We start from the raw sequence: 115,343 nt of genomic DNA, 5'->3' as shown, positions 1-115,343 counted from the left end.
TATAACTTCTTGTGGCATCAAACCCTATGCCATCATCTTTTATAGTGATCTCCAAAACAGAATTTTCTAATAATGAAAAATAAACAGTAACACATTTGGCCTGCGAATGCTTTATTATATTTTGGATAGCTTCCTGAATAATGCGGTAAATCTCTACGCGTATACTTTCACTTAACAACTCCAAATTTACTTCGGTTTCCTTTCTAATTTTATATTTAAAGCTCCCTATAAGACTTTGGCTTTCCAAATACTGTTCTATAATAGACTCAAAATTAGCTTTTGATGTCTCTAGATCTTTTTTAAGTGCATGAGATACATCCCGTACTTCTTTTTCTATCCCTTGCATCTCTTCTATAAATAATTTATACTTCTCTAAGGTGTCTTTTTCGCCTTTAATATCTAAAAATCCTAGCCCCATTCTTGTGCCAAACAACCTACTTAACACGCCATCATGTAAATCTTCTGCTATTCTGTTGCGCTCTTGTAAACGACCTTCTTCTTCCTTGGTTTGTTGTTGCAACATCAATTTATATATTTCCTGATTGGCTTTTTCTTGCTCACTTACAAAAACTAACGCCTTGTTTTTAGAACGTTGAACCCTTATAAAATACAAGAGACCTAATACTAATAATAGTATTCCCCCTATGGCAGAAATTAAAATATTTTGGGTACTTAATCGCTTGGTTTCTTTGATATACTGGTCTGTTTCGAATTGTATTCTGGCAAATTTATTTCTATTGACTCTTTCCTTGGCAATTAAGCTATCACTTAGTCTTATATATTCAGACAAATAGGCTTTTCCTGAATCACCTTCTTTAAGTTTTGAAAACATTTTTAAAGACCTTAATACTTCCTTAAACTCTTTAATGTTTTTTCCTGCTCTATAGGACTGCTTAGTATAATATAGCACTTTATTCTTTTGGTTAGTTTCATAATAGAACTCTGCCATGTCATTCCCTCCAGCAGATATTTCATATTGTAAATCCAAATTTTCAAAAATTTTATGAGCCTTAGTAAACAAAGAATCTATTTTATACGCATTCTTATCCTTTGCTAAAAACATGGTATAAGCTAAATTGTTCAATATTGATCCATAAGAAACAGGGCTTTTATCTTTTATAGCATGGTTTTTGAGTAATTTATTATATATTTTAAGTGCGACACCATAATTTCCTCTTTTTCTATAAAGTTCGGCTATATTAATTTCAATAGATAGTTTATTTACAAAATAATCTATTAGTATTTTATCATTAATACTAAGAGCTTTTTCGTAATAATTTAAAGCCTTATCATATTCTTTAAGTTTTACCAAATCTAACCCTAAAGAGTTATACAACAAGGATAAACTTTGAAGACTGCCTACTGTTTCTGGAATAGAAAGTATTAAATTCACTGCTTTTATTATAGCAGATTGACTACCCAAATAATCATGCTCACTTCTTAGTATATCAGCAATATTTCCATATATATCGGACTGATATAATTTATCTCTATTCCTGTTTAAAGACTTACATTTTTCAAAAATCCTTAAAGCATTGCTATAATAATAAAAAGTGCTATCATTCATTGCCTCAAAAGTTTGATAGGCATACCCCAGGTGAGAGTTTATATATGCTAGGTTCGTTGAATCATTAAGCTTCATAGCTAATCTTAAATTTTTATGATTTAAGATTATTGATTGTTCTATATATTTTTCGTGTTCAATATAAACCGTTGCAAGGTTCCAATTCGAATTCAAAATAATTGAATCTATCTCAGTTCTGGAAGATAACTCACTTGCTTTTTCAGCATATTGTATTCGAGTTTCTATTTTTAATTTTCTGTTTTTGGATAAGACCTTTAACTCTTGTATACTATCAAGCTGCTTTTTAAAGTTCTTCTTTTGCCCACTTGTGTTTAAACAAAAAAGAATCAGACATGTTAGTAAAAAAGCATTTTTAAACATATTTAGTAACTGTTTATAACAGCAAAAACAAATATAGAATTTATCCTATATTCAATTAATGCGTTTTCCTTTAATAGCTAAAATTAATTTTCTAAGATTTCATTTTTAATTATTGAAAAATTAAAAGTATTTGTCTCCTTTTTTCAATTTTTGTTATTAATAATATCGATTAATCTTGTATATGCCTTATTTTCCTTAAAAATGAAATCTATAAAAAAAATTAGACAATAATTTTGTAAGTTTATAAGATATGCAAAATTATATATGAACGTTGTACACATAAGCGCGGAGTGCTACCCGGTAGCTAAAGTAGGAGGGTTGGCAGATGTTGTTGGAGCACTACCTAAATATCAAAATAGTGCCACATTTTCATCCCAAGTTATTATGCCTTTTTATAATAACACCTTTACCAAAGCAAATACATTTAATACGGTTTATGAATCTCAATTAGACTTAGGAGGTATATCATACCCTTTTAAAATTTTAAGCCTAAAAGAAACCCTTTTAGATTTTGACATATTTTTTGTTCATGTTCCGGAGCTTTTGTTCAAAGAATATGTGTATTCCAATGACGATACAGAGCGTTTTTTAGCGTTTCAAATTGCTGCTTTAGATTGGATGCTAACCTGGAATACATATCCCGATTATATACACTGTCATGATCATCATACAGGATTGACACCTTTTATGCTGCAAGAAAGCTTTAAATATGAATCCTTTAGAAAAATACCAAATATTTTAACTATACATAACGCCCAATACCAAGGGTGGTTTTCTCATAAAAAAGTAAATTTAATTCCTGCCTTTAATTTTGATAACGCAGGACTTTTGGATTGGGATGGTAGTGTAAATCCATTAGCAGCGTCCATAAAATGTGCCTGGAGAGTTACCACAGTATCTCCCAGCTATATGGAGGAATTAAAAACAGATGCCAATGGACTAGAAGATCTCTTAAATCATGAAAGCGCCAAATGTTCCGGTATCTTAAATGGTATCGATTGGAATGTATGGAACCCGGAAACCGACAATTACCTGATCGCTAACTATAATGTCAAAACAGTCATTTCTGGAAAAAAGGCAAACAAAAAGCATTTATGCGATAGTTTTAATTTAGACTTTAACAAACCGCTTTTTGCTTTTATTGGCAGATTAGTTGGAGAAAAAGGATCTGACTTGTTTCCTGAAACATTTAAAGACACGCTTGAAAAAGGAGAAGCGACCATCTTATTATTAGGCTCTGGCCACGATGAGACAGAAATGCAGCTTGAGGGGCTTAAAGACAACTATAAAGGCAGCTATAATGCTTTTATAGGGTACGACGAAGCCTTATCCCATATTATTTATGCAGGAGCCGATTTTTTACTCATGCCATCAAGAGTTGAGCCTTGCGGGCTTAACCAAATGTATGCCTTAAGATATGGCACCATACCCATTGTAAGAAGTATTGGGGGGCTTAAAGATACCGTTATAGATATTTCAGAAAAAAACGGATTTGGTATTTGCCATACAGACGTTACCGTTTCAGATATAACAAATGCTATTGACAGAGGCGTTTCTCTCTATAAAAACAAAAACACCTATAAAAAACTAAGTGCACAGATTATGGGAATTAACCACTCTTGGGATGCATCTGCAAAAGAATACATTAAATTATATAAATCCATTAAACTAGAAAAAATATGATTAACGATAAAGTTTTAGCCATTATATTAGGGGGCGGCCAAGGTTCCAGATTATATCCACTAACAGAAGCAAGATCTAAACCTGCAGTTCCTATTGCGGGAAAATATAGATTAGTAGATATTCCTATTTCAAATTGTATTAATTCAAACATAAAACGCATGTTTGTTCTAACACAATTTAATTCGGCTTCATTAAATCGTCATATTAAAAACACCTATCATTTTAGTTTTTTTAGTTCAGCTTTTGTTGATGTTTTAGCGGCAGAACAAACGCCCAGAAATAAAGGCTGGTTCCAAGGCACCGCAGATGCTGTCCGCCAAAGCATGCACCACTTTACAAGGCACGATTTTGATTATGTATTAATCCTTTCCGGAGACCAATTATACCAAATGGATTATGAGTTAATGATTGCTGAACATGTAAAAAGTAAAGCCAAAATCTCTATTGCAACCATTCCTGTTAATGCGAAGGACGCGACGTCTTTTGGTATCCTAAAAGCTAATGATAAAAATGTAATAACCTCATTTATTGAAAAACCAGATGCTGGTTTATTACCAGAATGGACCTCTGAAGTGAGCGATGAAATGAAAGGAGAAGGGCGAAATTATCTGGCTTCTATGGGTATTTATATCTTTAACAGGGATTTATTAATTAAATTAATGGACGACCCCAGCACCATAGATTTTGGCAAAGAGATTATTCCCCAAAATATCGATAAACACAAAACACTAAGCTATCAATATGAAGGGTATTGGACAGACATCGGAAATATAGACTCATTCTTTGAGGCTAATATTGGTCTAACGGCAGACATTCCAGATTTCGATTTATACGACAAATCCAAACGTATTTATACCAGAGCCAGAATGCTTCCTACAACAAAAGTATCTGGCACGACCCTTAACAAAACAGTCGTTGCAGAAGGTTGCATCATTAGTGCCGCCAAAATTGAAAAATCGGTCATTGGTATTCGCTCCAGGATAGGAGATGAATCAACCGTGATAAACACCTATATGATGGGTAGCGATCATTATCAAACCCTAGAAGACGTTACGAATCCTAATGTAAATTCAATAGGCATTGGAGCACGTTGCTTTATAAAAAATGCAATTCTAGATAAAAATTGCTGTATTGGTGATGATGTAAGAATAAATGGAGGTCCGCATTTAGAACCAACTGAAACAGATTCTTATGCTGTTAAAGATGGTATTGTCGTTATCAAGAAAGGTGCTATAATCCCTAATGGTTTTGTAATCAAATAATATGAAGCCAGTAAAACCTTATAGCCTATTTACAGATTTTGACATCAACCTTTTTAAAGCAGGCAAACATTATCGCCTTTATGAAAAATTTGGATCTCACATCACCATTATTGATGGTATTGAAGGGACTTATTTTGCTGTCTGGGCTCCTAGTGCCAAATCCGTATCTGTAATTGGTGATTTCAACCATTGGGCAGAAGGCGCACACCAATTAAACGTCCGTTGGGATTCAAGTGGTATCTGGGAGGGTTTTATTCCTTTAATAGGAAAAGGCTCCATATATAAATATCATATTGAAAGCTATAACGACAACATAAAAACCGAAAAAGCCGACCCCTATGCAAGACGATGTGAACACCCGCCAAAAACAGCATCGATAGTCTGGGACGATAACTATACATGGAAAGATGCCGATTGGATGAAAAAACGTAAAAAGCATAATGCTATAGACGCACCTTTTTCTGTTTATGAAGTACATTTAGGGTCTTGGAAAAAACATTTAGAAGAAGATCGATTTTTGTCTTATTTTGAACTAGCAAATGATTTAGTAAACTATGTAAAAGACATGAATTTTACACATGTAGAACTCATGCCTATTATGGAACATCCTTATGATCCTTCTTGGGGATACCAATTAACAGGATATTTTGCACCAACATCTCGTTTTGGATATCCAGAAGAATTCAAATATTTAGTTGATAAACTACATCAAAACGATATTGGTATTATTTTAGATTGGGTGCCATCTCACTTCCCTGAAGACGCACACGGTCTTGGTTTTTTTGATGGCTCAAATTTATATGAGCATCCAGATAAAAGGAAAGGCTATCATCAAGATTGGAAAAGTTTGATTTTCAATTACGAACGTAATGAAGTTAGATCTTTCTTGATAAGTAATGCCATTTTTTGGATGGAACAATATCACGCAGACGGATTACGTGTTGATGCTGTTGCATCTATGCTTTTTTTAGATTACTCCCGAGAAGATGGTGAATGGGAACCAAATATTTATGGAGGCAGAGAAAATCTGGCTGTTATCAGTTTTTTAAAAGAACTGAACAAAGAAGTTTATAGGTCTTTTCCAGATGTTCAAACCATCGCAGAAGAATCTACAGCATTCCCCATGGTTTCTAAACCTGTTTTTTCAGGTGGATTGGGTTTTGGTATGAAATGGATGATGGGTTGGATGCATGATACTTTGGAGTATTTTGCCAAAGATCCTATTTATAGAAAACACCATCAAAATGATATAACATTTAGTCTGGCATATGCATTCACCGAAAATTTTATGCTACCATTATCTCATGACGAAGTCGTTTATGGCAAAAACTCCATTTTGGGTAGAATGCCTGGCGATGAATGGCAACGTTTTGCAAACCTTCGTTTATTATATGGCTATATGTTTACGCATCCAGGGACCAAATTATTGTTTATGGGTGGTGAGTTTGGTCAATATAAAGAGTGGAATTTCCAAGAAAGTTTAGATTGGAATCTATTAGAATTTGAACCACATAAAAACCTTCAAAACTATTATAAAGCATTAAATAAACTCTATAAAACGACACCTGCTTTATATGAAAAAGGATTTAGCGGCGAAGGGTTTGAATGGATTAGTTTTGATGATCACGAAAACTGTGTCATGTCTTATATAAGAAAAGGCTACAACTCCAAAAACGATGTTATGGTAGTTTGTAATTTAACCCCAACGGTTAGAGAAAATTACAAAATAGGAATCCCTATAAAAACAAAAATTAAAGAAATTTTCAATAGCGATGCTAAAGAATTTGGGGGAAGTGGCATTATAAATAAAAGAGAGGTTGCAGCAAAAAAAGACCCCTGGAATGGAAAAGATTTCTCAGTAGAAATAACATTACCTCCTTTAGGCATCCTAGTATTTCAATTTAAATAATAGCTTATACCAATTTAACTTTGAAATTGTGCATGAGTAAAATTGAATTATTTTTTGCTTAAACAAGGCAAAAAACCTAAGCATAGCTATAGCTACGGTTCTGTTTTTTAACGTAGGGTAAGCAAAAAATAAACGATTTTTATGTGCTATTTCAAAGTTAAATTGGTATTATTTGAGGTTTATTTAATTATCTCTTTGATTCTTTGTGTTTTATCAAAAAATCACGATGTTTTTTTAATAAAAACTGACCACTAATACTTGCTGAATTTAGTAATTTCGGCATTTAATAAATTGCGCTTACTTTTATGATTTTAAATACCGAATTAGAATATAAAGGAAACTTGTTTCCTGCGGATATAACAGACTATAAAAAAGATGTTGATGTATTACATTTTTCAACTTCTAATAATATTATTCTTCAACTTACTGTTTTAAGAGATAGCTTACTTCGTTTTAGATATACAACGGTAGGTAAATTTGATAATGACTTTTCTTATGCTATTAATGAAGATGCAAGCAGAGGTTATAATCATTTAGAAATTACGGACGACGACAAAAAATATATAGTAACCACCTCGAAATTAATTTGTCACATTCATAAAGCAGATTTAAGAAAATCCATTTTTGATGCTAAAGACCATACATTAATTTGTGAAGACGAATTAGGCTTCCATTGGGAAGAAAGCTACGAATTAGGTGGAGACATTGTTAAAATGAGTAAAGCTGCTCAAAATGGAGAGAGCTATTATGGTTTAGGCGATAAACCTCAACACATTAATTTAAAAGGAAGACGTTTTGAAAATTGGGCAACAGATTCTTATGCTTTTGGTAAAGATACCGACCCTATTTATAAAGCGATTCCGTTTTACACAGGGTTACATCATGGAAAATCTTATGGAATCTTTTTTGATAATACGTTTAAAACATTCTTTGATTTCTGTCAGGAGAGAAGAAATGTAACAAGTTTTTGGGCACAAGGTGGTGAAATGAATTACTATTTTATTTACGGTCCTAAAATGCAAGATGTCGTTACAAGTTATACCGATTTAACAGGAACTCCAGAATTGCCACCATTATGGGCTTTAGGCTACCATCAGTGTAAATGGAGTTACTATCCCGAATCTAATGTAAAAGAAATTACCAATAAATTCAGAGAACTAAAAATTCCTTGTGATGCTATTTATTTAGATATTGATTACATGGAAGGTTTCCGCTGTTTTACCTGGAGCAAAGACCATTTTCCAGAACCAAAAAGAATGGTTAAGGAATTAGCAGACGATGGCTTTAAAACTGTCGTGATTATTGACCCGGGAATTAAAATTGACAACGCGTATAGTGTCTTTAAAGAAGGGCTGGATAAAGACTATTTCTGTAAGCGTGCAGACGGCCCCTATATGAAAGGTAAAGTTTGGCCCGGAGAATGTTATTTCCCGGATTTCACCAGACCAGAAGTAAGAGAATGGTGGGCTGGGTTATTCAAAGAATTGGTTGAAGACATCGGCGTAAAAGGTGTTTGGAATGATATGAACGAGCCCGCAGTTATGGACGTTCCAGGAAAAACATTTCCTGCAGACGTACGCCACGATTACGACGGAAACCCCTGTAGCCACCAAAAAGCACATAATATTTACGGTATGCAAATGGCACGTGCCACTTACCACGGATTAAAACGCTTTAACTATCCTAAACGCCCCTTTGTAATAACACGTTCAGCTTATTCAGGCACACAACGTTATACCTCAACTTGGATGGGAGATAACGTCGCATCGTGGGAGCATTTACAAATTGCAAATATTCAGGCACAGCGTTTAGCCTTATCAGGGTTCTCTTTTGCAGGGTCTGATATCGGTGGGTTTGCCGAACAACCAAATGGTGAATTATATGCACGTTGGATTCAGTTGGGCGCTTTCCACCCCTTTTGTAGAACACACTCTTCCGGCGATCATGGCGACCAAGAACCTTGGGCTTTCGATGAAGAAATTACAAACGTAGTCCGTAAGTTTATTGAAATTAGATACGAATTACTACCCTATCTATATACGGCATTCTATCAATATGCTCACGATAATGTACCCATGTTAAAATCGCTGGTACTGTTCGATCAAGAAGATTCGCAAACACACTACAGAACGGATGAGTTTATTTGTGGAAACCAGCTTTTAATTTGCCCAATAAATGAGCCTAATTCTCAAGGACGACGCATGTATATTCCTAAAGGTGAATGGTACAACTTCTGGACAAAAGAATTAGTTTCAGGTGGAAAAGAAGCCTGGGTAGAAGCCGACTTAGATAGTATGCCAATCTTTGTAAAAGCAGGCGCTATTATTCCTAAATATCCTGTACAGCAATATGTAGGTGAAAAAGATATTGAAGAATTAACCTTAGATGTTTATTACAAAAACGGAAAAGAGGATTCTGAATTGTATGAAGATGCAAACGATGGCTACGACTATACCAAAGGACGCTATAGTTTAAAGAAGTTTAACTTAGCCGGTACAGACGATAAATTAATCATTAGAATTCATAAAAGAGGGAAATACATGACCTCTTATAGCACATTCAAAATTAATTTGTTCGGATTGCCATTTAAGGTAGCATCTATTAAAGTTGACAACGAATATGTTGATTTAAAAGATGTCAAGTTCAATGGAGCTAATACACTTGTTATTTCTAAAGAATTTACAAACCTTCAAATAAAGGCATAATATCTTTATAAAATTTTAAAAAGGCTTCTGTAGTATTGAACTCAGGAGCCTTTCTAATAATTTACATTGCCTTTACACATTTGCTCACAAACCACACACATTAAAAAACACATATTCAACACATTAATTATTAAAAAGGAATGACAAGTCTTCATATTTAGACAACAATTAATTTAAAGATTATTCGTACATTGTATCGAGGGACTTTAAATTAAAATCTAAGATGATACATCAGGAACTTGAAAATTCGGATTATAGAATTAGAAAATTGATAGGCACCTTAGGCTTATGTCTACCTTTTATATTGCTTATTGTTAAAGGTGAATTGTTAGCATCTATAAGTCATTATTACTATTGTACATTATCCTCTTTATTCTTCATCATCATTTTATCTGCTTTCGCTTTATTTTTAATTTCATATAAAGGCTATAAAAAGGATGTTACAACTGAGCTTATAAGCGACGATATTATTACTAATATTGGTGGTTTTGCGGCACTCATTCTTGTTTTTATCCCCACGCGTTGTATAGATAGTACTAGCGCTACCATTGACCTTATATGTGAACATGGAAACTACCCTTTATTTGGTCATGATAACCCGTATAAAAATGCTATTCACTTAATAAGTGCTGCTATATTCATCCTCTCAATGGGATGGATGTCTAAATATAAGTTTACCAGAAATAAAGATGATGTCAATAATAAACTATACCGTATTTGCGGAAACATTGTTTTTATATCCGTAGGGTTCATTGTTTTAATGATTATACTTGAAAAATTAGGGGTAGGAAAAGATTTGTGGTTTTTCAAACACTATGTGTTCATTTTTGAAACAACAGCAGTCATACCCTTTGGAATTTCATGGCTTATAAAAGGCAGGGTGATTGACGATATGAGACGCTTTAAAAATACTATTTTTCAATAAAGTTGATATACCTGTTTATGACTTAAGCAGAAGCATTTCTTTAATACCTAAAGACTTTCCTAAGTATACTAGCTTATACCCTTTCTCAACTTTATCAATAGCCTTATTATATGAAGATATAATTTCCAAAACTCCCACTTTGTCTTTAACAAATAAAGGCACCGTATCATTCTCTTTATTTGTTGCTTCAATCAAATCTTCATAATGTTTTCTATCATGAATTTCAACTTCATGAATCTTAGGGTATTTACGAGCAACTTCTGTAAGGGTGTTAAAATCATCTGTATGAGAAAATAAGCCTTCCTTTGGATTATTGTTAGGGTCATTCATTTCATCAACCGTTATTAATCTGAAGGAGCCATTCTCTCCAAATTGTTTTCCAAATTTATCGATAACATACTTATTGATATCTGCACTACCAGTTAATGCCATTAAAAACCCAACATCATTAAGCTCTATATTATCGCCTAAGGTTTCAGAATATATATCTGTATTTATAGCCTCTAGCCCTAATTCTTGAGCTATTTGAATATTAGTTTGGTTACTGTCAATCAAAACAACATGCCGTTGGTTATCCATTAAATATTGTCCAATTAATCGAGATACTTGTGATGCTCCCAATATTAAAATACCCTCCGATTTCTTAAGAAAGACACCAGCTACTTTAGCAAAAGCTCTTGCGGTAGTTGCATTTAGTAAAACAGTTCCAAGAACAATCATAAAGACTAATGGCGTAATATACTCTGCACCTTCAACACCTTGTTTCATTAGTTTGCTTCCAAAAAGAGATGCAATCCCTGCAGCAACAATTCCCCGAGGACCAACCCAACTAATAAATACTTTTTCATTCGTCTTTAATTTAGATTTAGATGTACTTAAAAACACAGCTAAAGGCCTTATAATAAAAACAACAGCTGCAAAAAGTAAAACCGTCTTCCAACTATAAAGCAACATTAAATCTTCTATGTTAATATTAGCAGCCAGTAAAATAAAAAGAATTGAAATCAATAAAACACTCAAAGATTCTTTAAAGTACAGCAGTTCCTTTATGTTTTCCAATTTGCCATTTCCTAAAACCATACCCATAACCACTACAGCTAATAAGCCCGACTCATGAGCAAAAATTTCAGATTCAACAAAAACCAATAACACTACAGAAAGAGATACAACATTTAGTAAATAATGCGGAATCAGTTTTTTATTAATAGCAAAAGCCAATGCATGAGCAAACGTAAAGCCAAAGGTCGTACCAAAAAGAATAATTTTTCCAAATTCAATCAAAGCCGTTTTAGTAAAACCACTATCCCCTTCAACACTAATAAATTCGAATACCAATACGGCCACCAAAGCACCAATAGGATCAATCAAAATACCTTCCCATTTCAATACGGTTGAAATGTCTTTTTTAAGGGGAATGTTTCTTAAAATAGGAGTAATTACTGTTGGCCCGGTAACAATTATAAGCCCGGAAAACAAAAATGACAACTCCCAGCTCAATTCAAAAATGAAGCGTGCTAATATACCTGCTCCAAAAAAAGTAACGGCAGAACCCAATGTTATTAATTTGGTAATAACCGGCCCTACATTTTTTATTTCAGAACGTTTTAATGTCAATCCGCCTTCAAAAAGAATAATACTAATAGCAAGCGACACAAAATAAAACAGGCCTTCCCCTGGGAACAAGCCTTGCTTACCATCCCAAATAGGTTCTATCCATTTAGACCCGTCTTCACTTAAAAACTCGGCTGCAATTGGACCAACCAATAGCCCTATAAGAATGAGGGGTAAGATGGCTGGGATTTTAAATTTCCATGCAAACCACTGTGCCAATATCCCTAAAATAATAATTCCTGCTAATTCTAACATCTTTATATATAATAAGATACTAATTTAAATAAAACAGATGATTTCATGTATTTATATTATTTGTTTTTATTCGTCACATGTAGCTTCCATTATAATAATTCTCCTGAGTATCGACTGTTCGTATGGAAGTTTCATTTGATTATATTTTATTTCTTTCCATAGATCGTAAACATTAATACAAAATTGAGTGATTGTTTTAATTAATCTGTTTGATGTTTCAAAAAAATACTATCTTTCTACTCTTGTAATCGTAAACAAACTAAGTGTCTTTAAAACCATTTAAAAGTATTGGTATCGGTGCTGCATTTTCACCTAATTTAAAAGCTAACCTTCATGAGGCAGCTAGGCTTTCTCTTTTTCTTAAGTCAAAACTGTTTTTAATTCATGTCGGTGAATTCTCTGATGATAAAGTAAAAATGCTTAAAGTTTTTTTAAAACCTTTTGAAAAAGATAATCTGGATTATGAAGTTGTATATAAATCAGGAAACCCTGTCGACGTTATTCTATCAACTACTGAAGAAAAAAATATTGACCTTTTAATTCTTGGAGCTGTACAACGAGAACGTTTTTTAAAATATTACGTAGGGTCTATTGCCAGGAAGATCACCCGTAAAGCAAAATGTTCTGTTTTATTATTAATTAAGCCTTCTGTTGAGCGTATAGCATGTGAACATATTGTTGTTAATGGCTTAAAAGATCCCAAAACCGAACAAACTATCAAAACAGCTTTTTATGTTGCCAAACAACTTGAAGCCGAAAAAATCACTATTGTTGAAGAAATTAAACAAGAACAAATTTCAGTAAAAGTTGATGATGATAAATCTTTACGCAAGGCTAATATTATCAAAGAACGCATAAGACTTAGAGAAAATTCCAGAATTAAAGATATTATAAAACATATTCCAGAAAAATACACCAAAAACATTGTTACAAAACTGCAACCTATTTTTGGTAAACAAGGGTATTCGATCGGGCATTATGCCCAAATTTCCAGAGCAGATTTATTGGTTATGAACGCCCCCAGTAAAATGACTTTTTGGGATCGTTTATTTCCGCATGATATAGAACACATCTTAACAGAATTACCAACCGACGTATTAATCCTTCAATGAGTCCGAGAAAAAATAAAATAAAAGATTTTCTCAGTGCATTACCAAAAAATATATTTTCTGGTTTTGTAGTGAGTCTTATTGCACTACCTCTTGGATTAGGCTTAGCTATGGCAAGTGAAGCACCTCCCATAGCCGGTATTATAGCAGCCGTAGTGGGCGGTATTGTTGTTTCTTTTTTTGGTGGAAGTCACGTTACTATAGCAGGCCCTGGTAACGGTCTGGTTGGGGTACTTCTAATAGCAATAACAACCTTAGGCCTGGAAAGTGCTTATGCTGCCATTATATGTTCTGGAATATTAATACTTTTATTAGGCTTTTTTAGAATGGGAAAATTAGCCGATTTTTTTCCGTCTTCAGCCATTCAAGGCATGCTAGCTGCCATTGGGTTAATTATTTTGGGCAAGCAGTTTCATATTATGCTCGCCCATAAAATCAATCGCGAAGATACTTTAGATTATCTGTTTGAAATCCCCTTTACTATCAACGATGCTTTACATTATCAAAACAAAGGGTTAATCTTTGCTACTTTAGCAGGTATATTAAGTTTAGCAATCATGATGTTTTATTCTAAAATTAGAAATAAATATCTGCAACTTATACCAGCACCTATGTGGATTGTTATATTGTCCATAGGCTTTAGCTATTATTTTGAATTGGTAGCGCATGAGACAAATCCCATTGCTAAAGAATATATGATTTCCGGGATACCGAGCATTCAAACCATCATAGCCGAGATGCATTTACCAAATTTTTCCAGTATTGGTAGTTTTCCATTTTGGTCAAGTGTGCTAGCTATAGCGCTTATAGCCAGCATAGAATCGCTATTAAGCATAAAAGCCGTAGATAAATTAGACCCTGAAAAAAGACGATCTAATGTAAACAAAGACCTTAAAGCTCTTGGTTTGGCAACCATTGGCAGTGGTTTTTTAGGTGGATTAAATGTTGTAACTGTTATTGCCCGTAGCTCTGTTAATGTAAATAATGGTGCAAGCAACAAGTCTTCTAACTTTTTTCATGCTACTTTTTTAGTGCTTTTCATTGTTTTATTTAGTACGCAATTAACCCGAATACCATTACCCGCTTTAATGGCTATTTTGGTATACACCGGTTATAAACTAGCATCTCCTAACGTTATTAAAAAAATATTCTCTATTGGTAAAGAACAACTTATAATATTTTTTGTGACGCTATTCATAACTTTAAAAATAGGGCTAATAACAGGTATACTCGCAGGAGTCATGACGACTTTAATTATTCATTTAGTAATTAATAAAACGGTTTCCTTATTTGTTAGAAATGTTTTAAAGCCTAATGTTTTAATGTATCAGGAAGAAGGTCAGGATAATTATTATGTTAGTGTAAAACATTTTTGTAGTTTTTTAAACTATTATAAGTTAAAAGATAAGTTAGACGCTGTACCAGAAGATAGAGATATTATTGTTGATTTTTCGATGTGTAGTTTTGTAGACCATACTGTGATGGAAAACATGCATAATTATCAAGAACTCTTTAAAAAACGTAATGGCCATTTTGATGTTATAGGCTTAGATATGCATGATACAGACTCTGAGCACCCTTTTGCTTTGAGGCGTTTACTGCCTGTACCAAATATTATTAAAAATAATCTTACCAGGCGTCAAACCAGTATGGAAGATTTGGCCAAAAATTATAATTTAAAGTACAATTCTAAAAAACTGAGGCATATCGATTTTCTAACTCATTTTTTATTTTTCAATACAAAAAACATCAACCATATTTATAATCAATTATCATATAACAATAATGCTATAAATTTATTTGATATTGAGTTTTCAGAAGGTGAGTTTATAGCCAAAGAAGTTATTAGGTCTACTATGCTTCATATAAAATTAGATGATGCCATTCCCGAGTTCACTTTAGACAGAGAAGGCTTTTTAGAAAAGGTTTATTCCTTCGCCGGGTTTAAAGATATTCCGATTCAAAATCATTCCGATTTTTCTAACCGTTTTTATTTATTAGGTGATAACGAAGAGGCCATCACCGCCTTTTTTAATGATGATCTTATCCATTTCTTTGAAAGTAATCCTTATTACCATATTGAGTCAAACGGAGAGTCTTTATTAATTTTTGGGAAGGAACGTTTGGCAAGCATTAAAGAAATTAAAGCCTTATTTGATTTTGGAAAACGCTTAAAAGAAGTTGTTGATCATTGATGGAGGTTTAACAAGAAATTTAAGACGTTAATTTAACTGTTCATTCAGAACAGCGTGAACCTATCTGGTAGGCAGGGGTTTTTTAAGTTAAAACGAAACAGATTGCCAAAGTCTGCTCTTCAAAGTTTACAACTTCAAATCAATAAAAAATAGCGACCCATAAAAAAGAGGCGTTTAAGTAAAATTAGGTGTCGTTTTCTGTTTTATAAGATGGCGCTGTTAAGTACTTACAAAGCTTTTTATAATTTAGGTAACAATATCAGAAATAAACGAAATATTACGTTTACTCTATAGTTGTATCCAATTTAGCCAAGATTGTAAAACTCAACAAAAATTTAAACCCTAGCGGGTAAAAAATTAATTTCCTATGGAGCAAAAAATAAACATTAATGATTTTATTTCCAATATTTCGGAATATTTTAAAACAGAACAAAACCAATTGCCTTGGGAATTGACAACTAATTTAAAAGAAATCATTGAAGAAATAATACCAAACCTTAACGGGGACTTCAAAATAGCGAATGGTATAGCTATTCATAAATCTACCATTGTAGAAAATGGCGTTACAATCAAAGGACCGTTTATAGCAATGGAAAATTGTCATATTGGAGCAAATTCATATTTTCGAGAAGGTGTATTCTTAGATAAATTGGTAAAAATTGGACCTTGTTCGGAAATAAAAAGTAGCATCATTTGCTCAGGAACAGCAATTGCACATTTAAACTATATTGGGAACAGCATAATTGGACAAGAAGTGAATTTTGAAGCAGGTTCGATAGCAGCTAATCATTATAACGAAAGGACAGATAAAAGAATTTGGATTAAATATAAAAACGAAATTATAGAAACCGGAGTTGAAAAACTTGGCGCTTTGGTGGGAGACAATTCGAGAATCGGAGCAAATGGGGTGCTATCTCCTGGAACTGTTTTAGAGAAAAACACTATCGTAAAAAGACTGGAATTGATTGAGCAACTGGAAATGGAATAAAAAAATGGGACACAACATATTGATATACAAAGCATTAACCACAAATCGAACAAAATAGAGAAAACTATTTTCGAAACAGAAACGATTGGGCGACTCAAAAATATGTTTCTGTTTATTGACTTTTATCCACAGAAATTTTAAACTTAGTAAAAACACCTCCATGGTCTGAAGGAAATGCTGGAAAATGTTTCCCATCATATTTGACAATATCTGTTGATGAAACTACTTCAACATCTTTTCCTTTTGAAAACAAATAATCTATTCGGCTCTTCAAACCACTCATAGGATGGTCATCAACCTCTTTGACCCCTTTATACTTATCCATCTCAGATGTAAGCGCAAAACCTCCGTTATCATACCCTACATAAGTATATTCCGGACCTACTGTCGTCCAGGTGTGCCCCAATGTTTCAGGTGTTATTTTAGGATTGGCGTATCTATATGTATCAACAAAACCTAGCCCCTGCAATAAAGACATAACAGGGTGACGGTCAAATACTCTTCCATAATTTAATCCCTGTGCTGCGCTTTCCTTAGTAAAATCAAGGTGGGATATGGTATTAAAGTCTCCACCCATTATCATTGGTATGGAATCAGTGGCTTGTATATCTCTCACTACAGTAGGGTTTATCAAAAATTTCTCTATGGTTTTTTCCCTTGCCTCTATTGAGGAGGTAATATCATTATCGGCTACGTTTTCATCACTCAATCTATACTTGCTTTTCATAGGAATCCAACATGAATAAAGGTTAATCTTTTTATCAGAAGGCAAACGTACCGTTGCCCTAATGAAAGAAAAAGAACTCACACCATTTATAACACCGACATCCTCTAACGGATACCTGCTAAAAATACAAAGGTTGGCTTTAGGGTCTGGGGTATAGTGGTGAAAATTCAGCGATTTGGCTATCTCGGCAGCAGAGCCATAAGTCTCTACCATAAGAACTATATCTGTCTCGTAATTTTTGATAATCTCTATAGTCCGTTCTCTCGCCGATTTACCATTGTAGTAAAAATGTTCAGCTGTATTCAGGGTTCCCCATATATTCCATGCCATGACATTAAGCTCCAAATCCGTTTTGCTTTCTGTGGCGCATGAATAAAAAAATAGTACAAGTAAAATGCAGATTATTCTTCCAGTTCGTTTTATCATTTTTTATCCTCAAATAATTAATTTATGTGTCTCGAAATTAATATTTTATTTTGAATCAGGCATATTAAGATACCAATCTCTAAACACATGAATGACAACAATTTAAATGTAACAAAATTTAAACTCATGCGACTTACACAAAAAAGTTAATTTAATTATAGCTCAAAGCGATTCTAATTTCACTCAATTAATTGATTACAAAATCAGTGTTAGACTCAAATTAGCTTTATTATAGACCGTACTTATGTTTCTCTATATTTATAATGACTCCCGATAGCCAAAAACTGAGAATTCATAACAACATTAAAACAGCATTAAAATGACGGCTTATTCAAATATTGACAACCATTAAAAACTCACAATGAAAAAGTATTTAACAGCTTTAATTGGAATAATCTTATCAGGTGGTTTAAACGGACAGGTTAAAAACGCTAGTCATGGGCTTGAGAGTTTATCGGTTCAAATTACAAATGAACAATCTGATTTAATTTTTGAGCAAACGAAGCCATTTCCCAATAGCACAGAACTTTCTATAGCGATAATTGATAAAGGAAAAGTTACCTTTATTGGGATAAAAAGAATTAACGATACCATTAAAGTATCTGAAAACTATCAAAGTGTTTTTGAAATAGGTTCTATAAGCAAAGTATTTACAGCCACATTATTGTCAAATTTTGCATTGGAAAAAAAATTGAATTTAGAAGACGCGATACAAGATTATTCTAACTTTACAATAAAAGTTAGCGACAAAATAACTTTTAAAGAACTTGCAAATCATACTTCAGGACTTCCACGATTACCTTCAAATTTGAACCTTTTTTCTATTGATAAGGATAATCCTTATAAAGAATATGACTCTAAAAAGCTTATAGCATATTTAACAGAAAAGATTAAATTAAAACAAAAACCAGGAATAAAATATGAGTACTCTAACCTTGGCGCTGGAGTTTTAAGTTTTGAATTGGCAGAAATATCAAAATCTACATATGAAGCTTTGCTACAAGAAAAAATATTTAGAAGGTATGGTATGTCAAACTCAACAACTAAACGAGACCATATAAAGAACAAACTAGTTCCTGGATTAAACCCAAAAGGAGAAATAACTTCAAATTGGGACTTCAAGGTATTAGAAGGTGGCGGAGCCATTTTATCATCAACAGAAGATCTATCAAAGTTTGCATTAGCTCAGTTTGATAAAAAAAATAAAGAATTAATTCTTACTCAAAAACCTACTTTCAAAGTAAATGAAAATATGAGTTTAGGTTTAGGTTGGCATATTTTGAGTAGGAAAAATGAAAGTGAATTCCTTTGGCACAATGGAGGAACAGGAGGTTATACCTCCTCAATGGTATTAAACATTAAAAATAAAAACGGTATCATAATTTTATCAAATGTTTCTGCATTTAATAAGAAAATGGGGCATATTGACCAGTTATGCTTCAAACTAATTAAAACATTAGGTTATAAATAACAACTGTCGCGCATTTAGATAAACTTCTTATATATTAAAGAAATAAATGCCATATTACGTTTATTCAATAGCTCTACTTAATGAACTGGTTTAAACTACCCAGTCAAGCTGAGCACATGTTTTTTGATTGAAGTGAAAAATAGTAATTTCCAGTCTGCCAATAGGTGATATCCCAAAATGAAGGCTTTTTTGAGCTATATAGCATCACTACGGAGTAATAAAAAGGCAAAACGTGGGGATGAAAGGGCATTTTACAACCAATTATAAAAAGGTTAAACCACTTCAATACAAATTAACGACCTTTACCTTTTCACCAGATAAATCGAAATAAAAAAATGACAGACCAATACCAAACTGAGTTCCTAAACTTCAAAAACGAACTGTCATCATTCATATTTAGATTATTAACTAATAAACAAGACACTGAAGATGTTATTCAAGACACGTACATAAAAACTTTTGAAAGATTAGATACGTTTCGTGGAATATCATCATTTAAAACCTGGGTGTTTAGTATTGCTTTAAACACCGCAAAAAACCATTTATCCAAACAAAAAAGATGGAAGGAAAATGCACAGGATTTAGGAGCTGATTCACATTCAAAATCTGCTGAATTATCAGCAAAAATGAAAATTGTTTTTGAACAAACACCTGAACGGAATTATGAGATTAAGGAACACATCAATTATTGTTTTAATTGCATAAACAAAACATTGTTACTAAAGCAACAAGTCTGCTTATTACTCAAGGAGGTTTATCATTTTAAAGTATCTGAAATCATAGAAATAACAAAGTTTACCGAAGGTGTTGTTAAGCATGCTTTAGCCGATGCTCGAAACAATATGATGCGTATTTTCAATAGCAGGTGTTCTTTCATAAATAAAAAAGGTATTTGTCATCAGTGTACAACTCTAAAAGGTGTTTTAAATCCAGATCAACATGCACATATTGAAGCACAACAAATAAAACTTGTAAAAGAAGGGAATACAGGTAATCAAGATTATCTTTTAAATTTAAGATTAGAACTTGTAAGAGGTATAGATCCTCTACACTCTAAAAATTCAATTTTGAATACTTACATGTTGGAAAATTTAGAAAGTTGGGAAACTTAATAAAAAAAATTGTTATTTCTCGTCCGAAATGAGATCTCTATTTGTCTAAATAGTATAAATCATTAAAATTTATCAAAAAAATGAAAAAAACAGCATTAGAAATTTTAGAGGTATTTCAACAATCAATAAGTGCCCAAACACCTGACTGGATGGACTTAATGGATGAAAACATTGTTTTTCAAGGACCTGTTGACAAAGTAGAAGGAAAAGAAGCTAATATCAATTTACATTTAGAGTTTGGCAAACTTATAAGGGGGCATGAGCTTTTAAGTATAACTGGAGGAGAAAATATTGTTTCCACCCAAGTCATCCTAAAAATAGAAACACCATCTGGGAAAATCATTGCGTTGGATATTGCTGAATTCTATACTATTGAAGAAGGAAAAATAAAGGCAATGAAAATATACTATGATCCAACAGAGTATAAAAAGGAGTTTAATTTATAACTAATTGAATATCCGTAACCAATCATAATGAGCTACGCCAACCTGAACTTGCTTGTGCTGGATTTATTTCAGTATTTCAGGTTCTCATTATAATGGTTTTACAATCAGCTTCATGTGATTCCGAAATAAATTCGGAATGACGCTAAAAAGTATCGCTATGACACAAAACGGACATTCAAATAACTAATTATCAGAATTGTAAAAAAATGAATAAAAAAATAATTCTAGGTACGCTAGCTTACACATTGGTAACATTTTTTATAGCTATAATATGGCATATAGTACTATTTGAGGATACATATATATCGTTTGGTTACTTTAAAGGAGAGCCTAATATAAGTGTTGGGTTCTTAACCATTTTAATTCAAGGGTTTGTACTTACCTACTTATATAATTTTGTTTCTTTCTCAGGAACAAATTTTGTGAAAAGCATGAAATATGTCCTAACAGTAGGTTTGTTCTTTTGGACATCTCATGTTTTAGCTTTTGTAGCTAAACAAAATGTTGAAAATGGAATATCCTTTATTTTAATGGAAACGTTTTATCTTCTACTTCAATTTGGAATATATGGAGCTTGCATTGGTTTAATTTATAAAAATTATAAGCCAAAGTACTAAGCGCAACAATCTATCCTAAAGTGAAAAGCGGTTTGGGCAGGAGCACGCATACCGCTTTTCATTTAATTAAAGTATATTGTAACTTGAAAAGTAGCTGAACTAAATCGCTACTATTCTTATACCAGACCGTCAATAAGAAAAACCGAAATCTAAATGAAATATTTAAGAATAATTATACTTATGGGATTTTTATCAAGCCTATTTGGATGTGGTCAAAAAAGCAAAAACCCAGAAAATAGTTCTGATGCCATTAATCCACCAATGACCAAGCCTGTTGAGAACATTTCAGCAACTATCGATCAAAAAGAGAGAAGATCCAACTCTGAAAAAATATGTAAATCAAACGAAATCCCCATTTATAAGAACCCAAACTCCCTTTTTGTTGAACCAGAAAAAAATGTGAAATTAAGGGCAAAAGATGAAGTTGTCGACAGAGCATTAGCTCTTTTATATTTAGGCCTAAAGAGCGAAGGGCTTGAGCAAGTCCATTTAGATAAAATGGATAAAGATTTTGGGATTTCATCAAAACTAACACCAACTGAAAAGGCATATGCATTTTCTGAAAACCCAACGGAGCAACAAAAAACTAATGCAAATTGGAGATATGAAAGTTTGCACGTTTTACTTTGGTCATTAGGTTATATTGATGAATTAGTTTACCCTAACCAAATGTGTCATGTTGCTGATGATGTGAAAATTATATATCAATTAGGAGCAGACAAATTTAGAGAACAATCTAAATTGAGAAGTAAAAAAGAGATTCTTGACCAAGCTGATTTAATCTTAAGGTTTGACTGGGCTTGTGTAAGTGCACGAGTGAAAAATGAAAACGCGCCAGGTGGTTTGAATTCAAGCGTAGTTTACGAAAGACATTATGCTTTAAATTGGTTAATTAAATTTAGGGAGCAAGATTGGGATCATGTTACTACAGATACCTAAAAAGCTAACATACAACTATGACCATAATCCATTGTGGTTTTGTGCCGCACCAAAGTAAAATTAGATGTCTTTCTATTTTATAAGATAACTCAGTCGAACATTCAGGTAAACTTCTTATATTTAGGTAGCTATAAGAGAAGTTGTATGAACAAATATTTATTAATAATAATCTTAATAATAGTGTTTGGATGCAAAGATACAGAATCAGATGTGTATCTTTTCTCCTATTTTAAGAACAATGGCGAAGATGGTTTGCATCTTGCATATAGTAAAGATGGATTAAAATGGACTGCAATTAATAATAATGAGTCCGTTTTAAAACCAACTGTGGGAAATGATAAACTAATGCGTGACCCTTGTATTATTAAAGGGGGAGACAATAAATTCCATATGGTATGGACAGTAAGTTGGAATGAAAAAGGAATTGGTTATGCGAATTCGACAGATTTGATTCATTGGTCTGAACAGAAATACATTCCGGTAATGCATCATGAGCCGAATGCTAGAAATTGCTGGGCACCAGAATTATTTTTCGATGAAGATTCTCAAGAGTATTTAATCAATTGGGCTACTACAATTCCTGGTCGATTTCAGAAAACAGATTCTTTAGGTGATAATGGTTACAACCATAGAATGTATTATACAACTACGAAAGATTTTGTTGAATTTGCAGACACTAAATTATTCTATGACCAAGGATTTAATGTCATTGATGCCCATCTTCAGAAAGACAATAATCGTTATCTAATGTTTTTAAAAGATGAAACCCTGCTACCACATGCCCAAAAAAATATCCGAATTGCCACTAGTAATGAACTTCAAGGTAATTATTCTGAACCTTCGAAACCCATTAGCACAAATTGGGTTGAGGGGCCAACAAGTATTAAAATTAATGGTGAATGGATAGTTTATTTTGATATGTATACGAAACACAAAATGGGAGCTGTCAAATCTTCCGATTTAATTAATTGGACAGATTTATCTGATAAAATCATTTTCCCTGAAGGAACAAGACATGGAACTGTTTTTAAGGTAACGGAAGGTACTTTAAAGAGAATAATATCGCTACATAACAATGTATCGAAAAAATAGTTAATTCAAGAGTTTTAGACCGCTACGAGTTTCTTGTAATTTGACAGGAAAGTATAACTCAGTAGGCTACTATTTTTATACGAAACGTTGGCAGTAATTAGTAATGAGCAAATACGAAACAAAATATTTTATTAACAGAAAAGAATGGAGGAACTGGCTTACAACTAATTTTGAATCAAGAGATGATATTTGGTTAGAGTACCCTCTAAAAAAAACGGGGAAAGAAAGAATTATATATAATGATGCTGTTGAAGAAGCGCTTTGTTTTGGTTGGATAGATAGTACTGTTAAATCACTCGATGAAGAAACAACTATCCAAAGATTCTGTCGGAGAAGAAAAAAATCGACATTCTCTCAACCAAATAAAGAACGATTAAAATGGCTTTTCGAAAGAGGCATGATTCACGATTCACTTAGAAGTGACATTGAAGTAATCATAAACACAGCGTTTATTTTCCCCAATGATATAATTGATAAATTAAAAGTCGATAAAGCTGTATGGAATAATTATGAAAAACTATCTGAATCTTATAAGCGCATTCGCATAGCATATATCGATAGTGCCAGAAAAAGACCCGAGGAATTTGAAAAACGACTAAATAATTTTATTAATAAGACAAAATAAAATAGTAAAGGGGTTTGGCGGCATTGAGAAGTATTATTAGAAATAAAAAGACTAGTTATTAACTCTAAATAAAATAAGTAATGAAGAAAACAATTTTTATATGTCTGCTCATATTTTGTTTTTATATGGATTCATATAGCCAGGATAGAAGCAAAATAGAAAGAGCCGCTCTAGACTACATTGAAGGTTTTTATGAAGGCGATACTACTAAAATTAAAAGGAGTATTCATCCGGACTTATCAAAATTAGGATATGGACGTAAAAGTAAAGGGTCTAAAGAACATATTATGACATATGATAGGGCTATCGGTTTTGCCCGCGATGTAGCAAGTGATCCACGATGGGCAGCTTCAAAGGACGCAGTGAAAACCATTGAAATCTTGGATGCCCAGGATAAAATTGCTTGCGTAAAGTTGACCTTATACTGGGGAATCGATTACTTACTTATGGCAAAGTATGATGATAAATGGATGATTAATAAAGTCTTATGGCAGTCTTTAGATTAACGTGAGCTCGATTTAATCAACAGGTAATCAGATATATGATTGCTTGTGAAGAAGGGATAGTTTACGATGTTTAAATTGATCTCTGAGATTTTAAATAGTAATTTATTATGAAATACTTCATATTCTTTGTTTCATTTGTTTTATATATTAATGTTAATGCTCAAAATATATATAAAACGCCATCCGGAAAGAAATATCATTTGTCTTCTTGCAGAATGGTTGAAAATGTATCAAAGAAACTTTTGGGGAATAGTGACATTTCAAAATACCATTTAACACCTTGTAAAATATGCAAACCCCCATCTATAAATAATTATGTTCGCAGTTATAGTTCCTCGAATAAAGCAGTAGGAACATCATCATCTGTAAGATGTAAAGGTTTCACTAAAAAAGGAACACGATGTAAACATAAGACAAGACTTGCAAATGGTTATTGTTATCAGCATACAAAACAGAATAGTGCTTCAACAAGTTCTTCAAATAGCAGTACATCAACTTGTGGGGCACGTACCAAATCTGGTGGCTATTGCAAAAGAAAAGTAAAAGGGGGTGGACATTGTTATCAGCATAAATGAATAAAAAACTATCAAGAACAAAGCGCATAAGTCGTTAGTAAAATCAGATATTGTTTTTTGTTTTATAAGACAAATCTGTCAAATGTTCAGATAAACTCCCTATATTTAGGCTACGATAAGTGAAATAAACACCATAAAGTATGTTTATACATTAGTTGTGTTTAATTAAAATGAAAATTCTACTAACAGGAGCAACGGGTTATATCGGGAAAAGGCTTTTACCAGTTTTGGTTAAGGAAGGACACGAAGTAGTTTGCTGTGTGCGAGATTCAGATCGATTTAATGTCTCAAGTTCTTTACGGGATAAGGTTAAAGTTATTGAAAATGATCTTTTGGATAGTGACTCTTTGAATAATATCCCACATGACATTGATGGTGCTTATTACTTGGTGCACTCCATGTCTGCATCAGCAAATTATCAAACACTTGAGCAAGAGTCTGCCATTAATTTTCGAAATGCATTAAATAAAACCAATGTTAAGCACATTATTTATTTAAGTGGCATTGTGAATGAATCTGAATTATCCAATCATCTCACATCACGAAAAACCGTAGAATTAGAACTTAGTAAAGGGCGTTATAATTGTACGACGTTAAGAGCAGGAATTATAATTGGATCGGGTAGCGCTTCATTTGAAATTTTAAGAGATTTGGTTGAAAAGCTTCCCATTATGGTTACACCGAAATGGCTAAAAACGAGGTGCCAACCCATAGGTATTGCCGATGTCATTTCCTTATTATCTAAGTGCATCTTCAACGCGAAAACCTTTAATCAAAATTTTGACATCGGTGGTCCAGATATACTCTCATATAAAGAAATGCTCTTAGGTTTTAGTAAGGCAAGAGGCTTGAAACGAAAAATTTACACCATTCCAGTAATGACTCCTCGTTTATCTTCCTACTGGCTTTATTTTGTAACATCCACTTCTTACAAACTTGCAGTAGCACTCGTCAACAGTATGAAGGTTGAAGTTATATGTAGAGACAACAAAATTAATCAAGTTTTAGAGGTAACTCCAATTAGCTACCAAGAAACTGTTAACAATGCTTTCAGAAAAATAGAATCAAACGACATTGTTTCCAGTTGGAAAGATGCCTATGTAAGTAGTAGCAATAGCAACAATATATCAGACCATATTCAAGTACCCACTTTTGGCTGCTTTAAAGATCAAAGAATAAAGCCATTTAAAAACGAAGAAGCCTGTATTGAAAAAATATGGCGTATTGGCGGAGAATCAGGTTGGTATTATTGCAATTGGTTATGGAGAACAAGAGGTTTTATCGATAAAATATTAGGAGGCGTTGGACTTAGAAGAGGACGAACCAACCATAACAGCTTAAAAGCAGGTGATGCCTTAGATTTTTGGCGGGTTTTATATGCTAATAAGAACGAAGGACGCTTATTACTGTATGCAGAAATGAAGCTGCCTGGCGAAGCCTGGCTTGAATTTAATATAGTAAATGGAGCGTTAATACAAACAGCCACCTTTAGGCCCTTAGGAATATCAGGAAGGCTTTATTGGTATACCGTATTACCTTTTCATAGTCTAATTTTTAAGGGGATGCTTAGAAAATTAACAACCTCAAATGATTAAACGCATTATTTTTTTCCTCTTCATTAATTTCATTGGATTAGGTCTTGGAAGCATATTCACTAGTGATGCTGTCTCTTCAGATTGGTATCAAGAGTTGAACAAAGCGCCATGGTCACCACCTGGTTGGGTTTTTGGAGTTGCTTGGACTACAATTATGATCTGTTTCGCTTTATATTTGGCGTACCTTTTCAATTCGGCCAATCAAAAAAGAAAGCGTATACTTTTTAGCATTCAATGGATTCTAAATGTCGGGTGGAGTCCGCTTTTCTTTTATTTTCATGCTGTTACAGCAGCTTTAATCTGTATTTTAGCACTTACACTTCTTATTGCTTACTTATTTTTTAACTATTGGAAGGAACTCAGGATTAAAACACTTCTTTTAATCCCTTATTTTGCTTGGCTTATCATAGCAACATCGTTGAACGCTTATATTTTGTTTTACAATTAATGTATGAAGATTAATCTGTTTTGGTTTAGAAGAGATTTACGGTTGGAAGACAACACAGCATTGAATGCTGCTATGAATGCAAACCATAATATCTTACCCCTTTTTATTTTTGATGAAAATATTCTAAACGAATTACCTGATGATGACCCACGCGTAAATTTTATATATCAAACGCTTAAGAAGCTAAATCAAAGTTTACAAGTGCACAATGCTTCGATTTTAATCTACAAAGGAAAACCAGAAGACGTTTTTAAGGACCTTATCGAAACTTATACGATAGAAAATGTATATGTCAATAAGGACTATGAGCCCTATGCCATAAAAAGAGATCAAAAGATTAAGAGTTTATTATCTATAAGCAACATAAACCTCATAAGCTTTAAAGATCAAGTGATTCATGAGGAATCTGAAGTTTTAAAGGGTGATGGCACCCCTTATACTGTCTTCACTCCTTATAAAAATAAATGGCTCAAGGTATATACCCCAAAAAGCATTTTGCCAAAAGTAAACTTCAATAAATTTCATAAGGAAAAACATCATTTTCCAAACTTGAAGGATTTGAGAATAAAAAGTTCTAAAATCATTGTAAAGCCATATAAATTGAATGAGATTAGCAACTATGCCAAAACTCGAAACTTCCCTTACCTTGATTCCACCAGTTATTTAAGCCCCCATCTTCGCTTTGGAACCATTAGTATACGGCAAATTATAGCTAAACTTCAAGATAGCGATGACGTCTTTTTAAGTGAACTGATTTGGCGAGAATTTTTTATGCAGATTTTGTTTCATTTTCCAAAAGTAGTAAGTCAAAATTTTCGTTCTAAGTATAACGGCATCCAATGGTTAAATAATGAAACAGATTTCGAGATTTGGTGCCATGGTAAAACAGGATACCCACTGGTAGATGCAGGAATGAGAGAATTAAATGAAACAGGTTATATGCACAATAGAGTGAGAATGGTAACAGCCGGCTTCTTATGTAAACACCTTTTGATTGATTGGAGATGGGGAGAAGCCTATTTTGCAAAAAAATTACTCGATTATGAATTGTCATCAAACAATGGAAATTGGCAGTGGGCTGCAGGAACAGGGTGTGATGCCGCTCCCTATTTCAGAATTTTTAACCCAATAGAACAGTTAAAAAAGTTTGATCCCTCTCAAATTTATGTAAAGAGATGGATTCCCGAATTGGGAACATCAAATTACCCGAACCCTATAATTGAGCATAAATTTGCAAGAGCAAGAGCTTTAGAAAGATATAAAGCAGGAATAGAAAACTAAACACAACAAAACCTAAATTGCATTAAAATACAGTTTAGCCAAACCGTAATGATACTATAAAAAACGATAGAACAAACCTACCTCATCTAAGCTTACAACTCCCCGCTCCCGCTAAACTGTGTTTAGTGGCGTCAACAGTGAGCGAAAAATAATAAACTATTTTACAAAGCTTTTATAGAAATATAAGAGCTTTTAGTATTTTAGAACTATGAGTAGAAATTATAAGTTTCATAATAATTCGGGTTTGTACTTTGTAAGTTTTACTACAATAAATTGGATAGATGTATTTACCAGACAAATTTATTTTAATATTTTATCGAAAAGTGTAGATTATTGTAGAAAGGAGAAAGGCATGGAGTTGTATGCTTATTGTTTTATGCCGAGTCATATGCATTTAATATTTAGGTCGGCAGATGAAGACCCCTCAGGATTGATACGAGATTTTAAAAAACATACAGCAAGGGAATTAATAAAAACTATAGAGAATAACCCACAAGAAAGTCGCAAAGAACTATTATTATGGCTATTTGAACGAGCAGGGAAAAAGAATGCAACAAGAAGTAAATATCAATTTTGGCAACATCATAACAAACCAATAGAATTATGGAGTGAAAAAGTTATAAAGCAAAAAATAGATTATATACATAATAATCCGGTAGTAAGTGGATTTGTAACGAATCCAATAGATTGGAAATATTCAAGCGCAAGGAATTTTCAAGAAGACAATACGGTTTTGGAGATAGATTTGGTTGGTTTTATGGGATAAATTTTAAGTCAATAATATTGCTGATTGGCTATTTTTAGCTGGTTTTTCGCCACTAAACGCAGTTTATCGGGGTTGTTTTTTCTTTTGTAAGATAATCCTGTTTAATATTAGATAAACTTCCTATATTTAGGCAACTTTAAGTGGAATAAACATCATAAAGTATGTTTATACTATTGTTACCACAAATTTGATCAACCTATGAAAATTTACTCAAAAATTGTTGGAATCATTTTAACTTTAGCAGGAATCGGTGCATTTATCGTAATTATAATCGCAATTATTGAAACTGAGTATGTAGAAAATAAAATTGCTGCAAGCCTTTTGTTTATTCCGTGTATAATATTTTTACATTTTATGTACATTCATAATTTCGGATTGAATTTAAAATCTGAAATACCTAAAAAAAATTATCGTGTGATTTTAGTTCTAACTATTATATCACTTATTAGTTCAATTATTGTTCCTGGCGGTTATTTATTTAGTCAAATTAATATTGAAAATAATGCAAAAGAAATGATTGATCGTGGCAAAGATGTAAGTCCAAGTTCTGAACTCATTGCTAATTTAAAAACAAAATACGATGGTACAATGCTTTACGTATTAAACATTGTTACCCCAAAAAGAACGGAACTTAGTCCGAATTTCGAAGCATTCTTTATCGAATTAAAGGATAAGGATGGATTCAATATACAGACAATTGAAATAAAAGATTATACTAATTTAGTAGAAGAAAATAAAAAATATGGAATCACTTCTAATACTGAATATTATATTTCACTTTCTGACTATTTAAAAATCGCAGATTGGAACTTATTATATCGGAGAAAAAATTAAAACCGTATACATAGCTGTGAGCAATTCCATAAAAAATGATAAAAAAACGCTGTTAAACACTTAGATAAACTTCTTATAACCTATAGCAACCATAAGAGAGGTAAACGTCATAAAGTACGTATATATAATTGTTGAACATGATTTTGAACGAACCTATGAGAATACTGAAACAATGGATTAATCTGATTTTAATTTCATTTGGAATTACGCTGTTTGTATTATTTATATTTTCAGTAATAGCAAACGGGTTTGATTTCAGTAATTTCTTTGCTAAATTTTTCGTTTTAGTATTCGTTTTAATAGTTCTCGCAGGAATTGTCAGGTTAACTCTATGGGACCAGGATTTTCGAAATGAACATCTCATTTCCATGTTTTTATTTGGAATGTTTTGGGTTTTACTCATGGGCAATATGTTTTTTGCTGACCATGTTTACCGAATAGAAAAAGAGTATGTTGGACTTTCGGCAAGGGAAACTAATGACGAGGGCCCTGTTACGGTTACTGTAGACGGAGAACAAGGAGGGTCATATGAGTTTGAAGCTTCTGATTATTTAGACCCAATAATCAAAGATTTTGTAGTCAACAAAAACTCAACTGATTACGAAAAAATTAGAAGTGCTCTCGAAAAAAATAATGAGTATGTTCAAGAAGAGAAATATGAATATTGGCAGACCGCAGTAGTTGACGGATTCTATTCGCGAAAAACAACTAATTCAATAGAAAAAGGATTTTATTACTTTTTAGAATTATGTCACAAAACCGTTCCAACTCTAATTTTTATTCTTATTTTAAACTTTATAGTTCAAATTTTCACTCGTTTTGAATATTCTCTTTTAAGAGCCATTTATCATCCAACAGACTATTAAGAATTGAACAAATTTTGGGATTAAATTAATAATTTAACAAAAAGTAATACAGCAATCACAGGCCTCTTCAAAGCTTACAACTCCCTACCAATAAAAATAACGACCCATAAAAAAGATACATTTAAGTAAAATTAGATGTCGCTTTTTGTTTTGTAAGACACCCCAACTCTCGCTAAACTATGCTTAGTGGCGTACAGAGTTAGGAAATAACAAAAAGTCTTTACAGAAGAGAAGACAATACGGTTTTGGAGATAGATTCGGTTGGTTTTATGGGGTAAACTTTAAGTCAATAATATTGCTGATTGGCTATTTTTAGTTGGTTTGCCGCCACTAAACGCAGTTTAGCGGGAGCGAGGCTGTCAAATTATCCATTTTAAAACCAATAATTATTTAATTTAGTTAACGTTTTTTTATCAAGTTTAAAAGGAGAAGAATCAGGAAGAACACTGTCAATACCACACTTAGGACACATAGCTGTTTTACCATCATCAGTTGTTTCTAAGATTTCAGATGTGTCAAAGGTAGACTTACAATGATAGCATCCAGCCTTATTGGTTTTCTCCAATTCCGACATATTATAAATTGAATATTTAGATGCTCGTTTTATCTCCATTTTCTAATTAATCACAACGGTTTGAATATGGTGTGTTTGGCATTTTGAAGCACAAATTTTCAATTTACTACTATGTTTATTTATTGTTATCATCTTCCTTTTTATCACTATCTGCCAAATGCACTATATTTTTTGTTGGCAGTAGTTTTTTATTTTTTCGGCAGAAACAATTTCATGTTTTCAATTTCTAACTCATCTAAATGTCCCATTTTATTCTCGTCTTTAGTTATCAAGTGCATATGTAAAAATGAGTCGTGATGTGTAAAAACTCCTTTATGTTCTGTCGAGAAAAAACCAACAATTTCGGCTTCTTCATCTTTTAGTTCATAGTTCGTTTGTCCTTGGTGAGCTTGGTCAGGTGATGAAACTTTTGTTCCTTCTGGTAGATTCTGAATGTGAATGATTGCTTTTGAAACTTTTCCAATCAATTTGAACACAAATGGTCGTTTGAATTCAGTAGTTTTTTCGTCAATCAATTTTTCAAGATTTTGGATTGTCTTAATATTTGAAGATAAATCAACTTCATTCCATTCAGTCACATTAGCATAAACGAGGAAAGGTGCAGAAACATCAAATCGTTTTTCCACAGTCATTGTAGAATCAGAAGTCACTTTTGATACATAGCTTTTTCCGTTATTAATCAGCAATTCACCTGTCAAATAGGTCTTAGGACCAAGTGCATAAAGTCCTTTTTTATCCGAAATTGTGTCAAGGTTAATACTGCTACCTAATTCTCCTTTCCACATTACGTTTTTCATTGCTCCAACAATTTTAATGTCGGAAAGAGTCTCTGCGTCTTTTGTGTTATTCTCCTTTTTTGTCGAATTGCAACTCATCATTCCAATTGCTAGTAGAGATAATGTAATTTTTCTTATTATCATTTAATTTTTTCCGTTTTTTCAAATTACTGCCAACGGCGGGTATAAGAAACGTAGGGCTGAGGGTAAGCTCTAACTCAACGTTTATAACTAAGCCAAATATAATGTTTTGTCTTTACCTTCAATATTGAAACACCAAATTTTATATTTGGCGACTTGGTGGAGTAAATTTTAAGTTAATAATATTGCTGATTGGCTGTTTTTAGTTGGTTTGCCGCCACTAAACGCAGTTTAGCGGGAGCGGGGGGGTAAATTGATGATTTAACAAAAAGTAATACAGCAATCACAGGTCTCTTCAAAGCTTATAACTCCCAACCAATAAAAATAACGACCCACAAAAAAGATACATTTAAGTAAAATTAGATGTTGCTTTTTGTTTTGAAAAACAACCCTGTTAAGTATTCAAATAAACTTCCTATATTTAGGCAATTATATGTGAAATAAACACCATAAAGTACATTTACACAATTATTACCCTTAATTGCAAAATGAACAAACTACTTTTTATAGCCCCGCTTTTATTTATGAACCTTTCTTGTTCAGACAATGAAAAAAATATTGAACTAAAAACGGAAAACGATAAACTAAGAGCTCAAATAACCAAGCTGGAAAAACAGTACAATGGATTAATTGAACAAAATTCAAACCTTAAATCATTAAGTTCTGAAAACAAAAACAATCAAATAGTTCAATTAATAAATTCCAAGCTAATAAAAATACTTGATAAAAGATTTTTAGAAGATACATTAGATTTAGCAAAATATGGAAACGAGTATGTATTCAAAAGAGAAGTTGAACTTACTAAACTTGACAATAAATTATTTGCCGAAACTTTTGGAAATATTCGTGAAAAATTAGATTTGTTAGGATACTCGGTATTTAGCATTTGTGATGGGGAATCATTGCCTCTTGAAATGTGTAATTGTACCGATTCAATTTACATTGTTGTAGAACCAGAAAACATTGGAGAAGATTATGAACTATTTCGAATTGGATTTTTCTATAATGTAGATTTAATTTCGTTAATAAGAATTGAAAAAGATGACTATAAATATGATATTGAACTGACTTTTGAACACGGAGAGTACCCAAGAAAGACAAAAAAAATAAATTTAACAAAAATGGAATTGAGAAAATAACTATGGAGTTCTTTAAAAACCTTTTCGGAAAAAAGAAAGAAGTATACCAAATTCCTCAACAGAAAGCAGAAAAAATAGCTGAGCAACCAGAAGAAGAACCTTATGGAATTGATAAGAATTATGCGCATCAAAAAGCTATCGAATTAATCCCTGAGGAGTTTTTTTGGTCGAGTATTGACGACTTAGCACCATTTGGTTCAGACGATGGAGATATGGCACTGTCAGAATTTAGAGATTGGAAAAAAAATAATCCGAAAACAGAAACTTATGAATGTCTAAAATGGACTATTGAAGGTGTTTTTGAGAAAAATTTAGCAGAATACAACGAAAAAATACTTGATAGAACTCTGATTAAGTCGCAAATTGAAGATGATGATTTTAACGACCAACATTATATTTTTACTGTTGATATTTCTGTTATAGCAACTGGATTTGGACAATTAGTAGACGAAGGAAAAATTGACAAAAAGAACAAGCCTCTTATTCAATTGGCAATTGACAGACAAAAAATTTGGGCTGATCTAGCTACTAATTGGGAACATCGAACCGAATACATTGGAAATTTAAATGTTTTAGATAGAGTTTTAAAAGTTGCATAAAAAAGCGTGCTACAAGAACTATGCATTCATGTAGTCTGCTAAAATATGAGCTATACCACACAAAGGATCCGTGAGGCAGCGGGGATTTTTGTTTTTCATTTCAGAATTCAATTCCGCAAACTTGCTAAAAGTTCGATTTAATTTATCTGCTTATTTTGGTTTTCAGTTTCTTTTACTCTTTTTATATATCCTGATTTTTTTCCAACAAAAAATCCTAAAAGGAATATTCCAATTGGAACTATTAAAACTAAAATTAATTGGATTGGTCCGATAGCTAAATACATATTTTTCTGTTTGTTTTTTTGTTAATTTGTCGTTTTAAGTGCGTTCTCCCAACGAATGACTATGCGTACCGGTACGCATATATCCATTACATAAATCAAATTTAAGAAATATCTTTCGTTGTAAAGTAATATTCTTTTTACCCAATATTTTTATTTTTACTAAGTTTTTCGAGATCTATGCTAAGGGGTAAATTTTAAGTTAATAATATTACTCATTGGCCTTTTTTAGTTGGTTTGCCGCCACTAAACGCAGTTTAGCGGGAGCGGGGGTAAACCTACACCTTCAAAGCTTACAACTCCCAACCAATAAAAATAACGCTCCTTAAAAAGATACATTTAAGTAAAATTAGATGTCGTTTTTTGTTTCGTAAGGCAAATCTGCTAAATATTTGGATAAACTTCTTATATTTAGGCAATTATAAGCGAAATAAACGCCATATGACGTTTAGTCAAAGTATAATAAGAATTCTTATGAGCAGAAAAATCCCAACCAGAAAAGTTATTAAAAGTTTATTTGCAAAATCTGGAAATCTTTGTGCGTTCGAGAATTGCAAAAATACATTAATTGATGATGAAGGTGATGTATTAGGAGAAGTTGCTCATATCGAAGCTGCTAGCGAAAATGGGCCAAGATATAACCCTAATTCGGATGATGAATACCGAAGAAGTTTTAATAATCTTATATTACTATGTGAGCGACATCACAATATAGTAGATAAAAAGCCTCAAAAATATACAACTGACTACCTTACACAACTAAAAGAAGGGCATCAAAAAAAACATTCAGCATCTGACTTCGAAATTTCGAATGAAACAGTCTCAAAAGTAATAACAAGAATAGAAAAACAATTTGTACAAAAAAATGAAAATTCAGGAAATGGAACACAATTTAATATTCAAGGAAGCGACATCAAAATTATTTCAAAAACTATCAAAGAAGAGTTTAAATCAAAGAAATCAAATGACCTATTTGTTATTATTACTACTATTCTTGGTTTAGTTTTTGTTTTACTTACTATATTTTCTAGATCAACCGAGATATTTCTAAACTTAAATCCATATGTTTCTTTATTACTCATATTGAGTATTATACTATTTATGTTACTATTTGGTTTTATAAGCTGGGCAAGAATTAATCATAAAAAAGGTCTATATAACAAGAAATTAAGAACTTATAGCAAAATTATATTCTTTTGTCTTCCAATAGTAGGCTTTATAATTTGGTTTGCTTTTATTCGATTGACCCAAGAGGAAATTTTAGAACTGAATAAGCATATTAAAGTGGGAGATATGTACTACAGCAGTGAAAGTCTGCAAAGGTCTGCACTTGAACCATATCGAAACGCAATAAAAATTGACCCAAGTCAATCAGAAATAATCAAACGTATTAAAAAATTAGAAAAATGAATAGCCTTAGACGATTACTAATTATCTTATTTTTCGTTCAAATAATACAATCATTTGGCCAGAACCAAGGTACTTTTGGCAGCGATGACATTGATGCCCTAATTCCAATAATTAAAGATGATCATGAATATTGGTGTCGCGAAATTGATCGTCATAAAATAGGTTTTTTTCCTACTTCTGAATTGATTCAAGAATTCAAAGAACTTGGTATGCCTTCAAAAGCCATTAGATGTTTAAGAAAAAAAGTTCAAGAAAATCTTAAAATTCATGTAATTAAATTTGAGTGCTTTTCACCAAAATGTCATGATGGTATTAAAGCAGATATTTCGTATGAAACCAAAGAAGCCATTTTTTTTCAAAAATCCAATAAAAGAAAATTCAGAAATTTTTCAAGAAAAGTAATTGCCGATTATATAAAAGACACTGCAAAGTTTAATAATCAAGAACTTCCAACAGTCTTTTTGACTGGTATTATTCACAAGAGTGATTCTAGTCTCACAGCAAAAATAAGTTTGAAGTATCAAAATCAGAATAACGTTGGAGGACAATTATTGGCAACCAAAAATATTGAATTCAAGTCGTTAAAAGGAAGAGATGTCCAAAAGGCATGTAATCAAATTGCCCTTTGGGCTTTAAGCATAATAGAGGATGAAATAAATCACTAAAACTCTCCCAACTCCTGCTAAACTGTGCTTAGTGGCGTACAGAGTTAGGAAATAACAAAAGTTTTTACAGAAGAGAAGAGAATACGGTTTTGTAGATAGATTAGGTTGGTTTTAAGGGGTAAATTTTAAGTCAATAATATTGCTGATTGGCCATTTTTAGTTGGTTTGCCGCCACTAAACGCAGTTTAGCGGGAGCGAGGGGGCTTTTTATTTGCTCATAAATTTCCCTACGATATCATTTGGCATAGTGGGTGAGGAATCATCTTTTAAAAGTCCTGTTTCGGCTCGACTGAATAACGCTTGCATAATGAGTTGTTTGTCCTCTTTTTCCACTTTTGAATCTTTTAAAAGAGATAAGTAGAAATAAGTTAAAGTATATCTTTCTTCACAATCACGAGCCAAATGAAAGGAACTGAACATAACCTTGGTGACAGCTCTTATTACGAAAGCCATGAATGAAATAAAAGTGATATATATTATTGACCATCTTATCGCTGCACTTTTGTCTCCATTAAAAAACGATTCATAGATTTGCTCTGGAGTTGTCCAAAGTAATTTGCCCAAAGAGAAAACAACAATTAAAACAAGCCCAACCAAAACCACTAAGGCTAGCCAACCTTGTTTTTTTAATTTTTTAGCTCTATCTGACCAGTATAAAGCGGGTTCTTCAAGTTTTAGCTTTTCTTGATACGTTTCTTCTAGATCTTTTATCCGTTCATCCGAATTGTTACTAAATTCTTCATATTCTCCTTTAGTATTAATAAACCAATCGGAATATGTTTTTTCTTTCTCTTCTTTAAATTCGTCCAATGCAATTCCAAATTCTTCATACTTTTTTGTACTATTTTTTAGATGCTCTACTAGTTCACTATCTAATTTCGGCAGGCTATTTTGAAAATCGCTTCGCAATTTAGAAAGCGCTGATTTTTCTTTATTCCTTCTCTCCGTAATTAGCGTTGAATCTTTTAGTGTAAACTCATATGCTAATAAATATCCATTAAAATTATCTCTAATAGCTATATTTTGATTTAAATTTCCAGTTACATACGTATAAGCTCCAATGAAGGATTTGGTATGACTTTTATAAACGTCAATTAAAAACTCCGTCTCTGGACAATCGTAAGTGAAATTTGTTCCTGTGCGACCTTGTATTTGATTTTTAAGACGTCCGAAAAAGCTTTGCAAATTCGCTTCTTCTTCATTACCATAAGATTCTAAAAAACTTATCAATCGACCTTCCACAAACTCAAAATACGTTTTCGAAGCGAGTAATTCATTTGGCAAATTTTCGGATAACTTTTCCCATCCTTTGATTTGTTGACTTACAAATCGGTGTATTTGTCCAAAACCTTTAAATTCAAAATTTAAATTCAGATGGGGATAACTCAAATCGATTTCAACTGAATTGAACCACTTTGTATTTGTCGTTTGGGATATTTTTTTTCTAAATTCAGTTTGTGTCATAATTTTTCAGCTTGCAGGCAACAAATGGCTATACGTACCGGTACACATATATCCATTATGCAAATCAAATTTAAGAAATATCTTTCAAGATTAGGTAATAAACTATAATTCAAAATCCAATAATTCCTTTGGATGTACTTCTAACCCAGCTCCCGCTAAACTGTGTTTAGTGGCGTACAGAGTTAGGAAATAACAAAAAGTTTTTACAGAAGAGAAGACAATACGGTTTTGGAGATAGATTTGGTTGGTTTTATGGGGTAAATTTTAAGTTAATAATATTGCTGATTGGCCATTTTTAGTTGGTTTGCCGCCACTAAACGCAGTTTAGCGGGGCGGGGGTGATGTATCCTACTAGAAGAAAGACAAAGTCTTAAATCTTACGAAGCTGGTTTTTATTTATAATAGTAATACCAATTACTATCATAATTTGTGTCAAAATTCTCTTTACTGTCAAGGTAAACGGAAAAATAATCTTTCTTGAAGTACTTAAATTCATCGCAATCTTTAAGTAAGTCAAAATATTGTTCAGACCATTTTTTATGTATTTCTGAATCTTGATATCTTTTCAATTGTTCATCTGTGTATAAAAAGAATGTTACTCCAGAAAAGGCTTTTGCTATTTCCCATATCTCTTGATTATTTAGGTCAGACTTTAGTTTTTTTATTTCCGCTTCAGGTATACTTTCATTAGCCTCAATTTTTGCTATGGATTCAAAGTCGGTAAAGTAAACATACAAGTTGTTTGTCTTGTATGTAAATCCAAGTATTTTTTTAATCCAATTCGGTTTATTTTCGACTTCGTAATTCGATTTTACTTCTCTGAATTTTTCGGCTATCTCTTTTTGTTTTCTTTTGTGGAAATTGTAAGTCTTATTATTCATAAATTTCCCTTTATCTCTTGCATGTTCAAGACAAATTTGAAGTCGAGGATGAGATTTGTTGTTTTTTATATAATCAAAGATAATATTCAGAGTTTTGACTTCATATTTTTGGTCAATCCATTTAGCAAGAGGTTCGAATTCCTCTTTTATTTTTGAAATTCCTTGTTTTATTTTCTTGGTAGATTTGTAATCTTTGTCGGAGGTAAATATCATATTTCGTTAGAACAGGGATTTTTCTCAAATGGCATACAACTATTGAATAAACGCAATATTGCGTTTATTCCCCCAAATAAGCTGGGTATACGCAATAGAGTTGCGTTTATTTTTTATATATGAATCAAATTTAAGAAATATCTTTCATTATTGAGTAACAACTTTTTTACCCAATATTTTGCTTTTTACTAAGTTTTTCGAGGTTTATGCTACGAGTATACAGGTGTCATTAAGAGAAATTAAATGCAGCTTTTCGTTTTGTATGTTGTCTGCGAAGCTTAAAACTTCGCATAGCAAGGAATCTATTTAAAACCATCTTTTTCTAATTCAAAATCTAATAATTCTTTAGGGTTAACATTTAGACCACTAGAAATTTTAATCAAAGTACGAAAAGTAATATTTGTTTTTCCTTTTTCTATCTTACTAAAATCACTTGGATCTATATCGCATAGCGCATCCATCTCTTCGAGAGTGTAATTCTTACTTTCTCTAAGCTTCTTTATTCTTTTGCCAAAAACAATTAAAAATTTATTTAATGCATTATCAACATTCATTACTTCATATTTTTAAGTGAAGTTGATATTTATTCAAAAAACTTCTTGAGAGTTTGTATCCACAACTAAGTGTCTTTGCATATAAATACCTCAACGACTTGGAAATCTCAAAAGATCTGGTTCAGGAAGTGTTTGTTGAAGTATGGGAAGATCAAATCGCTTTTAAAAACAAAAACCATGCAACAGGTTTTTTTTACAAAACTGTAAAAAATAAATGTCTTCTTTTTTTAAAAAGTAATATGCGTTGATAGCCAGAGCTAAAAGCTACACTTGACTCAAGTGTTTTAAGGCTCTTTTATATTAAGTGTCATTCAGAACGAAGTGAACCTGCCTGCCTGCCTGCCGGCAGGGAATCTCTTTAAAATTAAACGGTTAGACATTCGTTTTTTGAGATTTTTCGACTACGCTCAAAATGACACCTTCAAGCCTTTTAAACAGCCTCCTTCATTTTATATCTAAACCTCTACTTTTTCTTTCTTAATCCTTCTTCTAAAATATTCTACAAACAAAATAACCAATACACTGATACCAAACAACGGAAAAACAATACCTAGTAAAACAATTAAAGCCATAATGCCATAACCTGCTCTAAACTGCAAAGGAACTTTTGGTGTGCCCCATTTTTTATGTGGTTTACGCTTTATATACGATATTAAGGCGGCAATAGACATAAAGGCTAATAACACGGCTACACCAATCATAAGCACCCAATTCCAGGTACCAAACTGTCCTTGATGAAATGCCATAAACCACATACGGCCTCGCATTAAAATACCAACATCTTCCCAGTTATGATTTACTAATTGTTTTCCCGAATATTGATCAAAGTGAAAACGTTTCTGTGTTCCCAAATCAAAGGTCGTATTGTAAATGCTATACACGCCCTTTTCATCTTTTGGGAGGCCTATGCTCACTTCACCTTTTAAATTCATGGACTTGGCAAGTCTTACCATCTCATCCAAAGAAATAGCCTTTCCTTCAATAGTCGATTTTAAACCTCTGGCATTCCAGGTTTTAGGAAAACCCGTATTTGTAACCCTTTGTACCCATTTAAAGTTATCCCCAAAAACATCGGTCCAAGGCATCCCACCCGCTAAGGTCATGAGTAATAAAATAGAAATCCAAAAGCCAAAAACGGTATGCAAATCTCTAAAAAGTATCTGCTTTCCTTGTTTAAAACGAACCTTAAAAAACCCTTTGATGCCTTCTTTTTTAGCAGGCCAAAACACATAAATACCCGTAATAATTAATACAAAAAGCCAGCTGGCAATAAGCTCTACGATTTTGGTACCAAATTGACCCAATAGCAATTCGCCATGCAACTTTCTAACGGTATACATATCTGAATCTTTAGGACTGATACGCCCGGTAACCTCAGCCTTATATGGGTTTACATATACACTGTTTTTATGACTAAACATCCCCGAGGTAAAAGCCGTTGCCTGATTTGCTTCCGTAGGAATCACCATGGTATTAGGTGCTTTATGTAATAATGGTTTTGCTAGTTGCCATTGCTCTTGATAGGACATAGCCTTGCCTTCGACCTCAACAACTTTTATATGTGCTTGTTTTGGCGCTTCGTAAGCATCTTTAAATAAATAGATACCTCCGGTAATGGCCAAAATAATAACGAATGGTAAAGAAATAAGCCCGGCAATAAAGTGCCATTTCCAAAGCCATTGATTTAATTTATGATCTTTTTTTAACATGGTTTAAAAGGATTAAAAGTGGTTGTCTAAAGACTGTCATTCCTGCGAAGGCAGGAATCTTATAAATTGAATCTAAAATTAAACAGGTTCTCAGAATGACATTAAATTTCAAAGAGATTCCCTGCCGGCAGGCAGGCAGGCAGGTTCACTTCGTTCTGAATGACAGTCTTTAGACAGCCACTTTATGATTAAAATTTATACTTTACTCCAAGATGAAAAGCTCTAGGGTTGCCTATCACATAACCGTTTTCTCTTCTAAACCTGTTATAACTCGCTCTAGCAGCATATAGCTCATCAAAGATGTTTAACGCATGTGCCCAAACTTCAAAATGTTTCGCATTATAAGACACCAAAGCATTAAACACATTGTGCCCGTCGTAAATAGCAGTATCGAAAGTGCCATCACCATGATCTATTTGATCTTCAAAACTGGTATTATATTTACCAACTAATTCGTGCGTCACACTTAATAAAAGCCCTTTAATGGCCTGAGGTCTATAAGCAATTTTAGAAGTTCCTAAAAGTTTAGGAGCCGTTTCCCTATCGGTGTTAGAATAATCAACCCCTCTATCGAAAAAATCGACATACCTGTGCTTAGCAAAGCTTCCGTTATGGCTAATAGTTAATGTTTCAACCGGGCTATATTTTATGCCATACTCTAGACCATAAGAACGTGTTTTCCCTACATTGGCATTAAAGAATTCATCATTTTCATCACGTAATGTAACAAGTGTATTCTTCCCTTCTAAAAGATAGACCGCAACATCTGCTTTTAAAGTATTTGAGAGTCTCAAATAAGTGCCTATTTCAAAATTATCATAACTGCTCGGTTTTAGATCGAACACATCGCCACCAACCCCAACAAAACTATTACGATATAAAGTGGATGTTTGTGGCGGCGTAAATCCGTTAGAGTAATTAGCATACAATCCAAGCTTTTCAGTCAGGTTATAATTTGCTCCTAATTTTGGCGATACATTCCTGTAAGTGTTTTTAGAATCCTTAGGGCCAGCCACGCCATCAACTAAATTATTATAATCGTACTCAAAACCGTCATATCGTAAAGATGCTGTTACTTTTAATGCTTCAATGGGGTTGATCTCATACTGAAAATAGCCCGCATAGTTTAAAATACTCGCATCATAATTAAGAATATAATCACCGGAATTTAATGTGTATCCTGTATTTTGACCTGTGGCAGTATCAACCATTACAGCAATTGTTTCGGCGACATAATCTTGTGGAGAATAGTCTAACGAAGATCCGACAATTAATGTAGATTTTGCGAAATCGAAATCTATTTTATGCTGCACTAAACCGACAACGCTTGAAAATGAATTTTCATTAATTTCACCACTTCCAAAACCCGTTAATTGGCCACTGTTTCTAAACTGCCTAATGCGGTAAGACGGCGTTTGTCCCATTTCATTTTTTCTAAAAACAAAGTTGAATGCCGTTTTATTTTGGGCATTCCAGATTTTATCTAAGGTACTTCTAAACCTAAAAGAAAAAGCGGCTCGTTTGGTAAAGGTTTGATCACTTTCATAATTCCCTCCAGAATAATCTGACTCACTTATAGATCCTGCCATATCTGACCGGTAATCAATAATATCGAACACGTTTGTCCAGTTTAATGTGGATGACAAATGATTCACATTTTTAAATGTTAATGCGAATTTTTCATAATCACTATGCTCTACAGGACCATCATTACGTTGTGTAGATTGCACACCAATATAAAAGCCAACCTTTTCGTTGGCATACTTAGAGAGCTCTAATTCATAACGCGTTAATCCCATGTCATTAATTTGAAATCCGGCATGTCCGGAAAAATCTCTGGTAGGGTTTTTAGTAATAAAGTTAAAACTACCTCCAATAGCTTCGCTTCCATAAATACTGGATGCCGGTCCTTTTAAAACCTCTAAACGATGAAAGGCAACGTCATTCATTTCTAAAAGGGCATTATGATTAAAAACCGCTGTTGGACGAACTGGTAATCCATCTTCAACATATAAAAACAGTGATTTGGTAGATATTGGAGAACGTACAGACATAAAATGCTGCTCGTTACTGGCAGCTCTGGAGGTAGACATTAAAACGCCCGGAACATTGTTTACCAATTGGTCTATCCCAAAAGCTTTAGTCTCTGTAATATTCTTAGAGGCTATGACCGAAATGGAAGCTGGAACTTCTTTCCTTTTTTGAGTTTCCCTACTTGCCGAAATAACCACTTCTTCCAAAGCTTCATCGTTATAAGCAAGCACAATAATATTCTCTCCTTTTGAAAGGGTTTTAGTAACTGTTTGGTACCCTATAAACTTGATAACAACACCAGTATCTTCTTCTAAAGAAATTGAAAATTCGCCATGGCTATCTGAAACAACCGCATTTTGTAAATTAATTTGGGACTGAATGGTGGCTTGTGCCAATGGTTGATTATTAACATCTACAACTTTTCCGTTGTATTTGTTTTGCGCATACACGCATAAGCTTGCAAAAAAAGTTACAAGCACTAGTATGTTTTTCATTTGTACTAATGATTAGTGTTTTAAGTATTAGATATCACCAACGCATGATTCATAAAACCATACGGGTTGTATGTAATAAAATTTAATTTATGGAATGGACAACTGAGGCAATCTAAAAAGTGTCATATTTTGTCATTCAGAGCAAAGCGAAGAATCTTATGTTATTATAAATCAATACATCGTATTTCTAGAGATTTTTCACAGCTTCGCTGCTACCTTCTAAACAAAATATATTTTGTTTCTCGGTAATATTCAGAATGGCACTTTTAAACAGCCTTGTTCTAAAAACTAAAAAAAGTTATTAAGCCTGAGGAGGCGGGATTAAAATATCCGTAGTTAAATTGGTAAACGTATTATGGTAGTTCCAATTATTTTTAACCGAAATAGGAGGCTGCTCTAAACAAAAATAAGCGTTGTTTTTATGAAAATAAACAGGAATAAAAGCCTCGAAGATCGAGTCCAAAAATGAAGTACCTTCAGAATCATCAACCGAATTTACAGTCAATTGATTTGCTAAATGGCATTTACCATTACATTGTAATTCTGGCTTTTCTTTATTAACACAGTAGGTTTCAATAATATAATCTATGTTAAGTTGAAAATACGCCACATACCCCATATTATAAGCTGGCCTTAAAGCAAAAGCAAAAAATAAAATAAATGGATATAGTTTCAACTAATAGGCTGATTAAATATAACTGCGAAATTAACACAAAACTTTTTCTTGCAATAAATTATTTATAGAAATTTTCTTAATAAATCCTTAACAAACAACTGTTTTTATTGCGATTTGTTTAATTTTACCGTCTATGAACTTATTTCCCATAAATGCAGGAAATCTAAAACTTGATGGCGGTGCTATGTTTGGTGTTGTGCCTAAATCATTATGGCAAAAAACGAATCCTGCCGATGCTAATAATATGATTGAGCTTGCAACACGTTGTTTACTCATTGAAGATGGTAACAGACTCATATTAATAGATAATGGCATGGGCAATAAACAATCTGAAAAGTTCTTTAGTTATTATTATCTCTGGGGAAATCATACTTTAAAAGGTTCTCTTAAAGCACATGGTTTTCATCCAGACGATATCACTGATGTTTTCCTGACACATTTACATTTTGATCATTGCGGAGGTAGTGTTCAATGGAATAAGGATAAAACAGGATACGAACCTGCTTTTAAAAATGCGCACTTTTGGAGTAATAAAGATCATTGGTTGTGGGCAACACAACCCAATAGACGCGAAAAAGCATCTTTTTTAAGAGAAAATATTATTCCTATAGAAGAAAGTGGGCAACTAAAGTTCACATCGCTTCCAAAAGACGATTTACTTAATAATTCAGAACTTGGTTTCGATATCTTTTTTGCTAATGGCCATACCGATAAGCAAATGATTCCGCTTATTAAATATAAGGATAAAACCATCGCTTTTATGGCAGACTTATTGCCTACTGCCGGGCATTTACCACTTCCTTACGTTATGGGTTACGATACCAGACCCTTGTTATCTATTAACGAAAAAGAAAAATTCCTTAACATCGCAGCCGAAAATAATTACTACTTGTTTTTAGAGCACGATGCCTATAATGAAATAATCACTGTACAAAAAACAGAAAAAGGAGTGAGGCTAAAGAATACCTATACGACTCAAGATATATTTAACTAAACAAAATTTAAGACTAAAATTAAAACATGAAAACAATTAAGACAATAACAGCTTCTGCCTTTGCAGCTATACTAATCTCAGGATGTGGTAGTACAGCAGGAATCCTATCAACACCTGTAGAGAATATTGATAATACGCCTTTAAAGGTTACAGAACTAACTAAAGCAGAAAAGCACAATTGGGGGCATTTGGATTTGGTAAAAGATACCATTCCAGGAATGAGTGTTGATAAGGCTTATGCTGAAATTATCAAAAACAAAAAAGGTAAAAAAGTTATTGTAGCAGTTATAGATTCTGGAATTGATATTGACCATGAAGATTTAGATGATGTATTATGGACCAATACAAAAGAGAAGCCAAACAATGGAAAAGATGATGATAATAATGGCTATATAGACGATATACATGGATGGAATTTTTTAGGTGATGGCTATGATGAGCAATTGGAGTTCGTTAGAATTTTAGCTCAGGGAGATACTAGCAACCCTGACTATAGCAGAGCACTAACCGAGTACGATAAAGAATATCAAAAATATTCAGGTTACAAAGGAAACTACGAACAGATCTTTCAACAAATAAAATCTGCTGATGCCACTTTAGCTAAACACTTTGGAAAGGAAGATTATACCAAAGCAGAAGTGAATGCTATCAAAACAGAAGATGAAACTCTTAAACAAGCTGTACAGGTAGCTAAATACATGTTTAGTAATGGTATGGACTCTCTTGCTGATGCTAAAAAAGAAATCTCTAAAGGGATAGAAAGTATCAATGAAAGATTAAATTATAACCTAAACAAAACGTTTAAAGGGCGTACTACTGGTGATAATCCAGACGACATGTCTAGTACTTCTTATGGTAATGGTAATGTAAAACCCGTTAAGAAAAGTGAAAGTCATGGTACACACGTAGCAGGTATTATTGCTGCAGAACGTAATAATGGCAAAGGGGCCAATGGCGTAGCAAATAATGTGGCTCTTATGAGTATAAGAACCGTACCAAATGGCGATGAGTACGATAAAGACGTCGCTCTGGCTATTAGATATGCTGTTGATAATGGCGCACAAATTATAAATGGAAGTTTTGGTAAAAGTTACTCACCACATAGTGATTGGGTACGTGATGCTATTGCTTATGCAGGAAAAAATGATGTGCTTATTGTACACGCTGCCGGAAATGATAGCAAAGATGTAGATACGGAGCCTAATTTCCCTGATGACAATATAAATGGTCAAGAAGTTTCAGATACTTACATAAGAGTTGGTGCTTTAGCTCCAAAGTATGGTTCTGGATTGATTGCTGGTTTTTCTAATTATGGAAAGCAAAATGTAGATGTTTTTGCTCCCGGAGCTAAAGTATATTCTACAACACCAGAAAACGAATATGATACTAAAGGTGGAACGTCTATGGCGGCTCCTGCTGTTGCTGGTGTTGCTGCTTTAATTCGTTCTTACTATCCAAAATTAAGTGCGGCTCAAGTAAAGCAAATACTTATGGATTCTGGTTTAGCTGTAAAAACAAAAGTGGTTGTTGGTGGTAATACTGATGATGTAAGACCTTTTGCTGATTTAACAAAATCGTCTAAAATGGTTAATGCTTATAATGCTTTAATTATGGCGTCTAAAATGTCTAAATAATATTAATTAAATGAATAGAAGGCTCTCTAAAAAATGTCATTGCGAAGGAGGTACGACTGTGGCAATCTGTTTAAATTAAACAGATTCTTCTTCAGCTTCACTTTGTATCTTCAAACAAATATATTTTGTTTTCGATAATGTTCTGAATGACACGCTTTAGAGCGCCTTTTTTAACCCAATATTTTATACTATGAAACGATTCTTTTTTTCTGTTTTAAGCTTAGGCGTCTTTATTTCTTGTAGTAGTTCAAAAAATATGACTCCTCCAAAAGTACCTGCTGTAACGACGCCACAAACCCAAACTTCGCAAGCGTCAAATACGTATTGGCAACAACATGTAGATTATAAAATGGAAATTGATATGGATGTAAATACGTATCAATATAAAGGGAATCAAACCTTGGTATATACCAATAACTCACCCGATGTATTAAACCGAGTGTATTACCATTTATACTTTAACGCTTTTCAGCCAGGAAGTGAAATGGATGTGCGTTCTCGCACCATTGCAGATCCGGACTCAAGAGTTGGAGACCGCATTAGTAAATTGAAGCCTAATGAAATAGGTTATATAAAAGTTAATTCATTAAAACAAAACGGCACAGTTTTAAAACACGAAACGGTGGGAACTGTTTTAGAAGTCGATTTAGCGAAACCGATACAACCGGGGGAAAGTGTTACCTTCAATATGGTTTTTGATGCACAAGTCCCTGTTCAAATACGTCGTTCTGGAAGAAACAGTAGGGAAGGTGTTGCCTTGTCTATGACACAATGGTATCCAAAATTAGCAGAATACGATTTTGAAGGATGGCATGCCGACCCATATATTGGACGTGAGTTTCACGGGGTTTGGGGAGACTTTGATGTTAAACTAACCATTGATAAAACTTATGTTGTTGGTGGTACCGGTTACCTACAAAACCCTGATGCAACAGCCAATAATGGTAAAATAACATGGCATTATAAGGCACCAAAAGTACACGATTTTACCTGGGCTGCAGACCCGGACTATATCCACGATACACTACAAATTCCAAATGGTCCGTTGTTAAACTTCTACTATAAAAGCACCTTAGATGCAGAAAAGAAGGAAAGCTGGAAAAAATTACAGCCAAAAACAGCAGCGCTTATGAAATATTTTAGCGAACACATTGGCACATACCCTTATAAGCAGTATTCTGTTATCCAAGGCGGTGATGGTGGTATGGAATATGCTATGTGTACCTTAATAACAGGAAACCGTAGTTTTGGAAGTTTAGTTGGTGTTACAGCACACGAAATGGCACACACGTGGTTTCAATTCTTATTGGCTACTAATGAGGCTAAGCACGAATGGATGGACGAAGGTTTTACCTCATATATTAGCGAATTAGCTGAAAATGAAGTTATGAGTCGTAACAGAAAAAACCCTGTTGCCGGTGCTTATGGAAGTTATATTTATTTGGCTAAATCTGATAGAGAACAGCCACTTACTACGCATGCAGATCGTTATCATTATAATCAAGCCTATGGTATTTCTGCATATAGCAAAGGCTCTGTATTTTTAGCGCAGCTAGGTTATATTATTGGTGAAGACAATTTAAAGAAAACCATAAAAAAATATTTTAACGATTTTGCTTTTAAACACCCAACACCTAATAGTATTATCCGTTCTGCCGAAAAAGTATCTGGTTTAGAACTGGATTGGTACTTAATGGATTTTGCACAAACCACTAATACTATTGATTATGGTGTGAAAAATATTGAAGAAAAAAACATCACATTAGAGCGCATAGGTCAGATGCCAATGCCAATAGATGTAACAGTAACTTATACGGATGATACTACCGAAGACTTTTATATCCCTTTACAAATGATGCGTGGAGAAAAACCAACCTCAGCTACTTTAAAAGCAGATTGGGCCTGGGCATATCCTACTTACACTTTTGAGGCTTCTAAAGCTGTTAAAAGTGTTCAAATTGACCCTAAAGGGATGATGGCGGATGTGGATAAAAAGAATAATGTTAAATAGATTGATTTCATTTTGAATAATCTATTTAATAAAATTTTAAGACCTCTTTTTACAAAGAGGTTTTTTTATTCTAAACGATTTGATTTTACAGAGATCTTTTTAGGATAAACCTTCAAGATTCTTTTAAGGGCGTTCAGGTTTTTAGTAGACTTAAACCCCTTATTTCTCTGTTTTGGTATTAGAATGATGTAGGTATACTCTTTATTCAGTATGACAAAAAATCATATTTTAGAGAAAAAATACTACCCAACCAATCCATATGTTGTTTTTATTATAAAAGACATCATATGAATAATCCAACTCATTTCATTTTTACTAAACCATTACAGTTGTTAATAATAATTATATTATTACTAATTTTTGGAGGCTGCAGTAATGACTCTAATCTTGATTTATTATATAAAAAAAAGAACCACTATCATGAAGCATTCCACGAATATTACAATTGTATTGATGATATTTTAAAAAAAAACAAGATTGCAAAAGATGAAATTAATGATGTAATAATTGAATCTCATCGTATGGGTTTTAATTTAAAATTGATACCATATCTTGAAAATGAATTAGATAAAAACCCAGGCAATTATGATTTTCATTCTCTTTTAGCAAAAATAATTCATGATCAAGGCTCTTACGAAGAAGCTTCTACATACTTAAGTAAACTAACTGACATAGAAAATAATCATATAATTTTATCACGTTTATTAGAGATGAAATTAGATAGAGTGGATGAAACCTGGGTAACCCAATTTGTTGATAGTATAAGTGAAAAAGATTATCAAAACTATAACTATAATTTATCTAAAGTTTTCGAAATAAGAGGTGATTTTGACAAAGCATTGAAAGCAAATTACAATAATGTTGATAATGCTAAAAATGGTAATTACTTAAGGTCAAAATATGCCAAAAACATATCAACAATTCACAAAGAATTAAATAATGGATTATTACGAGATTATTTTTATTTTTTGTATCATCATTCTATTAAATACAAAACGTACGATCGTTTAAAAAAATATCATAATGAATATGATGATTATAAATTGATATCATCACAATTAAGCATCAAAGTTCTTTCAAAAGATAATGTAAATATCCGTCAAAATTTTGAGATTAATTTTAATAAAAGATGTAATAGTATTAAGCTACCGATCTCTCTTTCAACTGGTAATGAAATTGAATTCGAAACCAGAATTAATCCAGAAAAAAAATTTAAAATTAAGCATGAGAGACATCAAAAAAATGAAATCCTTAGTATTAAATTTAACGATACTATACAAGAATCAGAGACAATAAATATTAAGGTCTCCTACAAATCAGCACTTCGAAATAATAGCACTGATTGGTCAAACTTTGATTTTAAGGTTTTTCATCCTGTCAGTAAAATCAATTTACAGCTTTCAAATGATTTAATCTTTAATAAAAAATTTTCCAAATTTTATAGTCATATTAAAATTCATAAAATAAACGCACATAAATATGAATTTCAAATAGAAGACCCAAATGTAATTGAACTTATTAGGTTTAATTTTACAAAATCTGATACGATTAGTTGGGTTTCAAATAAAATACTTTTCCTGTCAACATTTTGTATAATCATTGCATTCCTTATGGTTCTTATAATTACATTTTACGGTACGGCTAAGGGGGCTAAAATAGGGTTAATTGTTCTCTCGATAGCGTACATTATTCCAATTTTGTCAATTACATTAACAGAAAACTGGCACCTTGATTTATCAGAAAAAGTTTTTGGAGAAATATTTTCATATAAACAAGGTTTTTCTCAAAAATTTCTTGCACTAATATTGTTGTCTATCAATACACTTCTTTTGACTTTTTCTTATTGGTTTATTAGAGATTTTAAATCTCGATTAAGAGAAAATATAGGTAGAGTTTATATTGAGTTTTATCTATTAACTGTACCTATAATTATTCCTATTATACTTTCAACTGGATTTTCATTTCTTAGTTTAAAGTATTTGCATAACAATCACGATTGGTACTTTAATTCATATATTGTTGTTTTTTATGTATTACTTTCAACTATTGTCATAATAATAATGTTAAGACAAACAAACCAATCGCTAATATCTCTTTTTACTGGTTCTTTCATTGGGATTTTAGCAATGTTTTTAGCAAATACTTACCCCTTTTTAAAAATAATTTTTCTAGTGGTATTCTCTTCCTTAGTACTTTTAATTCTTTATGGCCTTTGGATAAAATATAAATCAGAATGGAAAAATGTAAAAATTGAAGAGTCTAATAAAAAGACTATTCTTTCTAGACTTGAAAAAGACATCAAATACATATTAGACAAATATTCTTATGTAATAAAGGTTGCAACATTGATCTCAGGATTAGCAGCATTCTCAGTAGTAATGATGAATTTAGTAAAATAAAAAATCAAAATGGCACATTGCATTATTGGTCGAACATGAATCTGTATCTAAATTTATGGAATCTGCTCAGAATGAAATCTATTTAAAGTATGCAGGACATAGAACAGCTGCCTTGGAGGATTCGAGATTACTTCCTATCTCTCAAATTGAAATATAAAATAACAGGGATATGAGCTCATATTTGGTAAAAAATAATACCAAGTAGGTTTTAATATTTTTCAAAAATATAAAAGGCACTTTATGAAAATAGAGTGTCTTTTTTTTATAACGATGATTAAAACCATTTTCCAATCGGAAAATGGTTTTTTCTATTAAAAAGGAGGGTATTTAATGGGTCATTCGTTTACATAATGAATCGTTTTAAATATTAAAAAGAAAACAACAAATTATTCATTCCCAAATCATGAAACAAATTAAAAAAACGTGCAAAAGAGTACTCCAAAAAACGAACCTGTTCCTACTACTATTTTTAATACTTTCAAGTTGCAGTAGCGATGATGATCATGCAACACCACCAGACCTGAGTAATGAAAATCGCATCACCAGTTTTATCTTCACTAAGGCTAATAACGCAAACCTTTCAGAAGATATTAATGGGGTGATGAATCAAGAGGATTTAACAATAAATATTTCATTCCCATCAGGCACAAATGTAAAAAATCTAACACCAACAATTAGCATTTCAGATTTAGCTACAGTAAATCCAAAATCAGATATTAGTGTCGATTTAACGGCGCCTGTAATATATACCGTCACAGCAGAAAATAAAGCCATTAGAAAATATACCGTGGAAGCTACCGTTGCCGCTCCAATCCCGCTTTCTGATAGAGAAATCCTAGAGCTTTTTTATAATGCCAACCCAAGTAATACCTTAGGCTGGGATTTAAACGCTGATTCCATGAATACCTGGGCTGGGGTTACTTTGGATGATGATCGGGTAACAGTACTAGATGTTCATCTTAAGAGCATAAGTACCATACCAGCAACGTTTGGAGGTCTTTCTAAATTAGAAAAACTCTTTATTTATGATAATCAAATAAGTGAGTTGCCTGCCGAATTTGGAAATCTAACAAGTTTAAAAACACTCAATATTGCCAATAACACACTTGGTAATTACCCTACTGAATTAGAACAACTAAACAATCTGGAACATTTAGCCATTGGAAGTAATCAAATAACCAGCCTTCCTAACAGTATAGAAAACTTAAGCAGCAAATTGGTTTTGCTTAATCTGGACGGTAATGAATTAACGAGTATTCCTTCTGCAATTGGTAATTTGACAAGTCTTCTCAATTTAAGTGCTCATAACAACAAAATGACAAGTATCCCGTCTGAAATAGGGAATTTAAATCAAATTTGGACTTTAAATTTATCTAATAATTTTCTGGTTCAGCTTCCGTCTGAAATTGGAGATATGGACGATCTGGAAATTTTGAACTTAGAATATAATGAAATCAATAGTCTACCTGACGCTATTGGGAATTTAAGTAAATTAAAGACCCTGCAACTCAGCGAAAACCAATTGGCTTTGCTTCCTGCTACTATTGGAGATCTAACTAACTTAACGCTTTTAGATTTAGAATATAACAATCTAACTGTTATTCACTCAAGTATTGGCTCATTATCCTCTTTAGAAACTCTGACCTTAAATAATAATAAAATTGCAACACTTCCATCAGAAATTGGAAATTTAAATATTACTTCTTTAATCTTATCCGTTAACAAGCTGACCAGTATTCCTAAGTCAATAAGTACTATGAATAATTTGGTTGGTTTATATCTATCTGATAACGAACTAACCAGCATTCCTCCCGAAATAGGTAATTTAACAGGGTTAGTTGCGCTATACCTTACCAGCAACCAATTAACCACTATTCCACAAAAGGTTTGTGATTTAGAAACGTCCGGAACTACAATAACTAAAGATCCAAGTGTTACTTGTTTATAAGTACAAAAAGAAATGGCAGCAAAAAGAAAAACAAAACATGATTCAGTATTGCTTTGAGTAAGCTAGTTTATAAAACCAAAAAACCTCTTTTTCCATAAAGAGGTTTTTTGGTTTTAAACAATTTTACTTTGTAAAAAATTCAGTTACTTTCGCTTAAGCTATGATATAAAACTTTAAAAAAATTTCATATCATAAAATCATTATATATAATTAATACTCTAAGTTTCGGATGAAAAAACAAAATTTTTTATTTACACTTTTTATTGGATTATCAATTTTATCTTGTTCATCTGATGACAATGGGCAGAAAGACATTCCTATCGAGATTGTCAAACTATATAAAAAAACACTTGTATATAACAATGGAAATATTTCTTTTGATAAAGAAGTCTTTTATAATGATGAAAACAAGATTAAGTCCATCACAATAAATGATTACAACTACCTATCAAGAACATTTACAGTATCTTATAATAGAAATAACATTAGTTCAATTATTCAAAATACAAACTTTGATAACCCTAATAATGCTGATAATTCTGTAACTTATAATGTAACGCTTGAAAATAATAAAGCAACACTTGTTTCTACTGCAAACAATAGTTTGTTAGAAATATTCTTTACAAATGGTTATGTGGATTCAACGAAATTCACTTTTGACACATCTTCTCCAACAAATTATTCAGAAGAAGTTTTTACAAGAGATTCTAATCAAAACTTAATTTCTAATTCTACAGGAACAGAAACTTTTACATATTCAAATTTTGATTCTAACAAGGAAAATGACCCTTTTGGAGGAGCCATGGAATATGAATATGGTGATTACTTTGATATTCTAGGTTTAAAAGTGACAAAAAATAATCCTTTAACAGGAAATTATAAACAAGGAAGTACAAATGATACTTGGAATATTTATTTAGAGTATGACAAAAATGGATTTGTAACCAAAAGCACTAGAGAACCTAACTCTATAACCTATTATGAAGAACATCATTATATTGAATTATAAAAACCGTTAATAGCGTAGAAATTATTAAAACAACAGGTTTCTAAAAAGGGCTAAAAATAAAAATGAGGCTTTATGAAAATGTAGTATCTTTTTCATTTTCAAATAATTTTATCCTATAAAGTTTCTATGACTTTGGCTTAAGTTTTGATACAAAGTAACTTGTGTTGAACTTGTTTTAGTATTAAAACGATTTCATATCATAAAGTCATTAAACAAGCTTTCACTAGATGTAATTTGCTCATTTTTATAACACAACATATGAAAAAACGCTTCTTAATCATCATTGCCTTATCAAGTATAACATTTAGCAGGGCACAAACGATTCAATCCAGTAGTCGTACTACAACAGGCTATATTAAAAGTGATGGTACCATTCAGAATAGCAGCCGAAGTACTGTTGGCTACATTAAAGACAATGGAACCATTCAAAACAGTAGCCGAAGTACCATTGGTTATATTAAAGACGACGGAACCATTCAAAACAATAGTAGGAGCACCGTTGGTTATATTAAAGAGAATGGAACCGTTCAGAACAGTAGCCGAAGTACTATTGGCTATATTAAAGAGAATGGAACCGTTCAAAACAGCAGTCGAAGTACTATTGGTTATGCCAAAGACATTAAAAAAGAATGGGCTGTAGTCACTTTTTTCTTTTTTGAATTCTAAATATGGTTAAACATTATACTTATTAATCCTTAAAAATGATATATACAATTGGTATTACTTTCACTATTGGCATCAAATACCTCTTTACTAATATCTAATCCGTAAAAGTTAAAATGCATTTGTGGAGATAAAATAATTTATTATATATGAATTAGAAAACAGACATATTTTAACGATACTAAGACTCAATCCTAATACCAAGGTTCTTTTTTATACATACTTGTTTTGGCAACACGTTCACGATTATTAAGTCTTAAATGGGTCTTTGTTATTTGTTTATTTCTATAACCCAACAAATGAAAAAACGATTTAGCAAAAAACTTAGCAACCCTTAGGTTGACCTGTAAAATACCTTCCGTTTTATTTAACCAAGAAACACCAGGTAAGGCAACTAATAAGTTATCAAACTTCGTGCGCCTTAAAAGTGTTGATAGTTTTAAGTAAAACGGTTTTATACGCCTTATAATAAAAAAACCTTCAGAGCCCTTAGTTTGATATAAAGGCATAAAAATACGTCCGTTATACCTTGCTTTTAATTCTCTACGATTACTTATAGCAATTGGAATACCTTTATTAATAGCTTGAAAGCTTTTAAAACCATTTATCATGGTAAAGGTTTCGTTAGATTGTATCTTATGAAGATAAATAACTTCAAAAACATCAGCCATATTAGCTGCTTGTGTTTGTAATTCTTTACAATGGTCCAAAAAATTAGTAATATGATCTATTTTTAAAACACCAGAAAACACTAAAGCTAAATAAATAAACGCTATGTTGTTCGTGATAGCACTTAAATCTTCGTGCTGCCCAGATTCAAAACCTAAAGACACATAGCCTAATTTGTTTATGTAACTTAATAACGGACCATTTAAATATTCTTCAATACCTAGCACAATAGGTACAGGAAACTGTTTGGCAAATTTTCGGTTTATTAATGCATCATTAATGGTTATAAAAGGCAAGGTTTTACTTGATGTGGTGTGTAAGTCTATAAAATAAAATGGTGGCTTTTCTGTTTCTAAAATAGTGTTTAAAATACCTAAGATCTCTAATAATTCTGCTTCATCATCTTTTAAAGCGGTCTTCTTTTTAATAGCTTCAATACGTTCTTTAGTCCAAAGTCGATTTAAATCTTCATCAGCATATCTCTGGTTTAACTGAAGCGCTTTTAAATTACCCGAAATACCATAAACAGTCCCTTTGACTTTTAACGGATCAATGGTTTCTAAAACGTCCTTTAAAGCAAAAACTCCTGAGGTTTCATTACCATGAATACCTCCAAAAAACACCACAGTTGATCCTGGTTTTGACCCTTCGATTTTGCCAAGTACCCTATTTACAGTTATGCTATTATCACGTGCTTTACTATATACATCCATCATCCATTAAAAATCATTTCTTGTAATTAATCCCACTAATTTATTTTGTTTCACTACGGGAAGGCTGCCTATATTATTATCGTTCATTAGTTTTTTTGCAACATGAATAGGTGTGTACTCCTCTGTAGTTATAACATCTGTCTTCATTATTTTATTAACAGCAATGTTTTGCTGTTTCGGATTCTCTAAATATGATTTAACATCTTTCCAGGTTATTAAACCAATCAATTCCCTACTAATGTTTATAACTGGCATGTGGTGAATGTTTTTCCATTTCATAATATTTAAAACCAATTTAACGCTATCTTTTTTATCAACGGAAAAAATATCAGAACTCATAATATGCTTTACAACTCTTTGTTTTTTAAAAGAAAACGCATCGCTTTCATTTAATGTATCCCAAGTAGATACAGGATATCCTTTTTCTTGCTTTTCATACATTTTAGAAGTTAATATTTGCATGGCCTCGAAACGCTTATGATATTTTAATAGCTGTCTATAGTTTCTAACAAGCCACTCAGAACCACTATTAGCTTGCATTCTATTTTTTATAACTTTTAAATAATGCTCCGCGTCTTTTGGCGCTACTCCAACACTATACAAACCTTTATATGCCATAGGTAAAAGCTCATCTAATATTAAACTGTAACTAGAAACATATTTTCCATTCCAGTAAAACTGAGTAGCCATACCATATCGAGCTGCGTTAAAAAAGTTTGATTTCGTATCTTTAAAATCCCATTGTTCATGTATGTTATTATATTTTTTTGGTTTACCTAGCATAACACCTACCCAAAACGCCATGTTTGCAATTTCGTCTGTAAGTGTTGGGCCTGAAGGGATGTATCTGTTTTCAATTCTTAAGTTTGGTTTGCCTTCCGTTTTTCCATAACAAACTCGATTCCATGGGTATACCGTACCGTTATGTAAGCCTAACGCTTTTAATCCTGGAATTTCATTATTGTTTAACATATCTACACTATCCTTAATAAAGCTGGTCGTCATAAAGCTTCTAAACCGGGAAATATTGTCTTTAAAAATATCTGTTATAGATCCTGTTTGCCATTTACTACCAAAACTAACTCTGGACTGTTTTTCGTTTAATAAATAAGAATTAGCTCTGGTATCGACACTTTGTGTAAATAATGCTATCCGGGTTTCTCTCCATAGCTCTTTACCAAATAGCAACGGCGAATTAGTACATGCACTTAAAATGGGTCCCGAAATAGCTTGCGCCCAATTATAACTATCTACAAAAGTTTTCGGACTTAATTGTAAATGCATTTGAAAACTGGTATTACAGCCTTCTAACATGACAGAATCATGCAATAAATTTAATTCATCCGTTCCTTTGATATGGATATCGAAATTTTGCCTTCTTATTCCTTTTATAGCATCATTTAATACAGAATAACGCTCAACATTAGTCATATTCTGCTCATTAGCATTATTAACAGAAAGTGATGGTAAAATGCCGGTTAAAACTATTTTAATGTCTTTCTTTGATGCTGCATTTTTTGCCTTTTCTAACAGTGTTTCTAATTGTTTATGCAATTGTGAAAAGCAAGTATTTCCCAGTGCTAAAGGGTCTAAGTTTATTTCAAGATTATAATTGCTAATCTCTGTTGTAAAATGAGGGTCATCGATATCTTTTAAAAGCTCTAAAGATTTACTTTCTGGTAAAAATTGATTGTTTACCAAACAGAATTCTTGTTCAGCTCCTATTCTAAAAATAGCATCTTCTATCATGCCATTTTCAATCATTAAATCAAGTGCTTTAATATCGTTTAATAAATGATGAATATAATTAGCCCGGTCTTTTTTAGTCTTTAGTTTTGTAACATTTAAATCGCCCATTATTATAATGTTTAGTGTTTTTTAAACGATTAAATTACTACGATTCAATGAGTTTAAATATGATTTTTATCATGCAGATATATTCCGGTTGAGGAGTTAATTGTTATTGCTATTTTTGTATTTATATATTGAACTTACTAACGTTTTCAATTGGCTAAAAAATCGTCCTTTTTTATCTATATAAAAAATGACTAATTTTCGCTATAATTCAAAAAAATTTAAAATGAGCTCATTATTTTATGTCTACATCATATCCTAAAAAGGAAAAACTTAAAAGCAAAAAGGTCATTGAACAATTATTTGACGAAGGTCAATCTGTTTCAGCTTTTCCTTTACGCTTAGTTTATCTTCAAACAACTTTTGATGATAATGTTATAGCAAAAACAGGCGTTTCTGTAAGTAAGCGAAATTTTAAAACAGCTGTTGACAGAAACCGTATAAAGCGATTATTAAGAGAGGTTTACAGACTAAATAAAGCCGTGTATTTTAACAACATTACAACACAATATGCGTTTATGATTTTGTACATTGGCAAAGAAAAACCAAGCTTAACTCAAATAGAATCCAGAATGAAACACTTGTTTGAAAAATTTTCCAATAAAGTTTCAGAATAATAATATACTTCCACTATGAAGAACTTACTAAAAAAGAAAATCATAATTCCTATACTGGCATGTACCATCTTTTTTACCGGAACTGCTTTTAAAAATGATTTTTTTGAAATAGCAAAGCAAATAGAAATATTTACAACGCTTTTTAAAGAACTCAACATGAATTATGTCGACGAAACGAACCCTGGTGATTTAATGGACACCGCTATTAAGAGTATGTTAGCAGATTTAGATCCATACACCAATTTTATGAACGAGCAAGATGTAGAAGCGGCCAGAATTAATAATACGGGCGATTATACAGGCATAGGTGCTAGAGTAAAAACATTTAAAGACAAATTGGTAATTGTAGAACCTTACAAAGGCTATCCAGCTGATAAAGCGGGTTTAAAGGCTGGAGACGAAATTATTAAAGTTGGTAACATTATCATTGAAACTTATAAAGAGAATACCGGCGATTTATTAAAAGGCGCTTCAGATACACCTGTAGATGTTACTTATAAACGCCAAGGCAAAACACATACTGCTACCATAAAAAGAGCTGAAGTAGAAATTAAGGCTGTCCCTCATTTTTCAATGATTAATGATAAAACAGGTTATATTGTTTTAAGTAGATTTAGTAATAAAGCGCATTACGAAACCAATTACGCTTTACGCGATTTAAAAGCCCAAGGAGCAGAACACATTATTCTGGATTTAAGAGGAAATCCTGGTGGACTCCTTAATGAAGCGATTAAAATTGTGAATCTCTTTGTTCCAAAAGGGCAATTAGTGGTCACCACAAAATCTAAAGTTAAAAAATACAATAAAACCTATTATACACAAAGCGAGCCTATTGATACAGAAATACCTTTAGTGGTTTTAATTGATGGCAACAGTGCTTCGGCAAGTGAAATTGTATCTGGCTCATTGCAAGATTTAGATCGTGCTGTTATTGTAGGGGCTAGAAGTTTTGGTAAAGGTTTAGTGCAGCGTCCCAAACAACTCACTTATGGAACACAAGTTAAAATAACCATTTCAAGATATTATACCCCTTCGGGCAGGTGTATTCAATCTTTAGATTATTGGAATAGAAATGAAAAAGGGGAAGCGGTTCGTGTAAAACAAGAAAACTACAACGAGTTTAAAACTAAAAACGGACGTAAAGTATTTGATGGGGGCGGCGTATTTCCAGACGTCATTTTTAATGCTTCTAAAAATTCAGCCATCACAAATGCTATTGTAAACAGCGACTTAATATTTAACTACAGTACTGATTATTATTATAAACATACTACAAACGATATTAATAATTTGAAACTTACTGATACTGACTTTTCTAATTTTAAAAATTATTTAAAAACGAATCATTTTTCTTTTGAAACAGAAACAGAAAAAGCACTTTACAAAGCTTTAGAAACAGCAAGCAAAGAAGAATTAGATGATAATATAGAAAAAGACTTTAATGCTTTGGTTACTAATTTAAAAGCGTCAAAAACCAGTGTTATTGAAGAAAATAAAGATTATTTATTAGAATTATTAACCGAAGATATAGTAAAAAGATATGTTTACAGGGAAGGGCTGTACGAATACTATAAAGTAAACGATTCTAAGATTAAAAAAGCAACAGAAATACTAAGTAATCCTTCCAGCTATCTTAATTATTTAAAGTAAGATTTGCTTATTTCTATGGGCTCATATCGACTTTTTATTTTTAACCGAAAATGAGATAAAATTTGTTTAGATGAGATACTTTTTGAAGGGCATAGCATCGCTAAGCACAAAAAAAGTAACAAAATATGGGCGAATTTTAGCCGTTTTTTAGGAAATAGAAAAAGTCGATATGAGTTCTATATCAAAAAAAATTAAAAAACAGTATATTTATACCTGTTCTATTACCCTACTATGAATAAATTATTGGTATTTATATTAATAACGCTAAACGCTGTATTTGCATTCTCTCAAAAAGAATTGACTCACGAAGTTTACTTTGATACAGATAAATACAATCTCCCGCCAACAGAAGAAAATCGCTTACTTCTCTTTATTTCAACCTTAACAGATGTAGACATTGAAGCCATTTCTATATTTGGGTTTTGTGATGACATTGGTGCCGATACTTATAACTTAAAACTATCCCAACAGCGCGCTGATGCTATAAAAGCTATTTTTTCCAGTAATGAAATTAGCGATGAATTAATTACAAATGTTGATGGAAAAGGTGAAATTTTATTAAAAATTGTTGAAGAAAAAAACATACTAAAAATAAGAGGCTTAAACCGAAAAGTAGAAATTATAGTAACACCAATAAAACCTAAACCTGTTGAAAAAAAGCCTGTTGTAAAGGTTGTTAAAAAGAAAAACACACCCGAATTAATAAAAGGAGACCTTAAAGTAGGTGATAAAATAGTTTTTAAAAATATTTTATTTAAAACTGGTTATAGTACGGTAACATATGGGTCTAAAAAAACACTAGAAGCTATTGCTAAAGCTCTTGTAGAACGTGAAGATATTTATTTCACCATACAAGGCCATGTATGTTGTACACAATACAGTAGAGACGCTGTAGATAGAAAGACCAAAAAACGCAACTTATCTGAAGCCCGAGCAAAATACGTTTATGATTATCTTGCAAAAAAGGGTGTCGATAAAAGGCGAATGCGTCATTTAGGAATGCGTCGAAAATTTCCGCTTGGCGGTGATCCAAAATTTGACAGACGTGTAGAAATTTTAATAACCTATGTGGGTGAATAAAGAATTTCTTGAAACCAATTCTCCTCGAAACATAGCTATAGAGGTATTTCGCTGGTTTCATTTTGATCAAAAGGTCAAAAAAAGAAATTCTTTTATTCAGATTTCTTTTGAAATTTATCTTGAGCGGAGCCGAAAGGCGGGAATGACAATTTCAACGAAAACTACAAGACAAAACCTCAAGGAATTTTTATCGATTAAAAAATACTTGTGCAGTTTAGTGTTTGCATTACTAAGTTGTATTGGTATTTCTCAAACATATGTTCCAGACGATAATTTTGAACAAAGATTAATAGATTTAGGTTATGATATCGGACCTCTAGACGATAATGTCCCTACTACAAATATAAATGGTGTTATAGATCTAGATGTTGATGGCTTGGGTATATTAGACCTTACTGGTATTGAAGCTTTTTCTGCATTAGAAACGTTTACTTGTCAGTCCAACAATCTAACAAGTTTAGATCTAACACAAAACACATCGTTAACTCAGTTATTTTGCGGTAATAATCAACTATCTAATTTAGATATCACTCAAAATCCAAACTTAATAATTTTATGGTGTGATTTTAACCAAATAACCAGTCTGGATGTCACTCAAAATCCTAGTTTGATTTCATTAAGATGCGAAAATAATCTACTTACAAATTTAGATGTCATTCAAAATCCTAGTTTAAACGTTTTGGTATGTGAAAACAACCAAATAGCATCTTTGGATGTGTCTCAAAATAATACATTAAGTAGATTTCAATGTGGCAATAATCTTTTAAGCAATCTTAACCTTTCTAATAATCCAAGTTTGACTTTCTTTACTTGTGAAAATAATCAAATAACTAGTTTAGACGTTTCAATAAATACTCAACTCATCAATTTAAATTGTGCATTTAATGAATTAACAGAATTAGATATTTCTAATAATTCTAATGTCACGCAATTAGATTGTAGTAACAATAATTTATGTAGATTGAATCTTAGAAATGGTAATAATGGGAATATTACTGCCATGGATTTTAGAGCTAATCCTGATTTAAATTGTGTTGTTGTTGATAACCCTTCTGGAAATCATTCAACCTGGGAACCTGTTTCTTTTTCTAATTACATAGCATCTCAAAACGATTGCAGTAATTTTGTTAATGTAGATACGCTTGATAATGTTGTAACAAATATTTCTTATACTTTACCAGCTCTAATAAATGGGAATTACTTTGAGCAATCTGGTGGCAATGGTATTCAGTATAATACCGGAGATACTATTACAAACTCACAAACCATTTATATTTATAATGAAACTGCTTGCGATAGCAACGAGTCTAGTTTTAGTATATTAATTATTGAAGACGACTATTACATCCCAAAATATTTCACACCAAACAACGATGGTCGTCATGATTTCTGGCAAGTTTTCGATAGTAATAATTCAGTAAAAATGACACATATTTTCGATAAGTATGGAAAACTTTTAAAATCTTTAACTCCAAATTCTCAAGGCTGGAATGGTACTTTTAATGGGAATCCTTTAAATACTGATGATTATTGGTACGTAGTCACTCTTAACTCGGGTGAAGTTATTAGAGGACATTTTGCTTTAAAGCGTTAATTCTTTAATCATGGCTATATGTGGAATATCATCTTCTAAATATTCCTCACCTATAGCTGTAAAGCCCAGATTAGTGTAAAATTTAGTTAAATAGACTTGTGCTGATATTTTTACTAATGATGGATTAAAGTGCTCTGTAATGGCTTTAATAGATGCTTTCATGATATCGTAACCATATTTATAAGCCCTTTCGCTTTTAATTACCACGACTCTGCCAATACTAGGTTCTTTAAAATAATCTCCTGGTTTAAAAATACGCGTATAAGCTACCAGTTTATCTTCTTTAAAACCTAAAACGTGTAACGCTTTTTGATCTTTTCCATCTATATCCTGATAGACGCAATCTTGCTCAACTACAAAGACTTCACTTCGTAATTGTAATAAACTATACAATTCTTGTTTAGTTAATTCTTCAAAAGTTTTTACTTGTATTTTTAACATATTTTGTAGGATCAATTTAACTTACTTTTTTTTAATAAAAAGAGGAGCTATGTCATTTAGAAAGAGGTACGGCTGATGAATCTATAACTTTTTTATTTTAACTTTAAGTATAAAAAGATTCTTCGCTATGCTCTGAATGACATTAATTACTAGTCTTGTACAATCACATCTTTAACATCATCTTTACCAAATTCTGGTTGAATGTTCACGTGATTAATATCGTATTTATTAAACACTAAATTTTCTATTTCGTGTAAAATAGTATCAAACTGTGATAAGGTAATATCTTCATTAAAATCTATATGTGCTTCTAAATGAATTTCTTCTTCGTTTAATTGCCAAACATGAACGTGGTGTACATTTTTAATACTTTCAAAAGCATTTATTTCATTAACTATTTGTTTTATAGGAATATCATCTGGAGTAAATAACATTAAAACCTTTGTAGAGCTTTTTAATAAATCGAAACCCATCCAGATTAAATAAAGTGCTATAGCAAATGTTAATACACTATCTACCCAATACAATTGGTAATATTTCATTAACAGACCTCCTATAAGTACAGCAATACTAGCCATCATATCTGTTAATAAATGTAAATAAGCGCTTTTCATATTCATATTAGCTTCAGAATCTCTTTTTAATAAAAGCACACTAAAGCCATTAGCTATAATCCCTAAAAGAGATAACCAAATAACTAAATTAGATTCTATTTCTTCTGGATTTTGAAATCTTTTTATAGCCTCAATTATTAATAATACTGCAACAATTATTAACGTAGATGCATTTATAAATGCTGCTAAAATTTCTGCACGTTTGTATCCAAATGTTCTATGAATTGAAGCCTTTTTTTTTGATAATTTATTAGCTATATAACTTACAACCAAAGAAAGTACATCGCTAAAATTATGTAATGCATCACTTAACAGTGCCAGACTACCAGAAACGATACCACCTATTACTTGCGCAACAGTAATAAGGATATTTAATAAAATAGATATAAAAAGATTACGTCCTTTTAGGTCGTTATGAGCATGTGAATGATTATGAGAATGTGAATGACCCATTTATACCAATTTAAATATATAATAATGCATAAAGAAATTGAATTATTTTTAGTTATAATAAGGCAAAAATCTAAAGCATAGCCTTAGTTACGGTTTCTATTTTTAACGAAATTATAGCAAAAAAGAAACTATTTATATGTGTTTTTATATATTTTGATTGGTATTAACAAGATAACGGAATTTTATCTATTCTATTCTGATGTCTACCGCCTTCAAAATCTGTATTTAAAAATGTCTCTACCATTTGTAAAGCTTGTGGAATGGCTGTATAACGTGCAGGAATACATAAAACATTTGCATTATTGTGTTGTCTAATAAGCTCAACAATTTCTTTAGTCCAACATAAACCGGCACGCACTTGTTGATACTTATTAGCAGTCATGGCAACACCATTAGCACTACCACATATTAAAATACCAAAATCTACTTTTTTATTTTCTACATCTTGTGCCACTGGGTGTACAAAATCTGGATAATCTACACTATCATTCGCATCGGTTCCATAGTTATTAACAGTATAACCTTTATCTTCTAAATATTGTTTAATTGCAAATTTATAATCCGTTCCTGCGTGGTCGTTTCCTATAGAAATTGTCATGATCTTATTATCTTTTTTTTATAAAGTATAAAGGTACTAACTATATATTAAAAATCATTAATGTCATGTAAAAGACATAAGATCGCTTCGCTATTAGAACCAAGAATATAGACTTGATTGTAACTAGTTGGTAAACAGAATTTTTCAGACAGTCTAAACGCATATTAAAACAAAACTATCTAACTATAAGGATTTTATATATATAATTATAATCATACTTTATACTATATTCGATAATTTTAAACGGAAAATAATAGTTAACAATGTGTGTTATTATATTCATTACTTGTTAATAAGTGTTCATTACTTTCTAAAAGAAAAATATTGTTATTCCATTTATTTTTCCAATCAAAAAGTAAGATGACATTACCTAAAATTTAATTCATTTTTTTTAGCAATGTTATTAGACTAAAAATTGTAGATGTGAACAAGAAAATGAAATATAGTTGTTACAAAAAGTTGTTAATTTTAGTTGTTAACAAGTGTGCATATAAAATTTAAAATCGTTAAAGATGAACCTATTAAAATAAATTCAATTGTTAATTAAGTATTAATAGAACGTAAATTAATTATTATCAAAATAAAATTCAAAAAAGTTATCCTAGATATTAACACACTATAATAACCACCATTGTTTTTTTAAATTTTAAAAAGAAAATAGTATTATACTATATAATGTGGATAACTCTCAAATTATTTACTTTTGTACTCTAAATCTTAACTTATTTATATTATGAAACAGTGCCTACTTATAATTTTAATGATCCCTTTTCTTAGTTTTTGTCAAGTTCAAATAGGAAATGATATTGATGGTGAAGCAGCTAAAGACCAGTCTGGTTACAATGTTTCTCTTTCGTCAAATGGCTCTATCGTAGCTATTGGTGCTATCGATAATAAAGGTAATGGTATTGATTCAGGTCATGTACGAATTTATGAGAATCTATCTGGGGTTTGGACTCAGATAGGAGATGATATTGATGGTGAAGTAGCGGGAGTTCAATCTGGTTTTAGCGTTTCCCTTTCTTCTGATGGATCTGTCGTGGCAATTGGTGCGCCTTATAATAGCGGGAATGGCGGAAGTTCTGGCCATGTACGAATTTATGAGAATTTATCTGGGGTTTGGACTCAGGTAGGTAACGATATTGATGGGGAAAGAGCTGGTGATTTATCAGGTTTTAGTGTTTCTCTCTCTTCTGATGGTTCTATTGTAGCCATTGGTGCGCCTCTTAATGATGATAATGGTATTTTTTCTGGTCATGTGCGAATTTATGAGAACTTATCTGGAGTTTGGACTCAGATAGGCGATGATATTAATGGGGAAACAGTTAGTGATTATTTGGGGTGGAGTATATCTCTGTCATCTGATGGCTCTAAAGTTGCTATGGGTGCTATATTTAATGATGGTATTGGTATTGATTCAGGTCATGTACGAATTTATGAGAATCTATCTGGGGTATGGACTCAGATAGGAGATGATATTGATGGAGAAGCAACTGGAGATCAATCAGGTTTTAGCGTATCTCTCTCTTCTGATGGTTCTGTTGTAGCTATTGGTGCTTTTAGTAATGATGGTAATGGCGAAGGCTCTGGTCATGTACGAATTTATAAGAATTTATCTGGGGTTTGGACTCAGATAGGAGAAGATATTGATGGTGAAGCAGCTGGAGATTTATCAGGTTCTAGAGTTTCTTTATCATCTAATGGTTCTATTGTAGCTATTAATGCTGTACCTAATGATGGTAATGGCGAGGGCTCTGGTCATGTACGAATTTATAAGAATTTATCTGGGGTTTGGACTCAGATAGGAGAAGATATTGATGGTGAAGCAGCTGGAGATTCATCAGGTTCTGGCCTATCTCTATCTTCCGATGGTACAATTGTAGCTATTGGCGCTTACGGTAATGATAATAATGGAGAAGACTCTGGTCATGTACGTGTTTATGACTTAAGCGCTGCTGTATTATCTTCAAATACTTTTGTTTTACCTAGGTTTAGTATATCTCCAAATCCAACTATAAATAAAACAACAATAAATTTGCGCCAAGGTCTAATGTTAGAAAAAGTTAATATTTATAATAATTTAGGTCAATTTATAGATTCTATAAATATTGAAGTTATAGATACTTCGAATTTATCCAAAGGACTTTATTATATTGAAGTAGTAACAGATCAAGGAAAAGCTACTAAAAAATTAGTAATTGAATAAATTTATAAAATAAGAAAAATCCTACTTATTAATTTATTATTTATATAATAATTGAATTGATTGAAATGAATATTTATAATTTGTATTAGATTCAGAAACAATTGATCTGAAACGTATTTTTTAAGAGTTACATGTTAGGACTCTTTTAAAAACAAAAAATCCCAGCCGCAGCCAGGATTTAATTCATTTATTGATTTCTATTTATCTATTTTTTATAAGCTTCATTCAAAGCATCTAAAATAGTTTTTGTTAAATCGTTTTCATCGGTACCATACAAAACATTGGCCGCAGCGTCACTGGTTCCTAATATGTAGGTGTAACCATTTTTCTTTCCATAGTCTTTCACAAAGTCTTTCACTTTTACAATAACTGTATCTATTTGAGTTTGAAAAGCTTTTTGGAACTGTTGTGCTTCTACTTGTTTTTGTTGCTCTAGAAATTGTTGCTTTTGGCCAAGTTCTTGATATTTTTCTTGAGCTTTAGATTGTGACATTTTTTTAGCACTATTTTGAAACTGTTGTACTTCTAATTTGAATACTTGATCAATGCTATCGAATTTTTTTCTAAAAGCTTCTTCCTTTATTTGAAATTTAGCTTCTAAATCTTTTTTTTCTTGATAATCATTTATTACAACACCGTTGTCTATAAATCCAATTTTTTTTTCTTTTTGACAAGAAGTAAAAACTAAGGTTACTAATAATACATAAAGTATATTTTTCATTTTATTGTTTTTTAAATCCGAACAAAAATAATAAAGTAACTCAATATTTAAATGAATTCTGTATTGAATTTAACATATAACGAAACTTTATGGTATTTTATAGTATAAATAGTTAATATCTATTATAAATCAAGCCTTTTAAAGCGATTTAAGAGGGTTTAAATAATCTGACTTGTATTTGGTTATTTGTTATAATGAAAAATAAATAAGGTTTCTTAAAATGGATTTTAGCTATTTTTAATGATATAAATTAAAGAAGAGCCTTCTTTTGACTTGATAGCTTTTAAATTTGAAAGTAACCCAATCCAAAATCCTTTGATTGGATTCATTTTTCCATGCTTATATTTTTCAGAAAGTAAGCTTACATAAAATGCATCGAAAAGCATGGGTTTTATTTTTATGACTTCCATAGAAACTTTCAAAGCTAATTTAGAAATGGACCTTTTATTAAAATGCCAAAGATGTCTTGGAACATCGTAAGCGGCCCAAAATTCTTTATAATATTTTGCATCGTAACTTTTATAATTTGGAACAGCAATTATTAAAGTGCCATTGGGTTTTAATAATTTTTTAAAAACAGTAATATGATCTTCTAAATTTGGTAAATGTTCCAGTACATGCCAAAGTGTAATAACATCAAAACTTGCTGATTCAAATTTTAAAAGTTGTTCAATTTTAAAAACAGAATTATTAGTTTTTCTATTAGAAATTTCTCTAGCTTTTTCATCAGGTTCAATTCCAGAAACCGTCCAATTATTTTGTTTTGCAGTTTGTAAAAAATCACCTGTGCCACATCCAACATCTAAAAGATTTTTATCTTTTAAAGAAAAGGAATTAATTAATTTTAGTTTCTTTTTTAAAGAGATCTTTCTAATAAAATGATATACTTTTTCAAATAGATTTCGTCGTGTATCTGTATGTGAAATATAATCTTCACTTTTATAATAATCTGGTAATTTTTCTGAAGATGGTTGCGGTATTGTTTCTAGAAAACCATATTCATTATTTTGAATTAATTTAAATGTTTCGCTTGAAACAGAATGATCTTTTACAATTAAATAAGGAGCGTTATTTTTCATTTGAAATAAATTCTGAATCAAGTTAAGAATGATAAAAAATTAAAATTTAATTTAATGTTCCACGTGGAACGTTTTAAAATTATCTACCCATATAAACCAATAATACAGAAATATCATTAGGAGAAACACCACTAATTCTTGATGCTTGTGATACGGTTGTTGGTTGTATATTTTTTAGTTTTTCTCGTGCTTCAAAACTCATAGATTTAATTTTAGAGTAGTCAAAATTCTCAGGAATTTTTACATACTCTAACCTACTTAATTTGTCTGCATTGTTTTTTTCTTTGGCAATATATCCAGAATATTTAACCTGAATTTCTGTTTGTTCAATAACTTCATTATCTAAATTATTGTCTTGAATATATTGTTCTACAGCTTTGAATTTTCGAACATCATCAATCGTGATATTTGGTCTGGAAAAGATTTTAAACATCTTATCAGATTGTTTCACTAAAGCAGATCCTTTAGACTCTAAAACTGGATTTGCTTCTTCCGGTTTTACACTTGTTTTAGAAAAGAAGTCTACAAATTTTTCAGCATCGTTGTGTTTTTGTTCCATTCTTTTTAAACGCTTTTCGCTAGCTAATCCAAGATTAAAACCTTTTGGAGTTAATCTTAAATCTGCATTATCTTGACGTAATAAGGTTCTATATTCTGCTCTAGATGTAAACATTCTATAAGGCTCTTCCGTACCTTTTGTAATTAAATCATCTATTAAAACACCTATGTAAGCTTCATCTCTTTTAAGTGTAAATGCCTCTTTTTCCTGAACCTTTAAACAGGCATTTATACCAGCCATTAATCCTTGAGAAGCTGCTTCTTCGTATCCGGTAGTTCCATTAATTTGACCTGCAAAATATAAACCTTCAATCAGTTTGGTTTCTAAAGTGTGTTTTAATTGTGTAGGTGGGAAATAATCATATTCAATAGCATAACCTGGTCTGAATAACTTCACATTTTCAAAGCCTACTACAGATCGCAAAGCTTTAAATTGTACATCTTCAGGTAGTGATGTTGAGAAGCCATTTACATAAACTTCGCAGGTATTCCAACCTTCAGGTTCTATAAATAATTGGTGTCTATCTTTATCTGCAAACCGATTAATTTTATCTTCAATTGATGGGCAGTAACGTGGTCCTAAACTTTTAATTCTACCATTAAACATTGGCGATCTGTCAAAGCCTTCACGAAGCAAATCATGTACCTCAAGACTGGTATAAGTCATATGACAAGAACGTTGATTTTCTAATGGTTTTGTGATGTCTAAATAAGAGAACTTTTCCGGATTATCATCCCCTGGTTGTTCTGTCATTTTGGTATAATCTAAACTACGTCCGTCTACTCTTGGAGGCGTTCCTGTTTTCATTCTACCAGAATTAAAACCTAAATTCACCAACTGTTCTGTAATACCAGTTGCCGCTTTTTCTCCTGCTCTACCACCACCAAAATTCTTATCTCCTATATGAATCAATCCATTTAAAAAAGTACCATTTGTTAAGATAACAGACTTTGCTTTTATGGCTATTCCTAATGATGTTTTTATGCCGGTTACTTTTCCTTTTTCTACTATTATACCAGAAACCATTTCTTGATAAAAATCAAGATTGGGAGTTCCTTCTAAAAGCAGTCGCCAGTCTTCAGCAAAACGCATACGGTCACTCTGTACTCTTGGACTCCACATGGCCGGTCCTTTAGATTTGTTGAGCATTTTAAACTGTATGGCAGAAGTATCAGAAACGATACCACTATAACCGCCAAGTGCATCAATCTCTCGTACAATTTGCCCTTTTGCAATACCTCCCATGGCAGGATTACAAGACATCTGAGCTATGTTTTGAAGACTCATGGTAACAAGTAATGTCTTACTACCCATATTTGCAGCAGCTGCTGCTGCTTCACTTCCTGCGTGGCCCGCTCCTACAACTATAACATCATACACTTCATTAAACATAATTTATGGTTTTAAATACACCTGTGTTCCACGTGGAACACAGGTGTAATTTGAGTTTGCAAATATACGTTGTTTCTTGAAAATACATATTTTGTATTCCCACTATACCTATAGTTTTAATTGGTTAGTGAGTCTGTATTCCTCATTTTATGATTTTACTGAAACAAGTTCAGCACGGGCACAGGAAAGGCAATTTTAATAGAAACTTCAAAAAATCATTTTAAAATGTTAGCTTTTATATTAAACTAATTGCTTTAAATAATGGTTTTCCTTATCTCGCATTACTTTAGCTTCAGAATCTGTTTTGTCTTTATAACCACAGTAATGAAGTACACCATGTATGATAACACGATTTAGTTCTTCTTCAAAAGAAACAGAGAAATCTTTAGCATTATCTTTTACCCTTTCCACAGAAATAAAAATGTCTCCCTGTATTAATTTTCCAATGGAATAATCGAAACTAATAATGTCTGTTAATGTATCATGATTTAGAAATTCTACATTTAATTTATGAAGGTATTCATCATCACAAAACACATAATTAATGGCTTCTATTTTATAGGCTTCTTCAGAAATCGTATTTAAAATCCAGTTGGAAATATGGTCTTCATTCTTTAAAGAGAAATCGGTTTCGTAATTGAAGTTAATCATTATTCTGCTTAAAATATTCTTGCACTTTCTTTTTATAAACTTGTTGCAAAGGTAAAGCTTGTCTGTTTAATATTTCGGTGGTTTTAAAATATTGTTTGGCAGTAGGGATTTGATTGTTTGTATTATTATTGAAATTATTTTTATTCGTTTCAGATTCTCTTTTATTATCCTCGCCTTGCTGAAAAGTAGCGTTCTCTAGTTTCAATAACTGATGTTTTAATAACATCATTTTTTGAAGCGTTTGATTTGTAAACCCTTTATTCAACAAATCCAATTCAATGTCTTCCATCTTTCTTAACAAAGCATTTCCATTACCTCCTTTTCCCTTTCCTTCTTTAGCTAATCTTTCTTCTAATGCTTTTCGCAATTGTTGTTGCTGTTGGTATATTTCATATAATAAACCATTCATATCCTCATTGGTTCCTTCACCTTCTCCCTCATTTTGATTTCCATCTTTTCCTTCGCCTTGCTGACCTTCTTTGTTTCCTTTTTCACCTTTGTCTCCTTTCTTGCTTTCTTCTCCTTTTTCACCTTCTTTTTCACCCTTGCCTTCCTGATCTTTAGGGTTTCCTTTTTCACCTTTCTTCATGCCCTCCTCCATCATCTTATTAAGCTCTTCTTGACTCATAATAATATCTGGTAATTGCATATCTCCTTGTCCACCTTTTCCAGGAGACATACTCATATTCTCCTGCATGTTGTCTAAAACATCACTTAAAAAGTTTGCTAAATTATTTGCTGCTGTTACAGCAAACTGTTGATTAGATACTCCTTGATATAATTGATTTTCGGCTAATAAACTTAAAGCTTTATCTATGTTATAATAGACCTCTGTGATTTCTTTATTTACTCTTTCAGAAAGTTTTGGTTGACGAAGCGATAATGCAAATAAGCTATCATCTATATGCTCAAAATGTTCTTTTAAATTGTTTTGCTTACGCAAATGAGATGCAAATTTATTATGATTAATATCGATACTTTTAAACTGATTCATGACCCCTTCCTGATCAAAAGAAAATAACACCAGATTATCTAAAATCTGTCGAAGCATATCTACATCTTCCTGCATTTGTTCACCACCACCAGCTTGCATGGCACCTTGCATTTGCTGACTCATTTTTTTCATTTTTTGAGCTGCTTTCTTTTGACTCTTTTGTGCATTCTTTAAATCCTGATTTTGCTTTTCTTCTGGTGTTTCTCCTTCTTTTCCTTCTTCACCAGCTTGCTCCTGTTCTTTCTTTTCTAACGATTCAGAAGCATTTTCCTGTTCCTTTTTAATGGCATCTTCTTCCAATTTATCCTGTGGAATATCTATTGGTTTTTTTAAAGCTTTACTATCTTTTTTTAAATCTTCTAATTGCTTAGAGAATTCATCAAATTCTTTATTAAGCGTTTCTTGTTTTTCTTTAGTATTTTCTTCTTCAGATTTGTTAGATAATTTTTCTTGCTCTTCAGCAAGTTTATTTAAATCATCCTTAAGCTTATTTAATTTCTTTTCAACATAAAAGCGTTTCGTTAATTCCAGTAACTGTTCTAAACTCCGTTTTTTGTTTTTATTTTGTTTAGCAAGTTCTTCCAATTTCTCGGTAATAACATCTTCTTTATTAATTTTTTCCAGAAGTTCTTTTAACTCATCTAAAAGCTTTTCATCTTTCTTGAGCTGTTCTTCATTTTCTTTTAAACGTTCTTTTAAATCTTCTTTAAATGGATCTTCTTTTAAATCCTCCTTTTGAAATTCTTCTAAATTATTTTTTAACTTCTTATTGAAGTTTTTCATCATTTCATCTTGTTGTTTCTGGCGCTTGAAAAATGATTCTAACTTTTTCTTATCGTTAAAATTTAAATTCGTTTTTTCTTTTTGAGTTTTAGTTAACTCTTGTAACTTTTTATCCTGCTCATCGAACTTCTCTAAAGATTTATTTAAATCTTTAATGGTTTTGCTTTGTTCTTCTAAATTCTTTTGTGCGGCTTCTTCTTTTGTACGTTTTCTATAAGTAAATACATGGCTTTTTGCGGTTTTATATTTATTAATTACATCATTATCAGATACTTGAAAATATAAATCGTAAGGAACACCGGCTTTAATATTTAAATTATTAGGGAAAGCACTTACAAAATCTGCAATATTAGAATTAGAAATTGGAATGGTTTCAAACTGTTTCTTTTTTTCATTATCAGATGGATAATATACAAGTTCTAGTTTACTAAAACCATAATCGTCACTCACTTGCCCATAAAAGTATAGCGTTTGCAAATCCAAACTATCTGTTTCTACTTTTAAGTCGATCTCTGGGTATTCATCTTTAACAACGCCAATGCTAAACGCTAAGTTTTCGTAATTCTGAAGGTTTTTATTGCTGGTACTTAAGCTATAGTCTAAATTATTATAAACACGTTTAGAAGCTTCAAAAACATCTGATTTATTAGAAGAAAAATCAATAGTATCATGAGCATATAAATAAACGTGTTCTGTTGCTTTTGTTTTTAAATGCCAAAGTATATTAGTGCCCTCTGGAACCAACGCATTGCCTGTACTTTTAATAGTTTCATCTTTCTTTTTGGTATAGCTAGGATAATCTAAAACCATTTCGAAACTCAATAAAGATGGCACTTCAATAATTTTAATTTCATAAGGTTTAGACCTTACATCATTAGCAGACAATTCAAAATTAATATCTGTTTTAAGTTGAGAAAATACGTATTCAAATTCCCCTACTCCTTTTTGTTGTAAAAAATAAGTTTCGTTATTATAGGTTATTTGGGCACTTTCTGGAGTAAGTTCTCCTGCTGTTTTTACAATGAGTTTAAAATCTTTATTCTCAATAGCTTTTAAATTATCATTTACTACAAAAAACTGAAATGGAGCTGGTGGTTCATAAGCCGTTTTGTAATGAACAACACGCTCATAACTATCACTAAACCAACTAAAATTACCAGTTAAAAAAGTGAGCAATAGGATTAAAATCGGAATCGCAGCATATTTTAAATAACGGATGTTTTTTTTAAGGTTAACAGCCAATTTAAAAGGAATTGGATGAAGTTCTAATGATTTCTGTTCAATGCTTGCTAAAAGTAATTCCGACTGCGATTCATTTTGATGTAGTTGAAGAACATTTAATAATTTATCATTTACCTCTGGAAAATGTTGTCCAATAATTCTTGAAGCATCTTCGTAATTAATACCTTTTTGAAGCTTGAATAATTTGGCTAAAGGCGTTGCAATAAATTTAAAAATTAAAACAATTTCTACAATGACAAACAACCAAAATAAAATCGTTCTGGCTGTGGTACTTAACCATAAAACATGTTCGATAAATAATGTAAATAAAAAGTATAATAGGCCTATAGCAAAAAATAAAATAGCACCTTTTAGTAATTCATTTGTGTAATAGCGCTTAATAAATGCCTCTAACTTATTCTGTATGCTCTTAAAGTTACTATTCATGACCAGGTTTATTGATGTCTGAGACCGACAAATTCAATTGTGAGGCTGTCTAAAAAGTGTCATTCTGAATGCAATGAAGAATCTCTTAAAAACATAATATATTGATTTACAAAATTATAAAATTCTTCGCTATGCTCTGAATGACAAAATATATTACTTTTTAGACAGCCTCGTTCTTTTAACGACTTACTAAACTACAATTTTATTTAGTAAAGCGTTTATAATTAAGTGTTAATTGTTAAGTTCTAATTAGATATACAGATGATTATCTATCATAAATGTTAACTAATAAAGCTAAGATTTTAGAATTTTAGTAGTACTTTAATAGTAAGTTATTCTTAAATACTTAAAAATAAAACCCCCTCATAAATATAATTTAATGAGGGGGTTAGCGTAATAAGGTATGATGTTATAACTCTCAAATATAACCCATAACTTATAATTACAACTTATTTTCTGTAACGCTATAAATGTATAGGCTTTTAATTATTCTGGTCTTTTGTTTTATATGAAGAACAATAAAAAGGCTTTAAGAGACTATAAAAGGATATTTAATCTAAAAATTCTCCGACCCTTGGGTCGGAGTTTCCTATTAACCTCTCCAAAGGAGAGGTCAGAATTGCCTTTTTTTGGCAATTCTGGGTGAGGTAAAATACAGAATTTCGATTTATGACCTTGAGGTCAAAACTTTGTGCTCAACTTGATTGAGTATGAAACCAGCGAAAAACTCCTGTGGTTCTACCCTGGTGATAGTTGGTTTCAAGAAATTCTTTATTACGATTAAGTCTAATAAAAATTGATGTTATTTAGTGTCGGATATATTAAGAATTTATATATAGTCATTATTAAAAATCTTTATGTCTGGTGTTTTTCTATTAGAGCTTATCTGTATCTTTGCAAACAAATTTATAAGACATGACCAAAAACGTTCGTGTGCGTTTTGCGCCTAGCCCGACGGGACCATTACATATAGGTGGTGTTCGTACCGCTTTATTCAATTATTTATTTGCAAAAAAACATCAAGGAACTTTTGTTCTTAGAATAGAAGATACCGATCAAACGAGATATGTTGAAGGCGCGGAAAAGTACATTGTTGATGCGCTTAATTGGTGCGGCATTCTTTTTGATGAAGCGCCTACTTCGACTGCGTTCAGTGCAAATTCGAAAAACGAAACATTTGGTCCTTACAGGCAAAGTGAGCGAAAACATTTATATAAACAATACGCCAATGATTTAATTGCATCTGGCAATGCTTACTATGCTTTTGATACTGCTGAAACATTAAATTTTCATAGAAAAGATCATGAGGCAAAAGGGAAAACGTTTATATATAATTGGCATAACCGTTTAAAATTGAGTAATTCTTTATCGCTTAGCGCGGAAGAAGTTAAAGCGAAATTAGATGCCGGTGATGATTATGTGATTCGATTTAAATCTCCACAAGATGAAACGCTCCATTTAACAGACATTATTCGTGGTGATATTAAAATAGATACTAATATTTTAGATGATAAAGTATTGTTTAAAAGTGATGGTATGCCAACCTACCATTTAGCGAATATTGTGGACGACCATTTAATGGAAATAACACATGTTATTCGTGGTGAAGAATGGTTGCCATCTTTAGCATTACACTATCAATTATATAAGGCTTTTGGTTGGGAGGTTCCAGAATTTGCACATTTACCATTAATTTTAAAACCAACAGGAAAAGGAAAATTAAGCAAGCGTGATGGTGATAAGTTAGGGTTTCCTGTATTTCCTTTAGAATGGACAGATCCTAAAAGTAATGATATTTCAAGAGGTTATAAAGAAGATGGATACTTTCCTGAAGCTATGGTGAATTTCTTAGCATTTTTAGGCTGGAACCCAGGAACCGAACAGGAAATTTTTAATCTGGATGAACTTATCGAAGCCTTTGATTTAAGTCGTGTTAATAAATCTGGTGCTCGTTTTGACCCTGATAAAATAAAGTGGTTTAATCATCATTATATGCAAGAACAGAGTCATGATGATTTGGCCGAGTTGTTTAAACCCATTGTTGATGAAAAACTAGATATTATTGTGAGCGAAACGAAGCAATCTACTCCTCATAATGATGTAGATGTGAATTATATTTCTATGGTGATTGGACTCATAAAAGAACGTGCTACATTCATCTCAGATTTTTGGGGTTTAAGTCATTTCTTTTTTCAAGCGCCAGAAACTTATGATGAAAAAGCATCAAAAAAGGCCTTTAAAGAAGGCACCAAAGAACTTATGCTGGAATTGGTTTCAATAATTAACACCATTGAAGATTTTTCAGTAGAAAATCTTCAAACCAAAATTAAGGGTTGGATCACAGACAATGAGATTGGTTTTGGTAAAGTAATGATGCCATTACGTTTAGCATTAGTAGGTGCTTTACAGGGCCCTGATGTATTCGATATTATGTTTATGATTGGTGAAGGAGAAAGCGTTAAACGGATTGAAGCAGCGATCGCTTCTTTATAAGCTTTGGCATTCCTGCGAAGACAGGAATCCACTTTTGTGATTTCAATTTATTAGTTTAACTGAATCTCAGGTTTAATACCTTTTCTTTTATAAGATTCCTGCCTTCGCAGGAATTAAAACCTAAAATGAAACAATAGCACCTAAAACCAACATGGTTTGGTTCCCTTTAAAACGGGCGTTACCTCCAGTTGCATCTAAATTTTCATTTTCAAGCTTTTTCAAAATATTTGTGAAACCATAAAGATACTGTGCCTTAAGTTTCACGTTTCTTATACCTACAGAAGCACCTATAGCACCATTCAAATTAAATTGCGAAATATTAGTAATATCTTCCGCAGATAAATTGGTGTAGTTATTTATATAATAACCTTCTTGGACTTTGTTTTTAAATTCTAATTTGCTGTTATATTGCAGCATCGGCCCTAGATCTATAGTAACATAATCTGGAATTATTTTTATATGACCTAAAAATGCTATTTGAGCAGCAAACATTTTATATTCAATAAAAGTTTCTTCGGTACTAGATATAGCAGGTCTTCCTAAAATTTCAATATTGCTTTCAGATAATTGCATACCAAAACTCATATTGTACCATTGATGAGGAATGTCAACCATGGCTGATAATCCACCTAAAAAACCATCCCCTTGTTTGGTAACAAAGTTACTAGTTGTAATATCAAATTTGGTAATACCACCAGTAATACCAAAGCCATTAGAAATTCGATAATTTCCTTTTTGTGCAAAATTTGTTGTAACAAAACAGGTTACAATGACTACTAATAAAATAAGTTGTTTTTTCATAACAGTTTTAGGGATAGGTGTGCAAATATAACTTAAATTAGTAACTCATTATTTTCTAACAATTTTTATATAAATAACATGAACTATTTTCTCATTCCCATTATCGTATTTGGATTAATAATATTAATCTCATCATTCTTTATTGTGAAGCAACAAACCGCAGCTATCATAGAACGCTTTGGTAAGTTTCAAAGTATTCGTCATTCAGGTCTACAATTAAAAATTCCATTAGTGGATAGAATTGCAGGCAGGCTAAGTTTAAAGATTCAACAACTAGATGTTATTGTAGAAACAAAAACGAAAGATGATGTATTTGTACGTCTAAAAGTATCTGTACAATATAAAGTAATCAGAACCAAGGTTGAAGATGCTTTTTATAAATTGGATTACCCACATGATCAGATTACAAGTTATGTGTTTGATGTGGTACGTGCAGAAGTGCCAAAAATGATTTTAGATGATGTTTTCTTAAAAAAGGATGATATTGCTATCGCTGTAAAATCTGAATTGAATGATGCTATGCAAGATTATGGTTATGATATTATTAAAACATTAGTGACAGATATTGATCCTGATGCTCAAGTAAAAGAAGCTATGAATAGAATTAATGCTGCAGATAGAGAAAAAACAGCTGCACAATATGAAGGAGATGCTGCTCGTATTTTAATTGTTGAAAAAGCAAAAGCTGAAGCTGAAAGCAAGCGCTTACAAGGTCAAGGTATTGCAGACCAACGTCGCGAAATTGCACGCGGTTTAGAAGAATCCGTTGAAGTACTTAACAAAGTTGGTATTAATTCACAAGAAGCATCTGCGCTTATTGTAGTAACACAACATTATGATACGTTACAGGCTATAGGTCAAGAAACCAATAGTAACCTGATCTTGTTACCAAACTCACCTCAGGCAGGTAGTCAAATGTTAAATGATATGGTGGCAAGTTTTACAGCTAGTAATCAAATTGGAGAGGCCATGAAAAATACTAAAAAGAATAAAAATAAAGATGAATAAAATAACTTCAACTGTTTTAATGCTACTGCTGTTTTGTAGTAGCATTTCTTTTGCCCAATCTACCGAAACATTAAAAGCATCGGCTTTAAGAGATGCTAAAATTGCTTCGCAAGCCACCCTTAAAATGGATTTTGATAAGCTTTTGGACTATACCTATCCTAGTGTTTTGGAACTAATGGGAGGTAAAGAAAAAGCCATTGAATTATTAAACTCAACGTTTAATACTATGAAAGAAAGCGGTTTTGTTTTTGAAAAGGCTAATGTTTTGGGCGTTTCTGATATTGTTTTTGAGGATGATCAGTATCGCTGTTATATAGAAGGTTTCAACCAGATGATTATGAGTGGTATGAGAATAAAATCTAAAAGCTACTTGTTTGGAATTTATAATAGTGAAGCAAAATTTTGGTATTTTATGGAAGCTAAACAATTAAAAAATGAAGCTATGATGAAGCAGATATTCCCAAATTTTAAAACAAGTCTAAAGATTCCCGATGATGAAACGACTACTGAAGAGATATGATGTACTAAGCGGTCTAAAAGTGTCATTCAGAGCATTCCGACTGTTGTCGGAGTCGAAAAATCTCATAACCTATACATCGAATGAAAATTAAAGGTGTGCAGTAACTATTATGTTTATGCAATAAACAAAGGAACAAAAAGTAAGTTTAGATTCTTCAGTCGTTCCTCCTTCTGAATGACAAAATACATTACTTTTTGTTCCTTTGTTTTTAATCTATAACTTTTTAAACTTAGGTTTTTCTTTCTTTTTCTCAATGTTATCACCACCACTTATCCTACCCGGAAATGTTAAAGCAGTACTCGCAAACGTTGTTCCAAAGTTAATATGTGCATAATACACTTGACTAACCGCATCTTTTACCTGGTTTTCAGATAATTCTTTTAAAGGATGAATAAATATAGACCACAATACACCGTCTGAAACGGCATATTTGACGTCTAGAGCAGTATGAAAGTTAGCAACCAAAGCTGCCTTAATTAAGTCATCAGTCAAACTATTTGAATCTGCAATTGGAGACATAATTCGCATTCTATTATGATTTGTATCCGTAATAGACATTAACGGAATTTCTTTAATAAAAAATTGCCAGGCACCAGGATTTCCTTGAATGGAATCACTAACAGTTGTATAAATGGTGTTTAGCTTTTCATTATTCATATCCTGCGAAAAAATACAGAATGGTAAGACTAATAAAATGAACGCCAGTTTTTTCATAATACTTAATTTATCTTGTTTAAGTCGAAAAAACAAATGTATCCAAACAAAAACAACCCAGTTTAGTTTTTAAACGGATGTCGTTCTTCCCAGTCTTGTGTTGGATTCATTAACCCAAATATGGCTTTTAAGATAGCATTCAGGAATTTATTGGTATGCTTTAAATATACCAACATAGCTTTTGGTCTTGCTCCTACAGAGCTTTTAATTTCCATAGCTGTTCTGGCATAGACTACAGATGAAAATTTATTTTCAATCCCAAATTTTACCATATCATAAAGCATATTCTGGTATAACTGATTTGGATATTGGTGTTCTTTATCATAACCTAGAAAATAGGTTTCCAGGTTTTTACCATTCAAGATTAACGTATAAAATCCGACTAACTTATCATCTAGATAATAGCCAAATATTCTAAAGTTTTCGTTTAGTTTTTGTTTTAAAATATAGAAATGTTTTTCTGGTAGAATGAAGGTGTTAAACTTAGCATTATTAGAAACGTTTAAATATAAGTGATGTAATTTTTGTGTATTAGCTTGAACAGCTTCCAGGTCTAATTCCATACATTTTATAGCACCGAATTTCTTTTTCGCACGCTTGTATCTATTCCTATATTTTTTGTTTAAATCAGCTATATAGTCTTCAAATTTTAACCAATTTAATCGTGTTGGCATAATCATATTAGGTTGCACAAATACTTCATGCAATTTATGATCATTAAAGGCAGTTTTATCTTTATGAATAGAATCTTCAAGAAAAAAGTCCTTAAGCATGACAGCTCTTATTTTTTTCCCTTGAGTCTCTTTAATTTTTATTCTTAATGTATCTAATCCTTTAAAAATAAAATTGAAAAAGTCCGATTGCGTCATCCTGTTTTCATCAAAAAACAAAGCATGTTGCCCTGTATGAGTCAAGTTTCCAACAACTAGTATATTTCCTTTAAGAATCTTTGAAATGATATTTTGAAAAAATTCTTTCAAGCAGGATACTTGTGTTTTCCTAAACATATCTTTTAGGTACAGTTGCACACGCTGAATGATAGCAACACCAACTAGTAGGTCTTCTTTAAAAACACCAATATAAAAGAGTTGTATATTATCTGGAGAAGCTTCCTCTAAAGCCTTTAAATAGTCAACTTGTAAAAAGATATCGTGTTTTACAAAAGCATTCCAGCCTTTAGGAAGGCTGTTAGCAGAATAATAAATATGAGATGTTTTGTTCAATAGGAATAATAAAAAAGACTGAAAATTACAATTTTCAGTCTCTAAATATGTTAAAACTTTACAAAATGATTATTTCCAGCCACAAATAATAGCTCCCATAACACCTAAAGTTACAATCCAATAACCACTGTTTATAAAAATATATTTTGCGTTTTTACGCTCAAATAATGCATTCGTGCCTATTATGGGAAGTGCTATAAAAACACCGGTTATAACACCATGTAAAGCACCGTGTTTAAAAGTTCTAAAAGCGTCCCCATAATCATTCATTAAAGCTTCATAAGATGGTAGTGCAACAGATGGATCACCGCCAATTAAACTAAGAACCCCCATTTGATGAATAACAATACCAGGAAGCGACATTGCTAATAAGAAAGCAAATAATAGTGCTAAACCAAAAATTTTAGCCATATTCCCGCCTTTTACTTGTTCGTCTGTCATACCTGCTGCCTGCATCCAAGCATTTCCAAAAACTTTTGGGTTGTACCAAATAAATCCGACAACTAATGCCGAAACTGCAGCAACAATGATTGCTGGAAAGTTTAATAAATCCATAATATTTTAGTTATAGTTAAGATATAAATATATATAAAATTATAACATCAATATTGTTTTTTAATGTTTTATAAACTTCAAAACATATTTTAAATAGACTCAGCCTCAGTTACTAACAACTCATTTTTGTCTTCCAGAGCTTTGCTAATAAAATCGTTTATAGCATCGTTTTTGGCTTGTCCATTTTCTAACAACACCCCTAAAGTAAGTACTACCGCAATTCTGGTTCCTACTTTTTTAACAGCAGTATTAAATAACGGCTGTAACTCTTCGTAAGTCACATTTTTAGCAAGCTCCTGAATTTCCGCTTTTATTTTTTGCTGTTTTAATTCTGGTAAATTAGTATACTTTTTTCCTAGTTGCTGAATAACATCAATCGCTTTTCGTTTTGACTGTTGCGATTTGTTATTTTGTTGCTTTTGCTTTGAATTATTTTGTGCAGACTTCTGTTTAGCCTTAGCCCAAGAATCACGTAACCCAACTGTTTTATTGAATATGATCTTTTCTGAAGTAGCATCGTTATCTACATTAAAATAGCCTAAACGTTGAAATTGAAACCTATCTCCTATTTTAGCATTTTTTAAACTTGGCTCAACGAAAGCTTCAATAACTTTTAACGAATTAGGATTTATAAAATCCATAAAATCTTTGTCTTGATGACTATCCGGAGCCTCGTCCATAAACAAGCGATCGTATTCTCTAACCTCCGCTTTTATAGCGTGCTTAATAGATACCCAATGTAACGTTCCTTTTACTTTTTTAGCGGTGTCTTCTGAATAGGTACAATGAATTTCTATAACATTCCCATCTACATCTTTTTTAACACCTTCAGCTTTAATTATGTACGCATTTTTAAGGCGAACCTCACCTCCTAATTTTAATCTAAAAAACTTATTACCAGCCTCTTCTTTAAAATCGTCTTTTTCAATATACAACTCACGGGAAAAAGGTACTTTTCTAAATCCGGCATTTTTATCTTCTTGATTATTCTCAGCCTCTAGCCATTCTTCTTTATCTTCAGGATAATTTGTAATAACCAGTTTTACAGGGTCTAAAACAGCCATCACGCGTGGTGCCGTTTTATTCAAATCTTCACGAATACAGAATTCTAAAAGTGAAACATCAATGACATTATCACGTTTAGCAACACCAACCGTCTCCACAAATTTTCTAATGGCATTTGGTGTATAACCACGACGACGCAAGCCCGAAATGGTTGGCATACGTGGGTCATCCCATCCGCTTACCACACCATCATTAACCAATTGAAGCAACTTACGCTTACTCATAATGGTATAACTTAAGTTTAAACGCGCAAATTCACGCTGCTTTGGTCTTACAAGAGCTGTGTCTATAATCTGATCTAAAAACCAATCGTAAAGGGCTCTGTGGGGCTTAAATTCTAAAGAGCATAATGAATGTGATATTTGTTCTATATAATCGCTTTCACCATGCGTCCAATCATACATTGGGTAAATGCACCAGTCGTTTGCTGTTCTATGATGATGTTTTTTTAAAATACGATACATGATCGGATCTCGCATGAGCATGTTAGGATGCTGCATATCTATTTTAGCACGAAGTATGTGTGAACCTTCTTCGAACTCGCCATTTTTCATGCGTTCAAATAAATCTAAATTTTCAGCAACACTTCTATTTCTAAAAGGGCTATCAACTCCCGGTTGTGTAGGGGTTCCCTTTTGTTCTGCCATGGCTTCACTAGATTGGGAATCTATATAAGCTTTTCCTTCTTTTATAAAAACAATAGCCCAATCGTAAAGTTGTTGAAAGTAATCTGAAGAAAATAATTCTTTATCCCATTTATAACCTAACCAAGCAATATCCTCTTTAATAGCATCTACATATTCCTGCTCCTCTTTTGCCGGGTTTGTATCATCAAAACGAAGGTTAACAGGCGCATTATATTTTTCGCCTAAACCAAAACTAATACCAATAGCTTTTGTATGACCAATATGTAAGTAACCGTTTGGTTCTGGAGGGAATCTAAAACGCAATGCGTCTTTCTGCATTCCATTAGATAAATCTTCTTCTATAATTTGCTCAATAAAATTGAGTGATTTTCTTTCTTCAGACATTGTAATCAATTAAAACGCAAATTTATAGAAATAAAGCGAGATTTAGATATAAAAAGACCTTTCAGAACATTGAATTTGAAAGGTCTTTAAAAACATCTTTGTTGGAATGTAAACACACTAGCCCGTCACTTTAATAATCTTTGTTAATGTGTATCCATTTGTTGTGTCTCCTGTTACAGAATCTGCTAGATTTGCTGCTCCGACAATACCATCGTTTAAATTATTAGTATCGGCTATTCCTTTATATTCAGTTGTTGCATATACTGTATTAGACACATTTTCCGGAAAAGAAACCTGTGTAATCAACAATGAGGACCCTGAATTGCTCTTAATTTCTACATGGAGGTGTGGTGTGCGCCCTGGGTACCAACCCGGGTAAATACTTATAAAAGATGCTTTTCCATTAGTATCGGTCGTTTGTCTTCCGCGTAAAAAATGTTCACTAGTAAAGTTACCATCTAATTGTCCACTATATTCGGAATAATTACCCTTAGCATCACATTGCCATATATCAACAATGGCATTTTGTAATGGAGTACAATTGCTATTGGTATTTTGAATTGTAAAATTAATTAACAAAGGTACTCCTGTTTTATTTCCAACTATGTTTTCCCTCACTAAGTCGGCTGGAGTTTTAATTGGAAACGGTCCTGCGGTTTCTGAAGGCGATGGTGCACATGCATCGGGGTCGTTGTCATTGTTATCATCATTACTGCATGATGATAATACTGTTGGTATTGCAACAATAGACCCCATACCTATTAAACCATTCTTTAGAAATTTTTTTCTGTCCATAATATTAAATTTTTGTAGGTGTCAGATCACTAATTGACCTATTTAAAAAAGTTGACGATCTGTAACACTCAAACATTATTGTCTATAACTACCATCCGGTAAAACAGTTGGAAACTTATATTGCGGATTAGTTAATAACGTATAAATTGCCGAATCATTGTTTTCAACTTTTGTTTTGGTATTTAGTTTCCATTCTTGTTGTATTTCATCTAATCTATTTTCTTGAGCTCCTAATATTGAAGACATAGACCAATACCAATATTCAATCGTCATACAGTCTTCATAGCCACAGGTCGTGTCATCGTATGTGTACCATGCGGTTGTAGGGTAAGTGGTAGGTATCGTTTCAAAATAACCCCCTCTGGCTATATCCATGGCATTGGCAAGATCTGTTCCGTGTTTTAAGCCAAATACGGTAGGATAAACTTTTGCATGCCCAGCAAGGTTAATGATGTGCCATATTTCTTCTAATGAAGCATCGAATTGACCTGTATGTCCATTAGTGTGCCAAGCAGGAACGGTTTCATCCGCTCCTAAATCTTGTCCCTCTCTACCAGTCGGAGGGCTAGAAGGTTGATCACTCTCTGTTTTCCACATAAAAAGAAAAGCTTTATTTTCTATCATCTTATCAACAACTAATTGATTATCAATAGTCCCATCCTCGTTATTGTCGAGATATTGTGCCATAATGTTTGCTGCATGCAATAATTTGGCGTCTTCTACTTTTGAGGCAGCATAGATATCGATACCAAAAACAACAACTTTACGATTAAAATTGGTTAACCCAGGATCATTATTTGCAACTATGGTAAAATTAGGGTCATTACCTGGGTCAATTGCTGTTATTTCATTGGTTAAAGAGTTATCATCGTTAGAACAAGAAGCTGTGCTCAATGTAGTTAAAACTATAATTACTATAAGTATTAAAGGTGTCTTTTTCATGATTTTATTGTTTTACGTTTTTGCTATTATTGAGTAAAAATATTATAGGTACTTAATTCTGCTTCTGTCATATTGTGTATACTATTTGCTGGAGCTGCATTAATGGTAAAATAATAAAAGTCCTCAGCCTGTTTTTGTGTAAAACCTATAGAAACATAATAATTTATATAGGGTAAGTGGTTGGCGTGACCAACTGGGAAATCGGTAGCTGTTTGATTGTTCCCTGTTGCCCAGGAATGCACTCCAACTGTTACATTGGTGCCTCTGGTTCTCTGTATTCCAGCTAAGAAAAAATCTACGCCTCCTGAGGCAATACCACCATTGGTGTTTAAATGAGTATGGATGCCCAACTGGTGTACACGGGCAGACAACTTAAGATTGGTTTCGTCATCCATTGAACCATCACATTGTTTTATCTCTATTCTTTTTATATTAGGAAATGCTGCGTATACAGCATTAAAATCATTTAGCGATGTACTACCAATAACACCATTCATTTCTATTGTGGTGTCTCCAGCCAATACAGTAAAAATGCCTTGGTTTCTAGAAATGGTAGAGGTATTGTCATCTTTTGAGCAAGAAGGCAATACGACTACCATAGTAAAAAATACTACTATATATTTATGTAATTTCATGATATCTAATTATTTAACTGATTTATTAGGTCTAACAGGTTCTTTATTAGTTATTTTTCAACCTTTTGAAGATGTACCTGGTTATAAAAATACCATTGTTATCACCTTCTCCTGCATCACTCTCTACAGCCGAATTGACAAATGCCAGATCCCAACCTTGACTAAGCATTGTATTAATCTTTGAAGATATTACAGCATCGTTGGCTGCTATATTCTGAAAACGAATGCCTCCTATATTGAAAAAATTTAGAAGTTTGGTTTCTTCAAAATTTTTGACACGAATTTCTTTTCTTGAAGACTTATTACGTTCATCATCATCTTCTGTTCTAGATGATGTGAATTTTTTATGATCGCGCTCCTCTTCTGTAGATATGATTCTTGACCTACCCAAACCACTTGAAACAATAGATTCTACACTTGTAATCACTTTTACCTCATACCTTTGAGCGTTAGTGTCCTCTTCACTTTGAGCAGATACGCTCAAAATAATTCCTATAGCTATAATGCTAGTTAAAAATACTTTTCTCATTATTTAAGTTTTTTATGTTATTATGCTTATTTACAATCAAATAGCGTGCTTTATAACACTCTTATTTCATCAAACAAGTCCGAATAGAAGCATTCGGACTTATATAACACATAATCTATTTATTATCAACACTTAACGAAATCACTGTAAAGTTTCCTAATGTGGTTTTATTATTAGATATGTTTGTGATATTTCCTAAAAGACTCACTGGAGGTGTGGAAAATAACTGACTTGGGTCTCCACCGGAATCTTCACCAGAATCCTCATTAGCCTCTATTTGCGATCGCTGATTAAGTAAAAATTGATATGAACTGAAATTTATATTCCCTAACGAAGCTTTAATGGCATCATATAATGGTAAGGGTTGATCATCATCAAGATCCCTAAATAGATCAACACCGAGAGAAGCATCTGCATTACCATCAAAAACGACATCGTTAGATTCCGAAAAATTTGAAGACACTAACTGCCCTTGGTTAAACAGTTCTACTTTTACTTTATAAAAATTTGTAATACCAACAGGGTCACTGAACTCAATATTTAAAATATCGTTGAATTGTTCATCTATTTCTATTTCAGTTATAGACACTACTGGTTTCATAAATTCTTCCTTAGATTTAAATTGTGTACCATCGTTGAGAACAACCTCAATCCAATATGTATTATCAATAGTGGTTGATATGGGTTGTAATGATGTATAAACGCCTTTGTCAATTGAAAAATCAGTAGTTATTAAACTTACAGCTCCATTACTGTTTTTTGTGAATAGAGAAATAGTAGCATCATTTACGGCTTGAAAACTAGATGTCGAATTTAACGGTAGGGTCTGTTGAATACTAATTGATACTGGCTGATTCAAATTAGTCAGCTCTCCAAAAATAACTGTTTGTATGTCATGAGAAACATCAACACTTATCTCTTTAGTACACGAAGAATACAAAATAGTTATTAATGCAAATAATAGTGTTTTTATATGTGATGATTTCATGGGTCTTAAAATTTAAAGTTATAGGTAATAAAAGGAATTGGTGCACCGATTACCGAATATTGAAAGGTTTTTAATTGGTTGTTTCTTAGGCTAGAATATACCGAGAATGCATTCTTTCTAGCATAGGCGTTATAAACACCAAAAACCCAACTGCCCTGCCATTTCCTGCCTTTATTCCTTTCAGGTGTATATGTAAATGATAAGTCCAGTCTATGGGTATCCTTAAGTCTATACGCATTGCGATCAGAGTATGTAAAATATTGATTTCCGTCTATTTCAAACTTACCCGTAGCATATGTAGTAGGCCTACCTGTCTGGTAAGTGAAAAACGCGCCTGCACTCCATTTTTTATTCAGTTTATAATTAGTTGTCAAATTAAAAATATGAGGTCTGTCGTAATTTGATGGATAATAATTACCATTATTAAGGTTCTCTGAAGCAAATGAACTTGTTGTTTTTCTTTTCGTTACAGAATAAGTATAATTAGCATTCCCAGTTAACTTGCCTTTAGTTTTATATGCTCCTAGTTCAACTCCATAGGAATATCCATTTGAGGTTAACAATTGTGTTTCTAAATTTTCATTTAAAAACAGATCTGCTCCATTTTTGTACTCTACTTGATTTTTAAAGTTTTTATAGTATCCGTCAATTGAAAAATTATACTGGCTATCTTCTGTGTCATAGGCATATCCAGCAGATATTTGATTCACTTCCAATGGTTTAATATGGAAACCGGCCGGTTTCCATATATCAAAAGGCAAGGCTGCGTTTGTATTGGATATTAAATGTATATACTGAAACATTCTATTGTACCCTAGCTTTATAGCTTTTCTATCCGATAAATCATACTTTAATGCCAGACGAGGTTCAAAGCCTTTATATGATTTTATAACCTTATTACTTTTATATGTTTTAGAGCCCGTAATGGTACTAACGGTTTGTGGTAAACTTGGGTCGTAAAAAGAAACTTTATAAGGCCCTATATTTCCAAACCAAGAATATCGTAATCCGGCATTCATAGAAAACGCCTTCCACTTTCTATCATAAGAAACATAAGGTGCTATTTCCAAACCCTTTTCGGTACCAAAATTTATGGTATTAATACCTGCTTCATTTCCTGTTACCTTGGCCGGAGTAAATCTATAAAGTGTACTGTTTACTCCAAATCTTATTTTAGTATCTGCATTTTGATAAAGCGTAAAATCTGGTTTAATAATCCAATTTTCTACTGCAGATTTCCAAGTAAAATTACTAGCTGTTGTTCCAGTTGGGCCTCCTCCACTATTTTCAGAAGATAGTGCATAATTGTACCGGCTATAAATTCCAGAAATATTCATAAACAATTTACTTGAAAAAATATGATTCCACCTCAATGTGGCTGTTGCATTTTTCCACTGAAAATCAATGGTCTCATTTGTGTTACTTGAATTTGTGTTTTGTGTATCTCCGTCATTCTCTTCTGTAAACTTCAGTTTCATGACATCGGCTCCAAAATATCCAGAAGCAAACAACTTATTGTTCTCGTTTATATTCCAAGATAATTTTGCATTTAAATCATAGAAATACACTTTATTTCCTTTGATACTCTTGATTAAAGGAAAAAATAAATCAAAGTAAGAACGACGTCCAGAGGCTAAAAAACTAAGTTTGTCTTTTTTTATAGGTCCCTCAAGCGTTAATCTAGAAAACAGCAAACCTAGGCCACCTTCACCTTTAAATTGTTTATTACTTCCTTCTCTTTGGCGTATATCTAAAACTGAAGATGCTCTACCCCCATATCGTGCGGGAATACCTCCCTTATACAATTGCATATCTTTAACAGCATCTGCATTAAATATGGAGAAAAAGCCCCAAACATGTGAAGAATTATATATCGGTGCTTCATCTAAAAGAATCAAATTTTGGTCTATATTTCCTCCGCGAACATTAAAACCAGATGTTCCTTCTCCTACTGACGATACACCAGGCTGAGTTAATACAGATCTAGTAATATCCGGCTCTCCCAATAAGGCAGGTATTTGTTTAATATCTTTAGGCTTAAGATTAACAGACCCCGCTATAACACTCCTTGTTTGACTTTTTGTGTTTGTAGTGGTAGTGATAACAACTTCTTCTAACAGACTATTATCCACCTTCAATTGGATCTTAAGCTTTTGAGGGCTGGAGAGATTAATCTCCTGAATAAAATCTTGATATCCTAAATATGAAACTACTAAGGTTTGTTTGCCTTTTGGAATCGTTAATGAAAAAAAACCGTACTCATTGGTTACAGTTCCTTTCTCTGATTCTTTAGAATAAATAGTTGCTCCAAGAAGTGTCTCGCCTGTTTCAGAGTCTTCAATAGTGCCACTAATTTGTGAATCTTGAGCAAAGACAATATATGATGTTGAAAAAAAGAAAAGTGATAAAAATAGGTGTTTCATTTGCGTTCATTTTAATTGTTTGCAAAAGAACGCTGGTTATGTATAAAAATTGATGAAACTTTGTCCGACTGCTTCTATTCGTACTTATTAAGAGACAACTCGTATTGTTTTGGTGTCATGCCCTCTATCGTTTTAAAAGCTGTATAAAATGTTGATTTTGAAGAAAAACCCGCCTCTTGAGCCAGGCCTAAAATGGATAATTGTTCTGCCTTTGGAGATTGTAATAAGCTTTTGAATTCGTTAACCCTAAATCTATTAATAAAATGATAAAAATTAGTTTCAGAATACTGATTTATCAATTTTGACAATTCTTTTTCCTTAATATCCAATGATGCTGCTAACATTCTCAAATTAAGGTTTGGATTATTAAATAACTTATTCGTTTGTATTTCGGTTTCTATTTCTTTAAACTTTTCTAAAAAGTCTTCATTATTATCAATCTTATTTTTTGGGGTATCAGTAGCTCCCTGATTTAAATCTTGATAATTAGTTTTTATAGACGGAATGTCACTAAAGAGCTGAGCTTGAAAAAAACCATTATAGCCTACCCAGTACACAATAAACAATGTGGTTAAAATTTCTAAAAACAAGAATAAATCTCCTAATCTTTCATTTAAAATTTCTGCTATCTCTCCAAAAAGTAAAAAGAAATGAAGTATTAAAACCGTAATAATGATACTCTTGATCCAAGACAGAGTTTTATATTCTAATTCAGAATAATAGTTAGCTACTTTCTTTTTATGCTTATTTAAAAACCTATAGGCAATTATCATTAGAGGTAAATTAATGACAGGAAACAACAATATAGATATGATTTCTAGAACACTATCTTCTTCAATATGAAGGATATTAAATAAAATCCCTGGTAAGAACAATAATAAATACCAGACATTAAAAGATTTGTTTATAGTAATTATTATATAAAGAAACAGAGAAGGAATAATTAATAATTCTGAATCAAAAATAATATTCTCATAAAAAGTCATATTGCTGTCCTCTTCAGAATCTATATACATTCCGTATAAAATGATCCAAGCTAAACTCCACATAAAGAGCACTAAAAATATATTGGCAATTTGGTTTTTTGATTTCACTGTTAAAAACAAAAGCCCAATCATAATAGCAGAAAAGCCAGATAATAGCTCTAGAAATAATAGCAAGTAATCTTCAAATAGCATTACAAATATTTTGATAAAAGTACATTTTTTTTTAAATACCTTTGCGCATAAATTTATTTATAATGGGAATTATAAAAGTTGAAAATATTAGGATATTTGCCTATCATGGTTGTCTTGAAGAAGAGACTAAAATAGGTAGTGATTATCGTGTTGATCTGGAGGTTAAAGCTGATTTACAAAATTCGGCAAAGACAGATAAGTTATCTAATACGGTTGATTATGTGTTTTTAAACAGGATTATTAAAGAAGAGATGGAAATACCGTCTCACTTGTTGGAAACGGTGGCAAGGCGCATACTCAACAGAATCTTTAATGAAGATAAATTAGTAAAAAAAGCAACGGTTTGGGTAAGCAAACTAAACCCGCCTATTGGTGGAGACGTTGAAAGGGTTACCATAAAAATGACCGATAGGCGTAAAAAATAATTTAAAGTAATTTAAAGTAAGGAAAAGTTATATTTTTTTTTACATTTGTATCCTCATTCTCGATGTCTCGGGAATGACAATTTTAAAAGGTTTATCAAAATATATTTTTGATGGATTTTTTCAAATTGGCGTCGTGGCCGAGTGGCTAGGCAGAGGTCTGCAAAACCTTCTACAGCGGTTCGAATCCGCTCGACGCCTCAAACAAACCTTCAAGTATTTCTTGGAGGTTTTTTTTATGATAAATTTTTAGAAAAAATTAATTAAAGAGAAGCAAAATTTTCCCTTTGGGTTTGCTTTTCGAATCCGCTCGACGCTTCCAAAAATAAGCTTAAAGATTATTCAGGAAGCTTTTCTTTTATAGGGCTTATTTTTTCTAACTTCTCTTTATTTTTTTCGTAAGTTTCAGGAAACAGACCTTGTACAAATAATAAAATTCCAAAGCCTAGGATAACCATAGCGATTACTTTTTTGGTTTTAAAAATAAGTCGAGGTGTTAATTTTGCTTTTAATCTTTTGGCGACTAGGATTTTAATGATATCTGTAACAAAATAAGATACGATCATGGTAACTATAAAAACAATATCACCATTTTTTGATGTCGTTAATGTATCTCCTAATACCATAAAACCTAACCAACCAATCAAAACACCAATATTTATAAAATTAAGTAAGAAGCCTTTTATAAAAAGCTTGCCGTAGTCTTTTTGAATTTCAACTTTGTGATATTCTTTAACAATAGCTCTAAAAGATTTTGATGTTTTTATGAAGGAAATAATGCCATAAACAATTAATAAGACACCTCCAAAAATTAAGAAACTAGGGTCGTTACTAACTTTTCCTCTTAGATTATTGGTACTATAAAAAGCAATAACAATAAAAATGATATCGGCAAATATAACACCCAAATCGAATATTAAAGCACTTCTAAAACCTTTTGTAGCACTTGTTTCTAAAAGCACAAAAAATACGGGACCAATTGTAAAGGCCAGTATTATTCCAAAGGGAATGGCGGTTAAGATATCATCAAGCATAACTAAGCTAAGGTTTACACAAAGTAAAGAAATATTTTATAACTAAAGTAGGCTTGCCAGCCACAAATAATAAAAGCGTGTGATAATTAAATCACACGCTTTAAAGCAAACTAAGTTAATACTTCTCTAACTACTTCTTAACTAGTTTTAAACTGCTAATCCCACTTGCAGTTTTTATTCGGGCAAAATATAGCCCAGATCTTAAGTTAGCCCCATCTATGATTGCTTCGCTTCCATTAGGTGCTAATGATAGTGCACTTTTCCCTAAAATATCGAATACTCTAATTGATGAGATGCTTTCGCTTTTAGTTTTAACCGTCCAACTATCTTCTGTTGGATTGGGATACGTTTTATAACTTGCTACTTCATTTTCTTCTGTACCTAAAGTGGTGTTTTTGTGGAGATAAATATTATCTAAATAACCAACATCTAATGTTCCTGAAACCGTTAACAAAAATTCTAATAACTCAGCTCTGGCATCCACACCTGAACCTCTCACATTGGCAAAATTTGTTAATGGAACATCTATTGAAACCCATGTTTGCACATCGGTTGGTCCGATCGCTACTGTTAATTCAAAAGCATCAGTTTCAGCACCACCGCCTGCATGGTTTGACCATTTAGGGTTAAATACTTGTCCTGCTACAAAACCATCGGAGATCCAAAAATCCATATGGAAATGTGTCATTGCAGAAGCGTTAACTGAAGCACCTAAAGAAAGCCCTAAAAAGTTACCAAAGTCAATTTTTAGAACATCATTTGAAGCAATATTTTCTACTGTAAAATCCGAATCATCCCATGGCACATTAGCTACACCTATAGGGGTACCGTAAGCATCTCCATAGATAGAAATAACATCTGCTGCTAATCTTGCTGGTGGTACTGCTGGTGCGGTTGTTGGTGGTACTGCTGGTTCTGGACATGCAGTACAAACGCCTCCACAATCTATACCAGTTTCATCCTGATTCTCAATTCCATCATTACAAGATTCAATAGGTAATGAAGAACCTTCAACAAAAGTTACATTATCAATAAAGGTTGTTGTAACAGGAGAATTACCTGCCGTACCAATAAAACCTCCTGGTAAACCTCCAGAGATATCGTAAAGTGGGAAAAATGCAAATGTTTCATATTCTCCATCCGGAACACCTCCAACAGTGGCATTATTAAAATTAAATTCTAGTGTTTCCCAACCAGTTCCATTATGAGCAGCTGGAACTTCTGAATTACCAGCGCCATTTATTCCGTCTATTACTTTAAGTAAAAAATCATTACCCGTAGTAGAATAAACCTCAACAGAAACAATTTTAGTACCACCTGTAGCAGTCGTTAAATCAATAGCAGATGTAGTCATTGTAAGATGGGCTTCCTGCCAAGGGTTACCACCTGCTTTAGTAAGCAATCTTCCAACTTTTCCATTAGCTGGTGCTGTTGGGGTTGGATCATCTTCAATTGCTACATCGACACCAGCATCTACCCAGTTACCACCAGTAGTAACGTCGCTCTCAAAATTTATTGGAGACGACTGTGCGTATCCAAAAGATACTGTTAATAGGATTAGTAATAATGTAATTTTTTTCATCATAATTTGTTTTTAGAATTAGTTGTTTGTTTTTAAACTAAAATTCACGCCTTGCAAACTATAATGGAGAACCTAACAAAGGTGGTATTTAGATATTCGTAAATGTATGTGTTGATTGTTAATAAATTAGTAGACGATACCGCTACAAAAAGCATACAAGACAATAAAAGCAGTTTGTTTTTGCATTATTCACAATGACGATAGGGTAGTAAGTCTTTGTTAATGGGGATAAACGGGATATTTAGGCTACTTCTTTTTAGAATCATTTTAGTATTAATTAACTGTAAATAAAGCAATTAAGAAGCAATGTTGTGGCAATGTTGTGGTGATTTTATTAATTGCTGTCATACTTTTTATCCTTGTATACATTTATTGTTACTAAAAGCATCAAGTTTGTAGAAATACTAATAAATACCGAGCCTGATTCTCAGTACTTAATAGAACAATATGACCCATTGGTCTGAAACTTTTTACTACTAGATTTTTTTAATATCGTATGGTTTTTTTAAAGCAGCACTTTACTGATTTCAAATGCAGTTAAAGCTATGTACTTTTAGTGCATTTCGCTTTCAGCTTCTAAAAACTTTTGACACGAACCAGCCTGCCGGCTGGCTGGTTTCACGAATTCACACGAATTCAGTTTTACAATGTTTATTATTTTATATTTTGGTATTTCACGAAACAGACTTTCAGTCTGCCAAAGCGAATCTATGGACTTCCAGTCCATAGTAGTTTAGTTTTTGTAATTATAAACTGAGAGGGAAGAATTATTATTTGTAACGATTATGGTGTTTTGGTTATTTTCCTGTTTGATGTAATTAATATCTCTACTATCATAGGGAATATTAAGCCCGCTCTGTGAAGGCGGCATGAAATGAAAATTGTTTTTACCATCTCCTAAAAGCACGGCACCAATACTAGCATCATAGCGAGTGGTCTCAACTTCTACGCCATAATGATTGCCAACAGTAATAATGTCTTTATTGCCATCATTATCAACGTCTAATACCAGCGACGATTTAATAGGGGACATTTGAGCTTGTATCGGAAGTAATTGTCTTAGTAACTTACCACCTTCATTTATTAAAATAATGCTTTCAAAATTATGAATCTCATATTTAACCGCATCGCCTACTTTATCTTCTGGTAGAATGTCTAATAATTTGGAAGCCGCGAAACTATTAAAATCTTTGAATTTATCTGCAACATATGGCATTTGTTGACTTGTACATTCTCTTCCTCTTACGGGCACGTAATCGTTTTTATAAAATTTTGCCAATACAATATCGTTTGTTCCATTGTTATCAAAGTCGTTGGCGTATACCTTAAAAGGGTGTTCTTTGGTTGCCTTAAATTTATTATTAATGCCTAAGTTTCCAACTATATAATCATCATCGCCATCGTTATCTAGGTCACTAGCCGTTATAGACCACCATAAACCTCGGGTGTCTTTAAGTCCATATTTTTCCGAACTATTTATAAAGACCCCTTCTTTGTTTTCTAAAATTATAATTTGCATCCACTCTCCAACTAACATCAAATCTGCGTCATTATCACCATCAATATCTGTAAAAACAGCATCAGTAACTAATCCCATATTTTCAAGATCTGGAGCGGTTTTACTGGGTGCTTTTTTAAACACGCCATTATCGTTAATAAGCAAATAACTACTTGCTGGAAAAGGATATTGTCTAGAAATAAGTCGTGTACCAACAAATATATCTAGATCGCCATCTGCATCAATATCAGATGCCTTCACGCAGTGAGAGCTTTCAAAAATAGGCGGTAGCCCATGATCACTTTTAGCAAATACGCCCTGCCCATTATTTATATATAGTCTGTCTTTTAATAAAGTATTTCCTTGTTTAAATTCATTACCGCCACTAGCAACAAATAAGTCCTGATCATTATCTCCGTCTACATCTAAAAATAGGGCTCCTAAATCTTCTGAGTCTTTATCATTTTCCCAAGGCTGCGATGTGCTTTTACGGAATTGTCCATTGGTGTTTTGAAGATAGAGTATGCCGCCTTGTCCTGCTGCTCCACCAATAAATAAATCTTCCAATCCGTCTCCGTTAACATCCCCGACAGTAGAGAAAGGGCCGTTTTGAGATAGTTTATGGGGTAGTAAAATTTCAACTTCAAAATCATCAAACTCATTTTCTTTATGACTATAAGAAATACCAATATCGTTAGGTTCTATTTGAGCTAATAAGGGTTGTTTTTTTTCAACTCGTTTTGTTGGGGTTTTTGCTTTTGAATATTTAACAGTAAGTGTTGTATTTGCCTTTATATTTTCAAACACATTTATTTTGCCATCTGGCCACTTGACTTCCACTTTCTCAACTTCAATCTCTTTACCCAATCCAAAAAATAAGCCTGGTTCTACCGAAGATAAATAGCCTCTGGTCACTGAATTTTCTAAAACCTGCATGTTACCGTTATGATGAATAGTTGCTTTAGCCCCATAACCAAATGTGTTTGTATCGGAACCTTCTAGATCAATCTTTAAGAAATTGCCGGTCGCTTTGTTTTCATAGACGAATGCTAAAGCGTCCATATTATTTGTAACAACGTCTAAATCGCCATCATTATCCAGATCTCCATAAGCTATTCCGCTTGAGAAACTTGGTGTTTCAAAACCCCAATCTTTTGTGACCTTTTTAAACTGAAGATTGCCTTTGTTATTATAAACATAATTAGAAATAGGTTGGGAAGGTGTGTTTTTACTTATATTGAAAAATTCTTGCGTCGATATATTTGGATCTAGATTGGTTACAATAGCCATATAATCATTATTTCTAACATCTTTTTTAACGCCATTGGATATTATTATATCCTTTAAACCATCATTATCTAAATCTACAAACAACCCGCCCCAACTCCAATCGGTTTTAGCAACGCCAGCCATATTAGCAACGTCAGAAAAACTGCCGACACCTGTATTAACTTGTAGTGTATTTGACATGTATTGACAATGCTTTCCTAAACTAACTAGTTGATTGAAATTTTCGGTTGACATAGAACCCATGTTGGTTTTTGATCGAAAATGATCCTCTGCAGCCATTTCTAACGTGATAATATCTATCAACCCATCGTTGTTTATATCACCTACGTCTGATCCCATACTGAACCTGGAAATATGTTTTAAATTTTCATTAATCACATTTCGAAACGTTCCATCTCCATTATTATAATACATAAAGTCTGGTTCATCATAGTCATTAGCAACATATAGGTCGGTCCATCCATCATTGTTGAAATCGGCAGCATTAACACTTAACCCATATGCAAAAACCCTTGAGATACCTGCGTATTCTGAGACATCACGATATCTCCCTTTATCATTTATATATAATTTATGTGTAAAGAATTTATAACTGTCTTCCGTGATCGTGTGACGAATAAACAGCTTTTGGTCTGCTGGTTGGTTGACTTGATACATATCCAAATCACCATCATTATCCATATCAAAAAAGACTGCTTGGGTAGAATATCCGGCATCTGCAAGCCCATAAGCCATCGCAGATTCTGTAAATGTAAGATCTTTATTATTTATGTAAAGTAGATTTTTACGTTGCTCAGGATTCATGAATTCTCCATTTCTGCTAACATAAATATCGAGATAGCCATCCGAATTTACATCGACCATGGTTACGCCCCAAGACCATCCTGAAACTCTGGCTGCTCTTGATTTCTTAGTAATATTTTCAAATTGAAAATGGCCTTTGTTTAAGTAAAGTCTATCACTCACTTGGTTGCCACAAAAGAATATATCTGATAGACCATCATTATTTATATCGCCTATAGCGACTCCTGCACCATTATATATTTGGGAATAATAAAAGTGATTAAAATTTTCGGTTTCTTTAATGGAGTTATTAAAATCAATGCCTGTTTTATCTGAAGAAAGTAATTGAAACCCTCCAACTAATGTCTCTGCGCATAGCGGGCGTTTTGATTTTTGGCAAGACATGATTATAATCAATATCAATATTGTGACATAATTGGGTTTAATTCTGATCATTACCTTCTTAATTATAAATTTACTTAATGTAACAAAACTTTTGATACGAACCAGCCAGCCGGCTGGCTTCACGAATTCACACTAATTCAGTTTTACAATGTTTATATTTTGGTATTTCATAAAGCAGACTTTTAGCCTGCCAAAGCTTAGTGGTTTATTTAACCATTTGCCTAAAACTTTAATTTTTCGTCTTTATCCCAGAGTCCCCAATACGCTCCTACATCACCTTCAGCCCCCACTTTCCATGATTCATCAAAAGATGAAAAATAGAACATCTCAATATCATCATCATTAGACCATATTTGTGAGTTTATAAAATACTTCACAGCATTTTCTTGTGATGGAATAGCGCCTTGCAATCCTTCACCAAAAGAAGGCCATCCTGTTTCTGTTATAATCACTTTTTTTCCGTTTCCAGCACTTTTAGCTTGATTATACATGTCTCTCATATAAACCAAAGCATATTCTTGACTACAGCCTTCCCAATAAGGATAACAATTAGCTAAAATCACATCGCAGGCTTCTGTAATTCTTGGTCTGTGACTAAACTCATAATAGGCGTCTACATACCCCATTGGTACATCTGGGATAGCATTTTTAACATCATGCATAAAAACTAAAAGCTCATCTTCGGTTAAATCACCTCTATACATAACTTCGTTACCAACAGCAGCGATATCTACAAACCCTCCTTTTGCTAGTTCTATAAGTCCCGCAATCTCTTTTTTATTGATCTCTGCATCATCACCTAACCAAGCGCCCACTAAGGTTTTAATACCATATTCTTTCGCAATACGCGGAATAGCCTCATTACCATCTGTACAAGAAAAAGAACGAATCCATTTTGTATATGGTTTTATGATTTTCATACGACGCCTAATTTGCTTTTCGGTCATTTGATCACCTGGTTCTTGGCCTTCTTCATAAGGGCTAAAACAGAGTCCATGCATCCCATTTTTTAATACTCTTTTAAATAGGTTATGTATACCTTTCGGGGTCTTATCATCAAGATTTAACCCTGCTAACGATCTTATTTTACCAGCTCTATACGACATAATTTTATTCTATTAATTTTCTAAAGTTCTCCTCTACGTTTTACTAATTCTACTTTTATTTCTCTTGCTCTTGTTTCATTCAAACTATATTTATACATAATCCAAATAGCTATAGCTGCAGTGACAGCTGGTATAACAATATCTGCTATTCGTAGCTTTGTCATTGTTTCAGCTGTTTGAGATACAGCACCTTCGTCGAAACCAACTAAGGTTAAAATGGCTCCACCAAGTACTAAAGCAATGGCCTGCCCCAGCTTTACCATCCACCAGTAAATCGCTCCAAAAGTTCCTTCTTTTCTTGGCATGCCATTTTCTAGTTCATCTAAATCACATACATCTGCCGTCATACTCATCATTAATGTAAATAAACCCCCTAAACCAAAAGCCATAAATGGAATAGGTAAGAACATTAGCCAGGGACCACCTTGGCTCGTATCCATGCTAAACCAAGACATACCTATGCTGTCCAGAAAAGGATTGATGGCATCAAATATTGAACCTACAAAACTGTTTAATCCTTCACCAAAACTTGTCTTATTGAATTTATCGTTTAATGAATTATCAAAGCCCCACCACTTAAGTATGTAACCAATAATCGAAATGACTGTAGAAATAATAAAAGCTTTTCGCTTTCCCCATTTGTTAGCTATTTTTGAAATGATAGGAATAACCATAAAGGCGGTTACTACTGCTGTGAGTGAAGCGAACCAAGCTGGCCAAGTACCAGCGTCACCATAGTTACCATTATAAATATAAAAGACAATTATAAAAAAACTGAATGAAGCGACCATTTGGAATCCATTAAACACAAGGAATGTAGCTCCACATAACTTCATGAAGGGTTTATTTTTGGATACTTCCTTAATACCTTGAAATAATTCTTTAAAACTAGATGATAGTGTGTTAAGGCTTATTTCTTTTCTGTTTTCCATTTTTCCAGAATCAATCCCTTTGCAGAATAAGGCCGGTAAAATCCCAAGTACAGCACATGCTAACCCAACTATTAATGATAATTTACGAACCCCTGTTGCTTGTAATTTTTCATCTGTTATTTTTTGTAATTCATCTCCTGTAAGTCCCATTTCTCCAATAATTCTTATTGTTTCTTCACTTAAAGGAAAGACGGTAGGGTCAGCAATAACGACCCAAAACCAAGGCACTAGCATCCAAGCAATTTGACCAATAATATTTGCAAATGCCATTAAGCGTGTACGCTCATTATAATCAGAAGTCATTTCGTATCCTAAACCTACTAATGGTGTAGCATACATGGTATTTCCAATGAGAAACAATAAAGACATAAGAAGAAAATACCAAAAGTTGAACATGACCGAATTATCTTCACTCATTTGGAATAAAAACGCAAACAGTATCCCACTTAAAATAGCTCCAATAAAAATATAAGGTCGTCGTCGTCCCCATCTTGACTTGGTATTATCAGAAATAAAACCCATTATGGGATCAGTGATAGCATCAAATATTCTAGGTAAGCCGCCTAATAAACCTGCTAACCATGGATCCATTCCAAAAGCAGTTACTAAAAAGAACATAAAAACCGCTAAAGCTCCTGGTAATAAATTAAGTACTAAATGTCCTGAACCGAAAGCTGTTTTTTGTAAAAAGGGTACTTTGTCTTTCGCTGCTGTTTTTATATTTGACATATCTTATTGGTTTAGTTAGTATTAATTATTTTTTGGAATCACAATAGTTTGAATAGCCCGAGCATCTATTGAGAATTCAACATTTTTTTCATGTATTGATAGGTTAATTGTTTTTTGGGTTTCAGTTTCATTAAACAATACAATTGCAATGCTTCCATCGGGATTTGTAGCGGCAGTTACCATGAGCTTATCATCAGAGTTTTCTAGTCCAATAACTTTAGCATCTGGTCTTATGTATTTGCTGAAGTGTGCCATGACATAATAAATGGGTGTGAAATAAACTTCGTCGGCATCAGGGTCAACAATTACAGGCGCTACACACCAATTCTCAAACCAATTGGGGCCACCTTGTCTATCTAAAACCATATTCCAGTCTACCCATCCATCAACCCAATTGTTAAGACACCCAATAATATCTCTAGCGTATCGGTTTACTGGCGAATACTTAGGATGCAGATATTTTTCTTCTTCCGATGCCCAATCCCAGCCCCAATCGGTAGCTTCTTTACTCCAGTACCAAGCATCATCTTTCCATTTAGGAACTTCAGAATCTACACAGCCTTCGGTTTCTATTAAGTATTTATCAGGTGCTTTATTATGTGCATATTGCAAGGCTTCAGGAAAAAAATCATAGGTGCTTTCATACCAATGTATAGCAGTACCATGAAAGTATTTAGAGGAGGCTTCGTCTCTGTACATTTCATCAACCCATTCTTTTAAGCCTGCTCTATTCTGGTCGTATCCTAAAATTATTTTATCGCCTTTTCCATCAGCTTCAAGTTTTGGACCTAAATGATGTTGGACAAAATCTGTCATTTCCTTTGGTGTAAAATGCATACTTTCCCAGTTGTTTCCATTCCCATGAGGTTCGTTCTCAACCGTAAAGCCCCAAATATCTATACCTTCTGCTTTATAAGCGTCCACATATTTTGAAAAGAATAAAGCCCAGGTGTCATAATATTCTGGAAGTAGCTTGCCTCCAACCCATTTGTTATTGTCTTTCATCCACGGTGCTGCGGTCCAGGGTGATGCAAATATTTTAAACCCATCTTGAGATATAGTCAATGCCTCTTTTATCATTGGGATGAGGTCATCCATATCTTCTTCGATAGTGAAATGCTCTAAAGTTTTATCACCTTCTACTGGGGAATATGAATAGTTGGTTAGTGAGAAGTCACATGAATTCATGTGTGTTCTGGTTAAAGAATATCTAGCACCATCTTTGGCAAAATAGGCACGTAAAATGGTATCTCTATTTGCTTTACTTAATTTGTTTAGTAAGTAAGCCGAAGATTCTGTAAAAGCCCCTCCAAAACCTGAAATAGTTTGAAAGGTTTGTTCAGGAATTAGCTTTATAGTCACTTTTGTATTTGCAGCAGGAAACTCAGTGATCTTGGTCAGTTGATTTCCTTTTGCTGAGGTTTCAAAAATGTCTACTTGTAATTTGTTATCTGTTTTATCGCAACTCATTATTGTAAATAATAGACAGTAGAAATAATATGTTAAAGGTCTCATAGTCATTTATTATAAATTTTAATGTGCCATACTAAACTCTACAGAAGTTGGAGGCACTAAAACATCTTGCATTAAAGCTGCTTTGTCTCCATTGTAGGTTTTCGTTATTGGATTTCCATCTCTTGTTAATCCATCGAATACACCCTGATCAACCAAATCCCAAAGCGCATATTTTGCTTGTCCTTTTAAATTGATTAAACCAAAATGATTTTCCGATCCTAATTTGTTAGCAGCATCTTTCCATTTCTCGTCAAAAGCCTCGAAATAAAAGCAAGAAATATTCGCTTTGTTAGTCCAATCTCTCATCAATTCATGGTAACGGCCAGATTTATATTCGTCTGTTGCTCTCGACCCTTTTGAGCCATAGTGACCATTAGACACGGTAGACCAACCTGTTTCTCCTATGTGTATGGGTTTTTTTATACCTAAACTTTTCATATAGTTTGAAACACTATCGTATTGTGTTTTTGAAAAATTTAGAGCACGCTGCATCGCAGACTCGATTTTTTCTTGTTCAGAAAGGTTGTTTTCGTTTTCTGGAACAAACCAAAAGGCAGGGTTATAGTGAGAGTTATGCATAGGATAGGTGTGCATAGAAACATAATCGACTGCATGGATTAGTTTTTCTAAATCTTCTGTATGGTAACTAGAATCGCCACCACCCCAAGAAGAAAAATCATCTGAACTGGTTATCCATAATGTTTCTGGAAGCTCGCCAGATGTTTTTAATTCTTGTAAGTGAGTCACCCACTTTAATATCACATTTGGACGCACAAAATAACTTGTTGCCCAATTTACCATGGCTTCATTTCCAACAGCTATAATTTTAACTATATCTGGGTATGCTTTTGCTAAAGCGACGGCTCTATCAATTTCCGCTGCGTTGGCCTCACTCTCTACTTCATGATCTGGTGCTTTATCTGTCCATGCGTTTTGACAATCTATCCAAGCGCCTAACATCATATACATTTCAAAATTAGAGTCTTCGCTTTTTAATGCTCTTATGGCTTTTAATATATTGGGAGCTTGCTGCAGTTGTACATTGTAGGTTCGTAATATTTTAATACCCATAGCGGCCAAAATTTTCATATCTTCTTTTAGCTGTTCTATAGTAGGTTGCACATCACGTGTTTTTTGTCTGTAACCCCCATAGGAAATAGCGAGGTATTCTGGATTACCTAAAATGTCTGCTGCAGTTATATGTTTCTTTTTAATCACTTTTTCTGTTACTTTTTTAGACTTATTTGTACATCCCATTATTGCCATGAAAATGGTTAGTAATAGGGATATTTTTAAGTTAGTTTTCATTCGTTTGCTCTTATCTTTTTAGCAATACATTTATTTGAGTTACTTCGCCCTTTCTTTGAAAAATTGATTTTGATATTTCTGAGATAAGACTTAGATCATCAAAATTCAATTGTCTATTATTATTAAAAAAGACTTGTAAGCTATCTTTATTTGAAAGCTGATATTTTATAGGTACTTGGCAGTAGGTAAAGCAAAGTGTATTTGCTTCTAATAGCATTTCCCATTCCATCTTTTTAACATCTGTATAGGTGAAAATTTTTGGGATTTTTAAAAATTCTTCTTTACGTAATAAATGTGGGTTAAAAGTGATGCGACCATTGTTTACAAAAACACCTAGTTCACCAAATCTGCTTAAAATATCTTCTTTAACCTGACCGGTCATTCCTGGTTGTTGAGCGCCTTTGGTAGCTGGTGTATGTGAATATGGATCTGTTGGAAAAGCACCGTATAATTTGGGTGATTTATGTACACCGATGCCTGCATTTATTTCGTAATAATGGTCTAATAGTTTCCCTATAAGCTTTTCGCTTTGATTGTTGTTTATGGCTAACAAACAATTTTCTTGAACTGCTAGTAATAATTTGGAAACCATATGCCAATAAATAGACCCGAGACCTTCGTAACCAAAAAATGTTCCTGAACGTCCTGTGAATGATTTATGATCGAAAATGTCTTCAAAGATGTCTAGTAATAGTTCGGTGTCTTTTTTTATCAAAAATTGATAAGTGTCTTTAGGTAAGCCTGCCAGAGCATCTTTTAAACTTCTTGCGTTGTTGAAATTACTGTTAAAATGATAGCCTCCTAAATCATCCTTTTCTATAATAGATGTGTTTCCATCTTTTACTAATTGTTTTAGTAAATTGGACTGCTCTACTTTTTTTGAAGGAATATTATTTTTCTTGTCAAATCGAGGTAATTCTTTATCTGGATATAAAATATAGCTATACTGATCACTTCTAAAGAGCGCACTCTTTTTTAAACCATCTAACAGTGTTAAAGCTTCTTTTGGCGATAGATAACCTGAGCTTAAAGCGGCTACTTGCCCTTCCAGCATTTCTGGTAAATAGGATATAGATACCTCCTTGTCATTTTCAACGGTCATCAAGTTATAGGCGTGAAACATATGGTCCGAACGCTTATTAGCATCAATGGTATGTTGTAGATAGGTTTTTGTAGTTTTTATAAAGCTTAGAAGCGCCGTTTTTGTTATAACAAATTTGTTACCTGTAAAACCATTATTGTAAACAGTTGTTCTGTACTTACTTCCTGCTAATCCCAGGCCGTCTAAAACTGTTTTTCTGTTTTTATCGGATACTTTTCCTGAAAGGATGTGTTTATTCGTTTCAAGTGTTGAAACAACGGCATCAAAGCATGTTTTTAGTTCTATAGAAATATCAACTTGGCTTGTTTTTGATTTGTCGAGAATCTTTTCAAAGAAGTTTAAAAAACGATTTAAATAATATAGCGTTACCATAGATACGCCATTACCTACTAGCGCATTGTTGGCGTCATTCCATTCTGGTCTTTGCGTGTTTAACCAAATACCACCTTCTGGAATAAAGTTTGATACTTTGGCTAATACAGTTGCTATTAATTTTTCAATTAAATTAACTTTATAGATAGCATCATTTTTATCTCTTAATAGCGTACCATCTGCTCCTAATTTTTGTTTTGTTTCATTAATTTTTGCATCTAGCTCATAATCAAAATCAATAGTGTCTTTAGGATTAATAAGCGTTTCTTGATAACTCTTTATTTTATAAGGGACATTGGCGTAAACAAAAATGTTCTGATTAAAACGTTCTTCAAGTTTGTTAGGGTAATGGTCTTCTATAAACTCCAGAAATTTTAATAGGTAAATAATTTGATGATCTCCCCAATATCCAATATAGGACCACGGATCGTTTTCTTCTATGATTTCCCAATCGAAACCATCTTTTGTAACACGATACGGATTGTAGCCTTCAAATGTTGTGGCGTTTAAAAACTTATGGATCATACTCTCTATAAACTCTGGATATGAATGTGCTAAGGCTTCCCAATTTTGAAAAATATCTCGCCAGTTTCCTTCATAATCTAAGATCTTAGAGCCATCAGTTTCACTATGGGTATTTATTGAGAACTTATTCCAAGGTCGACTAGGGTCTCCATGTCTTCTGCTAAACTTTAAGGGTAAGTATTCAAAACTAAGGCGCTTAAAAGTGTCATCTACATCTTGTTCTGCCAGATTTTTTAAATAGTTAAGCGTGAATAGTGCTGGTAAATTCTTTAACTGATTTTCTTTTTTATTGAAAAATTCTTTGTTCGCATTTGCTATATATTTTACAAAATCTGTTTTTTCAATATTGTAATTATCATCAAAAACACCTCCACGCATAATATTGAATAGTGTGTTTGAAAAATGTCTTGTGTTTATTAAAGGATCTGCTGTTAGTTGTAACCCATCTGCCGCTGCTGTTAATTGAATTAAATTTTCGGTTCCAGCATCAATATCTTTTTGAATAAGACTAGATATGTCTTTTTCATTTTTAATGATTTTTGAGATTTGATTAATACCTGAAATAGATTGGTTTACGTTAGCAACAAATAGCCAGTTTTTTTCTGAATTTGATGCTAAGTCTATACTGGAAGAAATAAAATAAGCCCCTTTTTCAGCTTTTACATCAACTTCTTGTATTAAAGCATTCTTTTCTCTAAAGCTATCAAGCTGCAATGACGACATTAAATGAATGGGGTTTTCAAGGCCAACAGACCAAACGGTGTTAGACTTTAATGCTTCACTAGGTTCTGCTTTGTCAACTATTACAGCACTCAATGTAAAAATGCCTAAACCAACGTCGGGTAATAATTCACTTTTCTTGTAAGCATCAACTAAATTACTTCTACTGTTTTGTAAATCGGAAGTAACGCCTGCAGGTAAGATGTTTTGTAATCCGTCTAATAGAGTAATTCGAATTTTAGAATCAGAATTGTTTATCAATGTTGACTTTTTTACAAAACCAAATTGATTACTAGAGCTCCATTGGTATCTGAAAGTTAATCCCAAATCAAGGTTTATTTCTTCAAAAATGATTTTGTTTCCAAAACTGTTTTTATATAAATTTCTTGATGTTTCATAAACCCCCATTTGACGTATTGAAAAAGGCTCCCATATATAAGTTTCTCTACCTAAATGAATCTGGAATATGGTTTTACTTCCTGTAATATCCGCCGATTCTGTTATTTTATCGTCTGTATAATACGGAAACAATGAAGATTCAGAATTTTTTCTTCCCGCAGATAAACCGCCATTACTGGATATAAACATCCAATGGTTTGAATCGCTTACAATACTCATGAAAAATGGACGCATCGCATCGCTATTTGAGATCTTGTAATACGTTTCATTATCAAAGCTAACTAGTTTTCCAGTTATTTTATTTGATGGTTTTGTAGCCGTATCTTCTCTATTATAAATGGTTTGATTCATTATTTTATCTCCCTATGTTTATTAGGTTTTTACACCCTTCATTTGCAATTTTGAAATAAAAAAGACCAGTTATAACATAGCTTAGTGCCGGCCTTTTTTATTACTTTTATATTAATTATTCTAAATTTCTTATCTAGTTGGGTTAAGGTGCAACTTTAACAGAAACGTTATCAATATTAACAGTTCCTGTACATGTGCCTGCTCCACCACAAACCAATTCTAGCAATAAGGATAATCCACCATCTACATTACCAGCGGTAGTAAAAGTGTATGTTCTGGTTTCCCAGGTTGTTGGAAAACTGGCATCTCCTGCTACCAAAATATGCTGTGCAGCAGGATCTGTTGAACCTTCTGCTGGCTCAGAAAATGTAAACGCTTGGAAAACGGCACCGTCTGCTGGCATATCGCTAGCATTTGCCTGAATATCGAACTTAACCTCATAAGTTGTATTTGGCTGAATGACTCCTACACCAAACCTTGTTTGCTTTAAAGCTGGGTTTCTTGTTGGTGCTGTTTTTATTTGACCCGAATTACTCCCACCATTATTAATGGTTGTAGAAATTGTTACTGTACCGCCATTATCTATGAGCTCCCAACATCCAGCATTGGCTTCAAAATCACCATCTGCTATAAACTCACCTGCTGGAGGTGCTGGGCAAGAACCGCCGCCGCCGCCAGAACTAACCTGTTCAATATCATCTATATAAAATGTTCCAGCGGTGTTAGAACCTCCATCAACAAATACGATGAGGTTAGAAAATGACTCGCTAGTTGTTAGCGTAAACGTTAACTCTTCCCATCCAGATCCGGTATGATTTTGATCATTCTCATCTGGGGTTCCTCCTGTTTCAACCTTTAATTTTATTACTCTTGCAGTGTTAGAGAATAGCTTAAGTTTAATACTTTTATCCGTTGCAAAACTTATAGGGGTGTCTAAATTTAAATTCATGTTTTCCCATGGCTGATTTGAATCAAAAACCATTTTTCCAACCATAGAAGGTGTTGCATTAATGCCTGATAACTCAGGGTTATCAACTACTTCGAAAGCAACATCTCCAGTATCTTTAGATACATAGTCTATGCCTTCACAATCGAAGTCTATTGGTAATGACAACATGGTTTCAGTACATGTACCGCCGCCGCCAGAAGATACTTGTTCAATATCATCTATATAGAATGTCCCCACGGTATTAGAACCTCCATCAACAAATACAATTAAATTCGTAAATGAATCAGAAGAATTCATTGTAAATTCCAACTCTTCCCAACCAGAACCTGTATGGTTTACATCCGTTTCTGTAGCAGGGCCACCACCTTCAAACTTTAACTTTACAGCTCTTGCTGAAGATGAGAACATTTTAAACTTAATAACTTTATCTGTTGCAAAACTTATAGGAGTATCATAAGTTAAATTCATATTCTCCCATGGTTGATTTGAATCAAATACCAATTTCGCAACTTTTGAAGGTGTTGCATTTATTCCCGATAATTCAGGATTATCTATAACTTCAAAAGCTACATCTCCGGAATCTTTAGATACATAGTCAATACCATTACAATCGAAATCTGTTGGTAAAACTAGCATAGTTTCAGTACATGCTGGCGGTGGAGGTGTTCCAGCTACCTGTTCTATATCATCAATATAAAAAGTGCCTACAGCTGTACCCGGACCATCAACAAAAAGTATCATATCGTTATATGACGCTGTAGATGTCAAAGTAAAGGTTAATTCTTCCCATCCAGAACCTGTGTGATTTACATCCGCTTCAACGGGATCTTCTGTACCATCTTCGAACTTTAATTTTAATGGCAAAGCTTGATCTGAAAACAATTTTAATTTAACACCTTTGTCTGTTGTAAAATCTATTGGTGTATCTAAATTAAAGAATGCATTTTCCCAATTGGCTCCAACATTTGTAATTTTCCCAACTTTAGAAGCTTCACTATTAATGCCTGAAAGTTCTGGGTTATCAACAACGTCAAAAGAAACATTCCCTACAATTTTATCTGTATATGCAATACCATTACAATCAAAATCTATTGGTAACTCAAGCATGGTTTGCTGACATGGAATATCGGCAGTATCAATTTGAGAAATATCATCAAAATAAAACTTCCCGTCCGTTGTACCGGCTCCATCAACAAACATGGTAAATCTTGAATAGCTTGCTGCCGAATCAAAGGTAAAATACATTTCTTCCCAACCTGTACCACCATGACTGGCCGTAGCTTCAACATCTGCACCTGTTCCTTCTTCTAATTTTACTAAAACATCAATTGGCGTATTAGACCAAAAAAGCATTTTAATAGTCTTTTGAGTCTCTAAGCTTAAAGGTGCTCCTAAGTCAAAATAGAGCCCTTCCCATTGTGCGCCGCTATTTGTTATTTCACCAACCTTAGACGCATTTGGATTGGCTCCAGACGGATCTGGATTGTCAACTATAGCAAAAGAAGCGCCTCCGAATAACTCGGCATCATAGTTAGTATTTGCACCATCGAATGAAATTGGTATAGTAGCGATTTCAGGAATTAAAATGGTAATGTCATCTTGAAAAACATCTGAAGCTCCGGCTACATTATTAGCATTCAATACTACGGTATACGTACCATTCTCATAAGTTTTTATTGGATTATTTAAAGTTGATGTAGAATTATCGCCAAAATCCCACGTATAGGTATTGGCGTTTTCAGAAATATTTATGAACGTAACGGTTCCTGTATCTATATTAACTGTATAAGTAAAGCCAGCAACAACTTTTGGCAAAACCACATCATCGTCTTCACAACCTATAAAAGCTATCGCCAGAATAAGTACTGCTATTTGTTTAAGTGTTCCTAATAATTTTTTCATTGTCTTTTTTTTATTGGTTGTTACTATTCTTATATACTCTTACATAATCTACAAGCATGGTTTGAGGGAAAACGGTTTCTGAGTTAGGGTTACCTGGTAAAGCTCCACCTACTGCTACGTTCAATATGATATAGAAAGGACCACGATTAAACACCCATTCGCCCGGAACATCTTCCGGTGTTATTTGGTTGTATAATACATTGTCCACATAATAATTGATATAATCGGGACCCCATTCTATTCCGAAAACGTGAAATCCGGTATCAAATCTATCATTCTCTAACTCATATGACTTACTTATGGACTCTCCGCCTGAATAACCAGGTCCGTGAACGGTACCAAACATTCTAGACGGTTTATCGCCCACATATTCCATAATATCTATTTCGCCTATTTGTGGCCAAACCTCAGCTCCGTTAGAGTCATCTCCCAACAACCAAAATGCTGGCCAAAGCCCTTTACCATAAGGCACTCTAATACGGGCTTCAAATCGACCATAAGTTTGTTCAAACTTACCTTTAGTGAGCAGTCTCGCAGAAGTGTATGAAGAACCGTCAAACGCTTCTTGTTTTGCCGTAATAATCAATACACCATTTTGGACGGTAACATTATCTGAACGATCCGTGTAATACTGCAATTCATTATTACCCCAACCGTTTTCGCCCGTTCCAATATTATATCCCCAAATTGAAGAATCTGGAGCACCATCTACGTTAAACTCATCTGCCATGACAAGCTCTGTAAAGGTTGCAACTGTTTGTGTATCATCAGTTTCACAACCAGATATCACAAAAAAGGAAACTATTGAGAGCACCATCATTAATGCTTCTTTTGTTCTCCATTTATATTTATGCTTTTTAATCATATTATTTCTTTTTAAAATTTATGTTATCTAGCTTATTCTGTATAGAAGTATATATTATCCAATATAAAATCAGGACCACCTGCCAATATAAGAGCACCTAAATTGTTCTTTTGAGAGGAAAGGTCACCGTCTAAAGGAATCTCCACAGATGTCCACGTTCCAGATGTTAAACCTGAAGCTGTGAACCTGAAGTCTTTATCATCTCCATCAGGAAAACCTGTAAAAACATTTGTTTCTATTTCTCCGTTTGCGCCTACATCTCGTATTTGTATTTCAACACTGGTACTAGCTTGCTGTGTGTAAATATCAATATGAAGATGACTCAGTGTTGATGCATCCACAGTACTGTTAAAAATGATTCCTGTGAAATTGTTATTAGTATAGATTTGAACTTTATTACCATTTAAATCTGCTTCAGAAGTTTGTGTCGTAGAACCTCCAAAACCAGGATTAAAATTAGCACCTGTTACTGCTGTATAGGCATCACTGTATATGGACTTAACATTGGCTGCCGGATCCATGGGTACCGGCGATGCTGGTAAATTACCACTGGAAGTTACTTCTAAAGAACCTTCTGCCATAACACCTGCCAATTCACCCGTTACATTTGCCGTACCTTTTTTGAGTATAGTCACCAATCCGTTTTCATCTACCCCGGCAACACTAGGGTCTGATGATGCAAATAAGAAATATGCCGGTGTCGTGTTTACTGTTACATTGCTGCCACTTACATTAAATGTTTGTGTAAGACCACTAGCGGCTAAATTTATTATGCTTCCATTAAATGTTTGTTGTATAACATCCTGACCGTTTAAAATAACAGGTTGCGGCTGTGCTACGGTTCCAAGTTTTTCAAACTTAACTTCATCAATCCAAAAGGTATATCCTACTTCACTACCAACTGGACCTATTCCTCCTGCGGAATATCTTAACATACCACGTTCCTGAATAAGTTTAGATGGATCTGGAATCGGCACTACATACTTCACCCAATTTGTGGTTAAATCGATATTGGTTCGGGTCGTAACATATTTATTCTCCCCAAAGTCTTCACCAAAGCCAATTTCACCTATGGTTACTGCTTGAGATGCTTTAGCCCAAAAAGTTAAGGCATCAAAACCTGATAAATCTCTACCAGAACCTTCTCCATCAATTCTAAAAATAGCACCTGCATAATTTCCATCTGGGTCGTTTGCGTTTGGTACGTCGAACCGCATGGATGCTGTACCATCATAACTTACTTCGTCATCAACAGACCAAGCTGTAGCTTTTGACCCATTGTAAGGAAAATAAAAATTAGTTCCCAAGCCAACAGGAGCATCTATAAATATCTCTGCTGTTGCTGGAAATGTTGCAAAAACTGCTTCATCTGAAAGTTCTCTTTCACAACTAACTACAATTGTAAAAATGCATCCTAAGAGGAATATCATTTTTCTATATGTGAATTTTATATTTTTCATCTTAAATCTTATTTTATTTACCAATGTTGATGTGTATATAGGTTCTAATCTCCCATTCGCTTCCGTTGTCAAACCCAACTGGGCTTACGGTTGGTATAGCCGGAAAAGTATTCGGTGGAACTGCATTGGGCGAATATCTCGGTGAATTTTCGTTTAAGGAACGCCAAATACCACGGATACCGATCTTAGTATCAGGAAGTATGAACCAATCCGGTTTTCCTAATGATGTAGAAATATCAACCATGTTTTGAACCGGGAATGTCAGGTTAAAATCTCGATGATAATCGAAAGGCCCCCAATCATTAATTTTGAAGGCATATTCCAATTTCCATTTTTTATAAATCATCTTGATATCCCCTCCAAAACGCTCTATCGTTCTGTCACTGTCTCCATTTGCCTGAGCATTACCTCCATAAAAATTTCCGATGATGCCCAAGTCTGGACTTATTTTAGAAACAACACGAGAACTTATTTCCCAAAGGTCTTGTGCAGGTGCAGCTTGTGGAAAAGCGAAAAAAGTACGATTTGCTAAAAAACCAATATGTGCATCTTGCGCCGTTGGGTGGTGCTTATATACAAAGCCTAGGTTGAAGGCTATTTTTGCATCTTCTGAACGATCGTTGTCCCATTCATAAAACCAAGAACCAGGTGTTGGATCAAAAGTTAAAAGTAACTCTCCCGCTGTAGTTTCTCTATTACCTCTTACAGCAAATGGATCGTCTATAAAGTTCCTTAATCTTCCGGGGGCAGTCACATCATTAGGCATAGGGTCTATAAGAGGTTTCTGCCAGAGAAAGTTCGGAGCGATCTGCCAGTTTCCTGCAAGAATTGTGAAACCTGAAAGTATATTGGTTTGATTTCCGCTTCCGGTATCTTTTAGTTTCCATCCGGTAAATGTTCTAGTAGCATCGGCGCCTCCATTTGCCACTAAACCCATGTAAGCCGCTTGGGCATAGAAATTAAACGCGCCTCCTTCATAAGTGAACTTAGCTTTACCTCCCCAATTATCATCGGAGTTTATTTTATCTTGATATACCACGTAGTTTCCAGATGCTCCTCTTACGTCTTGAAATGTACTACCGTTTAACGGTCTACCTCCCCAAATACCGCCTAGGGAAAGACCAAATTTTCCAAATTCGCGTTCTAATACAACCGTGGCACGTTCTGTAGGCCAAGGTGAAATGACACCACTTCGAACTTGATTGGCGTCAAGAATTCGTCTACCATTCTGGTCAAATTCTAAACTAGTGTCTAAATCTCTATGATAAATACCTGTAATATCCCAATGTTTAAAACGCGTTCTATACTTTAAGAGTGCTGTTGGATTTGCACCCCACCAAAGCTGTGGACCAAAAGCAGCTTTTAAGCCTTTAAAACCTCTCTTTCCATCTATCTCTACGCCTAAAATCTCACCATTGTAAAGGTCTAGGTTAGGACCATAATTCGCTTCAGGGTATAAACCAAAAAAGTCTCCTTCATAACCCCAATGGTAATGCCCTGTTCTATAAAATCCTCTAACATCAGCATGTTTTGTATCCCACTCAAATTCTGCGTTGTAAACTCGAACCCGGTTAAAATCATTGATTTCAACATCCAAATCATTTCCACCTTCGACACCTTGAATTGTCACTGGTCTTCCAACATTTTCATAAAATATTTCATTGATAGGATTCTCTG

At 32.8% G+C, this 115,343-nt stretch carries 89 protein-coding genes and 1 tRNA gene (2 of these 90 running past the window's edge); 45 read left to right on the top strand and 45 right to left on the bottom strand.

The genetic code is table 11. The annotated features are described in order from the left end of the window. On the bottom strand, window positions 1-1,945 hold the 5' portion of the coding sequence (locus tag Q4Q47_RS08635; RefSeq protein WP_303306257.1) for an ATP-binding protein. The gene continues 113 nt to the left of window position 1, outside the view; only the first 1,945 of its 2,058 coding nucleotides appear in the window; its start codon is at window positions 1,943-1,945; its stop codon lies beyond the left edge, outside the window. 264 nt (window positions 1,946-2,209) lie between these two features. On the opposite strand from Q4Q47_RS08635, the gene Q4Q47_RS08630 reads away from it, so the two are divergent. The 5 genes from Q4Q47_RS08630 (at window position 2,210) to Q4Q47_RS08610 (ending at window position 10,429) form a co-directional block, all read left to right on the top strand. Then, complete coding sequence (locus tag Q4Q47_RS08630; RefSeq protein ID WP_303306256.1) at window positions 2,210-3,628, top strand: glycogen synthase; 1,419 nt, start codon at window positions 2,210-2,212, stop codon at window positions 3,626-3,628. After that, a complete protein-coding gene (locus Q4Q47_RS08625; protein WP_303306255.1) occupies window positions 3,625-4,890 on the top strand; it encodes a glucose-1-phosphate adenylyltransferase in 1,266 nt (421 codons plus the stop codon). Before Q4Q47_RS08630 ends, Q4Q47_RS08625 begins: the two co-directional genes overlap by 4 nt. A 1-nt stretch (window position 4,891) precedes the next feature. Then, a complete protein-coding gene (gene glgB, locus Q4Q47_RS08620) occupies window positions 4,892-6,799 on the top strand; it encodes a 1,4-alpha-glucan branching protein GlgB (protein WP_303306254.1) in 1,908 nt (635 codons plus the stop codon). Between the two features lie 305 nt (window positions 6,800-7,104). Next, window positions 7,105-9,504, top strand: coding sequence for a glycoside hydrolase family 31 protein (locus Q4Q47_RS08615; protein ID WP_303306253.1), 2,400 nt, complete (start codon window positions 7,105-7,107; stop codon window positions 9,502-9,504). 223 nt (window positions 9,505-9,727) lie between these two features. Continuing rightward, window positions 9,728-10,429, top strand: coding sequence for a hypothetical protein (locus Q4Q47_RS08610; RefSeq protein ID WP_303306252.1), 702 nt, complete (start codon window positions 9,728-9,730; stop codon window positions 10,427-10,429). A 15-nt stretch (window positions 10,430-10,444) separates the two neighbouring features. On the opposite strand, the gene Q4Q47_RS08605 is transcribed toward Q4Q47_RS08610, so the two are convergent. Then, window positions 10,445-12,295 (bottom strand): cation:proton antiporter, encoded by a 1,851-nt coding sequence (locus Q4Q47_RS08605; protein ID WP_303306251.1) that lies wholly within the window; start codon window positions 12,293-12,295, stop codon window positions 10,445-10,447. A gap of 263 nt (window positions 12,296-12,558) precedes the next feature. On the opposite strand from Q4Q47_RS08605, the gene Q4Q47_RS08600 reads away from it, so the two are divergent. The 3 genes from Q4Q47_RS08600 to Q4Q47_RS08590 all read left to right on the top strand — a co-directional run bounded on the left by Q4Q47_RS08600 (window position 12,559) and on the right by Q4Q47_RS08590 (window position 16,587). Further along, on the top strand, window positions 12,559-13,407 hold the full coding sequence (locus tag Q4Q47_RS08600; protein WP_303306250.1) for a universal stress protein: 849 nt from the start codon (window positions 12,559-12,561) through the stop codon (window positions 13,405-13,407). Beyond that, window positions 13,404-15,599 carry a SulP family inorganic anion transporter gene (locus Q4Q47_RS08595; protein WP_303306249.1) on the top strand — a complete coding sequence of 732 codons (2,196 nt, stop codon included), beginning with the start codon at window positions 13,404-13,406 and terminating at the stop codon, window positions 15,597-15,599. Before Q4Q47_RS08600 ends, Q4Q47_RS08595 begins: the two co-directional genes overlap by 4 nt. A 367-nt stretch (window positions 15,600-15,966) precedes the next feature. Continuing rightward, entirely contained in the window at window positions 15,967-16,587 is a 621-nt protein-coding gene (locus tag Q4Q47_RS08590; RefSeq protein WP_303306248.1) for an LbetaH domain-containing protein, read from the top strand. Window positions 16,588-16,699: 112 nt separating this feature from the next. Here Q4Q47_RS08590 and Q4Q47_RS08585 read toward each other — a convergent pair whose 3' ends face one another. Continuing rightward, on the bottom strand, window positions 16,700-17,740 hold the full coding sequence (locus Q4Q47_RS08585; protein ID WP_303306247.1) for an endonuclease/exonuclease/phosphatase family protein: 1,041 nt from the start codon (window positions 17,738-17,740) through the stop codon (window positions 16,700-16,702). A 361-nt stretch (window positions 17,741-18,101) separates the two neighbouring features. On the opposite strand from Q4Q47_RS08585, the gene Q4Q47_RS08580 reads away from it, so the two are divergent. The 15 genes from Q4Q47_RS08580 (at window position 18,102) to Q4Q47_RS08510 (ending at window position 30,913) form a co-directional block, all read left to right on the top strand. Then, entirely contained in the window at window positions 18,102-19,211 is a 1,110-nt protein-coding gene (locus tag Q4Q47_RS08580; RefSeq protein ID WP_303306246.1) for a serine hydrolase domain-containing protein, read from the top strand. Between the two features lie 335 nt (window positions 19,212-19,546). Continuing rightward, the gene (locus tag Q4Q47_RS08575; RefSeq protein ID WP_303306245.1) at window positions 19,547-20,323 is read left to right on the top strand and encodes an RNA polymerase sigma factor; all 777 of its coding nucleotides are present in this window, start codon (window positions 19,547-19,549) and stop codon (window positions 20,321-20,323) included. A gap of 80 nt (window positions 20,324-20,403) precedes the next feature. Beyond that, window positions 20,404-20,769 (top strand): nuclear transport factor 2 family protein, encoded by a 366-nt coding sequence (locus tag Q4Q47_RS08570; RefSeq protein ID WP_303306244.1) that lies wholly within the window; start codon window positions 20,404-20,406, stop codon window positions 20,767-20,769. 206 nt (window positions 20,770-20,975) lie between these two features. After that, window positions 20,976-21,386 (top strand): hypothetical protein, encoded by a 411-nt coding sequence (locus Q4Q47_RS08565; RefSeq protein ID WP_303306243.1) that lies wholly within the window; start codon window positions 20,976-20,978, stop codon window positions 21,384-21,386. Between the two features lie 153 nt (window positions 21,387-21,539). After that, window positions 21,540-22,325 (top strand): DUF4272 domain-containing protein, encoded by a 786-nt coding sequence (locus Q4Q47_RS08560; protein ID WP_303306242.1) that lies wholly within the window; start codon window positions 21,540-21,542, stop codon window positions 22,323-22,325. 144 nt (window positions 22,326-22,469) lie between these two features. Continuing rightward, window positions 22,470-23,417, top strand: a complete 948-nt coding sequence (locus Q4Q47_RS08555) for a glycoside hydrolase family 43 protein (protein ID WP_303306241.1) — start codon at window positions 22,470-22,472, stop codon at window positions 23,415-23,417. Window positions 23,418-23,520: 103 nt separating this feature from the next. Continuing rightward, window positions 23,521-24,042 (top strand): YdeI/OmpD-associated family protein, encoded by a 522-nt coding sequence (locus Q4Q47_RS08550; protein ID WP_303306240.1) that lies wholly within the window; start codon window positions 23,521-23,523, stop codon window positions 24,040-24,042. Window positions 24,043-24,167: 125 nt separating this feature from the next. Continuing rightward, entirely contained in the window at window positions 24,168-24,548 is a 381-nt protein-coding gene (locus tag Q4Q47_RS08545) for a nuclear transport factor 2 family protein (protein WP_303306239.1), read from the top strand. A 107-nt stretch (window positions 24,549-24,655) separates the two neighbouring features. Next, the gene (locus tag Q4Q47_RS08540; RefSeq protein WP_303306238.1) at window positions 24,656-25,123 is read left to right on the top strand and encodes a DUF5763 domain-containing protein; all 468 of its coding nucleotides are present in this window, start codon (window positions 24,656-24,658) and stop codon (window positions 25,121-25,123) included. Between the two features lie 170 nt (window positions 25,124-25,293). Then, the gene (locus Q4Q47_RS08535; protein WP_303306237.1) at window positions 25,294-26,718 is read left to right on the top strand and encodes an SDR family oxidoreductase; all 1,425 of its coding nucleotides are present in this window, start codon (window positions 25,294-25,296) and stop codon (window positions 26,716-26,718) included. Then, window positions 26,711-27,166, top strand: coding sequence for a TspO/MBR family protein (locus Q4Q47_RS08530; protein ID WP_303306236.1), 456 nt, complete (start codon window positions 26,711-26,713; stop codon window positions 27,164-27,166). Before Q4Q47_RS08535 ends, Q4Q47_RS08530 begins: the two co-directional genes overlap by 8 nt. 3 nt (window positions 27,167-27,169) lie before the next feature. Beyond that, entirely contained in the window at window positions 27,170-28,447 is a 1,278-nt protein-coding gene (locus Q4Q47_RS08525; RefSeq protein ID WP_303306235.1) for a cryptochrome/photolyase family protein, read from the top strand. Between the two features lie 208 nt (window positions 28,448-28,655). Further along, window positions 28,656-29,213, top strand: coding sequence for an REP-associated tyrosine transposase (locus tag Q4Q47_RS08520; protein WP_303306234.1), 558 nt, complete (start codon window positions 28,656-28,658; stop codon window positions 29,211-29,213). A gap of 198 nt (window positions 29,214-29,411) precedes the next feature. Further along, a complete protein-coding gene (locus tag Q4Q47_RS08515) occupies window positions 29,412-30,047 on the top strand; it encodes a hypothetical protein (RefSeq protein ID WP_303306233.1) in 636 nt (211 codons plus the stop codon). Between the two features lie 368 nt (window positions 30,048-30,415). Further along, entirely contained in the window at window positions 30,416-30,913 is a 498-nt protein-coding gene (locus Q4Q47_RS08510) for a hypothetical protein (protein WP_303306232.1), read from the top strand. A 373-nt stretch (window positions 30,914-31,286) separates the two neighbouring features. On the opposite strand, the gene Q4Q47_RS08505 is transcribed toward Q4Q47_RS08510, so the two are convergent. Both Q4Q47_RS08505 and Q4Q47_RS08500 read right to left on the bottom strand, forming a co-directional pair. After that, complete coding sequence (locus Q4Q47_RS08505; RefSeq protein ID WP_303306231.1) at window positions 31,287-31,526, bottom strand: cytoplasmic protein; 240 nt, start codon at window positions 31,524-31,526, stop codon at window positions 31,287-31,289. Window positions 31,527-31,675: 149 nt separating this feature from the next. After that, window positions 31,676-32,407: an acetolactate decarboxylase gene (locus tag Q4Q47_RS08500; RefSeq protein ID WP_303306230.1), complete on the bottom strand. Its 732-nt coding sequence runs from the start codon at window positions 32,405-32,407 to the stop codon at window positions 31,676-31,678. Window positions 32,408-32,892: 485 nt separating this feature from the next. Between Q4Q47_RS08500 and Q4Q47_RS08495 the strand changes: the two genes are divergently transcribed. The 4 genes from Q4Q47_RS08495 to Q4Q47_RS08480 all read left to right on the top strand — a co-directional run bounded on the left by Q4Q47_RS08495 (window position 32,893) and on the right by Q4Q47_RS08480 (window position 36,498). Further along, on the top strand, window positions 32,893-33,543 hold the full coding sequence (locus Q4Q47_RS08495; RefSeq protein ID WP_303306229.1) for a hypothetical protein: 651 nt from the start codon (window positions 32,893-32,895) through the stop codon (window positions 33,541-33,543). A gap of 2 nt (window positions 33,544-33,545) precedes the next feature. Beyond that, a complete protein-coding gene (locus Q4Q47_RS08490) occupies window positions 33,546-34,142 on the top strand; it encodes a hypothetical protein (protein ID WP_303306228.1) in 597 nt (198 codons plus the stop codon). 755 nt (window positions 34,143-34,897) lie between these two features. Then, complete coding sequence (locus Q4Q47_RS08485; RefSeq protein WP_303306227.1) at window positions 34,898-35,833, top strand: hypothetical protein; 936 nt, start codon at window positions 34,898-34,900, stop codon at window positions 35,831-35,833. Further along, window positions 35,830-36,498 carry a hypothetical protein gene (locus tag Q4Q47_RS08480; protein WP_303306226.1) on the top strand — a complete coding sequence of 223 codons (669 nt, stop codon included), beginning with the start codon at window positions 35,830-35,832 and terminating at the stop codon, window positions 36,496-36,498. Before Q4Q47_RS08485 ends, Q4Q47_RS08480 begins: the two co-directional genes overlap by 4 nt. Window positions 36,499-36,705: 207 nt before the next feature. Here Q4Q47_RS08480 and Q4Q47_RS08475 read toward each other — a convergent pair whose 3' ends face one another. The 3 genes from Q4Q47_RS08475 to Q4Q47_RS08465 all read right to left on the bottom strand — a co-directional run bounded on the left by Q4Q47_RS08475 (window position 36,706) and on the right by Q4Q47_RS08465 (window position 39,610). Next, window positions 36,706-37,962, bottom strand: coding sequence for a DUF6161 domain-containing protein (locus Q4Q47_RS08475; protein WP_303306225.1), 1,257 nt, complete (start codon window positions 37,960-37,962; stop codon window positions 36,706-36,708). A gap of 392 nt (window positions 37,963-38,354) precedes the next feature. Further along, the gene (locus Q4Q47_RS08470; RefSeq protein WP_303306224.1) at window positions 38,355-39,056 is read right to left on the bottom strand and encodes a hypothetical protein; all 702 of its coding nucleotides are present in this window, start codon (window positions 39,054-39,056) and stop codon (window positions 38,355-38,357) included. A 302-nt stretch (window positions 39,057-39,358) separates the two neighbouring features. After that, window positions 39,359-39,610 carry a helix-turn-helix domain-containing protein gene (locus Q4Q47_RS08465; RefSeq protein WP_303306223.1) on the bottom strand — a complete coding sequence of 84 codons (252 nt, stop codon included), beginning with the start codon at window positions 39,608-39,610 and terminating at the stop codon, window positions 39,359-39,361. A gap of 53 nt (window positions 39,611-39,663) precedes the next feature. Here Q4Q47_RS08465 and Q4Q47_RS23815 point away from each other — a divergent pair, with 53 nt between their 5' ends. Beyond that, window positions 39,664-39,858, top strand: coding sequence for a sigma factor (locus Q4Q47_RS23815; RefSeq protein WP_408612124.1), 195 nt, complete (start codon window positions 39,664-39,666; stop codon window positions 39,856-39,858). A gap of 207 nt (window positions 39,859-40,065) precedes the next feature. On the opposite strand, the gene Q4Q47_RS08460 is transcribed toward Q4Q47_RS23815, so the two are convergent. The 3 genes from Q4Q47_RS08460 to Q4Q47_RS08450 form a co-directional block, all read right to left on the bottom strand. After that, entirely contained in the window at window positions 40,066-41,319 is a 1,254-nt protein-coding gene (locus Q4Q47_RS08460) for a PepSY-associated TM helix domain-containing protein (protein WP_303306222.1), read from the bottom strand. A gap of 188 nt (window positions 41,320-41,507) precedes the next feature. Further along, on the bottom strand, window positions 41,508-43,847 hold the full coding sequence (locus tag Q4Q47_RS08455; protein WP_303306221.1) for a TonB-dependent receptor: 2,340 nt from the start codon (window positions 43,845-43,847) through the stop codon (window positions 41,508-41,510). A gap of 301 nt (window positions 43,848-44,148) precedes the next feature. After that, entirely contained in the window at window positions 44,149-44,523 is a 375-nt protein-coding gene (locus Q4Q47_RS08450; RefSeq protein WP_303306220.1) for a hypothetical protein, read from the bottom strand. Between the two features lie 133 nt (window positions 44,524-44,656). Here Q4Q47_RS08450 and Q4Q47_RS08445 point away from each other — a divergent pair, with 133 nt between their 5' ends. From Q4Q47_RS08445 to Q4Q47_RS08415, 7 genes are all read left to right on the top strand, one after another. Then, window positions 44,657-45,517: an MBL fold metallo-hydrolase gene (locus Q4Q47_RS08445; RefSeq protein WP_303306219.1), complete on the top strand. Its 861-nt coding sequence runs from the start codon at window positions 44,657-44,659 to the stop codon at window positions 45,515-45,517. A 26-nt stretch (window positions 45,518-45,543) separates the two neighbouring features. Next, the gene (locus tag Q4Q47_RS08440; RefSeq protein WP_303306218.1) at window positions 45,544-47,151 is read left to right on the top strand and encodes a S8 family peptidase; all 1,608 of its coding nucleotides are present in this window, start codon (window positions 45,544-45,546) and stop codon (window positions 47,149-47,151) included. Between the two features lie 190 nt (window positions 47,152-47,341). Beyond that, window positions 47,342-49,162 carry a M1 family metallopeptidase gene (locus Q4Q47_RS08435; protein ID WP_303306217.1) on the top strand — a complete coding sequence of 607 codons (1,821 nt, stop codon included), beginning with the start codon at window positions 47,342-47,344 and terminating at the stop codon, window positions 49,160-49,162. A 287-nt stretch (window positions 49,163-49,449) separates the two neighbouring features. Continuing rightward, the gene (locus Q4Q47_RS08430) at window positions 49,450-51,561 is read left to right on the top strand and encodes a tetratricopeptide repeat protein (protein ID WP_303306216.1); all 2,112 of its coding nucleotides are present in this window, start codon (window positions 49,450-49,452) and stop codon (window positions 51,559-51,561) included. Between the two features lie 403 nt (window positions 51,562-51,964). Continuing rightward, window positions 51,965-53,509 (top strand): leucine-rich repeat domain-containing protein, encoded by a 1,545-nt coding sequence (locus Q4Q47_RS08425; RefSeq protein ID WP_303306215.1) that lies wholly within the window; start codon window positions 51,965-51,967, stop codon window positions 53,507-53,509. A 229-nt stretch (window positions 53,510-53,738) separates the two neighbouring features. Then, window positions 53,739-54,518 (top strand): hypothetical protein, encoded by a 780-nt coding sequence (locus tag Q4Q47_RS08420; RefSeq protein WP_303306214.1) that lies wholly within the window; start codon window positions 53,739-53,741, stop codon window positions 54,516-54,518. 258 nt (window positions 54,519-54,776) lie between these two features. Next, complete coding sequence (locus Q4Q47_RS08415) at window positions 54,777-55,184, top strand: 5-fold beta-flower protein (protein WP_303306213.1); 408 nt, start codon at window positions 54,777-54,779, stop codon at window positions 55,182-55,184. A gap of 191 nt (window positions 55,185-55,375) precedes the next feature. Here Q4Q47_RS08415 and Q4Q47_RS08410 read toward each other — a convergent pair whose 3' ends face one another. Both Q4Q47_RS08410 and Q4Q47_RS08405 read right to left on the bottom strand, forming a co-directional pair. Next, entirely contained in the window at window positions 55,376-56,566 is a 1,191-nt protein-coding gene (locus tag Q4Q47_RS08410) for a succinylglutamate desuccinylase/aspartoacylase family protein (RefSeq protein WP_303306212.1), read from the bottom strand. Window positions 56,567-56,569: 3 nt separating this feature from the next. Beyond that, window positions 56,570-58,420 (bottom strand): CBS domain-containing protein, encoded by a 1,851-nt coding sequence (locus Q4Q47_RS08405; RefSeq protein ID WP_303306211.1) that lies wholly within the window; start codon window positions 58,418-58,420, stop codon window positions 56,570-56,572. 239 nt (window positions 58,421-58,659) lie between these two features. On the opposite strand from Q4Q47_RS08405, the gene rnpA reads away from it, so the two are divergent. The 4 genes from rnpA (at window position 58,660) to Q4Q47_RS08385 (ending at window position 63,358) form a co-directional block, all read left to right on the top strand. Continuing rightward, window positions 58,660-59,034: a ribonuclease P protein component gene (rnpA, locus tag Q4Q47_RS08400; protein ID WP_303306210.1), complete on the top strand. Its 375-nt coding sequence runs from the start codon at window positions 58,660-58,662 to the stop codon at window positions 59,032-59,034. A 15-nt stretch (window positions 59,035-59,049) separates the two neighbouring features. Further along, complete coding sequence (locus Q4Q47_RS08395) at window positions 59,050-60,684, top strand: S41 family peptidase (protein WP_303306209.1); 1,635 nt, start codon at window positions 59,050-59,052, stop codon at window positions 60,682-60,684. Window positions 60,685-60,915: 231 nt separating this feature from the next. Beyond that, complete coding sequence (locus tag Q4Q47_RS08390) at window positions 60,916-61,764, top strand: OmpA family protein (protein WP_303306208.1); 849 nt, start codon at window positions 60,916-60,918, stop codon at window positions 61,762-61,764. Between the two features lie 217 nt (window positions 61,765-61,981). Next, window positions 61,982-63,358, top strand: coding sequence for a T9SS type B sorting domain-containing protein (locus Q4Q47_RS08385; RefSeq protein ID WP_303306207.1), 1,377 nt, complete (start codon window positions 61,982-61,984; stop codon window positions 63,356-63,358). On the opposite strand, the gene Q4Q47_RS08380 is transcribed toward Q4Q47_RS08385, so the two are convergent. The 3 genes from Q4Q47_RS08380 to rpiB all read right to left on the bottom strand — a co-directional run bounded on the left by Q4Q47_RS08380 (window position 63,347) and on the right by rpiB (window position 65,464). After that, a complete protein-coding gene (locus Q4Q47_RS08380) occupies window positions 63,347-63,799 on the bottom strand; it encodes a GNAT family N-acetyltransferase (protein ID WP_303306206.1) in 453 nt (150 codons plus the stop codon). The two genes, Q4Q47_RS08385 and Q4Q47_RS08380, sit on opposite strands and share 12 nt — an antisense overlap. Window positions 63,800-63,948: 149 nt before the next feature. Then, window positions 63,949-64,866 (bottom strand): cation diffusion facilitator family transporter, encoded by a 918-nt coding sequence (locus Q4Q47_RS08375; RefSeq protein WP_303306205.1) that lies wholly within the window; start codon window positions 64,864-64,866, stop codon window positions 63,949-63,951. 163 nt (window positions 64,867-65,029) lie between these two features. Next, window positions 65,030-65,464 (bottom strand): ribose 5-phosphate isomerase B, encoded by a 435-nt coding sequence (gene rpiB / locus Q4Q47_RS08370; protein ID WP_303306204.1) that lies wholly within the window; start codon window positions 65,462-65,464, stop codon window positions 65,030-65,032. Window positions 65,465-66,197: 733 nt separating this feature from the next. Between rpiB and Q4Q47_RS08365 the strand changes: the two genes are divergently transcribed. Next, the gene (locus tag Q4Q47_RS08365) at window positions 66,198-67,670 is read left to right on the top strand and encodes a T9SS type A sorting domain-containing protein (protein ID WP_303306203.1); all 1,473 of its coding nucleotides are present in this window, start codon (window positions 66,198-66,200) and stop codon (window positions 67,668-67,670) included. Between the two features lie 205 nt (window positions 67,671-67,875). Here Q4Q47_RS08365 and Q4Q47_RS08360 read toward each other — a convergent pair whose 3' ends face one another. From Q4Q47_RS08360 to Q4Q47_RS08340, 5 genes are all read right to left on the bottom strand, one after another. Beyond that, window positions 67,876-68,391, bottom strand: coding sequence for an OmpH family outer membrane protein (locus tag Q4Q47_RS08360; protein ID WP_303306202.1), 516 nt, complete (start codon window positions 68,389-68,391; stop codon window positions 67,876-67,878). A gap of 227 nt (window positions 68,392-68,618) precedes the next feature. After that, window positions 68,619-69,470: a class I SAM-dependent methyltransferase gene (locus Q4Q47_RS08355; RefSeq protein ID WP_303306201.1), complete on the bottom strand. Its 852-nt coding sequence runs from the start codon at window positions 69,468-69,470 to the stop codon at window positions 68,619-68,621. A 79-nt stretch (window positions 69,471-69,549) separates the two neighbouring features. Continuing rightward, window positions 69,550-71,421 carry a tRNA uridine-5-carboxymethylaminomethyl(34) synthesis enzyme MnmG gene (gene mnmG, locus Q4Q47_RS08350; protein WP_303306200.1) on the bottom strand — a complete coding sequence of 624 codons (1,872 nt, stop codon included), beginning with the start codon at window positions 71,419-71,421 and terminating at the stop codon, window positions 69,550-69,552. Between the two features lie 240 nt (window positions 71,422-71,661). Then, window positions 71,662-72,072, bottom strand: coding sequence for an rRNA maturation RNase YbeY (gene ybeY, locus Q4Q47_RS08345; RefSeq protein ID WP_303306199.1), 411 nt, complete (start codon window positions 72,070-72,072; stop codon window positions 71,662-71,664). Next, a complete protein-coding gene (locus tag Q4Q47_RS08340) occupies window positions 72,065-75,517 on the bottom strand; it encodes a DUF4175 family protein (protein WP_303306198.1) in 3,453 nt (1,150 codons plus the stop codon). The genes ybeY and Q4Q47_RS08340 overlap by 8 nt, the downstream gene beginning before the upstream one ends. A gap of 915 nt (window positions 75,518-76,432) precedes the next feature. On the opposite strand from Q4Q47_RS08340, the gene gltX reads away from it, so the two are divergent. Continuing rightward, entirely contained in the window at window positions 76,433-78,010 is a 1,578-nt protein-coding gene (gltX, locus tag Q4Q47_RS08335; protein WP_303306197.1) for a glutamate--tRNA ligase, read from the top strand. A 120-nt stretch (window positions 78,011-78,130) separates the two neighbouring features. On the opposite strand, the gene Q4Q47_RS08330 is transcribed toward gltX, so the two are convergent. After that, window positions 78,131-78,811, bottom strand: coding sequence for a hypothetical protein (locus Q4Q47_RS08330; RefSeq protein WP_303306196.1), 681 nt, complete (start codon window positions 78,809-78,811; stop codon window positions 78,131-78,133). Window positions 78,812-78,889: 78 nt separating this feature from the next. Between Q4Q47_RS08330 and Q4Q47_RS08325 the strand changes: the two genes are divergently transcribed. Both Q4Q47_RS08325 and Q4Q47_RS08320 read left to right on the top strand, forming a co-directional pair. Next, window positions 78,890-79,819, top strand: a complete 930-nt coding sequence (locus Q4Q47_RS08325) for an SPFH domain-containing protein (RefSeq protein WP_303306195.1) — start codon at window positions 78,890-78,892, stop codon at window positions 79,817-79,819. Beyond that, window positions 79,812-80,339, top strand: coding sequence for a hypothetical protein (locus Q4Q47_RS08320; RefSeq protein WP_303306194.1), 528 nt, complete (start codon window positions 79,812-79,814; stop codon window positions 80,337-80,339). Before Q4Q47_RS08325 ends, Q4Q47_RS08320 begins: the two co-directional genes overlap by 8 nt. Before the next feature lie 213 nt (window positions 80,340-80,552). Here the strand turns inward: Q4Q47_RS08320 and Q4Q47_RS08315 are convergent, their stop codons facing one another. The 11 genes from Q4Q47_RS08315 to Q4Q47_RS08265 all read right to left on the bottom strand — a co-directional run bounded on the left by Q4Q47_RS08315 (window position 80,553) and on the right by Q4Q47_RS08265 (window position 92,417). Continuing rightward, a complete protein-coding gene (locus Q4Q47_RS08315; protein ID WP_303306193.1) occupies window positions 80,553-81,053 on the bottom strand; it encodes a hypothetical protein in 501 nt (166 codons plus the stop codon). 62 nt (window positions 81,054-81,115) lie between these two features. After that, entirely contained in the window at window positions 81,116-82,276 is a 1,161-nt protein-coding gene (locus tag Q4Q47_RS08310) for a GNAT family N-acetyltransferase (protein WP_303306192.1), read from the bottom strand. A gap of 69 nt (window positions 82,277-82,345) precedes the next feature. After that, window positions 82,346-82,831, bottom strand: a complete 486-nt coding sequence (locus Q4Q47_RS08305; protein ID WP_303306191.1) for a DUF1761 domain-containing protein — start codon at window positions 82,829-82,831, stop codon at window positions 82,346-82,348. 89 nt (window positions 82,832-82,920) lie between these two features. Continuing rightward, window positions 82,921-84,927 carry a glutamine--tRNA ligase/YqeY domain fusion protein gene (locus Q4Q47_RS08300; protein WP_303306190.1) on the bottom strand — a complete coding sequence of 669 codons (2,007 nt, stop codon included), beginning with the start codon at window positions 84,925-84,927 and terminating at the stop codon, window positions 82,921-82,923. Between the two features lie 117 nt (window positions 84,928-85,044). Further along, entirely contained in the window at window positions 85,045-85,722 is a 678-nt protein-coding gene (locus Q4Q47_RS08295) for a dioxygenase family protein (RefSeq protein ID WP_303306189.1), read from the bottom strand. Between the two features lie 75 nt (window positions 85,723-85,797). Beyond that, window positions 85,798-86,664, bottom strand: coding sequence for a hypothetical protein (locus tag Q4Q47_RS08290; RefSeq protein ID WP_303306188.1), 867 nt, complete (start codon window positions 86,662-86,664; stop codon window positions 85,798-85,800). Between the two features lie 26 nt (window positions 86,665-86,690). Continuing rightward, complete coding sequence (locus tag Q4Q47_RS08285; protein WP_303306187.1) at window positions 86,691-87,299, bottom strand: hypothetical protein; 609 nt, start codon at window positions 87,297-87,299, stop codon at window positions 86,691-86,693. A 46-nt stretch (window positions 87,300-87,345) separates the two neighbouring features. Then, window positions 87,346-87,828 (bottom strand): hypothetical protein, encoded by a 483-nt coding sequence (locus Q4Q47_RS08280; protein ID WP_303306186.1) that lies wholly within the window; start codon window positions 87,826-87,828, stop codon window positions 87,346-87,348. A gap of 115 nt (window positions 87,829-87,943) precedes the next feature. Beyond that, complete coding sequence (locus tag Q4Q47_RS08275) at window positions 87,944-88,816, bottom strand: DUF4249 domain-containing protein (RefSeq protein ID WP_303306185.1); 873 nt, start codon at window positions 88,814-88,816, stop codon at window positions 87,944-87,946. A 5-nt stretch (window positions 88,817-88,821) separates the two neighbouring features. Next, window positions 88,822-91,239, bottom strand: a complete 2,418-nt coding sequence (locus Q4Q47_RS08270; protein WP_303306184.1) for a TonB-dependent receptor — start codon at window positions 91,237-91,239, stop codon at window positions 88,822-88,824. A gap of 74 nt (window positions 91,240-91,313) precedes the next feature. Continuing rightward, window positions 91,314-92,417, bottom strand: coding sequence for an AraC family transcriptional regulator (locus Q4Q47_RS08265; protein ID WP_303306183.1), 1,104 nt, complete (start codon window positions 92,415-92,417; stop codon window positions 91,314-91,316). A gap of 62 nt (window positions 92,418-92,479) precedes the next feature. Here Q4Q47_RS08265 and folB point away from each other — a divergent pair, with 62 nt between their 5' ends. Beyond that, a complete protein-coding gene (gene folB, locus Q4Q47_RS08260) occupies window positions 92,480-92,842 on the top strand; it encodes a dihydroneopterin aldolase (protein ID WP_303306182.1) in 363 nt (120 codons plus the stop codon). A gap of 127 nt (window positions 92,843-92,969) precedes the next feature. Beyond that, window positions 92,970-93,040: transfer RNA gene (locus Q4Q47_RS08255), tRNA-Cys, on the top strand. A 137-nt stretch (window positions 93,041-93,177) separates the two neighbouring features. On the opposite strand, the gene Q4Q47_RS08250 is transcribed toward Q4Q47_RS08255, so the two are convergent. From Q4Q47_RS08250 to Q4Q47_RS08195, 12 genes are all read right to left on the bottom strand, one after another. Continuing rightward, window positions 93,178-93,873 (bottom strand): LysE family translocator, encoded by a 696-nt coding sequence (locus Q4Q47_RS08250; protein ID WP_303306181.1) that lies wholly within the window; start codon window positions 93,871-93,873, stop codon window positions 93,178-93,180. 130 nt (window positions 93,874-94,003) lie between these two features. Then, window positions 94,004-95,458: a T9SS type A sorting domain-containing protein gene (locus Q4Q47_RS08245; RefSeq protein ID WP_303306180.1), complete on the bottom strand. Its 1,455-nt coding sequence runs from the start codon at window positions 95,456-95,458 to the stop codon at window positions 94,004-94,006. A 730-nt stretch (window positions 95,459-96,188) separates the two neighbouring features. Continuing rightward, complete coding sequence (locus tag Q4Q47_RS08240; protein WP_303306179.1) at window positions 96,189-99,431, bottom strand: VCBS repeat-containing protein; 3,243 nt, start codon at window positions 99,429-99,431, stop codon at window positions 96,189-96,191. A gap of 221 nt (window positions 99,432-99,652) precedes the next feature. Next, window positions 99,653-100,537 (bottom strand): glycoside hydrolase family 17 protein, encoded by an 885-nt coding sequence (locus Q4Q47_RS08235; protein ID WP_303306178.1) that lies wholly within the window; start codon window positions 100,535-100,537, stop codon window positions 99,653-99,655. Between the two features lie 20 nt (window positions 100,538-100,557). After that, window positions 100,558-102,198, bottom strand: a complete 1,641-nt coding sequence (locus tag Q4Q47_RS08230) for an MFS transporter (RefSeq protein WP_303306177.1) — start codon at window positions 102,196-102,198, stop codon at window positions 100,558-100,560. Between the two features lie 21 nt (window positions 102,199-102,219). Continuing rightward, window positions 102,220-103,668 (bottom strand): glycoside hydrolase family 30 protein, encoded by a 1,449-nt coding sequence (locus tag Q4Q47_RS08225; protein ID WP_303306176.1) that lies wholly within the window; start codon window positions 103,666-103,668, stop codon window positions 102,220-102,222. Between the two features lie 63 nt (window positions 103,669-103,731). Further along, a complete protein-coding gene (locus Q4Q47_RS08220) occupies window positions 103,732-105,021 on the bottom strand; it encodes a glycosyl hydrolase family 17 protein (protein ID WP_303306175.1) in 1,290 nt (429 codons plus the stop codon). A gap of 10 nt (window positions 105,022-105,031) precedes the next feature. Continuing rightward, on the bottom strand, window positions 105,032-108,490 hold the full coding sequence (locus Q4Q47_RS08215) for a hypothetical protein (protein ID WP_303306174.1): 3,459 nt from the start codon (window positions 108,488-108,490) through the stop codon (window positions 105,032-105,034). Window positions 108,491-108,632: 142 nt separating this feature from the next. After that, on the bottom strand, window positions 108,633-111,341 hold the full coding sequence (locus tag Q4Q47_RS08210) for a PKD domain-containing protein (protein ID WP_303306173.1): 2,709 nt from the start codon (window positions 111,339-111,341) through the stop codon (window positions 108,633-108,635). A 10-nt stretch (window positions 111,342-111,351) separates the two neighbouring features. Beyond that, window positions 111,352-112,206 carry a glycoside hydrolase family 16 protein gene (locus Q4Q47_RS08205; RefSeq protein WP_303306172.1) on the bottom strand — a complete coding sequence of 285 codons (855 nt, stop codon included), beginning with the start codon at window positions 112,204-112,206 and terminating at the stop codon, window positions 111,352-111,354. A 32-nt stretch (window positions 112,207-112,238) separates the two neighbouring features. After that, complete coding sequence (locus Q4Q47_RS08200) at window positions 112,239-113,666, bottom strand: Ig-like domain-containing protein (RefSeq protein WP_303306171.1); 1,428 nt, start codon at window positions 113,664-113,666, stop codon at window positions 112,239-112,241. Window positions 113,667-113,679: 13 nt separating this feature from the next. Further along, window positions 113,680-115,343 carry the 3' portion of a glycoside hydrolase family 2 TIM barrel-domain containing protein gene (locus Q4Q47_RS08195; RefSeq protein WP_303306170.1) on the bottom strand. The gene runs 1,534 nt beyond the window's last position, so 1,664 of the gene's 3,198 nt are visible here — the last part of the coding sequence; its start codon lies off the right edge, out of view; it ends in the stop codon at window positions 113,680-113,682.

The sequence above is a fragment of the Flavivirga spongiicola genome, from assembly GCF_030540825.1.
Classification (GTDB): Bacteria; Bacteroidota; Bacteroidia; order Flavobacteriales; family Flavobacteriaceae; genus Flavivirga; species Flavivirga spongiicola.
The sequence above is the reverse complement of the archived record's forward strand: the minus strand, read 5'-3'. Positions and strand labels throughout refer to the sequence as shown.

Coding starts and splice junctions, on each gene's coding strand:
- Q4Q47_RS08530 (WP_303306236.1), top strand. CDS start 26,711: ATGATTAAACGCATTATTTTTTTCCTCTTCATTAATTTCATTGGATTA.
- Q4Q47_RS08205 (WP_303306172.1), bottom strand. CDS start 112,206: ATGATTAAAAAGCATAAATATAAATGGAGAACAAAAGAAGCATTAATG.
- Q4Q47_RS08500 (WP_303306230.1), bottom strand. CDS start 32,407: ATGATAATAAGAAAAATTACATTATCTCTACTAGCAATTGGAATGATG.
- Q4Q47_RS08215 (WP_303306174.1), bottom strand. CDS start 108,490: ATGAATCAAACCATTTATAATAGAGAAGATACGGCTACAAAACCATCA.
- Q4Q47_RS08590 (WP_303306248.1), top strand. CDS start 15,967: ATGGAGCAAAAAATAAACATTAATGATTTTATTTCCAATATTTCGGAA.
- Q4Q47_RS08575 (WP_303306245.1), top strand. CDS start 19,547: ATGACAGACCAATACCAAACTGAGTTCCTAAACTTCAAAAACGAACTG.
- Q4Q47_RS08285 (WP_303306187.1), bottom strand. CDS start 87,299: ATGAAATTACATAAATATATAGTAGTATTTTTTACTATGGTAGTCGTA.
- Q4Q47_RS08275 (WP_303306185.1), bottom strand. CDS start 88,816: ATGAAATCATCACATATAAAAACACTATTATTTGCATTAATAACTATT.
- Q4Q47_RS08420 (WP_303306214.1), top strand. CDS start 53,739: ATGAAAAAACAAAATTTTTTATTTACACTTTTTATTGGATTATCAATT.
- Q4Q47_RS08630 (WP_303306256.1), top strand. CDS start 2,210: ATGAACGTTGTACACATAAGCGCGGAGTGCTACCCGGTAGCTAAAGTA.
- Q4Q47_RS08540 (WP_303306238.1), top strand. CDS start 24,656: ATGAAATACTTCATATTCTTTGTTTCATTTGTTTTATATATTAATGTT.
- Q4Q47_RS08365 (WP_303306203.1), top strand. CDS start 66,198: ATGAAACAGTGCCTACTTATAATTTTAATGATCCCTTTTCTTAGTTTT.
- Q4Q47_RS08295 (WP_303306189.1), bottom strand. CDS start 85,722: ATGGACAGAAAAAAATTTCTAAAGAATGGTTTAATAGGTATGGGGTCT.
- Q4Q47_RS08265 (WP_303306183.1), bottom strand. CDS start 92,417: ATGCTATTTGAAGATTACTTGCTATTATTTCTAGAGCTATTATCTGGC.
- Q4Q47_RS08535 (WP_303306237.1), top strand. CDS start 25,294: ATGAAAATTCTACTAACAGGAGCAACGGGTTATATCGGGAAAAGGCTT.
- Q4Q47_RS08300 (WP_303306190.1), bottom strand. CDS start 84,927: ATGTCTGAAGAAAGAAAATCACTCAATTTTATTGAGCAAATTATAGAA.
- Q4Q47_RS08515 (WP_303306233.1), top strand. CDS start 29,412: ATGAAAATTTACTCAAAAATTGTTGGAATCATTTTAACTTTAGCAGGA.
- Q4Q47_RS08220 (WP_303306175.1), bottom strand. CDS start 105,021: ATGAAAACTAACTTAAAAATATCCCTATTACTAACCATTTTCATGGCA.
- Q4Q47_RS08240 (WP_303306179.1), bottom strand. CDS start 99,431: ATGTCTTGCCAAAAATCAAAACGCCCGCTATGCGCAGAGACATTAGTT.
- Q4Q47_RS08410 (WP_303306212.1), bottom strand. CDS start 56,566: ATGATGGATGTATATAGTAAAGCACGTGATAATAGCATAACTGTAAAT.
- Q4Q47_RS08315 (WP_303306193.1), bottom strand. CDS start 81,053: ATGAAAAAACTGGCGTTCATTTTATTAGTCTTACCATTCTGTATTTTT.
- rpiB (WP_303306204.1), bottom strand. CDS start 65,464: ATGACAATTTCTATAGGAAACGACCACGCAGGAACGGATTATAAATTT.
- mnmG (WP_303306200.1), bottom strand. CDS start 71,421: ATGTTTAATGAAGTGTATGATGTTATAGTTGTAGGAGCGGGCCACGCA.
- Q4Q47_RS08460 (WP_303306222.1), bottom strand. CDS start 41,319: ATGTTAAAAAAAGATCATAAATTAAATCAATGGCTTTGGAAATGGCAC.
- Q4Q47_RS08445 (WP_303306219.1), top strand. CDS start 44,657: ATGAACTTATTTCCCATAAATGCAGGAAATCTAAAACTTGATGGCGGT.
- Q4Q47_RS08390 (WP_303306208.1), top strand. CDS start 60,916: ATGAATAAATTATTGGTATTTATATTAATAACGCTAAACGCTGTATTT.
- Q4Q47_RS08615 (WP_303306253.1), top strand. CDS start 7,105: ATGATTTTAAATACCGAATTAGAATATAAAGGAAACTTGTTTCCTGCG.
- Q4Q47_RS08505 (WP_303306231.1), bottom strand. CDS start 31,526: ATGGAGATAAAACGAGCATCTAAATATTCAATTTATAATATGTCGGAA.
- glgB (WP_303306254.1), top strand. CDS start 4,892: ATGAAGCCAGTAAAACCTTATAGCCTATTTACAGATTTTGACATCAAC.
- Q4Q47_RS08550 (WP_303306240.1), top strand. CDS start 23,521: ATGAGCAAATACGAAACAAAATATTTTATTAACAGAAAAGAATGGAGG.
- Q4Q47_RS08435 (WP_303306217.1), top strand. CDS start 47,342: ATGAAACGATTCTTTTTTTCTGTTTTAAGCTTAGGCGTCTTTATTTCT.
- Q4Q47_RS08425 (WP_303306215.1), top strand. CDS start 51,965: ATGAAACAAATTAAAAAAACGTGCAAAAGAGTACTCCAAAAAACGAAC.
- Q4Q47_RS08330 (WP_303306196.1), bottom strand. CDS start 78,811: ATGAAAAAACAACTTATTTTATTAGTAGTCATTGTAACCTGTTTTGTT.
- gltX (WP_303306197.1), top strand. CDS start 76,433: ATGACCAAAAACGTTCGTGTGCGTTTTGCGCCTAGCCCGACGGGACCA.
- Q4Q47_RS08245 (WP_303306180.1), bottom strand. CDS start 95,458: ATGATGAAAAAAATTACATTATTACTAATCCTATTAACAGTATCTTTT.
- Q4Q47_RS08520 (WP_303306234.1), top strand. CDS start 28,656: ATGAGTAGAAATTATAAGTTTCATAATAATTCGGGTTTGTACTTTGTA.
- Q4Q47_RS08270 (WP_303306184.1), bottom strand. CDS start 91,239: ATGAAACACCTATTTTTATCACTTTTCTTTTTTTCAACATCATATATT.
- Q4Q47_RS08625 (WP_303306255.1), top strand. CDS start 3,625: ATGATTAACGATAAAGTTTTAGCCATTATATTAGGGGGCGGCCAAGGT.
- Q4Q47_RS08495 (WP_303306229.1), top strand. CDS start 32,893: ATGAACAAACTACTTTTTATAGCCCCGCTTTTATTTATGAACCTTTCT.
- Q4Q47_RS08605 (WP_303306251.1), bottom strand. CDS start 12,295: ATGTTAGAATTAGCAGGAATTATTATTTTAGGGATATTGGCACAGTGG.
- Q4Q47_RS08355 (WP_303306201.1), bottom strand. CDS start 69,470: ATGAAAAATAACGCTCCTTATTTAATTGTAAAAGATCATTCTGTTTCA.
- Q4Q47_RS08415 (WP_303306213.1), top strand. CDS start 54,777: ATGAAAAAACGCTTCTTAATCATCATTGCCTTATCAAGTATAACATTT.
- Q4Q47_RS08340 (WP_303306198.1), bottom strand. CDS start 75,517: ATGAATAGTAACTTTAAGAGCATACAGAATAAGTTAGAGGCATTTATT.
- Q4Q47_RS08360 (WP_303306202.1), bottom strand. CDS start 68,391: ATGAAAAATATACTTTATGTATTATTAGTAACCTTAGTTTTTACTTCT.
- Q4Q47_RS08290 (WP_303306188.1), bottom strand. CDS start 86,664: ATGAAAAAGACACCTTTAATACTTATAGTAATTATAGTTTTAACTACA.
- Q4Q47_RS08465 (WP_303306223.1), bottom strand. CDS start 39,610: ATGAATGTTGATAATGCATTAAATAAATTTTTAATTGTTTTTGGCAAA.
- Q4Q47_RS08555 (WP_303306241.1), top strand. CDS start 22,470: ATGAACAAATATTTATTAATAATAATCTTAATAATAGTGTTTGGATGC.
- Q4Q47_RS08560 (WP_303306242.1), top strand. CDS start 21,540: ATGAAATATTTAAGAATAATTATACTTATGGGATTTTTATCAAGCCTA.
- Q4Q47_RS08570 (WP_303306244.1), top strand. CDS start 20,404: ATGAAAAAAACAGCATTAGAAATTTTAGAGGTATTTCAACAATCAATA.
- Q4Q47_RS08595 (WP_303306249.1), top strand. CDS start 13,404: ATGAGTCCGAGAAAAAATAAAATAAAAGATTTTCTCAGTGCATTACCA.
- Q4Q47_RS08440 (WP_303306218.1), top strand. CDS start 45,544: ATGAAAACAATTAAGACAATAACAGCTTCTGCCTTTGCAGCTATACTA.
- Q4Q47_RS08565 (WP_303306243.1), top strand. CDS start 20,976: ATGAATAAAAAAATAATTCTAGGTACGCTAGCTTACACATTGGTAACA.
- Q4Q47_RS08480 (WP_303306226.1), top strand. CDS start 35,830: ATGAATAGCCTTAGACGATTACTAATTATCTTATTTTTCGTTCAAATA.
- Q4Q47_RS08470 (WP_303306224.1), bottom strand. CDS start 39,056: ATGATATTTACCTCCGACAAAGATTACAAATCTACCAAGAAAATAAAA.
- Q4Q47_RS08395 (WP_303306209.1), top strand. CDS start 59,050: ATGAAGAACTTACTAAAAAAGAAAATCATAATTCCTATACTGGCATGT.
- Q4Q47_RS08280 (WP_303306186.1), bottom strand. CDS start 87,828: ATGAGAAAAGTATTTTTAACTAGCATTATAGCTATAGGAATTATTTTG.
- Q4Q47_RS08545 (WP_303306239.1), top strand. CDS start 24,168: ATGGATTCATATAGCCAGGATAGAAGCAAAATAGAAAGAGCCGCTCTA.
- rnpA (WP_303306210.1), top strand. CDS start 58,660: ATGTCTACATCATATCCTAAAAAGGAAAAACTTAAAAGCAAAAAGGTC.
- Q4Q47_RS08250 (WP_303306181.1), bottom strand. CDS start 93,873: ATGCTTGATGATATCTTAACCGCCATTCCCTTTGGAATAATACTGGCC.
- Q4Q47_RS08455 (WP_303306221.1), bottom strand. CDS start 43,847: ATGAAAAACATACTAGTGCTTGTAACTTTTTTTGCAAGCTTATGCGTG.
- Q4Q47_RS08305 (WP_303306191.1), bottom strand. CDS start 82,831: ATGGATTTATTAAACTTTCCAGCAATCATTGTTGCTGCAGTTTCGGCA.
- folB (WP_303306182.1), top strand. CDS start 92,480: ATGGGAATTATAAAAGTTGAAAATATTAGGATATTTGCCTATCATGGT.
- Q4Q47_RS08210 (WP_303306173.1), bottom strand. CDS start 111,341: ATGAAAAAATTATTAGGAACACTTAAACAAATAGCAGTACTTATTCTG.
- Q4Q47_RS08485 (WP_303306227.1), top strand. CDS start 34,898: ATGAGCAGAAAAATCCCAACCAGAAAAGTTATTAAAAGTTTATTTGCA.
- Q4Q47_RS08380 (WP_303306206.1), bottom strand. CDS start 63,799: ATGTTAAAAATACAAGTAAAAACTTTTGAAGAATTAACTAAACAAGAA.
- Q4Q47_RS08200 (WP_303306171.1), bottom strand. CDS start 113,666: ATGAAAAATATAAAATTCACATATAGAAAAATGATATTCCTCTTAGGA.
- ybeY (WP_303306199.1), bottom strand. CDS start 72,072: ATGATTAACTTCAATTACGAAACCGATTTCTCTTTAAAGAATGAAGAC.
- Q4Q47_RS08325 (WP_303306195.1), top strand. CDS start 78,890: ATGAACTATTTTCTCATTCCCATTATCGTATTTGGATTAATAATATTA.
- Q4Q47_RS08585 (WP_303306247.1), bottom strand. CDS start 17,740: ATGATAAAACGAACTGGAAGAATAATCTGCATTTTACTTGTACTATTT.
- Q4Q47_RS08235 (WP_303306178.1), bottom strand. CDS start 100,537: ATGTCGTATAGAGCTGGTAAAATAAGATCGTTAGCAGGGTTAAATCTT.
- Q4Q47_RS08610 (WP_303306252.1), top strand. CDS start 9,728: ATGATACATCAGGAACTTGAAAATTCGGATTATAGAATTAGAAAATTG.
- Q4Q47_RS08225 (WP_303306176.1), bottom strand. CDS start 103,668: ATGAGTTGCGATAAAACAGATAACAAATTACAAGTAGACATTTTTGAA.
- Q4Q47_RS08475 (WP_303306225.1), bottom strand. CDS start 37,962: ATGACACAAACTGAATTTAGAAAAAAAATATCCCAAACGACAAATACA.
- Q4Q47_RS08375 (WP_303306205.1), bottom strand. CDS start 64,866: ATGGGTCATTCACATTCTCATAATCATTCACATGCTCATAACGACCTA.
- Q4Q47_RS08320 (WP_303306194.1), top strand. CDS start 79,812: ATGAATAAAATAACTTCAACTGTTTTAATGCTACTGCTGTTTTGTAGT.
- Q4Q47_RS08525 (WP_303306235.1), top strand. CDS start 27,170: ATGAAGATTAATCTGTTTTGGTTTAGAAGAGATTTACGGTTGGAAGAC.
- Q4Q47_RS08430 (WP_303306216.1), top strand. CDS start 49,450: ATGAATAATCCAACTCATTTCATTTTTACTAAACCATTACAGTTGTTA.
- Q4Q47_RS08490 (WP_303306228.1), top strand. CDS start 33,546: ATGGAGTTCTTTAAAAACCTTTTCGGAAAAAAGAAAGAAGTATACCAA.
- Q4Q47_RS08405 (WP_303306211.1), bottom strand. CDS start 58,420: ATGGGCGATTTAAATGTTACAAAACTAAAGACTAAAAAAGACCGGGCT.
- Q4Q47_RS08230 (WP_303306177.1), bottom strand. CDS start 102,198: ATGTCAAATATAAAAACAGCAGCGAAAGACAAAGTACCCTTTTTACAA.
- Q4Q47_RS08510 (WP_303306232.1), top strand. CDS start 30,416: ATGTTTTTATTTGGAATGTTTTGGGTTTTACTCATGGGCAATATGTTT.
- Q4Q47_RS08580 (WP_303306246.1), top strand. CDS start 18,102: ATGAAAAAGTATTTAACAGCTTTAATTGGAATAATCTTATCAGGTGGT.